Raw genomic sequence first — 115343 nt, forward strand, 5'->3', positions numbered from 1 at the left:
CCACGGCCATCGAGAACATGGTTCCTATTCCGTAGAACAACCATTTCTGGAAGAGTTGCTTGGTCTGGTGAACAGCAGGCACAGGATGAACAATGGCCCCAGGCCAATGAACAAGGCCACGGCAACCTGATAGAGCAGCAGCATGGAGCAGGCAGTTACCGCCGGGCCGCCGGTGCCCAGTCCGATGAACCACATTGCACGCGACTTGTCATGCTGCAGGCCGGGGTCATCCAAAACCTTGATGGCGTCGATGCTGGACAGCGCCACCTGCATCAACGCCAGGCTTTTACTGATCTGCTCCTCGGCGCTTTCGCCCTTGCCTGTCACCGCATGGGTGATCAGCCAGCCCACGTCCTCGGTCAGGAACTTGTTCTTGCTGGTGTCTCGTGCCCATCTTGGTGGCCACGCCATTCACGAGTGTAGCCCCAGCCTGTGAAATGCCACTAACTCTAGAATGCTTCGAATTTCGGCTCAGTGCATGCCGAATAAACTACATCGCAGCCCTTCCCGCCACGAGAGTCACACAGTTTAATCGCCACACCTTTGGCCAACGCCTCTGTCGCGGCACTACCAAAGCTCGTACCTGGGGTTCCAGACGCCGGCACTGCAGCAGCGGCGCATCGGTTCTTGTAAGTGAACGAAATCCTGCAATCGCTCGCCCCCGATCTAGAGCACTCAGCGATTGCATTTTTGGTGGCATCAGCTTTCCTGACCTCTCCGGTGACCGTTCCAGAGGCGCCCGTGGACGAAGTGGAAATGGCTCCCCAAGTCTTTAGCCAACGACCAGTTGCACGCGGCCCGTCATTGGTGCTGCCGCCCGCAGGAATCGGAGCACATCCTGGCGCGCGACTGTCACCGATTGGGTAATGCCTAGGCGGGCATCCGCCCTCCGCGCGCGCGCTCTCCGAGAAAGAGAGCACCGCACAAATCAACACAAACGAGGCCAACACACGTCTACCATAAGAAATAGAAATCACAACCTCTTTGTTCAGTGCTTAGCCCGAAGCCAAGAATCAGTTATTCCTCGCCGCACCGATATGATTAGGGGCGTGCCCGGGTCCAACAGAGTTGCCCTGCGACGGTGAAGTTCTGACCATCTGATTCGTTTCCACGTTACTGGTTTGAGCTTCTGTTCTCGCAGGCTGCGGCGGCGTATACGACCCCGGCGGCTGACCCTGCGGGCGCTCGGCTGACCAGCGGTACGGCCGCCTATCTGCGAATAAGGCATGAAGCCAACCAACGTACCCTGCAAGAACATTGCTGCCATAGGGGGGGGGCAGTCAGGATACGAGCCTTGAGGATCAAGCCCATGCGACCCTGCTGCGTCGCCTGGCTGGTCGTATCATGACTGGGGGCGCCATCCAACAGGACGTTGTTCTCACCAATGCGATTGTCCAGAACCACGCCTACGCACCTCAAAAAGCCTCAAATTCTGGATCCGAACAGGCCGAATAGACTGTACGGCATTCCAACCCGCCCCCAGCACGACACTTCTGCAGGGCGAGCTCTTTGGATGTGGCTTCATTGGCGGAACTTCCGAAGCTAGTCCCGCCCTTTCCGGAGCCAGGAACTGCTGCAGCAGCACACTGATTCTTATAGGTAAAAGCCACGTTACAAGCCTTCCCGCCGGAAGTCGCACATATGCTCACGGCTGCCTTCGACGCATCGGCTTTACTACGCCGACCGGTCGCTGCACCAGAAGCACCATCAGGGGAGAGAGCAATCGCACCCCATGTTTTTATCCATCGACCAGTAGGTGTGGGACCCGAATCGGCGCCCCCCCCCTCCGGGATAGGCGCGCACCCCGGCGCACGACTGTCGCCAATTGGATATTGACCTGGCGGGCAACGCCCCTCTGAAAAAACGTTTAGGGGCGAAAACAGAATTGCAAGAGTAAACAGTATTTTCTTCATACGAATCAATAGCTGATCACGAACGGCAAGAGGGACTCCCATTAGTCATCGCTCAGCATTCCCGAGCTTACTAGGGCCTCTACCGCTAGAATCCTATGAGGTCTGCGAAACCGTCCGACCGACGTGCTTCGAAGTGGATGAACCAGAGGAATGGTCATTTGCATTTGCAGCTTGCGGCGGCATATACGACCCCGGCGGTTGCCCCTGCGCTTCAGGCTGTGCCGCTACTGGAGAGAGCCACCAATCTGGGAGCATGCCGAGAACCACCCAGTGTGCCCTGGAAGAACATCACAGCCATTGGGGAGGCAGTCAGGATCAGGGTCCGTGAGGATCAAGCCCATGCCACCCTGCTGCATCGCCTGGCTGGTGATACCGTCGCTGTCCGCACCTGCCAACAGTGCGGTCGTGCCGAACGGCGCTGATGCGCCACTGGAGCAGAGCATCCACAAGGTAAAGGAACGACTGCCAGTCCGCGGGTGGAGCAGAAGGAAGAGCGCCTTGAATGCTCGATTCAATCACCCACCTTTTTTGATGTCCGGCATCACGGGGCAGGCCTATATTCTACATTCCGATACTACCTATCGGAAAGATTTGAACTCAGACATGCTACAAGCTGAGTAAATGACTTGACAACGCTGGCCGCCCGTCCCTCTTTCACAACTCTGTACGGCCAACGACTTAGCCTCATCCTCATTGGCCGCCGTAAACGTAGTGGATAGTCCTGGCTCGGCGGCTCCCTGTTTAGGAGACGGGTCAGCCAATGCAACGCATTGATTGTAGTAGGAGGTCCGGACTTTACATTTTGCACCACCCATCCGAACACACTCCGCCATAGCGGCAGAATTTGCATCGCGCTTGGACTTACGTGATTTTGAAACACCCGTTGCGAGTGATTGCCCTGGGGATGAAGGGGCCGTATCTTCTGCAATCGCACCCCAGCGGGTTTCCCACTTTCCAGTAGGAGTCGGCGAGCCCGACTCACCACCACCAACTGAAGCGCCGGGAATTGGCGCACAGCCCGGCGCTCTGTCGTCGCCGATCGGATACTGGCCAGGAGGGCAACGGCCCTCTGCCAGCACCACTGTAGGCACCAGCAAAAGCATCATAAATACGAGCACCGATTTCATCCAGAAAACTCCCATCTTCATCAAATGATACTAAGTTCCAGCTTTTCCGTACCTTCCGGTGTCCTGACCGGTCGGCCCGGAATTTGACACCCCTCCAATATTTCTACCCGAATTGTGTTGGAGCGGAGCTTCGCTGCCTTTGTGCTCCTCATTCCTCGCCTGAGGCGGCGTATAGGACCCCGGCGGCTGACCCTGCGGACCCGGCGCGCCACCGGCGCCACCTATCTGCGAGTATGGCGAGAAACCACCCAGCGTGCCCTGGAAGAACATTGCAGCCATTGGGGGGGCAGTCAGGATCAGGGTCGTGAGGATCAAGCCCATGCCGCCCTGCTGCATCGCCTGGCTGGTCATGCCGTCGCTGGCCGCGCCGGCCAACAGGAACTTGTTGACCAGTGCCGTTGTCCAGAACGACGCCGACACGCGAATCACCATATCGAGCGCGATCGACACCATTGCCGACAGCACGGCCATCGAGAACATGGTTCCTATTCCGTAGAACAACCATTTCTGGAAGAGTTGCTTGGTCTGGTCAAACAGCAGGCACAGGATGAACAGTGGCCCCAGGCCGATGAACAATGCCATGGCAACCTGATAGAGCAGCAGCATGGAGCCGGCGGTTACCGCCGGGCCGCCGGTGCCCAGTCCGATGAACCACATTGCACGCGTCTTGTCCTGCTGCAGGCCGGGGTCATCCAACACCTTGATGGCGTCGATACTGGACAGCGCCACCTGCATCCAAGCCAGGCTCTTATCGATCTGCTCCTCGGCGCTTTCGCCCTTGCCTGTCACCGTATGGGTGATCAGCCCGCCCACGTCCTCGGTCAGGAACTTGCTGATGTCGCGCCCGAACATGCCCATCGTGGTGGCTACGCTGATGATCAGCGCCGCGCGGGCCATGTTGGTAACGAGCACCATCATGGAGTCGCGGCTACGCCCGGTGATGATCCGGAAGCCCTGGATCAGCACCCACAGGGTCATGAGCGTGAGGGCGATACCGCCCACCCACTGCATCATCCGGCCCATCAGGTCGATGCCGAAATCACTGATCCGATCCCGCAGGAAGTCGAGGATCAGTTTGAAGAAAACGAAATCGCCGATCGATTGGACGCGCACGGCGTAGCCCAATAGATCCTGCAATCCGCCTGAGAAGTCAAAATTGGCAATCGACCCAATCGTCATTTCCACAATCCTTTGGTGATACCGCTACTGCGCGGGAGAAGGCAACGTGGCGTACCCGTTGCCCACTTGCCGTTCCTTCGTTACGTCACTTAACGCTGAGCGCCGCTTTCAGCGAAACCGTCTTGACCAGATCGCTGGCCATCCGCTTGGTGGGGTCGCCCTTCAAGGCCGCCTGGGCGACCACCTTCTGGTTGGCTTCCATCACTTCGATGTAGGCATCGTAGGATTTCATGCGGGCTTCCCAGCTCTGCGCCATCGCGGAGATGTCGTTGGCGGTACGCAGCGATTCGCTATCAGCACCCTGCACCGTGCCCTGATTGTTGTTGGTCAGGCGGATGCTGAGGATCCGGCTCAAGGAAGAGTTGATACGCGGAACAGTCTGGGACAGGAACTCGATCGCATCGTTGTACTTCCGGTTCTGCATCATCCGGATGTTGACGCAGATCTGGGTCTGCTGCTCTTTTACGTCTGCCTGCGGATTGAACACGAATACCTTGAACGCCGAGCTCAAACTGAAATCGAGTGCCTGGCCGCAGGTCTCGGCAACCAGATACTGCGGCGGGACCGGCACCAGTGGCGCGCCTTCAGGCAAGCCGAAACTGTTCACCGCCGCCTGCACCTGGACAAGCGCCTGGCGATACTGTTCCAAGGTACGGAGCCATCGGGTGTTCTGTTCCACATACTCGGCTGCGTCCTGCGCCTTGGACAAGCCAGCGGTGATCTGAGTCTTGTAGGTATTGATCTGATTGAGCAGGTGCTGGATGAGGCTGGTGCCGGTTTCCTGCACGGGGATCCAGGCACTGACGTTGGCGGTACCCAGCGCCATCACGGCAGCAACAGTCAATGCCGCAAGGCGCGGCGCGCGGCGGCGGGGCTGGGAGGGTTGCTTGGCATTGTTCATATCAGTCTCCATGGATCGGAAAGCGTTGTCTGCGGGCAGGCGGTCTGTGCGGATCAGGTAACAGTGTCGCGTGCCGCGACCGCCGCCTTGCCCGAGCCCTTTCGATGTTTGTAGAACTCACTCAACCACTGGTCCGGGGTGAGATCGGCCTGCGACACGCCTTCCTTGCGTGCCGCTTCGGCCAGCACCCGGTGCATGACCTCGATGTTGTCGGTGGAGGCGGAAATCACCGACAGGATGTCGTCCATGCCGCGCAGGTTGAGCTGGCAGACGCTGGCCGCATGGCCCTGCTTGACCAGGAAGCAGCGCGAGCGCTCGTCCAAGGCGGTCACCACCTTGAACTCGGCCTCGGTCAGCTTCAGGCCGTCGATGTAATCGGCGCGGCTGGCATTGGGATTGGGCAGCAGGATCAGGGTAGCGGTCTGTTCGATCAGTGCCGCGGCGATGTCGCTCTTCAGCGCATCTTCCGGGCTCTGGGTCGCGAAGATGCCCATGCCATTCTGCTTACGGATGGTCTTCTGCTTGTTCTTGGCAAACTCCTTCAGGCCACCCTCGCCGTCCAGGATCTTCCAGAATTCGTCCATCACGTAGATCAGCGGACGACCGTCGATCAGCGTTTCCAGCTTGTGCAGCAGGTAATTGATGACCGGCACGCGCACTTCGGGGTTGTCGATGATGTCGGTGTAGTCGAAGCCGATGATGTTGGCCCGGCTCAGATCGATGGTATCGACCGGGTTGTCGAACACCCAGCCAAGCGAATTGCCTGCCGTCCAGCGCCGCATGCGCGCGTACAGGCCGTCATCGCCCATGTTGGGCAGGCTCTTCTGGAAATTGGTCATGCTGCGCAGGTGCATCGGCGTGTCGAGCATGTTCTCGACGCCTCGGAAAATGTCCTCTTCCTCGCGTGCGCTGTACTCGCGCTTGCCGGCCAGTACCTTGATCAGGTCGGCGAGGAACTGCACGTTGGTCTCATTGTTCTCGCATTGGAACGGGTTGAAGCCAGTGGCCTGGCCGTTGTCCAGCGCGAGGTAGTTCCCACCGCAGGCGCGTACGAAGATCTCCGCACCTCGATCTTTGTCGAAGAAGAAGATGGTCGGCGACGGATCGTACTTCTGCACCTGGCTCAGCAGGAAGTTGATCAACGCGGTCTTACCGGTACCGGACTTACCGATCACCATGGTGTTGGCGATGGCCTTCTCACCCAGCGAATTCTCCGACGGGTGAGTGGCGTGGAAATTGAAGTAGTACGGCTGCCCGTTGGTGGTCTGCAGCGTGGTGACGCAGTCGCCCCAGGGATTGTTGTGCTGCTTGCCGGTCGCGAAGTTATGCAGCGGCGACAGCCCGAGGAAATTCAGCGAGCTGACGTTGGCAAGACGCGTACGGAAGCGCCAGTTGCCCGGGAACTGCGAGTAGAACGACGAGGTGACCGCAAGGTCTTCCTTGGTCGACACGAAGCCCGCATTGGAGAGCTCGGCTCGGGTCGAGGCGATGTTCTGCGACAGCTTTTCCTGGCTGTCGGCGTAAACCGACATGATGAAGTGATACTCACCCAGCACGAAGTTGCCCGAGGACAGCTGATCCATAGCCTGGTCAAGCTCGATGATCTGGCTGACCGCCTTGTCACCGGAGGAAATCATCATGCCCTTGGTGCGGTCCAGCACCTTCAGCGCATCCTGACGCCCCATGGGGCTGAACGAATGCGTGATGACGTACTCGAAATCGAGGTATTTCAACCCGTTGAGAATGCCAGGATAGGTCCCCTCGGCATACTCCTTGATATTGAGGATGGCGCCGAAATGATTGACGCCATTGGGCGTGCTGATCACGAAATCACCGGTCTTGGCCGAGAACATGTGCCGGCTGACCGGCAGATAGTCCTTGACCGGCGCGGAAAGCACCGGGACGGGCTCATCGATCCGGTTCAGCAGATAGCCGAAGAACTCCAGGGTCTCGGAAAACACCTGGCCGTTCTTGGCCTCGTACATGCCCATGCGGTACGGGGCATAGTCACGAATCACCGCTTCCACGTTACCGGCCATTTCCAACAGCTTGGCCACGGCTTGGTCCTGCTCGGCCTGCAGCTTGGTGACGTTGGAGGACTTGTCCATCATCCGCTTGCCGCTGACCACCGGGCGGTACAGCATGGTCAGGTACAGCTCGTTCTGCATGATCCGCTGCGAGGACAGCATGCCCATGTACTGATCGGACACGTCCTGGTTGAAGCGCTGGCCGAACTGGCTGCGTGACTTCAGCTGGCGCCTGCGACGAATGTCATGGACCCAGAAGGCCACGTTGACAAAGTCAGGCGCACGCAGCGTCTGCAGCAGTCGGTTGAACGTGTTGTGCTTGTGCTCCAGCTCCCAATCCTCACGCCCGACGAAGGGAAGCCCTTCGAGGTGCCAGGTCAACAGGAAATCGCCACCCGTGGTCTTGACGACCGTCGGCGCCACGTGGCTCGACAGGGGAATGAATTCGCTGATGGAGGTGTCGGGACTGAACATGCCTGGTTCCAATGGAGTGCTGCGGGGATCGTGCGTTTGTTGCACCGGGCAGGCGAATACTCGCCTGCCCGGCTTTCTGCCAGACACCTCAGACCGACGGCGGCTGCTTGTCGCGGTAGTGATTGGGCGTAAACACCCACATTCCGTCGTGTTCCTGGACGTTGCGCGCTTTTAACTTGAACTGCAGACGCAGACCGATCAGACGAAACACCATCTCATCGCGCTTGGCCATGTGCCGCATGATGAAGATGGCGATCGGAATGGTGATCAACAGCCGCATGTCGAAGTACATGCTGAGCAGCAACAGGCCGCCTGCGACCAGGAAGAACGGGACGTATGGAACGCCCAGAAACATCGCTGGCCGCGTGCAGCCGCGGAATACAACGTTCTTATGCACTGTAGTACTGGACAGCGTTGTACAGGGCAGTGGTGGCGCTGCCGGTGCAGGTCTTGGCCGAGTCACCCAGCAGCATGTTGGCGATCTGGCCGGCAGCGCCGATCAGCAGGCCACCGATCAGGATCGGCGCGACATCTGCAATGCGCTTGTGCGCGAAGGCGATCTGGTAGCCGGCGAAGATCACCGCGATGGTGACGACCGCGATCGAGGCGAAGTTCAGCAGCCCGTTGATGTTTTCGAAGAACCCGCAGACCTTCTTGTCGGTGCCGCCGAAGTTGGTCTGGGCAAACACGTCCGGCACGAAGGCCAGAGCGACGAAAGCGACGGCCATCAGCATGGTCTTCAGCGTGCGCTGGGCCTGGGTCAGATCGAGATTGGTACGCTTCATTGGTGATTTCCTTGTTGGTCTAACACAACTGATTCGGCCACACCGGGTGGTTGACCGGGCCACGACTTCGTCAAAACACGAAGGCTGCATCCCCAGCGGGAATGTTCTGCACAGGTGCCTGCGGCGCCGTACCGGCCTGCGCAGGCATTGCCTGGGGTGAATTTCGTTCGCTCCATGGACGCACGACCACCGGGCCGGCGGACTGCTGCGGCAACTGCATGGGAACCTCCGGCACCGGCAAGGGCGCCGCAACAGGGGCCTGCCGCGGCGGTAGCGCGCTGTCGAGCGCGCCCATGACCACCCGCGACAACGCCGCATCTGCGTTGCGTACCAAGCTGCCGCGCATCATGGCACCCGTGGAGGGATACACCTCGTACGCGCGCGCCGGATCCAGCGCGGCCTCGGCGTAAACGCGGGCGGCCTGCACCGTCTCCGGAGCGATCCGAGCGTTCATGGCGCTCTGCGCCTGGCTGCTGATCTGCGGGTGATGTGCCACATCGACCACGCGGCGCTGGCTTCGACTGACGACATCGATGGGCGCCACCGCACCATTGGCGGCCACCTGGTTGCCGCGCTGCCGTGCAATGGAGGCGAAAACCTTCTGCACATAGCCGTGCCGGAAACCGGTCGTAAAATTACCCGAGTAATAGCAACTGAAGGACTTGCCCCAATCCTGGCCTGAACGCCCGTAGCACTCGGCCAGGATCTTCGAGCCGGCCTGCAGGTTCGGGCACTGCTGGAACGCCTTCTCGTAGGAGTCCAGACCGTATTTGGCAAGGTTGTAGCGGTTGACCTGGGCCAAGCCGATGGAGAAGTTGTAGCCCTTCTCTTCAAGCATGCGCACCGTCGCCAACGCCTCGTCAAGCTGCTTGGGCTGACGAACGAGCGCACCACCGACAACGCCGATCGCGTACGGGTTGCGCGAGGATTCAACATTGATCACGTGCTGCATGACATCCATGGACACGGCCATTTCAGGACACGCCAGCGCTTCCAGTCCGGGCAACATCAGTCCAACCTCCATGCGGACGACATGTGACAAGCCACCTGTCCAACGTAGGGATGCAAGGCTTCGGCCTGCGTGAAATCCATATTCAGATTTTTGAAAGTCATGATGACCATCTCATCCTGCCTGCGCCAAGGCGCGCTCGGGGCTGAAATCGATGCCGGTGATGTAGCGACTGCCGGCGTGTGCCTTGATATGCACCACGATGTCGATGGTCATCATCAACAGGCGCTTGATCACGGCGAACTCCAGACCGGACCCTTCCGAAGACGCCTTGACCATCAAGGCCAGCTGGTCCCAGGTCTGCTCGGGGCTGCCGGCATGGCAGCTGGTAATCGATCCGGGGTGGCCGGAGGCGCAGTTACGGATGAAGTAGAACGCTTCGTCACCACGCAGCTCGGCCAGGATGATGCGCTCGGGCTTCATGCGCAGGCACGCCTCCATGCAGCTCTTGGCGGTGACATTGCTGGCGCTCTGCCCACCCTTCGAGTACAGCAGGTGAACCACGTTGGGCTGGCTGATGAACAGCTCGCGTGCATCCTCGATGGTCACCAGACGCTCGCTGGCCGGAATGTGGTTGACCAGCGATTTCATGAAGGTGGTCTTGCCGCTGCCGGTCGCGCCGGACACCACGATGTTCTTGCGGTACATCACCGCACGCCGGAAGAACTCGGCATAGTTGCGTGACTGCCGCAGCTCGACCAACTCGCTGTCCTGCTCGCTCAGCCCGGCGCCCTGCTCCAGGATCTGGTTGAAGAACCCATCGCTCTGATACTGCTCAAGCGTCTTGGTGTGCTTGGACGGCAAACGGATCGTGATCGACACCTTGCCGGCATCGCACGCCGGCGGGATCACGAACTGGGCACGCTGTCCGGTCGGGAACGTCAGTGACACCACCGGATCGGCATCGGTGATGCGCTGCCCGGTGTTGCTCTCGTTGACCACAGCCGTGCAGAACTGACGCGCACGCTCGAAGGTCAGCGTGGGAACTTCCACACGCTGCCAACCAGCATTGGTTTCCAGGTACACCTCGCCCGGACGGTTGATACAGATTTCCGTCACATCGGGCGAGGTCATGTACTGGTGAATGCCCAAGACCTCGTACTGGTATCTCAGGAATTCACTGGAAACATCGGCGACAGGGGCCACTTCGGCGTCCATGGTTGATCCAGAGGGTCAGCGGCGCTGCGGCAGCACGTCGCTGAAATCGACGTCCTTTGCCACATAGACACTGACCACGGTGCCTTGGTTGATGGTGACGGTGGGCGGGCGGCGTTCGCTCAACGCCTCGTTGGCCAGACGCTCCATGCTCCGTGCGGTGGCACTTTCATACGGCGACTGCACGGCCAGCCCACTGCCGGTAACGGTGGTGGTTTCCGGGCCGTTCTCGGCAGCGGCGTACTTGAAGGCGTCGGCGATCAGACTGATCATCAGCGCCGAGGCGATGCGGCTACCCCAATGCGCGCTGTACTGGCCCGGGTGCCCGGCGCCACCCAGCTGGTCGATACCCGGGCTGGACATGGCCACATCAATACCGTTCGGCGTGGTGATGCGGTCCCAGATCACTTCCACGCGCTTGCCGGCCGGACCACCGCCGTAAGCGCCGTAGATCTTCGAGCCCTTGGGCAGCAGCAGGCTGCGGCCGTTGATCGAATAGACAGGCTCGGTCAGCAGGCACGAAGTGTAGCCGGCCAGGTCGGTGATGATGCGGGTTTCAAGCACGCAACGCAGATAGGTGCCGCGCACCAGCAACGCATCGGGCGAGCGGATGAAGCTGGCACTGGAGACATCGTCCACGTCCGGCCCGCGACGCACCCTGGCGGGTGCTGCCGCCTGATTATTGGGCAACTGGGCCAGCATGGCACGCGTGTAATCGTCCATGCCCTGCCCGCCATTGGCACCGCGGCCGTCCTGGGCGTCACCGCCACCGACACCACCCCCGGAGCCGATGCGGCGATCCAGCAGACTTGGGCCGCGATCGATTTCGCGTCCGGTGTCGGACGGCGGCACGAACAGCGGCGTGGAATCAACCGACTGCGGCGGCGGCAACGGCGGCACCATCTGGATCGGTTCGGCAGCGGCAATCGGCGGCGGCGGCGTTGCGGTGGGCAACTCCGGGGTGGTGGCGCGCGCGGTCTTGTTGCCTTCCACGGGTACGTCCTGGTCACCGCTGCTCTTGCGCAGCAACAGGAAACCCACTGCGATGACCAGTACCAGGATGCCACCCAGGAACAGCAAGGCCTTCCGATTCAGGCGCTGCTCTTCGGCAGAACGCAAGGTTGGCGCCGCTGCATCCAGATTGGGATTGTTGTCACCTACGTTCTGGCCGTAGTACGGGTTGTTGCGGTTCTCGGCGCTGTCATTGACGTCGCGGCCGTAGCCACCGTCGTTGTTCGGCTCGTTGTCGGGGATATTGTTCTGGCTCATTTCTTCACGTTCCTTCGCAGACCGACGACGTTGTCACCGTGGCGGATCACCAGATAGGGGTAGGTCCCGTGCACGATCAGCGAGTTTCCTTCCACCGTGGTATTGACCACGAAGTCCTCACCGTATTCGGTTTCACGCCCGAACACCGCCGGGAAGATCCCGGTCTTGTACTCAGGCGATGTCGGTAGCTTGATATAGGTGAAGCGGCCGTCATCGTAGGCGTTCACCGGAATCAGCCACCCCATCTTCTTGGCGCGGCGGGTCGAGTAGGAGTAGTCGAAGTTGTACTGGCGGTCCTTGGCCAACTCCGAACTCAGCAACGGCTTGACCTCCTCTTCCACCGCCTGCTGCGCGGTGCCGAACTCGGTATCACTGGGATAGCTGAAGGCGATCTTGTACTGCACGCCTGCGCGGCGCGCCTGCTCCAGCTGGCGCCAATCGGTCGCCACCACCTTCAGTTCGAAGATGTACGAATGGGTTTCCGTACGCACCATCATGTTGGTGTCGACGTCGACGTTCTTCGGCTTGAGATAGAACACGTTCTCACGACGGGTCAGTTCCCACCCGCTGCTGAAGCCGGTGCTGTAGTCCAGGATCTTCTCGTTCGGGCTGAGTTCGATCTGGGTCGTCAGACCCAAGCCGGTGCGAACCGGATAGATCCGGTCTTTCTCGTACTCGTACTGATCCACCGCCTGCGCCGCCACGGGCGCAGAGAACAAGGACATCATCGGCACCAAGGCCAATGCGGCCCACCATACTTTGTTGCTACTCATCGGTTGCTTGCTCCCTCAGCAGTTCCGGTGGAAATCCTTTGACCCGGCACTTGGGCCGGCGCTACTTGTCCTGGTATCGCCTGACCCGGCATCGGCTGCCCGGGCACTGTCTGCTGCATCGGCTGCCCCGGAACCTGGCCCGGTACAGCGGGCACCTGACCTGGGACGCCCGGCACCTGACCTGGTACGGTCTGCACCGGCGCCGCCACGGGTTGCCCGGTGGTCGGATCGATCATCGTGGCCGCGGCCGGATTGTTCGGGTCGTACACCGGGGCAGCGGGTTGCGCCTGCGCCGCCTGTGCTGCCATGGCCGCGTCATCGGGCACCGGCACGCCACGGGCGTAGTCGTTGTCCACGCGGTATTCGGTGACATAGAAAGAGAGCGGATTGAGGATGCGGTCCTGCTCGGTCAGGGCCAGGTCCGGCTTGTACTCGAAGCGCATCGTGACCAGCTGGTTATCCAGGAACTGTGCCACCCCCGTGCGCTTGTCCAGCAGGCTGCGCTGGATGCGCACCGAAGCGCCCTTGAAACTGCCGTTGCCCTCGGCGCCCAGCGGCGTAATGCTCAGGATCTTGACCCGGATGGCCTGGTGGGTGCCGTACACGAACACCGGATTCTTCGGGTTGTTGCTGGCATAGCGCTGGTTCATGCTTGCCGCGACAGGCTCGGAAGACATGGTGAACACTAGGTCCCAGTCGCGCAGCCCCATCACCGCCGAATCGAACGACTCGCGCGCCATGATGTACTGGGCAACATTGCTGCGATTGATCGCTTCGTTGGCAGTGATGCCCTGCTCGCCATAGGTACCCGTCAGACGCGCCACCGTGGCATTGCCGGTATACGCATCGGCCATCACCAGGAACGGCACCTTCTCCTTCAACGGCAGCATGTAGTAATAGCCACCGGCCAGGGCAAGGGACATCACCAGCGAAGCACCCGCCACCCACCAGGCACGACGTTCGCTGCGGCGCGCCATGTCTGCGACAGTCAACTCGTAGCTCACCGCCTTCGCGACGGCCTGGTCGACTTTCGGGCTGTTGCCTGCGTCCTTCTTTCGGAACATGGAATTCATCCGTACTGCTGGAACATCAAAGGGCATGGCACCCCGGCGCATTGCGCCGGGCACCTCACATCAGCGTTGGAACGAGACCATCAACTGCCGTGCGACGCATCGGCGCCGACCTGGGACACGCTCGAGGCCACGCTCTGCACCACGATCTGGTTGCCGACGATGGACACCGACACACCCTGCGCCGAATAGGCGCTGCTCAGGTCGATCACGGCCTGCTGCGGATTGGTGGTGCTGATCGTGGAGACCACGCCGTACAGCGTGTAATCGGAGCTGATGCGGTAATCCAGGGTCATCCCCGAATCCTTGGCCCAGCGCTCGAGCATGGTCTTGAGGGTGCCGTCCATCGGCGTGGCCTGGTACACGTAGCTGGTGTACAGCGGAATTTCCATCGTGGTGCTGGCAAAACGGTTCACCGGCTTCCAGCGACCACCGATATCCGGCGCCGGCTTGGTGGCACAGCCGGCCAGCATCACAACGGCGGCAACGGCGATGAAACCCTTTGAGATATGCGGATGCTTCATACGGACTTCCCTTTGACGTACGGAATAGCGGATCTACTGGAATTGGAGCAACGACAACCGACGCCGGCGGGTTACGCCGAGCGTGCAGGTATCGATTGCAGATGCAGCCGAGCATCATCGGTGGATGATGCGACCGGGCCCCCGCCCCGCCCCTGCAGCCCGTGGCTGCACGTCTCGATGTGAAGGCGTCCCGGACAATTTGCCCGGCCCCGTCGCCTCACTTCGGCACCAACATCACGTCCAATTCGAGAAAAGCCGTCCATGTTCCCCTTGGCAACTGCTTCAGCGCCGTGTCTACGACGCCGTACTAAAAAACGAAGTTTTCACACCGCATAGAACGGCCATCACAAATACGATGCCACACCTACGCGTCAATCCAGTGTCAAAGAATAAACAAAAACTGTCTGAAATTGTCGAAACCTTGACGCACATCACACGTCTTCACGCGCACTTGGTCAGATCTGAAGATTTGGTACGGTGGTCTTGGGGAGCAACCGCGAGGTGAAATAGCGGTCCTTGTAGTACTTGATCTTGTCGCACTTGACCGGGTGCGGGATGCCCTCGTACAGGAAGACCTCATGGTCGTTGCCCATGGCCTTCAACTCCTGCGGCAGCATCAGCGCGCGCCGCTCTTCGGTGAAGTTGTGGGTCTTCTCACGGGCATGGGTGACGTTCTTCTTGCGGATCGTCGTGTACCCGAGCATCTCCGAGTAGTCGTTGGCATCCTGCTGCTCACGCGGCGCATAGAGGATCTGCAGCGCGTGGTTGGTGATGATGGTGCGCGAGACGTCGCGGCCGTAGGTGGCGTCCAGCTGGGCCATCGACTGGATGATCGGCAGCAGGCGCACGTTGTAGCCGGCCATGTAGGACACCGCCGAGGCGATGATGTCGACCTTGCCGATGGCGGTGAATTCGTCCATCAGCAGCAGCACCTGGTACTTCAGGTCCGGGTTGGACTTGGGCAGTTCCTTGGTGTTGAGGTTGATGATCTGGCTGAAGAACAGGTTGATGATCAGGCGGCTCTCGGCCAGCTTGTTGGGCTGGATGCCGATGTAGATGGTCATCTTCTTCTTGCGCAGGTCGGTGAGCAGGAAATCGTTGTCGCTGGTGGCCTTGTCCAGCACCGGGTTGATCCAGGCGTTGAGCGGTTCCTTGAAGGTGCCCATGATCGAGGCGAAGGTCTCATCGGCCTGGGACAGCATGTTGGCGAACGCCGACTTGGCGTTGCTGCTCAGGAAACGCTGACCGGACAAGGCCTTGAGGTACTTTTTCAGGTCGCTGCCGTCGCCGGTGGACAGGCGGAACAGCGCCCCCAGCGTGGGGGTGCCCTGCCCGCCCGGGAAGCCCATGCGGCGCTCGTCGTCCCAGTTCTCGAACAGGTACAGGCTGAAGGCCATGAACGCATTGCGCGCCTGGCTGACCCAGAACTTCTGGTCGTCCGAGCCGTCCGGGTACAGCATCGCGGCGATGCTCATCAGCTCCGACACGCGGAACGCGGGGTCATCGGACACGTAGCTGAGCGGGTTCCAGCGATGGGTGCGTCGGTCCTCGGCGAAAGGGTTGAACAGGAACACTTCCTGCCCCTGGCTGGCGCGCCAGCCGCTGGTGAGGTCGAAGTTCTCCTGCTTGATGTCCAGCACCACCACCGATTCGCCGTATTCCAGCAGGTTCGGGATGACCACGCCCACGCCCTTGCCCGAGCGGGTCGGCGCGGCGAGGATCACGAACTGCTGGCCACTGAGCCGCACCAGCTTGCCGCCGAAGCTGCCGACCACGATGCCGTTGTCGGTCTTCTTGAACAGGCCGTGCTTGGCCAGATCGGCGGCCGCCGCGAAGCGCGCATCACCGTGCAGCGACTTCTTCTTCGGCTTGAACACCAGGAACATCACGACCAGGTACAGCAGCAACGGCAGGCCGAAGCCAAGCACGCCGCCGAGCTTGATCTTGGTCACATAGGGGGCCACCGCCGGCTGGTCCAGGGCCTGCACATACTGGTAGTACGTGTTCCACTTGAACAGCGCGGTATCCAGCCCGAGCAGCAGCAGGGTGAGATACCCGGCAAAGCAATAGCCGGCAAGCACGGTCACCAGGGTCAGCCCTGCGGCGACAACGATCTTCTGCGTGGACAATCCCCAATCCTCCATGATGCGTCCCCCAAGGACGCTACGACTAGCGCCGACGCTTTCGCGATGTCGTGCGCTTTTCTACGATTTCGTCTTCCACGCTTACCGCTTCATCCTTCGCCAGCAACCGCTCCCACTGACTGTGCGCATCGTCGAGCGACACGACCTCGGTGATCCTGGCGCCTTCAGAGGTGAGCACGGCGAAGCCGAACACATCCGCCGGACTGTACACCGGTGAATTTGTCAGGGCCACCAGTTGATAGCGCCCTCTGGACTGCAGTGGATGCGGATACTCGACCATCAGCGATGCTCCCCGGCCAAGGACCTTGGCGCGCATGCTAAGCGAAGCAGCACGTGATGCCAATCAGAAAAATCTGATGAAGGCCATGTGAAGATTGGCAGGGGCTGCCCCAATCTGTGAACTCCGTCGGCGCCGCTCATCGGGAGAACTCGCGGTGGGACGGCGCGTCGGATGGGGGGAGCAAGGCAGCATCCAACGCGTGGGATCGCTGCAGTGATGTCGCCAGGTCTGGCACGGCTTCTGACAGATCCATGCTGATCCGGTAGCCCGGCGGAAAGGTCTGTGAGACGAATGCGTGGCCGTCATGGATCTGGGCCTGGAGGCGGTCGATGGCAGTGACGCCGCTCTCCTTGGCCAGGACCGTGGCATGCATGACTTGTTCGTCGGACACCGAGGACGGTAGCCTGTCGCGAATGGCAGCGTACAGCGCACGATCCGGATGTCCCGGACCCGGCGGCACCGCCGCAACCGGCTGGTCCTGCCCGGCCGCAATCGGTACGGCCCGCGATGGGAAGCGTGCACGCAGGTGCGGATCGACCGCTTCGGCGTTGTAGGGGTCTTCGACCTTGTCGACCTGCCCCTTGGGCACCAGCCGTTCGATGTAGCCATCCGGCGTGCTGCGGTCGACCTTGGACCCGAGCCGATAAAGCAGTGCCCCCTCCTCCGAACGGTGCACCACAGTGAGACGTGGGTCATCCGGTTCCGCCTTACGTTGCAGCAGGGGCGTGTCACTGAGGCCGTTGAGATAGTCGACCATCAGGTTGCCACTACGGATCCCGAGGCCGTCGCGGTGGTAGCCGCCGCCGATGTCCACGTGTGCGCCGGCGACGCTGACGCCCAGGAAGCGACCGTCGGCGGACAGGCCGGGGTCGATGATGTGGGTGGAGCGGAACAGGCCGCGGCGTTCGTCGTCGGCAATGATCTGCAGGCCGGACAGCACTGACGGGGGCAGGCGCCGGTCGTGGTCGCGCGCCGGCTCGCCGGTCCCCACCGGGTCGAACAGGCCCACCGCCTGGGCGACCTGCCCGGGTGCCACCAGCGGCGGCCGGGTGTACTGCACGTCGGTGATCTGGCCGTGCGAATCGCGGGTGTAGCGCGCGCCGGAGGGGTCCTGGATGCCACGCTCGTGCACCAGCCGGGCGAAGCCGGCCGCCTGCTCGGCACCGCGGCTGAAGCCGATGTCGGCGACGCGGATCTGCACCTGCGGATCGTCGGCACGCCACTGCTTGGCCTGCTCGATGAACTGCCGGTACATCTGCTCCAGGCGCTCGTCGTAGGTGTGGCCGCGGGCGCCATCCCAGGCACGGTCGATCAGGTTGTCCTGGGTGCCGGGGCCGGCGACGTAGCCGGCGCGCACCTGGGTCTGCCCCGATTCGTTGAGCGCCTGGACCTGGTCGCGGATACGGGCCACGTTGGTGGCATGCCCGGGATCCTTGTCGGCGTCGCTGCCGGTGCCGTCGAAGGCGGCGACATACAGGCGTTCATGGGGATCACCGACGTGCAGCAGGACAGGCACCTGCAGGGTGCCCAATGCCCGGCGGGCGTCGGTGTAGCTCTGCAGCCGGGCGGCGTCGGCCGGGTAATGCGATACCCCATCCTCGCGCAGGCCGTCGCGGCCGATTCCATGTTTGTCGTCTGGCATATCCCTGCCCCGTGCTTTAGTAGGTCCGGTGCCACGCTTCGATCAGATCGGCGCGGAAGTCACTGTCCGGGTTGCCCGCCACCTGCAAGCTGCGGGTGGGAATGAACATTTTCATGAACACCCGCACGGTGCGGTCGTCCACTTCAATGAAGATGCTGGGCTCGCCGGCCGGGCCGACGAAGGCACCGTCAGGGATCTCCTCCCCCGGCACGCGGTGCAGCACCTTCTGGTCGGCGAAGATCGCGCCGATGTCCACCTCTGCCTGATGCTGGCTGCCATCTTTGGACGTCCAGCGCAGCTGCGCCGGCGGCGGGAAGTTGCGCACGCCGATGTGGCTGGCAAACCCCCAGCGATCGCGGTGGCCATCGGTGGCCGCTGGCGAGGGGGTGTCGAGGTGGCTGCGGGTGAGCTCATCGTCTGCGTAGACCACACTGCAGGTGAGCGTGTCATAGCAGTGCGCGTCGACGTTGTGCTGGACAAAGCGCAGCGGGACGCTGTTGCCTGCCGCCGGGGGCGATGTCGCGGCCTGGGCCGGGGAACTCATGGTGGATTGGCATCCTGCGGCAAGAAAAACGACCAGGGCGATCAGCAGCGACCGCCGGAAAGGACCTGCCTGGGGCAACGAACGCATGCAAGGACCCCAGCTGGAAGGAGCGTGCCTGGCCGCACCGGAGACACGGCGCGACCGGACCCAGCCTAGCGGCGGTGTCACGTCAAGTGCAACTCTGGCCGGGCGACACCCTGTGGTGCTGCAAACTGCCATCTCCACCGGCTAGGCTTGCAGGTTGCGCGGAGGGTTGCTCCGCATCGACGTCAGGGAAGGAGCACCTATGCAGACCGCGAGCCTGTTGTGGGGACTGTTGATGGGAGTGATGGCGGTCATCTGGCTGCTGGTGCCGTTCGCGGTGTTCGGGATCAAGGGGCTGTTGCGGGAGATCCTGGCCGAGCAGAAAAGGACCAACGAACTGCTTGCCTACGGGCCACGCGCCCAGATTCCGGAGGCGCCCGAGGCCACGCCGATCCCGCTGGCCCGGCGCTATCCCTGAGCCCCTCGGCCGCGGCGGCAGCCGGTGGACGCAGCGCTGCGCCCGCGCGCTCCTCGCGCTGGGGGCCGCTTCAGGGCGGGCGGACCACAGCATTCCATGGTGCACAGCGCTCATGCTGCGGCGCAGCAGTACAATAGCCGACCGAACCTGTCCCACATTCCGCCCGTATGAGCCCCTCCCCCGTTCCCTTGGCCGCGCGCCTGACCCCGCGTCAACGCACTTTCATCCTGCTGGCCCTGTCGCTGGGGGGTTTTGCCATCGGGACGAGCGAGTTCGCCAGCATGGGCCTGATGCTGGAGATCAGCCGCGGGTTGTCGATCAGCGAGACGCAGGTCGGTCATTTGATCAGCGCCTATGCCATCGGCGTGGTGGTCGGCGCCCCGGTGCTGGCCTTCGCCGGCGCCGGCTATGCGCGGCGCAGCCTGCTGCTGGCCCTGATGGCCTTCTACGCGGTGGGCAACCTGGCCAGCGCGCTGGCCCCGAACTACAGCACGATGCTGCTGGCCCGCTTCGTGGCCGGTCTGCCGCACGGTGCCTACTTCGGCGTGGCGATGCTGGTGGCCGCAGCGATCAGCCCGCCGGCGCAGCGCGGCGCGGCAATGTCCAAGGTGCTGCTCGGCCTGTCGGTGGCGATCCTGGTCGGCAATCCGCTGACCACCTGGCTCGGACAGCAGTTGAGCTGGCGCACCGCCTTCGCCCTGGTGAGCGTCCTTGCCATCGCCACGGTGGTGATGATCGCGCGCTTCCTGCTGCCCGACCCGGATGAGGTGCGGACCTCGCCGATGCGCGAGCTGCGCGCCTTCAACCGGCCCCAGGTGTGGCTGGCGCTGGCGATCGGCTCGGTCGGCTTCGCCGGCATGTTCTGTGTGTTCACCTATCTTGCCCCGACCCTGGTCCAGGTGACCGGCCTGGCCGAGTCGTGGATGCCGCTGGCAGTGGGCATCTTCGGCGTTGGCGCGATCATCGGCAATGTCGCGGGCGGCTGGCTGGTGGACAAGTTCCATTTCCGGGCCGCGGCAGTGGTGCTGCTGTGGTCGATCGTGGTGCTGCTGGCCTACCCGATGGCCGCGCAGTCGGTGTGGAGCCTGTTCCCGATGATCATCGCGGTGGGCACGATGGGCGCGCTGGCCGCGGTGCTGCAGACCCGGTTGATGGATGTGGCCGGTGAGGCGCAGACGCTTGCAGCCGCCTCCAATCATGCGGCGTTCAATACCGCCAACGCACTGGGACCGTGGCTGGGTGGCATGGCGATCGGGGCCGGCTTCAGCCCGGCAACGACCGGTTACGTCGGTGCGGCCACCGCACTGGGCGGCCTGCTGCTGTGGGGCGTGGCGGTGCTGGTGGACCGGCAGTCGCGTGCGAACGCGGCGCCGGCCTGCCGCTCCTGAGCCGAAGGCAGCCGACCCTGGGTCGGCGCTACCGGTGGGTCGGGCGCTTGCCCATGAAATCTGAGCGCACGGTGCGGGATTTTCCTATCATTGGGGGCTGACCCACCGCCGCACCGCAGGGTGCCGGCCGCTTTCTGGAACCCTTGATGACCCAGCTCTGGACCCCTTCGCACTGGGGTCGTCGCTTCACGCGCACGCCGCAGTGGCAACTGCGCCTGGCTGGCGCGCAGATCGAGCTGCAGGTGGATGACCGGGTGCTGCCAGTGCCGATCACCGCACCGCCCTCGGTGCAGCTGCGTCGCGGCGTGTTGTGGACACGCGTGATCCTGTTCCCGGGGCAGCCCGATGCGCTGCCGCTGGATGGCCTGCCCAATGCGCAGGCGCGTTCGTTGCGCGCCGCGCTCGCCGCCCTTGAGCAGGCGCGCGCGCAGAATGAGCAACTGCTGGATGCCGATGCGTCGCTGCTGGCGATCCGTGCGTGGCTGGCGCAGGCCGACGCGGCGCTCGACCAGGCCGATGCGCAGGGTCGCTGGTTCACCCATGAGCAGCAACAGGCGTTGCTGCGGCGTCAGCCTGACCTGCCGCTGGACGACGACGCGCTGTGGGCGGTGTTCGACGATCCGCAGTTGCGCGCGCAGCTGCAGGGCGAGCCGTCACGGATCGAAGCGGAGCTGCTCCGCTACGGCGCCGACTGGCCGGCGCTCTGGGCAGCGCGCAACGAAGCCCACCTGCAACGCGAGCTGGACTACAGCGGCGACCTGCTCGACCGCGTGGAGCGGCAGCCGCTCACCGGTGAGCAGCGCCGTGCGGTGGTGTGTTTCGACAACCGCGTGCAGGTGGTGGCCGCAGCCGGTTCGGGCAAGACCGCCACGATGGTGGCCAAGGCGGCCTACGCGATCGACCGTGGGCTGGTCGCGCCGGAACGGATCGTGATGCTCGCCTTCAACCAGGAAGCGGCCGCCGAATTGCAGCAGCGTAGCGACGCAGCCCTGCAACGCCTGGGGATGGACGGGGTCCGCGTGGAGGCCCGGACCTTCCATGCGCTGGGCCGGCAGATCATCGGCAAGGCCAGCGGGCGCATGCCCGAGGTGCCGGCATGGGCGGTGGATGCGACCCAGGGTTTCCATAAACTGGCCGACCTGGTGGACGTACTGAAAGACCGGTCGCTGCCGTTCCGCACGCAATGGGACATGTTCCGGCTGGTGTTCGGGCGTGATCTGCCCGCGCAGGGCGAGGTCTCGCCCGCCGATGGCTGGGAAGCCGACGGCACGCCGTTCCTGCAGACGCTCAACGGTGAGCGCGTACGCGGCATCGAGGAATGCGTGATCGCCGACTGGCTGTTCTACAACGGCGTGCCATACCGGTACGAGCGCCAGGGCGCGTTCGACCCGGTCGCCGATGCGTACCGCGCCCATCCGCCGGCGTTCCAGTACCCCACCATCGGCGTGTCGCATGCACATCTGGCGCTGGATGCCGATCGCCACGACGGTGCGGCTGTCCAACGGTCCCATGCCGATCAGCTCCAGACCACCTCGCAGCAACTGCGCAGCGGTGCGTTGTTCACCGAACTGGGCCAGGCGTTGTCGCAGCGGGGCATCGTGCTGGACCCCAATCCGGACCGGGAGCTGCCCGACGGTGGCGCCCGGCCGATGCCCGATGCGGAACTGATTGCGCTGGTGCGCACCTTCATCAGCCACGCCAAGAGCAACGGGCTGTCGATGGCCGACATGGCGCAGCGCCTGCGCGCGATGCCCGAGGACCAGTTCAAGCACCGGCACCGCCTGTTTTTGCAGCTGGCCACGCCGATCCTGCAGGCCTGGGACGCTGCGCTGGCCGCCGAGCACGCGATCGATTTCGAGGACATGCTCAACCAAGCTGCGGCGTACGTGGAACAGGGGCATTACCAGCCCCCGTACGAACTGGTGATGGCCGATGAGTTCCAGGACGCCTCGCGCGCACGGGCGCGGCTGTGCCGGGCGCTGGTGCAGGCACCGGGGCGGCACCTGTTCGCGGTGGGCGATGACTGGCAGTCGATCAACCGCTTCGCCGGCGCCGACGTGTCGATGATGACCGGCTTCGTGGCGTGGTTCGGGCAGGGCCAGGTGCTGCAGCTGCAACAGACCTTCCGCTGCCCGCAGGCGCTGTGCGATGTCTCCAGCCGGTTCATCTCCAGGAATCCGGCGCAGATCCGCAAGCAGGTGCGTTCGCACACCCCCGCGCAGGGTCCGGTGCTGCAGGCATTCCAGGTCACCCACCGCGACCAGCTCCAGGATGCGGTCGGCCAGTATCTGCAGCAGCTGCAGCGCCAGCTGCTCAGCGGCGAGCGCGCGCCGGGCCGGAACGGCAGGTTGTCGGTGTTCGTGCTGGGCCGTTACAACGCCGATCGCGCGTTCGTGCCGTCGGATTGGCAGGCGCGCTTCGGGCAGCACATGGACGTTCGCTTCCTGACTGCACATCGTGCCAAGGGCGCCGAGGCCGATATCGTGATCCTGCCGGCCATGCTGGAGCGCAGCTTCCCCAGTACCCGCGCCGATGATCCGGTGCTGACCCTGGCCATGCCACAGGCCGACACCTGGCCGCTGGGCGAAGAACGCCGGCTGTTCTATGTGGCACTGACCCGGGCGCGACGTACGGTGGCGATGTTCACCGTGCGCGGAAAACGCTCGTCGTTCCTTGGCGAATTGATCGAGGACGGCGCGGTGACGGTGACCTCGCTCGCCGGACAGCCGATCCAGGAACAGCCCTGCCCGGCTTGCGACGGCGGAGTGATCGTGCAGCGCAGTGGGGCCTACGGGACGTTCCAGTCGTGTTCGGGCTATCCGCGCTGCCAGTACAAGCCACGGCAAGCGACCACGTTGCGCCCCGGCCACGCGACGGCGCGCTGAGCCCGGGCGCAGGCGTCATACCGCTCAGGTTCGGTGGCGGAGGACTACCATGTAGCTCCTCCGGTGGTGCAGTGGTTACAGATGAGTGGCGGAATCAAAATGCGCAGTGCGGTCGGCAGCCAGGGCGCGGTACACGGGCTGGACGCGCTGCAGAAGCGGCACGAGACCGGTCAGACCCTGCCGACGCTGTTGTGCGATGGCCAAGGCTGCGGGGTGCCGGTCCGGTTTGTCCCTGCGCACACGCAACGCGGCACGGACCGCCACGCCGTGGTCGAGATGCCGGGCTACATCACCCTGGACAAGGGCGCCGAACACGTGCCGGGCTGCCGCTACAACGCCCCCGGTCGGCTGGCGGCGCTGCTGGCGAGCGTGTCCGATCCGGATTTCGTACAGCCGCAGGACGACGGCAAGCACGAGCTGCGCCTGCTGGGCCTGCACCAGGGATTGAAACGCGGTGCCACCGATGCGCGACTGGATGGCCACCTGCATACCCTCGCCGATCTGCTCGCCGTGCGCGCGATGTGCGGGAGCGACGACCTGATCGCCTCGCAGGTCGTGCTGCGGCTGGGCAAGAAGAAAGTGGCCTGGGAGAACTTTTTCTACGACCAGGAGCGCTACGACGCGGCCTGGCACCGCCTGGACGCGGCGTCCAACGACGTGCCGCTGGCACTGGTTGGCACGGTCCGCTCGCATCGGGCGGCCCAGGGCGATGCCGCCCAGGGGGCCACCTTCCTGAACTGCGCGCCGAAGTACCAGCAGAGCGGCGTCATGGATCGGCGGGAGTTCGTTGAAGTCAGCGTCGGCCACGACGATGCGGCGTGGCTGCAGACGTTCCCGGTGGGGGCGGAGATCATCATGGTCGGGTTGTGGCGACACGGCAGGACCAGCACCTCGACCCGACCGCACCCGACCGACCCGCGCCGGACGATCACCAATGTGACCTACAAGCTGTCGCTGCGGCCCTCTTCCCGGTTCCAGCTGGCAACGGTTTACTGATCGGCCGCTACGGTCAGACCAGAGGGGTACCGGCCAGAGCCGCATCCACACCGCAGAAGCCGCGTTCGATCACGGCGGTGAGCGCGCTTTCGGGCGAGCGACCGTCCGCCACGGCGGTCAAGGCATCGGTGTAGGCCACCACCAGCGTGCCCATCAGCATCGTGGCGGCAAGCCGCGCCTGTGGATCCTGCGGTGGCCTGCCAATGGCGCCGGCCAGCAATGCGGCCAGTTCATCGGCGAGGGTCACCTGGAGTTCCCGGGCGCGCGCGGTCAGCGCCGGACTGGCGGCCACCGCGGACCAGAACGCCACCGGCTGCCCGGAGATGCGCAGCAGCGGATGGCCGCTCTGCTGCAAACGGCGCATCAGGTCCTGGAAGGCGTGCACGGGGGACTGCGGCCCGCGCGCAGCGATCGCATCGCGCACCAGGGCCCGCCCCTCCTCCTCGCGATCGAAGACCAGGTCTTCCTTGCGCGGGAAATAGTTGAACACGGTCTTTCGCGATACCCCGGCCGCGACGGCGACCTCGTCCACCGAGACCGCCTCGAAACCCCGCGCAATGAACAACCGCGTGGCAACGTTTGAAATCATCAGGCGGGTGTCGGCCTTCTTGCGCTCACGCAGGCCGGGCGGCGTTGACAGGCTGTCGTTCATGGGCCTAATTTACACTCAGTGTACTTTTGACGCCAGCACTGGACGGATACCTGCCCGGGCGGCGCGTCTTCGAGGAATTCCCGTGATCCATGACGTCATCATCGCCGGGGCCGGCCCGGTCGGCTTGCTGCTGGCCTGCGAACTGCGACTGGGCGGTGTATCGGTGCTGGTGCTGGAACGTGCGCCAGACCCCCGCGCTGCCCTCAAGTGTCTGCCCTTTGGCATGCGCGGGTTGTCGGTGCCGAGTATCGAGGCGCTGGACCGGCGTGGCCTGCTGGATGCGCTTGCCGCGCTGCAGCCACCGCGCGACCACCCTGCGGCGGCGCACTGGGCCGCGCAGCCACGCCGTCCCGCCGGTCATTTCGCGGGTATCCAGTACTACCAGGATCGGGTCGATACCAGCCGCTGGCCCTATCGGCTGCCTGGCGCCGTCGCCACCGCCATGATGGTGGACATGCAGTCGCTGGAAACCGTGCTGGCCGAACGCGCGGCCGTATTGGGCGTGACGATGCTGCGCGGCGCTGGCGTGGATGCCGTACATGCATCGAGCGAGGGCGTCACCGTAAACGTCGGCAACCAGCGTTTCGACGGACGCTGGCTGGTGGGCTGCGATGGCGGGCGCAGCACCGTGCGCAAGGCGACCGGCATCGCCTTTGTCGGCACCGAACCGGAGTTCACCGGCTACTCGCTGGACGTGGTGCTGACCGACCCGCCTCTCCTGCCGCCGGGCCGCCATTACACCGCCACCGGCATATACACCTTTGCCGCACCGGGCACGATTGGCATGGTGGCGTTCGATGGCGGCGCCCACCACCGCCAGCCGCTGACGCGCGAGCATGTGCAGAACGTGCTGCGTCACGTGTCCTGCACCGATGTCAGCGTGAGCGAGCTGCGCCTGGCCACCACGTGGACCGACCGCGCCTGCCAGGCGGCCACCTACCGCAGCGGCCGCGTACTGCTGGCCGGCGACGCCGCGCACGTGCATGCGCCGCTCGGTGGACAGGGCCTCAACCTCGGGCTGGGCGATGCGATGAACCTGGGCTGGAAGTTGGCGGCGACGATTCGCGGCGATGCCGCCGACGGACTGCTCGACAGCTATACCGGCGAGCGCCATCCGATCGGCGCACAGGTGCTGGACTGGTCGCGCGCGCAGGTGGCGCTGATGCGGCCCAGCGCGAGTTCGCGCGCGCTGGAGGCGATCCTGCGCGACCTGATCGATACGCGCGATGGCGCGAGCTATTTTGCCGAGCGGGTGTCGGGTGCCGGGCTACGGCTGGCGCTCGGTGATACGCACCCCCTGGTGGGGCGGAGCGTGCCGGCGTTCGCGTTGCAGGATGGCAGCCGGGTGGACGAGCGGCTTCGGACCGGCAACGCCCTGCTGCTGGACTTCACGGCGCAGCGGACGCTGCAGGCCATCGGCGATGCCTGGTCGGAACGCATCGACTACCTGGGCACCGCGGCGGCGGAAACCTTCGGGCTGAGCGCAGTGCTGGTGCGACCCGATGGCGTGGTGGGCTGGGTAAGCGATGCGTCCACAGCCGGCACCGATGTGGAACAGGTGTTGCGCCGCGTTTGGAAGCAACAGGCGTAGCGGGGCCCGTTCCGCCTCCGCCGCGCTGGGGACTCACCCTTCCCAGCGCAGGCCCTTGGGGTCGCTGCGGAAACCAGCAGCGCGCAGCGCCTCGGTGAGCGGATCGCGTGCCACCGGTGCGTCGTTGATCAGGTCGAGGGTGAAACTGGTTCGACGAACGCGGCCGAGCGCCGTGGCAAGCGCGCTCGATGCCAACGCGAGCGACGCTGCATCTGTCGATGCGTCCGCGTCGAACCACGTCAGCAGCTGACGGCCGCCCTGCGCCAGGTACATCTGCAGGCGGCCGCCAACGATGACCACGAGCGCGCCACCACGGCGCACCGGACGTAGCGCGGCCGCATGCGCCGGCCACGGCAGCACGGTGCCGAACGGGTTGGCCGGATCCACGACGGACAGCGCAACGGCAACGCTGGGGCGCCCCGCCTGCAGCGCGTCGGCGATGCCGCGCAGCCGGTCCACCGTAGTACGTTCGGCGAACTGCGCCCCGCCGAGTTTGTCCACGAAGCGGCCGCGCAGCACGCGGCCGGCATCCTCCATGCCTCGATAGACCTGCTGCAACGCGAGGAAACCGCCGACGATACCCTCGGCGACGGCAGCACCGCGGGTGACGATGCCGTGGCGGTCCAGCAGCCCTTCGGCCAGTGCCACCGCGCGCACGGTGTCGCTGGTGGCGTCCCGATGCAGCAGTGACCAGCGGCCAGCCAGCGTCGGTGCGGTGAAGGCCGCTGCGGCAGGAAGCAGTCCGCTGGCGGTGATGGCCGGATCGCCCATCGGGATGCCGCGGACGCGCGTGCTTCGGCGCGAGGTCCGGACCGCCCGCGGCCGTGGCGGGCGTATCCCGGCCAGGCCGCGCAACGGGGTCCAGATATCGGTGGTGAGATACCCCATCCAGACCAGCTCCCACAGCGCGGTGTGCAACGCATCGGGACTCAGCGCGCCGACCGCAGGCAGTGTGTTGTCGTCGGCGGTCAACCGCGCCTGCACGGCGGCGGCGAGCTGGCGCGCGAAGTACGCCCCACCTTCGGCGAGCACCTGCAGGATCGTCTGCTGCAACGGCGAGCGCTCGGCAGGCGCAGGCACGGCGGGCAACGTCTCGAAGGCGTATTCCTGCAGGTGCAGCGATACCAGCCCGTCGTCCTCGCCCAACCGGCCGTGGCCGGACCAGACCACCGTGCCGGTGGCGAGCAGTTCGTCCAGCAGGGCGGGCGTGTAGTCGCGGACACGCGCGGGCAGGATCTGGCTTTCCCAGACCGAGGCGGGTGCAGGAACGCCGGCCAGCAGTTCGATCACCCGCGCCACGCCATCGATGCCTTCCAGTGCACCGCCGGTAGACGCGGGCGCGACCCGTGCGAGCGGCGCCGCATCGCTTACCAGGCCATGCCGTTCCAGCAGCAGCAACGCATACGCGTCACCTGGCACCGGCCGGGTGGCCTCGCGTGCGGCCTGCAACGAGCGCATGCGCAGCCGCCGCAGCACGTCTTCGCCCACCCACTCGTGGCGGGCCAGCGGCAGCAGGTCGGCCGGCGCATCGGCCGCGGCGTGCCATCGCCGGGCCACGCCGAAGGTGCCTTTCAGTACGCTGCCCTGCGCCTCCAATCGGTCCAGCGCCGCGTCCGCGACGACCACGCCGAGCCCGAACGCCGCGGCCGCCTCGGCGGTGGTGAAGGGAGCATGGCGGCGCGCGTAGCGGGCGAGCAGCTCGCCCAGCGGATCCGGCGATGGCTGCAGGAACACCTCCGGCAGCGCGTCGGGTAGCCTCACCCCGAGCGCATCGCGCAGGCGCGTGGCATCTTCAATGGCGGCCCAGTGTTCGACGCCGGCCAGCGCGATGCGGATGGCACGCCGTTCGCGTTCAAGCGCCTGCAGGTAAGCGTCGGCATCGGGGGTGTCATCGCTGAGGCGCGCAGCCACGCCGGCGGCCGACAACGGTCCCAGCTCGCGCAGCAGGTCCGCAACGCCCTCCTTGCCCTTCGCTCGCCGGCCCGGCGCGCGGCGTTGCAGTTCTTCGCCCACCTGTTGAACCACCGTCGCATCCAGCAGCTCGCCCAGGTCCACCTGCCCCAGCAGATCGGCAAGCAGACCGCTGTCCAGCGACAGCACCGACGCGCGGCGTTCGGCCAGCGGCACATCGGTACCGTACATGAACTCGGCGACGTAGCCGAACAGCAGGTTCGCCGCGAACGGCGATGGGACCTCGGTAGTGACCTCGGCCATCTCGATGCCGCCTTCGGCCAGGCGCTGCATCAGCGCGGCCAGGGCATCCAGATCGTAGACGTCCTGCAGGCACTCGCGCGCGGCCTCGATCAGGATCGGGAAGTCCGGATAGCGCTGCGCGATGGCCAGCAGCTCGCCGGCCCGCAGGCGCTGCTGCCACAGCGGCGAGCGCCGGCCCGGCGTGCGTCGCGGCAGCAGCAGCGCACGCGCCGCACACTCGCGGAAACGCGCGGCGAACAACGCCGAGCCGCCGACGGCACGGGCCACCTCACTGCGCAGTTGTACGGGATCGAACAAGAACAGTTCCGCGCCCGGGAGGCGCCCGGTGGAATCGGGGATGCGCGCGATGATGCCGTCGTCGCTGGCCACCACCGCGGGATCCACGCCCCAGCGCTCGCGGATGCGCCCGGCCAGTGCCAATGCCCACGGATCGTGCACGCGCCGGCCATATGGCGAATGCAGCATCACCCGCAAGTCCCCGGATTCATCGCGACATCGTTCCACCACCAAGCGGCGGTCGGTGGGCAGCAGGCCGGTGGCAGCACGCTGTTGCCCGACCAGGCCCAGCATGTTGGCGATCGCATTGCTGGCCAGACCGCTGGCCTGCAACCGCGTGAGCAGCGCGGGCGCAATGTCTTTTTCGCCGGCGTTGGCATCCAGTGCCCCCAGGAATGCCCCGACCGCCGCGCCCAGTTCCGCTGGCCGTCCCACGCCTTCGCCGCGCCAGAACGGCAGCCGTGCCGAGCGACCCGGCGCGGGCGTCACCACCACCTGGTCATGGGTGATCTGTTCGATGCGCCAGGAAGTCGCGCCGAGGGTGATCACGTCGTTGACCCGCGATTCGTGGACCATTTCCTCGTCCAGCTCGCCGACGCGACGCGAGCCGGCGCGCTCTTCGCCTTCGGGCAGCATCACGCTGAACATGCCACGGTCGGGAATGGTGCCGCCGCTGGTGACCGCCAGCTGCTTGGCCCCGGGGCGCGCGCTCAGTTCGCCGGTCTCGCGGTTCCAGACCAGCCGCGGACGGAAGCCGGCGAAGTCGTCGGACGGATAGCGACCGGCGAGCATGTCCAGGGTCGCATCGAAGGCGCTGCGCGGCAGCGTGCGGTACGGCGCCGCGCGCCGCACGCTGGCATACCAGGCGTCCACATCCAGCGTGTCCATGGCAGCGGCGGCGACGGTTTGCTGCGCCAGTACATCCAGCGGATTGCGCGGCGGATCGACCGCTTCGATACGACCGGCCAGCATGCCTTCGATGGCCACGGTGGCGTCGATCAGGTCACGCCGCGTGCGCGGATACACCAGGCCGGTGGAAACGCCGCCCACCTGGTGGCTGGCACGCCCGACCCGCTGCAGGGCGCTGGCCACCGACGGCGGCGCGGCAACCTGGATGACCAGATCGACCAGGCCCATGTCGATGCCCAGCTCCAGACTGGAGGTGGCCACCACGCAGCGCAGTTCACCGGACTTCAACGCCTGCTCGATGTCACGGCGCTGTTCCTTGGACACCGACCCATGGTGCGAGCGCGCGATCAGCGCATCGGCGCCTGTCGAGCGGCCGCTGGTGCCGCCGTTGGAGGATGCGTAGTGGGCGGACAGTTGCGCGCCGTCCGCGGCGGTTGGCGGGTCGCGCTGCAAGGCAGGATCGCGCGCCATCCGTTCGGCATACAGCTCATTGAGCCGCGCCGTGAGCTTCTCGGCCACGCCGCGCGAGTTGGCGAACACGATGGTGGAGCGCCGTTGCAGGACCTGGTCGAGGATGCTGGCTTCCACATGCGGCCAGATCGAACCGACCCGGCCGGACGCTTCGTCGCCGGCACGTGCGGGGATGTCGGCCATGTCTTCGACCGGCACCACGATGCGCACGTCCAGCTGGCGGGTCGAGGGAGGATTCACCACGGTGACGGGGCGATCACCGCCGAGGAAGTCGGCGACCTGCTCCACCGGCCGCACGGTGGCCGACAGCCCGATACGCTGCGCCGCTTCCGGCAGAAGCGCGTCCAGGCGTTCCAGGCTCAGGGCCAGGTGGGTGCCGCGCTTGGTGCCCGCCACCGCGTGGATTTCATCGATGATCACGGTATGCACGGTGCGCAGCGTTTCCCGCGCCTTGGAGGTCAGCATCAGGAACAGCGATTCCGGCGTGGTGATCAGGATGTCCGGAGGACGACGCACGAGTCTGGCGCGGTCGGCGGCCGGGGTGTCGCCGCTGCGGATGCCGACCGAAAGCGTCAGCGCCGGATCGCCGCGCCGCTCGCGTTCGGCATTGACGCCCAGCAGGGGAATCTGCAGGTTGCGCTGCACGTCGGCGCCCAGCGCCTTGATCGGCGAGATATACAGCACGCGCGTTCCGGCGGGTGCGTCGTCGGGTGTGTGTTGGCGCTCACCGAACAGCTGGTCGATGGCGTGCAGGAAGGCCGCCAGTGTCTTGCCCGACCCGGTTGGCGCGATCACCAGTGTATGCGCGCCCGCGCCGATCGCCGCCCATGCATGCGTCTGCACCGGCGTGGGCGCGTCGAACGCGGCGGCGAACCAGGCGCGCGTGGCAGGCGCGAACGCATCCAGTGAGCGCGCTGCAGGTGGCGGAGAGCTGGGCATGATGCCTACTGTAACCACCCGCGCGCGCACAGCGCTGCATCGGCGAAACGACAGCGCGTCAGGTTCATCGCCGCCTGCACCGCAGCATCCGCTGCGTCATGGCGCCTTGACCACCACCCAGGTGGGCGCGTGGTCGCTGGCCTTGTCCTGCAGCCGCACCCAGCGGTCCACCCCCGCGTCCTGCAGGTGGGCGGCAAGGACAGCGTTGAGCAGCACGTGGTCGATGCGCAGCCCGCGATCGCGCTCGGCATGCTGGCGAAAGTAATCCCAGAATGTGTAGATGCGTTCGTCGGGATGACAGTGGCGCAACGCGTCGGTCCAGCCCTGGGCCAGCAGCCGCTCGAAGGCGGCGCGGGATTCCGGCTGGATCAACGCATCCTTGCGCCAGGATTTGGGGTCGTACACGTCGTCATCGGTGGGGATGACGTTGAAGTCGCCCAGAATCGCCACCGGGTGCGGCAGTGCGACCAGGGTGCTGGCATGTTTGATCAGTCGCTCCATCCAGCGCAGCTTGTAGTCGAATTTCGGCCCGGGCTGCGGATTGCCGTTGGGCAGGTAGATGCCGGCAACCACGATGCCGTGCACGGCAGCCTCGATGTAGCGGCTCTGCGTGTCGGCCGGTTCGCCCGGCAGGCGACGCCGGCTCTCCACCGGGGTCACGCCCCGGCCCAACAGCGCGACCCCGTTCCAGCGGCTTTCGCCCAGCCAGATCGCGCCGTAGCCGGCCGCCTCCAGTTGGGCAGCGGGAAATGCGCTGTCCACCGCCTTGAGTTCCTGCAGCGCGACCACGTCCGGCGCCTCCCGTTCCAGCCATGCCAGCAACTGTGGCAACCGGTTGCCGATCCCATTGACGTTGTAGGTGGCCAGTTTGAGTGTCTTTCTGCGCGGCATCACGGGCTCCTGTCGGCCATGCCGTGATTAGACGCCCGGCCACGTCAGCGGCGCGTCACACTGACCGGCGGCTCACAACGGCCGCCGTACCCTTTGGGCATGCGCCGCTTCGCCCAAGCCATTGCCGATGCCGATTCCCTGCCCCGCGGCCTTCCGGGCTCGCTGGCCACGGCGCTGGCCGACGCACCGGACCGCTACAACATCGGCAAGAACGACGTGGCCACGGTCATCGCGCGTGATGGCGATGGCAGCATCGTCCCGGCCGACATGCGCTGGGGACTGATCCCGCGCTGGTCCAAGGAACCGGCCACGCCCTACACCACCGTGACCGCGCGACTGGACCGCGCCGCCAGGAGCCGCATCTTCGCCCAGGCCTGGCAGCAGCGGCCGTGCGTGATCGCCATGACCGGCTATTACAAGTGGGATCGCCAGCGCAAACCGCCGTGGCCGATGTTCGTGCAGCGCACGGACGGGCTGGCACTGCTGGCCGCGGGGATGTGGGAGCACTGGGAACACCCCGATGGCGACCAGATCGACAGCTTCACCGTGCTGACCGCGCCCAATACCGCCATCCCCGCACCGCTGACGCCGGACGGCCCGGTATTCATGGCCGGAAGAGTGGCCATGGATTGGCTGGCCGGCGCGCTGCCGACGGCGGCGGCGCTGCGCGCACGCTCCACCACGCCGCCACTGGAAGCCTATCCGGTGAGCCGCGCGTTCCGCGATCCCGGTCGCGACGACTACACGCTGCTGGAACCGGTCGACCCTGACGCGGATGCGGCCGACAAGGGGTCCAGCGCGTGGGACGGCGATGCACTGGATGAGGACGATCTGGAGGAATGACCCACGGGGATGTCAACGAAACCGTAGTGCCAGTTGGCATCGCGTTGACACGCAAAGGAAGACGATCAACTGCCCAACCGATCCAAATGTCATGAACGGCAGTCCGAAATCCCCCGCATCCCGCAGCCTCATCCTGGTAGTGGAAGATGAGGCCCAGCTGTCCAAGCTGTTCGTCGAAGTGCTCACCGAAGCCGGTTATGAAGTGGTGCCGGCCGACTCGGTGACCGATGCCCTCAGCACGTTGTCCTACCAGCATTTCGATGCCGCAGTGCTGGATATCGAACTGCGCGATGGTCCGGTCTTCCCGGTCGCCGACAAACTCGCCGCGCTGGGCACTCCCTTCCTGTTCGCCTCGGCGGTCTATTTCCAGATGGTGCCCAAGCAGCATCAGGGCACGCCGTTCGTCGGCAAGCCGTTCAACATCGAGGAACTGGTGGCGCGGGTTGAAGACGCCGTGCAACGCGGGCGCAGTGGGCCGCCGTTCGGCAAGGCGGCGGAGTAGACCCAGCAAGGCCTGCTTTCAGCGCGGCCCTCTGCTCAGTGGCCCAGCCGGTTGATGTCCGCACACTCCACCACTGCCGGCGGATGCGGCATCCGTGCCAGTTCGATCATCGCGCGCCCGAGGGTAGCGTTGCTGGTCATCAGCGACGGCGTGACCTGCGCGGCCAGCTTCATCAGCGGCCCGCCAAAGCGATACAGCGGCTTGAGCATCCCGTGACGCGTGCCGGTGCCGGCCACGGGGCGCACGCCGCCTGGACGCAGCATCACGGTGCGGATCGGCAGGCTGGCCAGTGCCCGCTCGGTTTCACCCTTGATCCGCAGCGGCATGAAGACACTGTCCGGATTGGCGTGGGCCCCGGAGACGTAGAAGAAACGGCCCTGCGGATTGGCCGCCGCCCACGCCCGGGCCACGGCCAAGGTCGCCTCCAGGGTGACCGCGCGGTACTCCGGCTCGGGCGTGCCGATCGGCGGCGCGCCGGCACAGTAGAAACAGGCATCGAAGCCGGCGAGCTGATCGCCGATGGCGTCGGCGTGGAGGAAATCAGGCAGCACGATTTCTTCCACGCCGTCCGCCACCGCACCGCTGCGGCGGACCAACGCCGTCACGCGCTGGACATCCGCTGCGGCCAGGCAGGCGCGCAGCACGCCTTGCCCGACCAGTCCGCTGGCACCGGTCATCAGAACATCAAGGCGGGAGGTGGCGGGCATGGGGGGATCCTTGGCAAGGCTGAACGCTAGAGTTTCACGAAACGCTGCATGCTGCGCGCCAACCAGCCGCTGAAACGCAGCGGCGCATCCAGCGCCGACACGCAGATGCACGGCGCACCCGGTGCTGTCACCGGCTGATGCTCGACGTCTTCATCCAGGTCGGCCATGTCCCCTGGGCCGAAGATGCCCAATGCGTCGTTGTAGGCGCCGCGCAGGATCTGGGTAAGCTCGCTCTGGCCGTGGCTGTGCATCGGCAGGCACTTGCCCGGGGCGATGCGCAGCATGATCAACGACGGCATGTCGGCGGCGCGGATGCAGTGCACGCCGGGCGCGATCCAGCGCCAGCGCACGTCGCGCAGCGAGGGACCGAAATACGGATGCAGGGAGACCGGGAGCGCATCGGGATGGGCCTGCGCGGAACCACGTGGCGGTGCCGACGCGGTCGGCGGACGCAGTTCGCGCACCGGATCGTCCGGCACATCCTCGCTGTCCAGCTGCGCCAGCATCGCCTCGCGCAATGCCGCCTGGCGCGCGCTGGGCGATGCCGGTTGGGTCTGGTCCAGCAAGGCCGCGCCGATGGCCTCGGCGTCACGCAACACGTGCCGGCAATGCGCGCAGCTTTCCAGGTGCGTGCTGGCCACGACACTGAGCGCGGTCGGCAAGGCGCCGGCGGCGTAGCTCATCAACGTCGATTCATGCAGGTGGTGGCGGGGATTCATGGCGCACTCCCGACGCTGGACTGCAACTGCAGGAAGGCCCGACGCAGGTGGGATTTGACCGTGCCCAGCGGCATGCCCAGCGCCTGGGCGATCTCGCTGTGGCTTTTGGCTTCGAAATGCGACATCCGCACCAGCCGTGCCTGGATCGCCGGCAGCTCGTTGATCCGCTGGCGCAGGCGCGCGTGGTCGGCGAACTGCTCGGCGGAGGTGCGCTCGGGCGGATCATCCAGGGCCGCATTTTCGACCGCCTCCTGGGCCTGCAGCCAGCCCCGCTCGCTGCGGAAGCGGTCGATGTGCAGGTTGCGCGCGATGCGGTACAGCCAGGTGCTGAGCGCGCTGCGCGAGGCGTCGAAGTCGGCCGCGTTCAGCCAGAGCCGCAGCAGGCTTTCCTGCGCCAGTTCCTCGGCCGTGCCGTCCGGGGCGCCACGGCCACGCAGGTAGATGCACAGGCGGGGCATGAAATGGTCGTAGATGCGGATGAAGCACTCGCGGTCACGCAGCCGCGCCACGCCCTCCATGTCCTGGGTCCAGTCGGGAAGCACGCCGGTGGGCTGGGCGGAAACGGACACGATACGGGCGGCGTCGAAGGAAAAGGGCGGCGGGTCGGGTTGACGATACATCTGCGGTGGATGACGCCGTGTGTAGGGAGGCATGGGGTGTACGGGCCAGCGGGCCGATTGGATGCAACGCCGCGCCCATTTCCGCCCTGCACGCCGCCGGTACGGGCGCTTGGGGATCATGTGCCTCCCCCTCCCACCCTTCCCCCGCCATGGCCAAGCCGTCCGGCTCCCGTCTTGTCATCTATGCCGCGCTTGCCGGCAACCTCTGTATCGCCATCGCCAAGTTCGTCGCCGCCGGGCTGTCGGGCAGCTCGGCGATGCTCAGCGAGGGCGTGCACTCGCTGGTGGATACCATCAACGAGCTGCTGCTGTTGTACGGCCTGCGCCGCTCCGAGCAGAAGCCCGATACCGTGCATCCGTTCGGCTACGGGCGCGAGCTGTACTTCTGGAGCTTCATCGTGGCCCTGCTGGTGTTCGCCGCCGGCGCGGGCGTCTCGGCGTATGAGGGCATCCAGCACATCCGCAACCCCGAGCCGGCCACCAACCACCTGATCAGCTACACGGTGCTGGGTGTCTCCATCGTGTTCGAAGGCACCTCCTGGTGGATCGCCCTGCGCGAGTTCCGCGCCACCAAGGGCACGCTGGGTTACTTCGAAGCCTTCCGGCGCAGCAAGGACCCGACCACGTTCACCGTGCTGCTGGAAGACAGCGCTGCCCTGCTCGGCCTGGGGTTTGCCTTGATCGGCCTGGTGGCCGCGCAGCTGCTGGACATGCCCATCCTCGATGGCGTGGCCTCGCTGTGCATCGCCGGGGTGCTGGCGGTGACCGCCTTCCTGCTGGCGCGCGAAACCAAGGGCCTGCTGGTCGGCGAACCGGCCCACCCCAGCGTGGCCAAGCGCATCCTGGCGGTAGCCAACACCGACCCGGACCTGCGCAACGCCAACGGCGTCACCACCATGCAGATGGGTCCGGACCAGGTGGTGGCGATGCTCAGTGCCGAATTCGAGGACGACCGGACCACCCCGCAGATCGAGGCGTGCATCACCCGGATCGAAAAGGCGGTAAAGCAGGAATACCCGGAGCTGGTGGCGCTGTTCATCAAGCCGCAGACGCCGGAGGTGTTCCGGGCGCGGCGGGCGGAACTGGGCGAACCCAAGCCGAGCCCCTGACCCGTTGCGGCCCGCGGCCCCCTGCAGCGCAGGTGGGCCAGTCCGCGCGGGGCCGCTCAGGCCGGCGCGAACATCTGGCGCACGCTGCGCAGCAGTTCGATCACGCTGAACGGTTTGGGCAGCAGCGACATGCCCGTGCCGAGGAACTCGTTGCGCACCGCCGCGCCCTCGGTATACCCGGTGACGAACAGCACCGGCAGATGCGGCCGCAACACGCGCGCGGCATCGGCCAGCTCGCGCCCGTTCATGCCCGGCAGGCCCACGTCGGAGAGCAGCAGGTCCACCTCGCGGGTCGAATGCAGCTCCAGCAGGGCCTGCTGCGCGTTGATCGCCTCGACCACCTGGTAACCGGCCTCGACCAGCATTTCGCGCACCATCATCCGCACCGAATCGGTATCGTCCACCAGCAGGATGCGCTCGGCGCTGCCGCGTGGGACCTGGCTGGGAACAGGTTTCTGTTCGTCGATACCGACCAGTTCGCCTTCGGGCAACAGCAACTCGATCTCGGTACCTTCGCCGCGCTCGCTGGCGATGCGCGCACTGCCGCCGGACTGGCGGGCGAACCCGTAGGTCATCGACAGGCCCAGCCCGGTGCCCTCGCCCTGCGGCTTGGTGGTGAAGAAGGGCTCGAACACCTTGGTCAGCAGTTCCATCGGAATGCCGATGCCGTTGTCCAGGACCTTGACGCTGATGTAATGACCCGGCGCGAGCTCATGATCGCGCTCGATCTCGGTACGGTCGGCGCGGATGCGGATCAGCCCCTGCCCGCCCAGCGCATCGCGCGCGTTGATCACCAGGTTGAGGATCACGTTCTCGAACTGGTTCGGATCGGCGACGGCCACCATCGGCTGCGGCCCCAGTTCCAGATCCAGCTCGATGTTCTCGCCGATCGAGCGCAGCAGCATGTCTTCCAGCGAACGGATCCGCGCGACCACGTCGAAGGTCTGCGGGTCCAGCGGCTGCTTGCGGGCAAAGGCCAGCATCCGCTGGGTCAGCGCCGCCGCCCGGTGGGCCGAGCCGGTGGCGATCTCGACATACCGCGAGGCCTTGTCCCATTTGCCACTGGAGACGGCCATCTCGATCATGTCCAGGCCGGAGATGATCGTGGTCAGCAGGTTGTTGAAGTCGTGCGCGATGCCGCCGGTAAGCTGGCCGAGCGAGTCCATCTTCTGCGCCTGCAGCAGCTCGACCTCGGTGCGCTGGCGCTCGGCGATCTGGAAGGCCAGCTCCGACGTCGCGGTTTCCAGCTCCTGGCGCTGCTCGGACTCGCGCGCGTGGTGTTCGGTGGTGTCTTCGATCAGCACCAGGCCCTGGCCGGGTGCATGGTAAGGCGTCACGCGCCATTCGGTGATGCGGGTGTCGGCGCCTGCGCGCAGCGTAAAGGTGCCCTGCCAGCGCTCGCCTTCGGCCAGCGCGACCTTCAGGGCAGCCAGGGGCGCGGCCTGTTCGTCCAGAAGCGATTCCAGCGCGCCCGGCTGGGTGGCATCCATGCCAAGCAGGCGCACGAAGGCATCGTTGGCATCATGGGAGCGCAGGGACGCATCCAGCACGGCGATCGGTGCATTGATCTGGCGGAAAATCTCGCCGAACCGCGCCTCGGCCTCGCGCAGCGCTTCTTCGGAACGTCGGGCGCGCAGCAACGTGCGCAGCGTGGCCAGCAGCACGTCCGGGTCCACCGGATGGATCAAGTAGGCATCGGCACCGGCGTTCAGGCCGGTGATCAGGTCACCGGTGGCGATGGACGCGGCCGAAACGTGCACCACCGGCAGCAGCCGCATGCGCGCGTCCTCGCGCAGTTGCCGCACCACGTCAAAGCCACTCATGTCAGGAAGGTTCACATCCAGCACAAGCGCGCCGAAGTCCTGCGCGGCCAGCCTGGCCAGTCCCTCGCCACCGGTACCGGCTTCTTCGACGCGGAACCCATGGTGCTCCAGCACGCGGCGCACCGCGTAGCGGGTGGCGACGTTGTCGTCCACGACGAGGATGCGGTCAGAGTGCGGCATCGGCAGCCTCCGTGGCGAGCGTGAGCGGCAGGATCACATAGAAGTCCGAGCCCTCGCCGACCACACTGTCCACGCCCACATGCCCTCCCAGCAACTCGGCGAAGCGCTTGCACAGCGACAGCCCCAGCCCGGTACCGCGCAGACGCTTCTGCAACGGCGTGTCGACCTGGACGAAGTCCTCGAACAGGGTGGACTGCAGCTCGGCGGGAATGCCGATGCCGGTATCGCGCACGCTGAAGCGGACCGAGTGCTCGCCTTCCAGGCGCGCAGAAACCACCACCTGGCCATTCGGGGTGAACTTCATGGCGTTGGAAATGTAGTTGCGCAGGATCTGCGCCAGCTTTTTGTCATCGGTGTACAGCATCGGCAGCGCGGGCGGATCGTCGAACACCAGGTCGACCTGGTTGCCCTCCACCAGCGGGCGGAACATGCCGCGCAGCGCCGAGAACAGGTCCATCAGATCGAACCACGCCGGGGAAATCGTGATGCGCCCGGCCTCGATCTTGGCCAGGTCCAGCAGGTCATCCACCATCTCGCGCAGCTCGCTGGTGGAGGCGCTGATGAAGCGCACCTGGCGGCGCTGCTCGTCGGTGAGCGGGCCGTCCATGCCGTCTTCCAGCAGCCGGGTCATGCTCAGGATCGAACCCAGCGGCGTGCGGAACTCATGGCTCATGTACGACAGGAAGCGGCTCTTCAGCTCGGAGACCTCGCGCAGCTGCTCGGCCTGCTGGTCCAGTTCGGCATACAGCGCCAGCACCCCCTGGTTGGTCTCCTCCAGCTCGGCACGCAGCGCGTCGGCCTCCCGGCGCAACGTCTGCAGCTCGTGCGGGTCAGGGGCGGTAGTCAATGCAGGTCTCCAGGACGCAGGGCCACGATGCCGACGTCGTCGCGGCCACGGTCGAAATCGCGCTGCAACACCGCCACGATCACGCTGGGGTGGCGGTGGAACAGGCCGGGGTAGTCACGCAGGCTCCAACGGGCCTGCAGTCCATCGCTGTGCATGACCAGAAGCGTGCCTGCGGGTGCGTGAAATTGAAAGGGTTGGGCTTTACGGAACTGCACCCCGACGATGCCGGGGTGGGAGGCCATGCCACGTGAGGTGGTCGGCTCGCACAGCGTGGCGGAAATGTTGCCGATGCCCGCGAACTGGATGCTGCCGGCCTGCGTGTCGATACTGGCCACCGCCGCCGCGCCACCGCGGGTGCCGGACATGCCGGCATGCAACGCGCCGATCAGGCCGGGCGCATCGAAGCTGGTGGCCTGCGCAGCGCCAGCAACCCCGGCCTGCGCGGCGTCCGCCGCCTGCAGCCCGTGGCCGAGACCGTCGATGAGCGTGACCGCCACCGACGGCCCTTGCGCGCGTAGGTGCCAGCCATCGCCACAGGCCACTTCATGACGCATGGCAATGCGCAGCGCACCGTACGGAAGATCGATGGCGGCCGTCGCGCGGCCGGGATAGATCCGCGCCACGATCACCGCGCCCCTGGCATCGGACCAGGCATCAAGCAGCGTCGCCTGGCGTGCGATCGCGCCCAGACCGATGCCCTGGGTACCGCCCGTGGAATAGCCATCGGGCAGGCAGTGGGACAGTGAAAATCCCGGGCCCGCATCGATCGCGCACAGCTCGACACCGAGGCCGCTGCGCCCGCAGACCAGCGACAGGTGCATGCGCCCGCCCCGCCCGTGCTTGATCACATTGGTGGCCAGTTCGGTGGCCACCAGGGCAACCCGGCCCGCATCGGTTTCGTCGAAACCGGCCTGCTCGGCGAGCGCCAGCGCTTCGCGCCGGGCCTGTCCTACCTGCGAGGTTTCTTCGACCGCCACCACCCGCGTCACCTGGCCGGCGAAGTTCAGGTCCATTTGGTGATCGTGATGCGCGTGCCTTCGCCGGGCGCACTCTCCAGCTCGAACTCGTCCACCAGCCGGCGCGAACCGGACAGGCCCAAGCCCATGCCGGACCCGGACGACCAGCCATCGGTCAGCGCCTGCGCCAGGTCGGGAATGCCCGGGCCCTGGTCGGCGAAGATCAGGCGCACGCCCTTGCGCAGCCCACTCTCGAGGATTTCCCAGTCCATGGTGCCACCGCCGCCATAGATCACGGCATTGCGCGCCAGTTCGCTGGCGGCGGTGACCAGCTTGGTCTGGTCGATCAGGCGCAGCTTGCAGGCCACGGCCACCTGGCGCGCAGCCTGGCGCGCCAGCACCACGTCCTGTTCAACGCGGATCGGCAGGGTCCCACTGGGCGCGGTCATGGCGCGTCGTCATCGGTGCGCTGCAGCAGCTTCATCCCGCGCTCGACGTTGAGCGCGGTCCGCACGCCGCTGAGGGTCAGGCCCAGTTCGACCAGGGTGATCGCAACGGCCGGCTGCATGCCGACCACGACCGTGGTGGCGTCCATGATCCGCGCGATCGCGGAGATGGTGGAAATCATGCGCCCGATGAAGGAGTCGACGATATCCAGCGCGGAAATATCGATCAGCACGCCGCGCGCCGAGGTGCGTCGGATCTTCTCGCTGAGGTCGTCCTGCAGGGTCAGCGCGAGCTGATCGTGCATGTCCACCTGGATGGTCACCAGCAGCAGGTCGCCCATCTGCAGAATCGGAATACGTTCCATCTCAGCGCTCTGCCCGCACCACCGTCTGCCCAGTGCGCTTGAGCGCCAGGGCAAGTGCATCGGCCAGGTTGGCCTTGGTCACGATGCCCTGCAGGTCCAGCCCCAGGTGCACGATGGTCTGGGCAATCTGCGGGCGCACGCCGCTGATGATCGCATCGGCGCCCATCAGGCGGATCGCGGTGACGGTCTTGAGCAGGTGCTGGGCCACCAGGGTGTCCACGGTGGGCACGCCGGTGATGTCGATGATGGCGATTTCCGAGCCGGTATCGACGATCCGCTGCAGCAGCGATTCCATCACCACCTGGGTCCGCTGCGAATCCAGCGTACCGATCATCGGCAGCGCGAGCACGCCTTCCCACAGCTTCACCACCGGGGTGGACAGCTCCAGCATCTCTTCCTGCTGGCGCTGGATCACGTCTTCGCGGGTTTTCTGGAACGCCTGCACGCTGTGCAGACCGAGCAGGTCCAGCAGCTCGGAGATCGCCCAGAGCTGGTCGCCCAGCTGCGCTGCATCGGCGGCATAGCCCTGCTGGACCAGTTCGAACAACGGGCGCTTGAGCGAGAACAGGAAGCTGGCCGTCTCCGTCGAATTGAAGCCCTTCAGCACGCGATCGCGCGAGAGATCTTCCAGGAAGCGGCGGGTGTCCTGCCACTCTCGGGCGCCCACGGTGCCGGCGTTGGCAGTAGAGATGGCCTCCAGGAACAAGCGCCAGAACTCGCGTGCCTGCGTCTCCAGCTCGCGCTGGGACAGCCGGTTGTCCTGCGCCTGGCTTCCGGAGGTGAGGTTCTCCATCCATTTGGACAGCAGTTGTTCCTGCTGGCTACGGATAAGGTCGATCGTGCGCTGCTGCAAAGCCGCCATGGGGCATTCCTGGAAAGGGGATCAAAAAGTGACGCACTTCACATGAATGCGCGCCAGCACGCGAGCTTAAATGAATTCAGGTTTATGAGGTGCTACGTTGCCGCCCGGTGCGTGAAAGATCCGTGCAGGTCCCTGACTCGTTCAGAAAAAATCGCTCTGCTCAGTCCAGCAACCCCATCAATGAGTGGTGCACCGCCACCCCGGCCAGCGCGCCCTCCCCCACGGCCAGGGCAATATTGCCGGCCATCCGCGCCGCATCACCGCAGGCGAACACGCCCGGCACGGTGGTCTGCTTGGCCGAGTCGGTGCTGATGCAGCCGCCGTCCTTGAGCTCGCAGCCGAGCTGCTCGGCCAGGTCGCTGGACAGCGTGGAGCGCGGCGAGACAAACAACGCGTCCATCGGCAGGCGGCGCCCGTCGTCGAGGACAACGGTGGCCTTCTCCTCCACGCATCGCACCGGCGTGGAGTCGATCACCACGCCGCAATCGTCCAGACGGCGGCGTTGTTCTGCATCGATACGCGTGTCTGCCTCGCTGCAGAACAGGGTCACCTGGCCCCAGTCGCACAGCAGCAGCGCCTGCCCTGCGCCGCCATCGTCGGCACAGCCGATCACCCCGAGCCTGCCCTCGTACAGCTCATAGCCATGGCAGTACGGGCAGTGCAGCACGCTGCGTCCCCAGCGCTCGGCCACCCCATCGATATCGGGCAGCGCATCGGTCACCCCATAGGCAAGGATCAAACGGTCGGCACTGAAGGTCTGACCGTCCTCGCAGGTAATCTTGAACGGCGTATCCGGCTCGGCCGACGCAGCCACCGCCGTTGCGGTCAGCCAGGTCAAGGTCGGATAGGCCATCAGTTCCTGCCGTGCCTGCATCGCCATCTCCGCAGGCGCGATCCCCTCCCGGCCCAGGAATCCATGCGCCACCAGCGCGTTGCGGTTGCGTGGCGTGCCACCATCGATCACCAGCACGTTGCGACGCGCCCGCACCAGTTGCAGCGCGGCGGACATGCCGGCGTAGCTGCCGCCCACCACCACCACGTCGTACTTGCCGGTCTGCGCGGGGGTCATGGCCGTCACGGGGTTTTCTCGGGAGCACGCACGCGGCGGCTGGTCAGCAGGCCCATGCTCCGCTCGGGCATCGTGAGCCCGCCCTGCGGGTCCAGCGCCGGGACGGGGCCATCGGTGCTGGTCAGCAGGACCCGCCAATGCCGCCCGGGCAGCACCGGCACATCGAAGCGCACCTCGCTGTGGCCGGCGTTGAACAGCAACAGCAGGGTTTCATGCTCGGGGCCGGGCTCACTGGTCTCCAGCGCGTTGCCGCCCATCTTGAGCATCAGCACGCGCGCCTCGGGATCGTTCCAGTCCGCTTCGTGCATGACCCCGCCATCGGCGCGCAGCCATTCGATCGCGGTATCGGCCATGTCGTCACGCGCGTCCAGGAAGCGCCCGCGCCGCAGCTGCGGATAGCGGCGACGCAGCTTCAGCGCCTTGCGCACGAACGCTGCCTGGCGTACGCCGGCCTCCGAGCCGGCCTGCGCCCAATCCATCCAGGTCAGCGCGTTGTCCTGGCAATAGGCGTTGTTGTTGCCCTGCTGGGTGCGCCCGAACTCGTCGCCGGCCAGCAGCATCGGCGTGCCCTGCGAGAACAGCAGGCTCGCCAGCAGGTTGCGCATCTGCCGCGCACGCAATGCCAGCACGTCGGGATCCTCGGTCGGGCCTTCGGTACCGTGGTTCCAGGAGATGTTGTGGTCGCTGCCGTCGCGTCCGTCTTCGCCGTTGGCCTCGTTGTGCTTGTCGTTGTAGCTGACCAGATCGCTGAGGGTGAAGCCATCGTGGGCGGTAACGAAATTGATCGACGCCGCCGGGCGCCGGCCCTTGTGGTTGAACAGGTCGGCCGAACCCATGATGCGCGTGGCGAACTCGGCCAGCTGGCCACCATCGCCGCGCCACAGCGCCCGCACGTTGTCACGGAACTTGTCGTTCCATTCGGCCCAGCCCGGTGCGAACTGGCCCAGCTGGTAGCCGCCCGGGCCGATATCCCACGGCTCGGCGATCAGCTTCACCTGGCTCAGCACCGGGTCCTGGCGCACCGCATCGAGGAAGCTGCCGGACGGGTCGAAGCCGGAGCGCTCGCGGCCGAGAATGGTGGCCAGGTCGAAGCGGAAGCCGTCCACGTGCATGTCCTGCACCCAGTAGCGCAGCGAGTCCATCACCATGCGCAGCGCGCCGGCGTTGGTCAGGTCGAAGGTGTTGCCGGTGCCGGTGTCATTGATGTAGTAGCGCGGATTGTCGGCCAGCCGGTAGTAGCTGGCGTTGTCGATGCCCTTGAAGGACAGGGTCGGGCCCAGTTCGTTGCCTTCGGCGGTGTGGTTGTAGACCACGTCCAGGATCACTTCCAGCCCGGCGGCGTGGACGCAGGCCACCATCTGCTTGAACTCGGCGATCGCATTGGTGGACAGCAACCGCGGGTCCGGCGCGAAGAAGGCCAGGGTGTTGTAGCCCCAGTAGTTGCGCAGGCCGCGCTCCAGCAGGTGCTGGTCGTCCACATGGGCGTGGATGGGGAGCAGTTCCAGCGCGGTGGCGCCGAGCTGTTTGAGGTGGTCCAGCAAACCGTCCTGCTTGAGCGCGGAGAACGTGCCCCGCGCCGATTCGGCCACGTCCGGGTGCAGCATGGTCAGGCCGCGCACGTGCGCTTCGTAGATGACCGTGTCATCCCACGCCACGCCCGGCGGGCGATCACGTCCCCAGGTGAAGGCATCATCGACCACCGCGCACTTGGGCATGAACGGAGCGCTGTCGCGTTTGTCGAAGCTCAAGTCCTTGTCGCGGTGCCCGACGGTGTAGCCAAACAGCGCCGGCGCCCACTTGAGCTGGCCCACGATCTGCCGGGCGTACGGATCCAGCAGCAGCTTGTTGGCGTTGAAACGATGGCCCGCTTCGGGTGCGTACGGGCCGTCCACGCGGTAACCATAACGCTGGCCCGGGCGGGCATCGGGCAGGTAGCCGTGCCAGATCTCGTCGGTGTACTCGGGCAGGACGATCCGCTCCACCTCGCGTCCGCGCTCGTTGAACAGGCACAGCTCCACCTTGGTGGCGTGCCGGCTGTAGAGCGAGAAATTGACCCCCAGCCCATCCCAGGTGGCCCCCAGGGGGAACGGACGGCCCGCGCGCAGGCGCGAGCCCTGTACCGACGGCTGACCGGTCATTGGCCGCGCTCCTTGCCGGCGGCGGCCTGCAGTTCGGCCTCCAGCAGGCGCTCGGCCATCAGCCAATGGCGCAGGTGCTGGTCGTTCGGGCGGCCCTCGGCCTCCCAGATCTGGCGCGCCAGTTCTTCAATGCGTTCGCGTCGTTCTTGCTCTTCCATGGGTCCCGGCTTCATTGGTGGATCAACACGGTCACGGGGCTGTCCGCAGACAGCACCCGCAGGGGAATGCCAACGGCTTGAATATCTACAGACAGGCCGGTGAGTACGTTGCGATAACGGCCAGGCGGGACGTTGACGCGCGCCCCGCCCCAGAAACGCCCCGGCAGCGCGGTGCTCGCCTCCGCCGCCGGGCCGGCGGTGGTATCGATGGCCACCACCAGCACCACGCGTTGCTGCGCGTGCGTGCGGCACAGCGCCAGCACGCGATCGGGCGCGGTGCTATCCAGCGGTTGGTAATCGCCGTGCGCAAACAACGCCGGCATCGCGCGCCGCAACTGCAGCAGGTCGCGCAGCAGGCGCGTCTTTACCGCGCCGTCGTGCCACGCCGCCAGCAGCTGCGACCACGCCCGGGTGTCATCCAGTCCGTGATGGCGTGCCGGGTAATCCACCGGCCGGCGGTTATCCGGGTCCACCAGCGACAGGTCCCACGTTTCGGTGCCTTGGTACAGATCCGGCACGCCAGGCACGGTCAGGCGCAGCGCGGTCTGGGCCAGGCTCAGGCGCGCACCGGCCGGCGCCAGCCGCGTCACTGCCGCACGCAGCGCGTGCCGCAGCGGCTGCGCACGGGATACAGACAGCAGGTCGTCGACGAGCCTGTCTGCGATCTGCTCGTAGGCGGCGTCGGGGTTGCGCCAACTGCTGCGCACGCCAGCTTCGCGCAGCGCCTTGCGTTGCCATTGGCGGATGCGCGGGCTGAAGTCGTCCGGTAGCTGCTCGACCTGGGCCGGCCATGCCGACACCAGCGTCTGCCACAGCATCTGGCGATCGGCAGGATGCAGCGCGGCCACGCCGAGCGGCGCGGCGAGGCGGTCCAGGCGCCGTGCAGTGGCACCCCACCACGCGGGCCAGTGCGACAGCACCGCCAGCCGCATCCGCGCGTCTTCTCCGCGTTTATGGTCGTGGGTGGCCGTGGCCAGCAGCGCACGCCGATGCAACTGGCCGCGCTCGGCCGCCAGCGCGTGGAAGCTGTCCGGCGACAGCCCCAGCACCGACGGATGCGTGCCGACCTCGTTGCGCGAGAGCTGGGCGGCGTAGCGATAGAAGCTGCAGTCCTCCACCGCCTTGGCGTTGAGCGGCGCGCTCAGCAACTGGAACTGCTGGCGCAGCCGCAGGCACCGTGCCGGCAGCGCGGGCGAGCCCATCGGCGCAGGTGCTTCAAGCATCCAGCGCAGGATGTGCTCGATGGCCACTGTCACGGCAGGGTCGGCGCCGGCGCAGGCATCGCGTGCTGCGCGCTGCCACCAGACCCGGTCCAATGCGGCCGGTGCCGCGCCGGTCAGGTAACTGCGGTACACCGGGAAATGCGCCAGCAACCGGGCCACCGCCGCGGCCAGCAGGGGTCTGCCGAAATCAGCTGCCTGGCCGCCGGCTTCGTCGGCGACCTCGGCCAGCAACGCGGCCAGTGCCTCGAACTCGGCGTGCAGCCCGTTATCCAGCACCTCACCGCGCGCCTGCAGCTCGACCTGCCCGACAGTGCGCGCGTCTCCCGTCGCCTGTCGCCACTGCTGTGCCAGCACCGCGCCACCGGCGCTGTCATGCATCAGTCCGCCCACCTGGTCCATGAGGTCATAGCCGGTGGTGCCATCACAGGGCCAATCCGGTGGCAGCCGCTCATCGGGGCCGAGGATTTTTTCCACCCACAGCCCAAGCGTGCCGGGGGCCAGGTTGCGTGCCGCGCCGGCCACATCCAGCGCATCACGCAGGCGTCGCAGATAGGCGGCAGGATCACGCAGGCCATCCACATGGTCCACGCGCACCCCGTCGATCACGCCGTCGGCGGCCAACCGCAGCGGCAATGCATGCACCGCATCGAAGATCTCGGCGCGCTCCATCTGCAGCGCCGCCAACGCCGTGACGGTGAAGAACCGGCGGTAATTGACCTGCGCGTCGCCACTGCGCCACCACGCCAGCCGATAGGCCTGGCCGGCGAGCAATGCGGTGAGCGGTCCGGCTGCCATGCCCGGTACGGCATCGGCTTGGGTTTCCGGCGCCAAGGGATAACGGGCATCGCCGAGCGACAGCCAGGCGGTGCCTGCCGCATCGCGTTCCACCTGGATCCCCCCTTCTGCCACCGCCGTGGCCAGCGGGCGATCCAGTACCGGCAGCCACAGCTTGCCGCCGCGGCCAGGCGCCTGCCAATCGATGTCGAACCACGCCGCATACCGGCTGCGCTGGCCATTGGCGAGCACATCGGCCCAGAACGGATTGTCCGGGTGTGCGGCCACGTGGTTGGGCACGATATCCATGATGAGCCCCATGCCGTGCGCGCGCGCCTGCCCGGCCAGGCGCACCAGCCCGGCTTCGCCGCCCAGTGCCGGATTGACCGTGGTCGGATCGAGCGCGTCATACCCGTGGGTCGAACCGGGCACCGCCCGGGTGATCGGCGACAGATACAGATGGCTGATGCCCAGCGCCGCGTAGTAGGCCACCTGCGCGCGCGCCGCCTCGAAATCGAAACCGGCATGCAGCTGCAGCCGTGCGGTTGCGCGGAACGGCACCATCTCAGGGCTCACTGCCGCGCGCCGCCGCGAACCGACGCAACGTAGCGTGCAGCGTACGCCGCGGCAATGGCTGCGGCAGGCGATGCCGCCAATTGGGATACACCGCCACGGTGCCGGGCAGGTTCACCTGCTCGCGCAGGTCCAGCGCATCTTCCACGGGAAGCAGCGCCAGCGGCGCAGGACCGGCGGCCACGAACGCAATGGCCGCATCGTGCAACGCTTCCGGGCACGTCGCATCGGCGCCCACCGCGGCGGCCAGCTGCGCCGCTTCCTGGCGACGTTGCTGCATGGCCAGCGCGACGGTCGCTGCGCTGTCGTTGCCCAACTGCGCGCGCACGGCGATGTCTTCGCCACGCTGCCACCCGGCCAGGGTGGGTAGATCGTGCGTGCCCGTGGTGGCCACCGCCATCTTCCGCCACAGGTTGGGCGGCAGGAATTCACCATCGCTGGCGCGCGAGAACGCCAGCACATCCATCCCGAGCACGCCGCGCTCGGCCAGCCGCTGACGGATGCCCTCGGGCACCACGCCGAGGTCTTCGCCGATGACGATGCAGCGGTGCCGCCACGATTCCAGCGCCAGCAGGTTCAGCAGGTCGTCCAGCGGATAGCGCAGATATGCACCCGCTTCCGACCCTGCGCCGTGCGGCACCACCCACAGCCGTTGCAGGCCGAGGATGTGATCGATGCGCACGCCACCGCGATCACGCATGACCGCGCGCAGCAGGGCGATGAATGGCGCAAACCCGGTGCGCCGCAGCCCCTCGCCGGAATAGCTGCTCACGCCCCATACCTGGCCGTGCGGCGCGAACGCATCCGGCGGCGCCCCCAGCACCAGCCCGCGCAGCGCGGTATCGCCAGCGGCAGCCGCCTCGGCGCCGTCCGGTACGAAGCCGACCGCCAGATCGGCGATCAGCCCCAGCGCCATGCCGCTTGCGCGGGCGCGCTGCTGCACCTGGGCCCAGCTTCGGGTCGACAACCACTGCGCGAATTCCTGCAGCGCCGGGTCCGGCTGGCCCAGCGCGGCGGCGTTGAACGCGGCAAACCGGGCGAGCGATGTTCCGCCCTCCTGTCGATGGCGATCCAGGTCCTCACGCACCTTCTCGGGCGCGGCGTCCAGCCACTGGTGCCAGTGCGCCAATCGCGCCCACTTGTACTCAGCCGCCCCCGCCCAGTCGATCAACCCGTCGGGCGTCGGCATCGGCGCCTGCAGTACGTCGTCGTCATCGGCGACCCAGGGAGGCGGCGCGGTGTAGACCGGTTCGAGAAAGCGGCGGTCGCTGGGCGAGTACGGGCTGTACAACGCTTCGATCCGGCCGGCCGCGTGCAGCGGGCTGAGCGTCAGCGCGTCACCGCCGGCCGCGCGGATCCGCCGGCACCACGCCGCCGCGCCCGCACTGTCGCCAATCCCGGCGTCACCGGGCGAGCGGCCCGCATACACCTGCAGCGTGCCGCCCCAACGGCGCGGGGCTTCCGTGCCGGTCGCATCGGCCACGCCGAAGCACTGGGCCGGCGCAACGGCGACGGCATGTTCGCCGCCACCAATGCGCAGCGTCCAGTAGCCGGGCCGCTGCGGGCAACGCCAGCCACCCGCCGCGTCCTGGCTGGCGGCCTCGGTATGTCCCTCCTCATCGCACCACTGCCCCTGCCCTGCACCGGCCGGACCGATCACGAGCATGGCGCCGACCTGTGCGGTATGCAGCTTCGGCTGCGCCCGCTCGGTCAGGCAGCGCTGCTGGCTGTCCAGCCGCTGTGCGGGGGTGGCGGCCGGCCATTCCAGCGCTTCGAGCACCGCCAGCAGCGTGGTCTGATCGACCCGACGTGCCGTGCCGTGCACGTCATGCCAGTCCACGATCAACCCGACCGTGGCGGCCAGGTCCGTCAGCGCTACCGATGGCGCGGTCATAGCGGCACCCAGCGCACCAGCATCGCGTCCGGTGCCAACGTGTCGTCGGCATCCACGTCGCCCAGCTGCAGCACGGTCTGCCCGGCCGGCAGGGTGGCGGCCACGGCGGTTCCGCCAAGATTGAAGGCCAGCCACCACTCGCCGCCGGGCAGTGCCCATCCCGCGGCGATGGCCTGATCGGCCAGTACCGTGGCCCCCAGGCTGCGTGCCTGCGCCGCGCCATCGGCCAGATACCGGCGCCGCAACGCCAGGGACGCCTTGAAGTCGGTCAGCCAGGGGTTGTGCGCAAGCGCGTCAAGCGACGGCATCGGACAGCGCGAGGCCAGGAAGGTCTCCAGCGCGTTCGGATCGGGAATGGTCTCGCGCGATGCGGGCTCGGCGAATGCCTTGAACTGGCTGAACTCGGTTCGCCGCCCGTCGCGCACAGCCTGATCCAGTGGCGGCTCGAAATCGGTGAAGAACAGGAACGGCTCGCGCGCGCCCCACGGCTCGCCCATGAAGAACAGCGGCACCATCGGGGTCAACGCGGTCAACGCGTGCGCGATCCGCAAGCGTGCCGGGGCCACCGAACCCTGCAGGCGGTCGCCGAAGGCGCGGTTGCCGATCTGGTCATGGTTCTGCGCGAACACCACGAAATGATCCGGTGACAACCCTGCGCTGGGTTCGCCGCGGCGGTTCCCGTGGCGGTTCACTTCGCCCTGCCAGGCAAACCCTTCGGACAGCACCCGGGCGAATCGCGCCCCCGGTGCGCTGGCATAGTCGGCGTAGTAGCTCTCGGTCTCGCCGGTCAACAGCACGTGCAACGCATTGTGGAAATCGTCGTTCCACTGCGCGGTATAGCCCTCGCCCAGCAGCGAGGCGGCATTGTTTTCGTTCTCCACCACCAGGTCCACCGCATGCGCCGGGCCATCGGCGTGGATGGCCTCGCGCAGCGTCACCAGGAACGTCTGCGGATGGATCGCGTGTACCGCATCCAGGCGAAGGCCGTCGAAGCGGTATTCGCGCAGCCACATCAGCGCGTTGTCGATGAAGTAGCGCTGCACCCACGGCTGGCGGAAATCGATGGCCGCGCCCCACGGCGTGCGCACATCCTCGCGGAAAAACTGCGGCGCGTAGCTGGCCAGCTGGTTGCCTTCCGGACCGAAGTGATTGAACACCACGTCCAGCAGCACCATCAGCCCCAATCCGTGGGCGGCATCGACCAGCGCCTTCAGCTCGTCGGGCGTGCCATACACCGAGGCCGGCGCGTATGGCAGCACGCCGTCATAACCCCAGTTGCGCGACCCGGGGAACGTGGCCAGCGGCATCAACTGCAGCGCGGTGATGCCCATCGCCGCCAACGCCGGCAGCTCCGCCTGCAGTGCCGAATAGCCGCCCACCGCGCCCACGTGCACTTCGTAAAGCACCGCTTCGGACCACGGCCGCCCTGCCCCGCCTGTGGTCTGCCAGACGTAGGCGTCCTCGTCGGGGATGGCGCTGGGACCGTTCAGGCCCTCCGGCTGCCAGCGCGAGGCTGGATCGGGCACGCTGAGCGCACCATCGATGCGGAAGCGATAGCGCGCACCGGGCGCGGCGTCGCAGACGACGGCATGGCACCCGTCTTCTTCCGAAACCATGGCCATTACCTCGCCCTCCAGCAGCAGTTCCACGCGGTGCGCTGCCGGCGCCCACAGCCGGAAGCAGTACCCACCTTCCGCCTGCCGCTGCGCGCCCAGTTGCCGCCGCGCAGGCGTCACTCCATCACCTGGAGGTAGACCGTGGACAAAGGCGGCAAGGTCAGCTCGATGGATTGCGCGTGGCCGTGCATGGCAATGGGCCGGGCGTCCACCTGTCCACGATTGCCCGCGTCGCTGCCACCGTAGAAGTGGCTGTCGCTGTTGAATACCTCACGCCAACGGCCGGCGCGCGGCACCCCCACGCGGTAGCCATGTCGCGCCACCGGGGTGAAATTGCTCACCGCCAGCAACGCACCGCCATGGCCTTGCACGTCGTGGCGGACGAAGGCCAGCACGCTGTTGACGTGGTCATCGCCCACGCTCCACTCGAAGCCGTCCTCGGTGCGGTTGCCATGCCGCAGTGCGGGAATATCACGCAGCAGCCGGTTGAGGTCGGCGATCAGGCGCGCCACCCCGGCGTGTTCGGGTTGCGAGGCCAGCGCCCAGTCCAGCTCGGCATCGTGGTTCCACTCGGTGGCCTGGGCGAATTCGCCGCCCATGAACAGCAGTTTGCTGCCCGGGTGGGCCCACATGAAGCCGTAATAGGCGCGCAGGTTGGCCAACTGCTGCCAGCGGTCGCCGGGCATCTTGCCCAGCAACGAGCCCTTGCCGTGCACCACTTCGTCATGCGACAGCGGCAGCACGAACTGCTCGGAGAAGGCGTACATCGCGCTGAAGGTCATCTCGCTATGGTGGTGCGAGCGGTGGATCGGGTCGCGCTGCAGATAGCTGAGCGTGTCGTGCATCCAGCCCATGTTCCACTTGTGCGAGAACCCCAGCCCGCCCTCGGCGGCCGGCGCGGTCACGCCCGGCCACGCGGTGGACTCCTCGGCGATCACCACCACGCCCGGATAAGTCGTGGCGATGGCGGTATTGAGCGCACGCAGGAAGTCGATCGCTTCCAGGTTCTCGCGGCCACCGTGCGCGTTTGGAATCCACTGCCCATCGGCGCGGCTGTAGTCGCGGTACAGCATCGAGGCCACCGCATCCACGCGCAGCCCATCGATATGGAAGCGGTCGATCCACTCCAGTGCACTGCCGATCAGGAACCCGGACACCTCGCTGCGCCCGTAGTTGTAGATCAGCGTGTCCCAGTCCGGATGCAGGCCCTCGCGCGGATCTTCGTGTTCGTACAGACCAGTGCCGTCGAAGCGCTGCATGCCGTGCGCATCGGACGGGAAATGCGCGCCCACCCAGTCCACGATCACGCCCAGGCCGTGCTGGTGGCAGCGGTCCACGAAACGCGCGAACCCTTCCGGGTCACCATGCCGCGCGGTAGGCGCATACAGCCCCAACGGTTGATAGCCCCAGGAGCCGCCAAACGGATGTTCGCTTACCGGCAGCAGCTCGACGTGGCTGAAGCCAAGTTGCTGGATATACGGAATGAGCGCATCGGCCAACTGGTCCCAATCCAGCACACTGCCGTCCGGGCCGCGGCGCCAGGAACCGGCGTGGAATTCATAGATGGAGATCGCACCGTCCGCGTTGGCCGCGCGCGCGTTCATCCAGTCCCCGTCCTGCCAGGCATGCCCCGCATCGGAGCCCACCACCGAGGCGGTGCCCGGCAGCGGCTCGCACTGCCGCGCCATCGGGTCGGCCTTGTCGGTGAGGTGCGAACCGTCGGCGGCGATGATTTCGAACTTGTAGCGTGCACCGGCGACCACGCGCGGCACGAAGATTTCCCAGACGCCGGCTTCATGGCGGAACCGCATCGGATGGCGTCGGCCGTCCCAGCTGTTGAACTCGCCCACCACCGCCACCCGACGCGCGTTCGGCGCCCACACCGTAAAGCGCACGCCGTGTACGCCCTGGTCGGTGACACGTTGCGCGCCCAGGCCGGAACGGATGCTGTGCGGGTCGCCAGCGGGGATGCCCGCCAGCAGTGCCGCATCCAGCTGCGGCCCAAAACCGAAGACATCTTCGATCTCCTGCGTGGATGTGCCCCAGTCCACCCGCAGCAAGGCCACTGCAGCGCTTTCGCATGCGGATTCGAACAGGCCTTCGCCCAGCGCCGCCATCGGCTGCCAGCGCCCGCTCGCGTCGCGCCGTTGCACGGCCAGCGCACCGGGGAACAGCACGCGCAGCCGCCAACGGCCCTGCGCGTCCTGGTGCGGGCCCAGCAGCGCGAACGGATCGCCCGGCTGTCCCGCCGCCAGCGCGGCCAGACCAGGCGACAAGGGCTCGTCAACCGACGAGGACGTCGGTACACCCTCCCAACCTTGCGGCATCGGGGCCTGCACCTCGCACGACACCGTCATGCGCGCGCCTCGGCGGTGCGCTGGTACAGGTCGATGTAATGCGTGCCGGCAATTTCCCAGCCGCTGGGGCGCAGCATCGCCGCGCGACGCATTGCGGCCATCAGGCGCGGCTGGCGGAAGGTGCGGAACGCACGCTGCACGCAGCGGCGCAACATGTCCGCCTCCGGCCCGTTGAACAGGAAGCCGGTCACGCCGTCATCCACCGTATCGATCAGCCCGCCGGTGGCGTGCGCGATGGGCAGGCAACCAAAGCGCTGTGCATACATCTGGCTCAACCCGCACGGCTCGAACCGTGAGGGCATCAGCAGGAAATCGGCGCCGGCAAACATGCGCCGGGCCAGGGTTTCATCGAAGCCAATGTAGGCCGACACGCTGCCCGGGAAGCGCCGCGCCAATGCGCGCACCTGCTCCTCGATCTCCGGCTCGCCGCCGCCGATGATCACCAGCTGGCCACCGGCCGCCACGATCTGCGGCGCCACATCGCAGGTCAGGTCCAGGCCCTTCTGGTGCACCAGCCGCGACACCACCGCAAACAACGGCCCGCGGCTTTCCGGCAACCCGAAGGCGCGGCGCACGTGGCGGGCGTTATGGTCGCGGCCTTCAAAGCTGCGCACGTCGAAGTGCGCCGGCAGGTGGCGGTCGGTGCTCGGGTCCCAGCTGGCGTCGATGCCGTTGACGATCCCGCTCAGGTGACCCAGCGCCGCGCGTCGCGACAGCAACCGGTCCAGCCCGCAGCCCTCGGCAGGTGCGGTGATCTGCGCCGCGTAACTGATGCTCACCGTGTTGACCTGGTCGGCATGTACGATGCCGCCGCGCAGGAACGACAACTGCCCATGGAATTCCAGCGCCTCGCGCTGCACCTCGTCGATGCCCAGATCGGCCGCCAGCGCGCTCGGGAACAAACCCTGGTAGGCCAGGTTGTGGATGGTCAGCAGGCACGACGCCGTGCTGCCCGACCAGCGTACGTACGCGGCTGCCAGCGCGCACGGCCAATCATTCAGATGCAGCAGGTCCGGCTGCCATTCCATGCCCACCTCGCCCGAGGCGATCATCGCCGCCGCACGTGACAACGTGGCAAAACGAATGGCGTTGTCCGCCCAGGGATGGCCGGCGTTGTCCACGTACGGCGATCCTTCCCGTTCGTACAGCTCCGGGCAGATCAGCACGTACACGGGCAAGCCATCTTCGAGCACCGTCTGGGCGATCACGCACGCCGGCAACGCCGCATGCGCTTCGGTCTGCCCCACCACCTCGATGGGCCCGGTGCGCGCAAGCACCTCGCTGTAGCCGGGAATCAGCACGCGCATGTCGGCGCGGTCGCGCAGGGCGCGTGGCAATGCTGCGGCCACATCGCCGAGTCCGCCGGCCTTCACGAAATCGGCCATCTCCGACACCACGAACAGCACGCGGCGCACCGTGTCTGTCGCAAGATTGGAGAAACCTGACAGGCCAACCGGCACCGCGGCTTGCCTATGTCGTCGCACGCGAATGAGATCACTCTGGGATACGGCTTCTGCGCTGGCAGCGGAAGACGCAAGGGGAAGAAGTCGCGTAGGCATGGGGGACTCGCTGGCAGAAAAACACGACGCAGCAGACTCCACCTCGAACCGGAATGGCCGGCGCAAGCAATCGTCAGGAGCGCACTACGAAGATGGGGGAACCCCAGCCATTACTTGGGGCGTGAATTGAATCTACACCCCTGCTGAATCAATACTCCGTGAACCTGGCACGACAGTTGCGTGAACCCCCATGCTCAAAAAGCATGTGCTTATCAAGCTACCTAGTTGCAGCTGACTCATGGGGACGAATGAATTATTCAGAATTCCTTCTTCAGCGTGCCCGCGGCGAACGCGGCAAGTCGTCACTTGCTATAGTCCAGTGCTGATTTCGACGCGCAGGACGCCCAGAGACCATGGGAAACAGCAAGGCCTCCGACGAGTAAGCCGCAACAACCTGTTGTTGTTGCGGCGCTCTGCCGGGCTACATCGATGTGATGTGAAAGGCATACGCCGACAGTGTTTTTCCCTGCGCGGACGTTTTCTCATGCCCATACGAAACCAAAACTGGCCCCACTCCCTCAAGGCAGCCCTGCTGCTGATGGTTCCGTTCGACCTCCTCGCCTCGCTGGCGATGGACATTTACCTGCCCGTCGTTCCGGCGATGCCCGGCATCCTTGGCACCACCCCTGCCGTCGTGCAACTCACGCTCAGCCTGTACATGGTCCTGCTCGGCGCAGGTCAACTGCTGTTTGGCCCGCTGGCAGACCGCATCGGTCGGCGCCCGATAGTGATTGCCGGCGGCACGATGTTCGTCATTGCCTCGTTCGGTCTTGCCGCGTCCAATGGCCCCGGCATGTTCCTCATGTTCCGTGTCTTCCAGGCACTGGGCGCGTCGGCGGCATTGGTTGCCACCTTCGCCACCGTGCGCGATGTCTACGCCGAGCGCCCGGAAGGAACGACGATCTACGCGCTGTTCAGCGCGATCCTGGCGTTCGTGCCTGCCCTTGGGCCCATCCTCGGCGCCCTGCTGGCTGCAGCATGGGGATGGCGCGCGATCTTCCTCGTGCTGGGTGTGGCAGCGGCCGCAGCGGTGCTCAACGCGACCGCAGGATGGAAGGAGACGCGGCTGCCTGGCACAGGTGCGCCCCTCTGCCACCTGCGCCGGCCGCTGCGCGCCCGGCGCTTCTGGACGTACACCCTTGGCTTCAGTGCGGCGATGGGCACATTCTTCGTGTTCTTTTCCACCGCACCGCGGGTACTCATTGACCTGGCCGGCTATTCACCGTTCGCCTTCAGCCTGGCGTTCTCAAGCGTGGCCCTGGTGATGATGCTGATGACACGATGCGTCGGGCGATGGCGGGCGCGCTGGAGTGACCCCGGTTGCCTGGCCAGGGGCATGACGCTGCTGCTCGCCGGCGCACTGCTGCTGGTGCTGGGGCAAGTGTTCGGCTCGCCCTCGTTCATCGCCTTCATCGCGCCGATGTGGGTGTCGGCAACGGGCATCGTGATGACCGTTGCGGTAACCGCCAACGGGGCATTGAAGGGATTCGATGACATGGCAGGCAGCGCGGTGGCGCTGTACTTCTGCGTGCAAAGCGTGGTGGTGGCCATCGCGGGCACAGCCGCGGTGCTGCTGGGCGGAGACTCCGCCTGGCCGCTGGTGGGCTACTCGACCGGGATGGCGGTGCTGGTATTGCTGGCGCTTGCCCGCACGCGCGACGAGGCGGGCGACGCACGCTGATCGCGGTGGGCTTGTGCAGACATGGACACGACCCTACATCGCCTCAGGCTGCTGTCCGGCGTTCGGCTGCATCGTCGCCAGGGCGCCCTGCAGATCGCGCATGCGGAACGGCTTCTGCAGACCGTAACGATGGCGGAACTTCTCTGCGATCGCGGCCTGCCCGTAGCCGGTGATGAAGATATACGGCACGCCCTGGGCATCCAGCGCCTCGGCCACCGGGTAGGACGCGCTGCCCGCCAGATTGACGTCCAGCACAGCCAGGTCCACACCCCCGGCCCTCACCACCTCGAGAGCGGCATCCACATTGGCCACCGACGCGGCCACTTCGTAGCCCAGCGCCTCCAGGCAGTCCTCGAGCACCATCGCCACCAGCGATTCGTCTTCGACGACAAGCACGCGCGCGGTCACAGGGTCACCTCCGCCACGGTAGCCGGCAGCGGCATCGACACGCGGAACGCCACGCCGGCCGGGTCGAAGGCCAGTTCGACGTCGCCATCCAGATCGCGCTTCAATCCACGCTCGAGCAGGCGGGAGCCGAAGCCCTTGCGCGCCGGCGGGGACACCGGCGGTCCGCCACTCTCCTGCCACACAAGTTCAAGCAGATCCCCGCCATCGGCATCCACGCTGCGTACCCAGGCGATGCGCACCTTCCCCTGCGGCGAGGAGAGCGCGCCATATTTGACCGCGTTGGTGCACAACTCGTGCAGCGCCATCGACAGCGCCAGTGCGCGGCGCGGGTCGACCCGGCATGACCGCCCTTCCAGCACGAAGCGGCCGCTCGCATCGGGCTCGCACAACGCTGAGACATCGCGCGCCAACTCCAGGATGTCGGCACTTTGCCAGTTCTCGCGTGTCAGGGTGTCATGCGCGGTGGACAGTGCCAGCAGGCGCGAATCGATCTTCTCGTGCGCGTCCTCCAGGCTGACGGCGTTGTTGAACGACTGGCGGGTCAGCGACTGCACCATCACCAGCGAATTCTTCACCCGGTGGTTGAGCTCGTTGATCAGCAGTTCCAGGTGCTGCTCATGTTCCTTGCGCTCGGTAACATCGCGGGTGCTGCCGGCAATGGCTTCCACCTTTCCATCCAGCCCGAATACGGGGGTGAAGATGTATTCGTAGATGCGCGTGCCCTTGGTCTGGTGCGGGAACGGCACTTCGCCCCGGATGGGCTGGCCAGTGGCGACCACCCGGTCTATTTCCTCGTCGTGCATCGCCGCGTGCCACGGCTCATACCCCAGCTCAAGGCAGGTTCTGCCCGTGGCATCTTCCCAACGCATGCCCCACATCGTCAGCAGGGCGTCGTTGGCGTAGATGAAACGGTGCTGGGTATCGAACACGTAAAGAAGGTCCGGGGTGGCCTGCAGCAGGGCCTCGTAGATGCGCCATCGGGCGGCGTCTTGTTCCTGTCGGGCTGGCACGTCGGTAGATCCTGGGGCAGAGGCAGACGATAGTTCGGGCAACGTGAACGCCGGATCATGAGTGGATGCCGCGCCGCCGCCCCGTCAACCCCGACGCGACGGCGCTAGAATCTGGCCCGTCACACCGGCACCGGAGGCCCCAATGCAACAGACCGTCATCCCCCAACTGCGCATGACCGATGCCACGGTCAGCGTGCCGTTCTACCAGCGCATGGGCTTTGCCATTGACTGGGAGCACCGTTTCGAACCGGGCATGCCACTGTTCGTGCAGATCAGCCGCGAGGGCCAACTGCTGTTTCTGACCGAACATGCCGGCGATTGCGAGCCCGGTGGCGCGGTCTACTTCCACGTGCCCGACGTGGACGCACTGCATCGCGCGTTCGTGGCCGCCGGCGCGGGGGTGTTCCGCGCGCCGGCGGATGTGCCGTGGGGCGGACGGGAAATGCTGGTGGTGGACCCGGACCATAACCGGCTGCGGTTTGCTACGCAGGGCAAGTAAGTCACCCGGCACGCCGCTGCACTAAGTGGGCAGCGGCGTCCATTCATGGGAAAAGTGCGCGAACTCAATCTGCAGTTCGCCATCGTGGTCCAGAATGATGTGGTGCCGGTAAACGCCGGGGCGGACAATCGAGAACTCGTGCAGAAGAAGATCGGCATGCCCATTGTCTTCCAGGGCGGGCTCGCACAGCTGGAAACTGGATACGCCACCATAGCGTAGCGTTGTCGTGCCCTCGAACATCTGATCAATAAGGCTCAGCGCGATCAGCGTCTCTCCATTGGAGAATCTGGCCTTGTACTGCTTGGACACAAGGAGAGACAGGATCCTTGCATCGTGTAGCGTCTTGTTTCCGCCAAGAGTGTAGCTATCGATGTCGCTGGCGAAAGCTCGCAGCGACGCGGGCATCCCACTCGCCACTGTATCGATGTAGTCAAAATACCTGGAAAAATTCCAGGCCTGCCCATCGTGGTAGATCCTGTCGAGCTTCCTCACGCGCACACACTCCTTGGGGTTTTTGCCGGGCCATGCGTATCAGGCACCGGTTTGGCCGCAGGACGTCAGATTGCGCCCCGGCCGGTCAACATTCTGACGCATCCCGTCAACATTCCGACAGTCATCGCGCGCCGATGAAACGCAGGTTGAATGTGTCATTGAATTATTCATTTGCCTGCGCCGAAGCATGAATCCAAATGGGCCTCCCGCACGTAGATAGCCAGACCCCACCCCACGACCGACGCGCAATGAGTCCCCCAGTCACCCAGGAAGATGAAAGAAAGGCCGTTCTTGGGTCCATGCAGATCGCCGATGTTGCCGCGCTCCCCTCGCTGGACCACATCACCCGTCTTGCCAGCTACGCCTTCGATGTCCCGGTTGCCTTTGTCTCGATCCTGGGCGATGTGGAACAGCGCTTTGTCTCCCGGATCGGGCTGCCGGTGGCGGCGACGTGCCTCCGCGCCTCCATCTGTGCCCACGCCATCACCGCCAACGGGGTGTTCGTGGTCACCGACCTGGCGGCCAACCCGCGCTTCCAGGACAACCCCCTGGTCGCCAGCGCTCCGCACCTGCGCTTCTATGCAGGTGCCCCGCTGGTCGCCAGGAACGGGGTGGCCATCGGCGCCCTCTGCATCATGGACAGCATGCCCCGCGAGTTCCTGGACAGCGACCGCGAGCAGCTGTCGAGCCTGGCTCAGCTGGTGATGGGGCAGCTGGAGCTGCGCAACCTGTCCGGCCGGCTCGATCCGGTCAGTGGCCTCCCCAGCCGCCACCAGCTCCACGCCGATTTCCCCGGCATTGTCGCCCGCAGCGCCACCGGCAGGCGCTACGCCGTGGCCATCGACGTGCTCGACATCCCCCGCGCCAGCCAAGTGGGCCAGGTACTTGGGCTGCAACCGCTGGAAGCGCTGATCCGGCGCGCCGGCGTTCGCCTGCGCACCGCATTGGGCGGCATCGCTACGGTCTACCACGTGGGGGTCACGCGCTTCGCCTTCCTGGTGGACATGCCCACCCCATGCCAGGTGGAAAGCCTGGTCATGGAATTGAAGGGCCGGATGCTGCGTCCGCTGATGGCCGCCGCCGTCCCCATGTCGCCGCGGTTCCACGCAGGGGTCTGCGCTGTCGAAGGCGACGAAGGCAGTCACGAACTGCTTCGTAGACTCCTGGTGGGCCTGCACGATGCGTTCGACGCGGGTCAAACGTTGTGCTGGTACTCGGCAGTGCGGGACCAAAGCGTGCACCGCGCGTACCGCCTGGCCTCGGATGCCGAGCACGGCATCGCCAACGGCGAGTTCCACTTGGCGTATCAGCCACGATTCGACGCCGCCACGCGAAACCCTGTCTCTGCCGAAGCGCTGATCCGATGGACCCACCCGGTCCTCGGTCCCATCAGCCCGCTCGAGTTCATCCCGGTCTTCGAACAGACCGCGCTGATGGCACTGGTCACCGACTGGGTGCTGGATGCGGCCCTGGACCAGCTGCTGGCGTGGCGGGCACAGGGCGTGGACGTTCCCCTGTCCATCAACCTGCCCAGCAGCTATCTCACCAGCACCACCGCCTGGGAGGTCATCAGCGCGAAGCTGTCGCGGCGCGCCATCCCGTTTTCGATGGTTGAATTCGAGATCACCGAGGGCGAGTGGCTCGGCCCTGACTCCACCGCCATCGCGCAGATCTGCGCCATGGCGCAGGCGGGCATCCGGATCGCCATCGATGACTTCGGCAGTGGCTACAGCAACTTCAGCTACCTGTCCGACCTGCCCATCCGCACCCTCAAACTGGACAAGTCGCTGATCGACGGCATCGGCACGGACCCACGCGCAAGAGCCAAGGTCTCGGCGATCCACCATCTGGCCCACGAGCTTGGCTACCTCACCGTGGCCGAGGGCGTGGAACACCAGGACCAGCTCGACGTGCTGGCCGATATCGGCCTGGATCAAGTCCAGGGTTACCTGCTGGCCACGCCTTCGCCCGCGTCAACGATTGCAGCGTTGTTCGCGCGTGTCGGTCAGTCGCTGCAAGTTACCTGGGATGAACTTCATCACCCTCGCGTCACAAATTGCATCGCCACCTAAATGCTTCGCCGCACCTCTTTGAAGCGAAGCGGTGCGCCGCCGATATCGGTTCTCCACCGCGCAACTTGAGCTCCGGCTCGTCGCCTCCCCTCTGCATCCCACCGGGCTATCCACACCATGCACTTTGTCAGGAATCTACGTGTCGGCCAGCGCATGAGCGTTGGCTTCTCCGCTCTCATAGGACTGATGGTCGTCCTGACTCTGGTGGGCATCCATCGGGTCCACCTCATCGAGAACGACCTGCACACGATCAATGACGTCAACGCGGTCAAGCAGCGCCTGGCCATCAACTTCAGGGGCAGTGTGCATGACCGCGCGATCGCGCTGCGCGACGTGGTCCTGTCCGATGACCCGCAGGCCCGGGCCGAGGCCACGCAACAGATCGAGAAACTCGCCGGCGACTACGCGGTGGCCGCCAAACCCCTGTCGGAGATGATCGCGGCGAGCACGGACAGCAAAGAGATCGGCATGTTGAAGGCCATCGGCGCCAATGAGGCCGCCACCCTCCCTTTGCTGGCCGAGGTCAGCAAGCAACGCGAGGCCGGCGATGTCCAGGCGGCAACAGCGCTGATGCTCACCCAGGCCAAGCCGGCCTTCGTGGCATGGCTGGCCTCGATCAACGCCTTCATCGACTGGCAGGAGGCCAAGAGCGCCGCCACCGCCGAGCAGCTGACGGCCACCGCGCGCGGCTTTGCCATGCTCATGATCGGCGCAACGCTGCTGGCACTGGCGCTGGGAACAGTCATCGCCATCGCGCTTACGCGCAGCGTCGTCGGCCCCCTGCGCACTGCCCTGCAGGCCGCCCGCGACGTCAGCCAGGGCAAGCTGGATACAGCTCTGGTGGCACATCGGGGCGACGAGGCTGGCCAGCTGCTGGAGGCCATGGAGCAGATGCGCCAACGCATCCGGCGCGTCATTGCCGAGCTAGGCGAGATGACGGCCCGGCACGAGCGTGGCCAGATCAGCTACCGCATGGATGCGGCCGCCTACCCGGGTGAATTCGGCATCATGGTGCGCGATACCAATGACATCGTGGCGGCGCATATCGCCATCAAAATGCAGTTGGTCCACCTGATCGGCCGCTACGCGGTGGGCGACCTGTCCGAGGACATGCAACGGCTGCCCGGCGAGAAGGCCATCATCACCGAGACCATGGACCGGGTGAAGGCCAACCTGTCCTCGATCAACCGTGACATCCGCGAGCTCACCCAGGCCGCCTCCGAGGGCAACTTCTCCGCGCGCGGCGAGCCGCAGGCGTATCAGTACGATTTCCGCGCCATGGTGGAAAACCTCAATGGCCTGATGGGCACCGCCGAGCAGAACCTCGCAGCACTGTCCACCTTCCTCAATGACGTTGCATCGGGCAACCTGGCCGCGCGCATGGAGGGCGACTTCCGCGGCGTCTTTGCCACCATGGGCGCCGATGCCAACAAGACTGCCACCAACCTGGCCGATATCGTCCGCCGCATCCACCTCTCGTCCGAGTCCATTACCGGCGCGGCCACGGAGTTGTCCAACGGCAACCAGGACCTCTCCAGGCGTACCGAACAGCAGGCTGCCAGCCTGGAGGAAACCGCCGCGTCGATGGAGGAGCTGACCTCCACGGTCCGGCAGAATGCCGCCTCGGCCGACCAGGCCAATCGCCTGGCCATCGACGCCGCCGCTGTCGCCGGGCGCGGTGGGGAGATCGTGGACGAGGTGGTCAGCACCATGGACGGCATCGAAACCGCCTCCCGCCGCATCGCCGACATCACCACCGTGATCGACGGCATTGCCTTCCAGACCAACATCCTCGCGCTGAATGCCGCGGTGGAAGCCGCACGCGCCGGTGACCAGGGCCGCGGTTTTGCCGTGGTCGCCGCCGAGGTGCGCAGCCTGGCGCAACGCGCGGCCAGCTCGGCCAGGGAGATCAAGGAACTCATCGACGACTCCGCCGCCAGGGTCGCCGAGGGATCCACGCAGGTCCGCGCCGCCGGCGCCACGATGCAGGAGGTGGTTTCGAGCGTGCAGCGGGTGACGGACATCATGCAGGAGATCGCTGCCGCCTCCCGCGAGCAATCCTCCAGCATCGAACAGGTCAACGCGGTGGTCGGTCGCATGGATGAGACCACACAACAGAACGCCGCCCTGGTTGAAGAGGCCGCCGCAGCCGCCGCCGAGCTCGACGTCCAGGCATCCGGGCTGCGGCACGCCGTCGCGGCCTTCACGATTGACCCGGTGGCGGTGCGCCGCGAGCGCCCCCTGCACGCGCGCGCCGTCGCTGCTCCCCGCCTTGCCACCCTGCCTTCGATGATGAACGGCTAAGCAGCAGTGTCGGGCCATTGCTTGAAACCGGTGCAATGGCCCGCATTGACTGAGAGCGCCCGCGGTTGGGCGCTCTCAGGAGAAATGCATGCCGCACCATGAAAAAATCGCCGTTGCTGGCGTCATCGAGCACGTCTTCGCGCATCGATTCACCCTGGTCAGCGACGATCAAACCTATCTCGCGGATCTGGGGCCGAAAGGCGCAGACGCGTTCCCGCTCAAGCAGGGCCTTGCCGTACGGCTTGAGGGCGAACAACGCCCGTCGGAAATCAAAGTCGCACGCATCGCCAGGAAGGGGGGCGCCTTCGTAGAGGTGGAACACAAAAAGCCGCATCACGGCCCCAAGCACCACCCCTCCGATGCACCGGCCGATCCGCGTGCGGTGCTGGCCGCTGTGAAGAAAGCCGGTTGGAAGGTCTCAGGCGAACCCGCCCGCAAGCCCAGGCACTTTGAACTCCTGGCCACACGCGATGCTGGTGGCTGGACCGAACTTCACGTGGATTTTGCGGGCGTCATCTACAAGCAGAAACCCGCCGATGACGAAAAGTGGGGCTTGCCTGCGTGAAAGACCGGTAGTACACAACAAAAGAGCCCCGGAATTCCCCGGGGCTCTTTTTGTTTGTCAGGCCGCCTGCGGGCTCCAGCGACGCAGCGCGGCCCCCCTGAGCGATTGCTCACCGCACCCGGTCGGACAGCGCAGCACGCGCGCCACCGAGGTACTGACAAAGCCCTGCCCCTCCTGCGCCTTGAAGATGACCTCGCACGACAGGCAGCGCGCCACCATGGAATACAGGTGCACGATGCGGCCACTGCAGGGGTCCTGCAACGCGCTCACCTCCAGCAGATCGAAGTGGCAGCTATCGGGCAGCGCGCGCCGGGGCAGCGGATGGGGAGAGGAGGTCTGCAGGTTCACGCGGGCGCGCCATCGAGGGAATGCAGGCGACTGTAGATAGCGCGGTGTGGAGCCCAGGTGCAGATGCGATGCCTGCCGCGCGAAGGGGCCGTTACGCATCGCATTCAACCCTGAATGATTCGGAATCGCGTCGCCTGACTTTCGTCATATTTCACTCCCGCGACACTTCCAGGAAAGCAGCATGCTCAGGCCCACCGACGGGCGGAACCGCGAGGCATTTGAGATGGACAAGAACCGTACTGAAGGTGTCAAGAACCAGGTCAAGGGCACCGTGAAGGAAGTGGCTGGCAAGGTCACCGGCGACAAGGCCCAGGAGCTTGAAGGCAAGGCCCAGAAAACCGTAGGCAAGGTGCAGAGCGAAGTGGGCAAGGCAAAAGACGACGCCCGCCGCTGAATTCGGCGCGCTGCTCCCGCACTTCGGTGAGGGAGCAGCAGCGTTGGAATTGCGTACGGATGGACGCCACGCACGACGCTCACTCCGCGAAGCTTGCCGTGTTCTTGCCATGTCGCTTGGCGACATAAAGCGCCCGATCGGCCATCGCCAGCCAATCCTCGGCAGCGCCGTCGCCCGGCGCTGCGGCAATGCCCATGCTCACGCTGATCTGGATCGAACGCGCTTCAGCGGGCAGGTTGCCCTGCAATCGTTCCTTGATCCGTTCAGCCACCTGCATGGCCTCGGCAGACGTGCACTCCATCAGCAACACCGCAAACTCATCCCCACCCAGCCGCGCCGGCGTATCGCCGGGCCGCATGAAGTCCCTCAACGTCGCCGCAATGTGGCGCAGCACCTCGTCACCCGCCCGGTGACCGTGCCCGTCGTTGATCCGCTTGAAGTCGTCCACATCCAGCATCAACAAGCAGGCAACGCCGCCATGACGGTGCGACCTCTCCAGCGTCTGCTGGGCACGTTGGATCAGAAAGCCCCGGTTGGCCAGGTCCACCAGCGGGTCCATCCGGCTCAGGCGCTGCAACTGACGGTTCTGTGATTTCACCCGGCGCGCCAGCTGCCAGCTGAGCAGACTCAGTCCGATGCCATACACGAACAGGAAGGGCAGGCTGAGGGCAATCGTGCGCTGTGAGGTCATCGGCTGAACGGGCAACCCAAGGGCCAGCCAGGCCACGCCGAATCCCACCACCAGGGCCAGGGTCGCCCGCGCCGCCAGCTTCACCCCACCTGCGGCGATCTTGTCGGCCACCAGCAGCGCTGCGAACAACGCACTGGGCACGATGCTGAGCGCCATGAAGGCAATCCATGCACCGCCCAGCAACGAGTCGATGACCATGCAGCGGAACTGCGCCGCTGCCGGTTTCTGGGCGCGGTGAATCAAGGCCAGCGCAATGGCCGGCCATAGCAACGCGTTGACCAGCAGCAGCACCCACGCCACCACACCGTCGTTGCGCTCGAGGATGATCGAGGCAATCGGCAGGGCGGCAAGGCCGTTGCCGACAAACCGCATCCAGCCAATGCGGCGGGCCGCGCCGATTCCTTCCACCGCCAATTCCGCAGAATCCGTCAAGAACGGCACACTTCCCCCTCGACTTCCGCCAAAGCCCGATCCGCACACCGGAATCAGGAGCAGTCTGGCACTGTGGCGTAAACAACGGGTCAATATGGGCACGGGACGGTGCGACATCGGGTCGCAGGCTGCGCGCGGGCCTTCCACACGGCCACGGCCGCTGCCTCCCTTAGAATCAACCCCGTGCGCTCTCCTGCCCTCCACCGCTGGCTTCATGCCTGGGCCTGCCTGGCCATGCTCCTGGTGGTGGTCGCGCCGCTGGTCAGCCGGGCGTTGGCGCACCCGGGGGTAAACGCTTCCCAGGCGCCGAACGCCCATGGCGCACACCACCCCGCGCTCGACCCCGACCCCGTGGGCGCACACCCCATGCATCACGATACGGCGCATGGCACGGATCACGCGATGGCGATGGCGACCCCGCGCGCGCATGGCCAGGCGGCATCGCCAGCCGTCACGCCGGCCAAGTCTCCAGATCCCCACGCCGAGCATGCCATGGGCGTGGACTGCGACTACTGCCTGATCGCCGCACGGATGGTCAGCCTGCTGGTCGCCCTGCTTCTGCTCATTGCGCTCTGGCCCGCGGTCTTCCCGGCTTTGGCGAGGCAGGTCGTTGCCCGTCAATTGCCCCCGCCAGGCACACTCGGCGCCCGCGGTCCGCCGCCCGCCCTCGCCTGCTGATCCAGCCTGCGTCCTGAGGCGCGCATCGCGCCCGGCCGTCCGTACCCGCCCCACTCACCCGGCAACTCTGCCGGGCCGAATGCGCGCGCGCTGGATACTGCCCTTCCCCTCCGCTGTCCGGCTGACCCGCCGGCTCTTTTGCCTGTCTCGACCACGCGGTGGTCGCGGCAACTCGATCTTGTGGACCATGAACAGACTTCCCGCTTCCCGCCCGCTTTCCAGGGCCATTCTGATTGCGCTCGCCAGCGCTGCCTTGGCCCCGTCGCTGGCGTCCGCCCAGGAGGGCACCGTGCTCAATCTGGGCACCGTGCAGGCCCGCGCCAGCGCCGAGCGCGACCTGTCGGCACGGTCGGTATTCACCTCCGTGGACATCCTCGGTGGCGACCTGCTGCAGCAGCAGAAGGTGGATCACAGCTGGGAGCTGCTGATGAACGCCCCCGGCGTGCAGGTCACCCAGTTCAAGATGGGCACCGATGCCGGCCGCTTCTCCTTCCGTGGTTTCAACGGCGAAGGCCGCATCAACGCGGTCAAACTGCTCATCGACGGCGTCCCAAGCAACGACAACGCCGGCGGCATGCCCTACCTGGATGCGGTGTTTCCGCTGGACATCAGCGCGATGGAGATCGTGCGCGGCACCAACGACGCGCGCTACGGCCTGCATGCCATCGCCGGTGATGTAAACGTGCTCACCCGTCAGGGCGGCAACGACGGCCAGCTCAGCGTCACCGTCGGCAGCTTCGGCACACAGGACGTGCAACTGGCCAAGGGCGTCGAGAACGGTGCCTGGTCGCAGAACTATTTCATCGGCTGGCGTGGCACCGACGGTGAGCGCGACCATGCCGAGGGCACCCAGCGCAGCTTTGCCGGCAAGTGGTTCTACACCGATCCCGATGGCCGCTGGCGCGCCGGCCTGACCAGTCGTTACTACAAGAACGCCGCGCTGGAAGCTGGCTATCTCAGCTACCCGCAAGTGCAGGCCGATCCCGGGCAGTCGCCCGATTACGCCCGCGACGACCGCAGTGAGCGGCAAACCGTGCAGACCGCGCTGCACCTCGATGGCGCCCTCGCCAGCGACTGGCATTGGAACGCCAAGGCCTACCAGAACGACTACCGCAACCAGCGCTGGGTGACCTTCACCGCAGGCGGCGCGCAGCAGGAGCGCTTCAATGACGAAACCCACCGTGGGCTGATCCTCAACACCACCTGGCGCCCCACCACCACTCTGGCCGAGTTGGTGCTCGATGCCGGCGTGGATGGGCAATGGCAGGACAACACCGCCCGCCGCTACCGCGCCGTCGCGCGCGAACGTCAGGCCACACTGCGCGACTGGACGTTCGATCTCGACACCCGCGGTGCGTATATCCAGGCCGTGATCCGCCCCTTCGACGCGCTGAAAATCGTGCCGGCCTACCGCGTGGACCGCATCTACGGCGATTTCCACAACGTCGCCGCCGGCACGCGTGCACCGGTGTACGACTACGGCCTGATCAGGCAGCCCAAGCTGAGCGTGTCCTATGACCTGGGCAGCCGCACCGTCGCCTACGCCAACTGGGGCCGCACGTTCCAGATCGGCAGCGGCAACGGCGCCTACCGCACGCAGCCCGGCAATCTGTCGCCGTCGATCAACGAAGGCTGGGAGACCGGCCTCAAGTGGGCACCCGTGCAAGGGCTGCAGGCCCGCATCGCCTACTGGGAACAACGCGCCTCCAACGAAGTGGCCACCATCCTCGGCGTCAACGGCAGCGTGGGCAGCAACGAAGTGGGCAATGTCGGGGAAACCCTGCGCCGCGGCTGGGACGCGCAGCTCACCTGGCAGGCCAGCGCGCGCTGGCGTGCGTGGGCGTCGTATTCCCGGCAGAAGGCGGTGATCAAGGCGCCCGACCCCAGCGCACCGCAGACCCGTGGGCGACAGGTCGAGAACGTGCCGAACTGGCTGGCCAACGCTGGCGTGGAGTACACGCCCACCCCCGATTGGACCTTCAGCGCCTGGAGCAACGGCCAGGGTGACTACTTCGTGGAACGCACCAACACGCTGGGCCGTTACGGTGGCTATGCGCTGTTGAATCTGAGCGCCACCTACCGCCTGGACCCGCGCAACAGCCTGGCCCTGCAGCTGAAAAACGCGACGGACCGCCTCTACGTCTACGCCTGGTATGACAGCGGCGCATCCGGCTACTCGCCCGGCGATGGCCGCGCCCTCTACCTCAGCTGGACCCGGGAGCTCTGATATGGATACCGCCATCCCGCCGCCGTCCACCGAACGCTGGCGCTTCTACCGCGCGGTGTGGCGGTGGCACTTCTATGCCGGTCTGTTCGTACTGCCTTTCATTGCCTGGCTGGCACTGACCGGCGCGGTCTACCTGTACCAGAAGCCCATTGATCGGTGGGTCCACCATGCCCTCAAGGTCGTGGAGAACCCGCAGCACGCTCGCACACTCCCCAGCGCCCAGATCGCCGCCGTCACCGCCCTCACGCCTGGCGAGGTGTTCCGCTACACCACCCCGGAGCGCAGCGATGGCAGCGTGGAAATCGGTGTGCTGGAGGCCGACGGTCGGCGCGAGATCTACTACGTCGACCCGACCTCGGCGCGCGTCCTCGGGCAGCTGCCGGAAAAAGGCACGTTCTCCGGTGTCGTCCGCCGGCTGCACAGCCTGGACCTGCTCGGTGACTACGCCCGTGCGCTGATCGAGATCGCTGCCGGCTGGGCCATCCTGCTGGTGTTGACCGGTGTCTACCTGTGGTGGCCGCGCGGGCGCAACGGTGGCGTCACCACGGTGCGTGGCCGGCCGGGCCAGCGTTTGTTCTGGCGCGACCTGCATGCGGTGACCGGTGTCTGGGTGGGGCTGGCGCTGCTGTTCCTGGCGGTCACCGGCATGCCCTGGTCGGTGGTGTGGGGCAAGCAGGTCAACGCGTGGGCGAACGGGCAGGACTACGGCTATCCGGCTGGCGTCCGCGTGCAGGTGCCGATGTCGCACCAGCGGCTGACCGACACCACCACGCCCACCTGGTCGATGCAGCAGGCGCAAGTGCCGGTGTCATCCCTGCGCCACGCCGAACACGCGCCTGCCGATAGCCATGCCGGGCACGAGGGGCACGGCAGTGGTGCACTGGGCGATCTCGCCGCCCAACCTGGCAGCATCGGCATCGACGCCGCGCTGCAACGCATCAACGGCCTCGGCCTGGCACCCGGTTACAGCGTGGCGCTGCCGCGCGGTCCGATGGGCGTGTACACCGCCTCGGTCTACCCCGAGGACGTGGCAGGCCAGCGCGTGGCGCACCTGGACCAATACAGCGGCCGGGTGCTGCTGGACATGGGCTACGCCGATTACGGCGCGCTGGGTCGTGGGCTGGAATGGGGCATCAATGTGCACCTGGGCCAGGAATACGGCACGTTCAATCGCCTGTTGCTGGTCGCCGCCTGCGCCGCGATCCTCATGCTGTGCATCAGCGGCGCGGTGATGTGGTGGAAGCGGCGGCCGGTCGGCGGGATGGGCGTGCCTGCGCTGCCGAAGCAACGGCGAACGGTGGCCATCGTGTTCACGCTGCTGTGCATTGGCGGGGTGGTGTTCCCGTTGGTGGGTGCCTCGCTGCTGGTGGTGGGCGTGCTCGACTTCATCGTGAGCGGCGGCTGGCGCGCTGCGCGCCCGGTACGCGATTGAAATGACCGCCCAACCGCTTGTCCGGAAGACAGCCAAGCATCCTTCGCGAGAGCAGTCCTGCCTGGCGCTGATACATCCGTCAGGTCTTCAGCGCCTGCACCTGCAGAAACTGCTCGAACCGCGCGCGGCTGACGGCCTGGTGTTCGCCACAGTGGGGACAGCTGAGCAGACCCGCACCCTGCACGTCCACCAACCCTTCCCCCTCGGACAACCTGCATTCCTGCATGCACGATTGGCACTGGACATCCAGTTGTTGCAGCATTTTTATCGTGTGCGCGTCGGCCATTTCGGCGCGAACACCCAGGATCAGAAACTTGCCGGTCATCGGAAACTCCGTACTAGACATCCTCGTCACTGATATGACCGTGATCAGAAGCGCGCCAACGAGGATGAACATGGGGGAAGCCTTCATGGCGCATGCCACCGCCTGCCCTGCGGGTGGCCAACCGACTGCGATTTGAAGGATGGATAGGCATGATCCCGATGCGATCCTGCAAGGAGAGTGAAGCCGGGGTTCGCAGCGTGTCAAGATCGGCCCGATGCGTCGGAAGGGCGCGACCGTCTCTCCGCAAAGAACAACGCCTGCGTGGCGCGTCCGCCCGCTGCGCCTTGGCAATGGCGCAGCAATCCTTCAAAGTCCCTCACACGCTCCATGATGCCAACGATCCATGACCCGCCTGCTCATCATTGAAGACAACCCCGAGTTGGTCGCAAACCTGTACGCCTTCTTCGAGCCGCTGGGCTATGTGCTGGACGATGCACGGGATGGCGCCACCGGGCTGCGGCTGGCCACGCAGAACGATTACGACGCCATCCTGCTGGATCTGATGCTGCCGCGGCTGGACGGGATGACGCTGTGCCACAAGCTCCGCGAAGAGTTCCAGAATCCGGTGCCCATCCTGATGTTGACCGCGCGCGACCCGGTCGATGACCGCGTGCAGGGCCTGGCGCTGGGCGCGGACGATTATCTGGTCAAGCCCTTTTCGCTCAGGGAGCTGGATGCCCGCATCCGGGCCCTGGTGCGCCGCGCCCAGGGCAGACACGTGCAAGGCACCCTGGCCTGGGAAGATCTCAAGGTGGATACCCGTGCGCCACAGGCGTGGCGGCAAGGCCAGGCCATCAATCTGACCCCCAGTACACACAAGCTGCTGCTGTGTCTGGTGCGCGCCGCGCCTGCCGTGGTCAGGAAGCAGGAGATGGAGTACCTGCTGTGGGGCGACCATCCGCCAGAAAGCGGCGCCTTGCGCACGCACATCCACGAGCTGCGCCAGCACACCGACAAGAACTTCGCATCGCCACTGATCGAGACAGTGCATGGCGTGGGATGGCGCATGCAGCGCCCTGCGGAGGCGACCGGGCAGTGAAATCAATGTACCGGCCGATGATGCTCCGGACACGCATTACGGTGTCCTTCGTGCTCCTGATGGTGGCGGTCATGGGCTTTGTGGTCGCCGCCGAGCAGCTCGACTACGACGAGCTGCGCGCATACGTCATTTCCAGAAGCCTGCACAGCGAGATGCATCGGCTGAAAGCGGACATAGCCAACGGCGCCACGCCGGTCATGGCCAATGGCAGCCAGTTTTACGACGCGCACACCGCGCCGCAAGCGCTGCGGACCTACGCGCCGGGCTACTACAGCGTCGGCAAGCCCGACGTCTGGCACCTGCTGGTGTTCGACGTCGACGGGCAACGCTACTACCTTCGCCAGGATGCAGAGCGTTACCAGTATCTCGAGCACGTCATCGACGGCTACGCGCTGCTGGTCATCCTGCTATGCATCCTCTTCGCGTTCTGGATCGGACGACTCACCTCGGCCCGTGTCATCGCCCCCATCACCCGCCTGGCCGACGCCGTGGAACGCAAGGAGATGCCGTTTCCGTTCCAGGATGCGCGTGACGAGATAGGCGTACTGGCACGCGCGTTCGCGCAGCACAGCGATGAAGCCGAACAGTTCCTGCAGCGCGAGCGGTGCTTCGTGGGCGATGCCAGCCATGAACTGCGCACGCCACTGGCCATCATTGCCGGCGCGGCGGAAACCATCGCTCACCAGTTGCCCGCCGACAGTCCCCTGCGGGCCAGCGGCGAGCGCATCCTGCGCACCACCCAGGAAATGCAGCGCCAACTGACCTGCCTGCTGCTCCTCTCGCGTGATCCGCAGCGGCTGGCCAGGGAAGACGTTCCGCTGCGCCCCCTGATTGAAGACTGCATGGCCCGCTGCGAGCCCTGGTTGGCACGCAAGCCAGTGGTCCTGCACCTGGAAGCGCCGCAGGACCCGCGCCTCCACACCAACGCCGAGCTGGCGCGCAGCGTGGTCTGGAACCTGCTGCGCAATGCATGCCAGTACACCGATGAAGGCGAAATACGCATCATCGTGCAGGGCACCACGCTGATCATCGCCGACACCGGCCCCGGCCTGCCGCCCAGCGTCGATCCGCAGCAGTTCCAGCGCTTCCAGCCCAGCCTGCGCCACAGCGGCGAAGGGCTGGGCCTGTCCATCGTGCAACGCATCGTGGATCACCTGGGCTGGCGGATGGCCGTAGCAAGCTCGGCCAACGGTTGCCGGTTCACGCTCGACATGCCTGGCACGGCATGAACACGTGCAGCGCGCCGTAGTGGCGCCATCCTGACGGCTTTCTGACACGGCTTTCTCAATCCTCCACAGAGACCAAGCCCTTTGTGAGATGCAGATGCAATCGTCAGGCCCCACCGGAACCGGCAAGTATCCCCATGGCAAAACCGGGTTGAACCGGGTGTTTCATACGCTGATCCATTCCCGTGACGGCTTCCTGGCCACCATCCGCAGCGAAGCGGCGTTCCGGCAGCTGCTGGTCCTGCATGGCCTGCTGATCGCGACCACATTCGTGCTTGATCTCAGCCCGGCCGAACGTGCGTTGATGCTGGCGGTCAGCTTCATCAGCCTGCTGGTCGAGCTTCTCAACTCCGCCATCGAGGCCGTGGTCGATCGTATCTCGCTCGATCTCCACCCACTCTCCAAGAACGCCAAGGACATGGGCAGTGCCGCGCAGACCACGGCGTTGCTGATGGTCGGTGCTGTCTGGGCGGTGATCCTGTTGGCATAGGCAAGACAGAAGCACGTCCCTGACAACTTCCTGATACACCCGTTTCGATACTGCGCGCACTTTTCACTTCATGGAAGAATGCGCGTGCTTCAACGTCTGACCTCGATTCGGCCCACCCCAGTGCAATTGACCTGGATCGCCGCGCTGTTCTTCACCACCGCGGGGAACATCGCACTGTGGCAAACGCTATGGAACCACCTGTCGCTGGACACGCCGCGCAGCGTGCTGTTCCTGATCAGCCTGCCGATCTTCCTCTTCTGTGCGTTCAACATCCTGCTCACGCCGTTGCTGGCGCTGCCCTACCTGCGCAAGCCGCTGCTGGCACTGCTGGTCATCATCAGCGCGGCGTGCACCTACTTCATGCTCCACTACGGCGTGCTGATCGATCGCAGCATGGTGCAGAACGCGTTGGAGACCAACCAGGCCGAACTCGCCTCCTACGTCTCCGCGCCCTTGCTGCTTACGCTCTTGATGCTGGGTGTGCTGCCTGCCACCGCGATGGTGTCCTTGCCGGTTCGATACACGGCGGGAAAATGGCGGACCGCGTGCGGATGGGTGGTCAATGTCGTGGCGTCGCTGGTGGTCTTCACTGTGGTGTCTCTGGCCTTCTACAAGGACTACGCCTCCCTGCTTCGCAACAACCGGCAGCTGAAGGACCAGGTGCTGCCCATTGCCGTCGTGCGCAATGCCAACGGCTATCTCAAACGCAGGTACATGGCCGTCTCGCGCCCCCTGCGGACCGTCGCCGAGGACGCCACCCGCCCTGCAACGGTTGCAGGCCAGCGACCCCGGCTGATCATCGCCGTCGTAGGCGAGACCGCGCGCGCGCGGAACTTCCAGCTCAATGGCTACCCGCGCGCGACCAATCCGGTCCTGTCCCGGCGCGGGGACGTCATCGCCTTCCAGAACGTCGCATCGTGCGGTACGGCCACGGCGATCTCACTGCCCTGCATGTTCTCCCGCATGGCGCGCAGGCACTATGACGACGTTCAAGCCGCAACCGAAGAGAACCTGCTGGACATCCTGCAGCGCACCGGCGTGGACATCCTCTGGCGCAACAACAACAACGGCGGCTGCAAAGGGGTATGCCAGCGCGTGCCCACCGACGACATGCCGGCCCTCAAGGTGGCGGGTCAGTGCGTGAACAAGGACGGCACCTGCCACGACGAGGTGCTGCTGCACCAGCTCGGTGCCCGCATCGATGCCATGAAGGGCGATGCCCTGATCGTGCTGCATCAGATCGGCAGCCATGGGCCGACCTACTTCGAGCGCTATCCCGAACAGGCCACCGTGTTCCGCCCGACCTGCAACAGCAACCAGATCCAGACCTGCACCAACGAGGCGCTGACCAACACCTACGACAACACGCTGGTCTACACCGACCAGGTGCTCGGCAAGACCATCGCCCTGCTGGAGGGGTACGCGGACCAGCGCGACGTGGCCATGATCTACGTGTCCGACCATGGTGAATCGCTGGGCGAACGCGGGATGTACCTGCACGGCACGCCGTACGTCATTGCGCCCCCTGAGCAGACGAGCGTGCCCATGCTGATGTGGTTCTCCCCGTCCTTCGCTCGGCATGCCGGCCTGGATCTCGCCTGCCTGCGCGGCAACGCCCAGGGTGAGCGCTACAGCCACGACAACCTCTACCACTCGCTCCTCGGGCTGTTCGATGTGGAAAGCGGCGTGTATCAGAAGGGGCTGGACCTGTTCGCCGGGTGCCGCGCCCCGGCGCCAGGCTGACCGCTCCACGGCATCGCCTCACCCGCGGGGCGTGCGCCGTCCCGCTCGTCCCTCAGGCCCCGCCATTGGCCCCAAACCCTTGTGCCGCCGTCCCTTTCCGCGTGCCATCGGCGCTACGGCCCCGCATGCTGCGGCTCCCTTATCCGTCCTGCTCGCATGATCCGACGACACGATATCGACGCCCTGCGCGTCATCGCCTTCGCGCTGCTCATCCTCTATCACCTCGCCATGGCCTACGTGGACGGCTGGGGCTTCCATCTGAAGAGCACCCACACCACGCCCGACCTGCAGTGGCCCATGCGCCTGCTCAACGGCTGGCGGATGTCCCTGCTGTTCCTGATTTCCGGCGTGGCCATCGCGCTGCTGGGCCCCGGCCTGCGGCGCGGTCGATTCGCGGCCGTGCGGAGCTGGCGGCTGCTGCTGCCCCTGCTGTTTGGCATGCTCGTGGTGGTCCCCATCCAGCCCTACTGCGAGGCGGTCAGCAATGGCGCTGCCTCGCCCGGGTTCGGGGCTTTCCTTCTGCGCTACTGGCAGGTCCGGCCCTGGCCGCCCGGCAGCTTTGCCGGCGCACCGTTTGGCATCACCTGGAACCATCTCTGGTACCTGGCCTACCTGTGGTGCTACAGCATGCTGCTGGTGCTGCTCAAGCCACTGCTGGATTCGGCACCGGTCCGCCGCGCCACCGCACGGTTTGCGGGCGCTCCCGGGCTGCTGCTCCTGTTCCTGCCCGCGGGGATCCTGCTGCTGTGGCTAGTGTGGCTGGCACCCGCGCATCCAGCCACCAATACGCTGGTGAACGACACGTATCAGCATGCCAAGTACCTGACCGTCTTCCTGATCGGGTATCTGCTTGGCAGGGAGCCTGCCTTCTGGGAGCGTGCGGTTGCCCTGCGCTGGACCAGCCTGGCCGCCGTGGGTTGCGCGGTCTGCTGGTATTTCCTGCTGGAAGCACTGGGCCAGTGGCTGCCGGCCGACGCGGTATTACGTCGCTGGCCCGCATCGTTCTGGAGCGTGCAGTCGAAATTCTGCGAGATGCTCTACGTGTGGGGCGTCCTGCTGACCCTCCTGGGCTGGGCCAGGCGCTATCTGGATCGACCCTTCCGCTGGCTGCCCTATTGCACCGAGGCCGTCTACCCGTGGTACATCCTCCACCAGAGCCTGCTCATCGCGGCGCTGTATTGGTTGAAGCCGCTGCAGCTTGGGCCCGTGCTTGAGCCGCTGCTGGTATTGATGGCAACGGTGGTCGGCTGCCTGCTGCTGCACGAGTGCCTGATTCGTCGTGTGCGCTGGCTCCGGCCGTTGTTCGGGCTCAAGGCGGTAAGCGAGGACGCTCCCCGGCGCCACACGGCCGTCACGGACGCGCGCGCATAACGTGCGCACCCCGCGAGCATGGGGGTAGATCGTCCCGACCATCGAGCCTGCGCACGTGAATCCACCGCCCCCCGCCCTGCAGCCGTCCCGCTCGCCTGATCGCGCGCTCGACGGGGTCAACTTCTTCCTGGCCGATGTGCGCGACGGATTGGGCCCCTACCTGGCGATCTACCTGCTGGCGGTCCACAAGTGGGAACCGGCCAGCATCGGCGCGGTCATGACCGTGGCCGGGCTCACCGCCCTGGTCGCGCAGACACCGGCAGGCGCCTTGATCGACCGGGTGAACGCCAAGCGCGCGACGGTCGTGATCGCCGCGATACTGGTCACCGTCAGCTGCCTGGTCCTGCCCTGGACCACCTCGTTCACCCTCGTGGCCATCACCCAGGCGGTGAGTGCCATCGCCGGCACGGTCTTTGCCCCGGCCATCGCGGCCATATCGCTGGGCATTGGCGGGCCGCGGGTGTTCGCACGACGCATGGGCCGCAACGAAACCTTCAACCATGCGGGCAACGCCGTCGCCGCAGTGCTGGCGGGCGGGCTGGCGTATGTGGGCGGCCCGGTCGTGGTGTTCTACCTGATGGCGGCCATGACGCTGGCCAGCATCGCCGCCGTGCTGATGATTCCGGCAGCGGCCATCGACCACGAGCGCGCGCGTGGATTGCCCTCCCCGCGCCAGGACGCGCCCGCGCCGACCTCGGTCCTGCGGCTGTTGCACGACAGAACGTTGATGATCCTGGCGGCCTGCTGTGCGCTGTTCCACCTGGCCAATGCGGCGATGCTTCCCCTGGTGGGCCAGAAGCTGTCCCAGACCAGCCCCGAGCTGGCCACCACGCTCACCGCCGCCTGCATCGTGGCGGCACAGCTGGTCATGGTGCCGGCCGCACTGCTGGTCGGAAACCGGGCCGACGCCTGGGGACGCAGGCCGCTGCTGCTGGCCGCCTTCCTCATCCTGCCGATCCGCGGCGTGCTGTATCCCCTGTCCGACGCGCCTGCCTGGCTGCTCGGCGTGCAGCTGCTCGACGGCATCGGTGCCGGCATCTTCGGCGCCCTGCTGCCGGTCATCGTCAGTGACCTGACCCAGGGGACCGGTCGCTTCAACGTCACGCTGGGGGCGGTGTCCACCGCCTTCGGGCTGGGCGCCGCCTTCAGTCCTGGGCTGGCCGGGTTGATCGTGCAGTTCGCTGGGTATGATGTCGCGTTCCTGACCCTGGCGGCCATCGCTGCCCTCGCCTTCGTCCTGGCCATGGCCATGCCGGAGACCCGGCCCCAGGCCAGCGATACCACCGCCGAACCTGCAACAACGGCATCCAACGCCCGCCTTTGAGTTTTTCCCGAGCCATTGATGCACATTCCAACCACGTCCCTGATCATCTGGACGGTAACCGCCGTCGCCACCTGCGGTGTCATCTTTCGCCCGTGGCGCGTTCCCGAGTACGCCTGGGCACTGGGCGCGGCCGCGCTGCTGACCGTTACCGGGCTGCTGCCTTTGAATGCGGCCATGGCCGCCGTGGCCGAAGGCGGCGATGTCTACCTCTTCCTGATCGGCATGATGGTGCTGGCCGAACTGGCACGGCAGGAAGGGCTGTTCGACTGGTTGGCCGCGTATGCGGTGCAGCACGCCAAGGGCTCGGGACAACGCCTGTTTGATTTGGTGTTCCTGGTGGGCACGCTGGTCACGATCTTCCTGTCCAACGACGCCACGGCCGTCGTGCTCACGCCGGCGGTCTACGCCGCCTGCAAGGCCGCCCGGGCCAACCCGCTGCCGTATCTGTTCGTCTGTGCCTTCGTGGCCAACGCGGCGAGCTTCGTGCTGCCCATTTCCAATCCGGCCAACCTGGTGGTCTTCGGCGATCACATGCCCTCCCTGGCCCAATGGCTGCGGCAGTTCACCCTGCCCTCGCTGGCCGCCATCGGAATGACCTACCTGGTGCTGCGGCTGGCCCATCGCCGCCAGATCGCACCGCCCCTGGTGGCGGTGGCCGAGCAACGGCCGCTGTCCGAGGGCGGGCGCCTGTGCGCGATCGGCGTCGGTGTCACCGGCAGCGTGCTGTTGGTGACCTCGGCGATGAACGGGCCGCTGGGTCTGACCACGTTCTGCGCCGGTGCCGCTACCCTGGCCACCATCCGCCTGCGCCAGCGCCGCAGCCCGATGCCGATCCTGCGGCATGTCTCGTGGGGCGTGCTGCCGTTGGTTGCCGGGCTCTTCGTGCTGGTCGAGGCGGTGGCGCACACCGGCGTGATCCGCATCGCCGCCGACGCACTGGAGGCCTTTGCCCGTACATCGCCCAGCGAAGCCAGCTGGCTGGCCGGTGGCGCGGCCGCCGTACTGAGCAACCTCGCCAACAACCTGCCGATCGGCCTGGTGGCCGGCTCGCTGGGCCAGATGGCCGACCTGCCCACGCAGACCCGCGCCGCCCTGCTGATTGGTGTGGACCTCGGCCCCAACCTGTCGGTGACCGGCTCGCTGGCGACCATGCTCTGGTTGGTGGCGCTGCGTCGCGAAGGCGAGCACGTCAGTGCACTGACCTTCCTGCGCCTGGGCATCCTGGTGATGCCGCCGGCCTTGCTTGCCGCGCTCTGGCTTCTGTAATCACGTCATTGCCGCATTGTGTCGGCCGACGTGACTACAACCAATGGCACAGGAAGCCAGCGCCGTTTGCGCGCTACGTTGGACCAAATGGAATGGAAGGACCGCGTATGAAGCGTCTGTTTTTCTCGATGGCGTTGTTGCTGATGGCTGGAATGGCTGGCGCAGCGACGAAGGCAGTGGACGGAAAAACCACCGTCATCGTGCTGGGCGTCGACCACGCCGCCCAGCTGGTGGCGCGCAACGATCGCCCCGCCCTGCTTGCCGCGTTCCTGGCACATGCCAAGCCCGATGCCATCTGCATCGAGCGCTCGCCCGAGGCCTTCGCCCGCAACGACTATTACGAATTCACCTACGAAGTCCAGGACGTCGTGGTCCCCTTCGCCCGGCGCAACGGCATCGCGCTGTGCCCCATCGACTGGGAGCCGCCGGTGGACGATGCCCGGCTCGGCTTCGGCGTGGACCTGGGCGCCGCGCCGGAACTGCGCCCAGCGAGTGGATTCCAGCAGTTCCTGTCGTTCCCTGCCCCGAGCCACCTCACCCGGGATCTTTTCCACGCCGACGAAGCAAAGAACGTCGCGCGCATCGCGCAGTGGGCCGCAACCCCGGCCAAGCGCGCAACCGATGATCTGCCGCGCAGGCTGTATCTCTATCGCACTTACCTGCAGGCCCAGCGGGTGGCGGCGGCGGCGAAGGCACATCCAGGTGGCACGGTTGTCGTGGTGGTCGGCGAGTTCCACAAGCGCGATATCGAAGCGATCCTGGCCGATGCCGCCGACGTGCGCATCGTCCAGCCCTCCAGCCTCGGCAAGCCCACCGAGGCGCAGGTGCGCCAGCATGAGCGCCGTGAGTATCGCGTGGCTGTGGCCAGCTTCAACCTTCTGGGCGTCCAGTCCGCCACCGGTAACATCGATCGCGCATTCGTCCGCGAGACCGTACAGGCACTCAAGGCGGAACAGAACTCCCCCGACGTCAGGCTGATGGAAACCCGCCTGGACCTGCTGGAAGAGCGCATCACACCCGCCGCTGCGGTGGACCGCTATCGCCGCATCGCCTCAGACGCCGGCGATGCGCGCTTTACCTGGACCGGCGTAACCGACGCCGCGCGCCTTGATTCGTACTTCGATCCCTTCGGCAACCTCACCGTGCGCCAACGGGCCTTGATCGAAACGGCACGTGAGCTGCACCGTGCCGGGCGTAGCGAAGAGGCGGCCGGGATACAGCAGACCCTCGGCAGCGAACTCGGCGAGCGGAAGAAGGCCCAGCTTGCCGGCTACTGGGAGCGCTACATCGCCCCACCGGCCTCGCCGTAAGTGGCCAGCGCGTCCGCCCTGGAGAAAGTTGCCGGGGCCACCTCTACCGTGTTGGGCGAATGTCCGCTCACACCAATCGCCAGCAGCCGGCCAAGCTAAAGCAGCACCTGCCGCGTGCTGCGAAGAAAGCGATGGATCTCGTCTTCCACTGCCTCATCGATCATATAGACCGGCCGCTGGCCATTGGGGCAGCGCAGACGCGGGGTGGTCCCGAACAAGCGGCAAATCAGCGGGCGCTCCGCGTAGATTTCGCACCCCTGCTTTCCCAGGTAGGGGCAACTGAGCTCGGCCAAGGCAGCATCACGCTCGGCGTCGCTCTTGACGGGCAGGCGCGCCATCTCCTCGCTCGACACCGTGACCGGGCCACAGCAGTCGTGGCAGCCGACGATGCAACGGAAGGAAGGGATCTGCTCGCGCAACCGATCTATCGCGTCGCTATTGGTATAGGGCATTGCGATGAGCCTCGGTCACGCATCAACGGGAGGGCATTTTACAACCCCGTTGCCCTGCTGGGCGTAGGCACGCGCCCAATGACGTGAAGCCGCAGCCAAGCGCCGATCGCGATAAGGGCCTGTTTGTGTGCCATCCCGCTTCAGGACCTCAGCCATAAGCGGGCCCCGGCGTTGATTTCCGCCCATACCTACATTCGCCTGGCTACCGCTGGGACCAGGGAGCCGTATTCAGCACCGGCCCCTGTGAGACCATGCGCCGACCAGACCGTCCTTCGCTCCACCGTGATTCGTCGTCGTCAAGGACACACCTATGCCAGACACTGGCCTGTTCTACCTGTTTGAAGTGTGCTGTAGCCCAACGAAAACCGCTCAACATGCCTTCCCTGAGATCGAGTTCATACGGGTCCAGTGCAACTCGTGCCGGCACATCTTCAGGGCAACCGAACCACCGATCCTGGAAGCGTTCAACGCCGGAGGGGCGGCTATCACGTGTCCCAAATGCGGAACCAGGCAAGCGATCTCGGGGGCGCGATTTGCTGAATACATGGAACGCTTCCCAAGCGGCAATTGCGAGGAATACAGGGCCGCCTCTGGCGACGCGGCAAGCTCGCCGTAGACGACGGCGCCTGCCAGTGCCCGACTTGCGGCCCCACCCACACGCCCGGTGTTCTTTGCGCGTCATCCTTGCGGACGCGGCATGAGGGGTACTGCACCCGACACCCTCCGTGGCCCGCCCACGGACCTCAGCCGCAGCGTGCACGCGCGCCTCGGCTGGAACGGCACTAGTCTCTTCTCTTCATTACTTCCCACGGCAACAGACAGGACATGACGCCTCTCGACAAAGCCATCCGCAGAGAAGTTCAGGTTGGAGAGGAAACCTACACCCTGACCATCGACCCCACCGGCCTCAAGCTCGTGTTGAAGGGGCGTAGAAACGGGTTGGAACTGCAGTGGACCGAGCTGGTCAACGGCGACGCGGCGCTGGCTGCAGCGCTCCAGGCATCCCTCGACGCCAAGTGACGCCCACCGGGCCGAAAGCCCCGCACGTATCTACTTCCGCTTGTCCGACACGCTGGCCAGCCTCCCCGTCACCAGCAGCGGCTGGCCATCTTTGGCCTCTTCCCCGCCTTGCAGGCTGGCCTGTTCGAGTTCGCCGCGCAGCGCGTTGACGCAAATTGCGTCCGGTCAGGTCACTCCCCCAGCACGCGTGAGATCGCGGCCCTCAACAGTCTGGCCAGGGTCTCCTTCGCCAGCCCGGGGTCGCGCACGGCACGCATCGCCAGGCCCTCCACCAGTAGCCGCAGCAGCAAGGTGCGCTCGTCGATCTCTCCCTCGTCCGGGCTGCGACCACGCGCGATGTCGTGATGACGCAACCAGGCGCCGATCGCCGCGCTTGTCTGTCGATCATGTCGCCGCAGCACCTCGGCCACCACCGGATCACGGTGGGCTTCAGCGGTGATTTCCGCATACAGCGCCACGTTGGCAATGGCATTGCCAGCGGTCTCCAACGTCTCCCCCTGCGCCCACACGTCGTAGCAACGCAGCAGCCCTTCCACCAGGTCCGCCGCTTCCGGCATCTGGCCGATGGACGCCTGGTCGTGGGCGAGCTGCCGCTCGATCAGCGCCAGGATCAGCGCCCGCTTGTTGGCGAAGTAGCGATACATCAGCCCCTGGCTGATCTCCGCCTCGGCGGCGATCTCGCTGATCGAGCCGGCATGGAAGCCACGGGCGATGAAGCAGCGTTGCGCCGCGTCGAGGATCCGCTGGCGCTGGGCGTCGGCACGGGCCGCAGCGGCGTCTTCGGCGGGTGCGCCGGCAAGGGGAGTAAGCGTCATTGCTCGTCGTAGAGGGCGTCCAGTTGATGACGGATGTTACGGCATTCGAAAGGTGAATGAACGGTCATTCATCTGTCATTCCACGCGTCCAGACTGCGCCGGCCTTCCCCCTCCCGCGAACCCATCCGATGCGCCACGCCCCGCTGCACCGCCACCTGTTAGCCCTTGCCATCGCCACCGCCCTGCCCGGCATTGCCCTGGCCAACGACGCCGAACCCGCCGCCAACGCAGACACCGCCGCCCGCGACGTGGTCGCGCTGGACCAGGTGGTGGTCACGGCGCAGAAGCGCGCCACCAACCTGCAGGAGACGCCCATCTCCGTCTCCGTGGTGGATGCCGAAGCACTGAAGGACCGCAGCGCCATCTCCATCGGCAGCCTCGCCGATGGCTCGATCCCCTCGCTGCGCGTCACCCCGTTCGCCACCCGCAGCTCGGCACTGAACATCGGCATCCGCGGCATCGGCGCGTCCGGCGATGCCAACCAGCCCGCGCGAGACGCCGGTGTGGGCGTTTACGTCGATGGCGTGTTCATGGGCCGCGCGCAGGGCCTGGGCAGCATGCTGTATGACGTGGAGCGCATCGAGGTATTGAAGGGGCCGCAAGGCACCCTGTTCGGCCGCAACACCGAAGGCGGCGCACTCAGCATCGTCACCAAACAGCCCACCGGCGAGTTCGGCGGCAGCGTCAGCGCGGGCGTGTCCAACTACAGCGGCTACACCACCGGCCTGCACCTGGACCTGCCCAAGGTGGGCGATGTGAGCGTCAAGATCGACGCGGTGCAGGCCAAGCGCGGCGGCACCACCGACAACCCGATGCGTGGCGAGCGCGACTTCAACAGCTATGACAAGCGCGGCGCCCGCATCAGCGCACTGTGGCAGCCCAGCGACACCTTCTCCGCGCTGTATGCCTTCGACACCTCCTATGACGCCACCACGCCGTACCACACCCAACTGCTGGTACCGGGTGCCTTCGTGAGCCCGCTGCAGAAAGCCGGTGCCAGCGAGGATCGCCGCGATTCGTCCATCCTCGGCGGCCCGCAGGAAGACAACATCGGCCGCACCAGCGGCCACCTGCTCAACCTCGGCTGGACCCTGAGCGACACCCTCGAACTGAAGTCGATCAGCTCCTACCGCGAGCTCACCCAGGGCCAGTTCGACATGGGCCTGGTCGACGCGATCTCCGCGTACGGCGGTCCGAACACTCCCTTCGCCCGCTACAGCCTTGCCCAGGTCTACCAGCACCAGTACAGCCAGGAATTCCAGCTGATCGGCACCACCTCGCAGGTGCAGTTCCTGGCCGGTGCCTTCTACTATCACGAAACCGCCGGCGACAACGCGCAGACGCCCAACATGCTGCTGTGGGGGCCGGGCGGCAACAGCTACACGCTCAACCCGGCCACCAACCCGTTGAACCTCGCCAACGTGCGCATCGACCGCGCCAGCAAGGCGTGGACCGACAGCCTGGGCCTCTTCGGCCAGGCCACCTGGACGCCGGCTTCGCTCGAGCGCCTGCACCTCACCGCCGGCGGCCGCTACACCCGCGATGACAAGAAAGGCAGCCTGTATATCGTCAACGGTGCGGCCACCCAGCTGGCCTTCGACGATGCCTGGGGCCGCTTCGATCCCATGGTGAACATCGCCTACGACCTGGGCGAAAGCGCAATGGTGTACGCCAAGTACAGCACCGGCTTCAAGGCCGGCGGCGCCAACTCGCGCTCCACCACGTTCACCGCCTTTGCCCCGGAAGAAGTAACCGCCATCGAGCTCGGCTTCAAGTCGCAGTTCTGGGACAACCGCGCGCGCCTCAATCTGGCCCTGTTCGATTCGAAGATCGAACACAAGCAGATGGACTTCTCGCTGCCCTTCGACCCCAACAGCGGCGAAACCCGTACCACCATGGTCACCACCAACGCGCTCAGCAACGGCAGCTCGCGCGGTGCCGAGCTGGAGTTCAACGTGGTGCCGGTGGACAACCTCACCGTCGGCCTGAACTACGCCTACACCAAGATCGACGCACAGCGCGCCGTCGACCCGTTCGGCGCGGGCGTACAGGTCACCGTGCAACCGCTGCTGGCGCCGAAGAACGCCGGCAGCCTGTCGCTGGACTACCTGGTGCCGTTCGCCAATTTCGCCGCGCTCAAGTTCCACCTGGACGGCAACTGGTCCGACGGCTACTACACCAGCGAATACGACCAGATGCTCACCGACAGCTCCTTCATCGTCAACGCACGCGTGGCCCTGATCGACGTCCCCCTCAACAGCACCGGCTCGACCATGGCCATTTCACTGTGGGCGCGCAACCTGCTCGACGAAGAACACCTGTTCTACAAGCTCAACAACGCCTCGCTTGGCCAGAGCGGCATCTTCAATGATCCGCGCACCTACGGCCTGGACGTCACCGTCAACTTCTGACCGCCTGGAGAACCCGATGAAGAACCGAACCGCCCCACTCGCCCTCGCCGTTGCCCTGAGCCTGCCCCTGATCAGCGGCGCAGGCGCAGCGCTCGCACGCGCGCCCGCCGCCGACACCACCAGCGCCGCCCTGCGTACCGCCAACGTGCAGCCGGTCGCCGCCGATGCACAGCGCGTCATCCCGCTGCAGGGCGCATGGAACACCCGCACCTTCGCCGGCCTGCACGGCAGCCAGGGCCCCATCCCGGCCAGCGCGTTCGTGCGCACCTCGGACCTGGGCCGCCTGACCGCCGCCGACCGCGACGCGCTGGCCGCCGCCGGCGTCACCCTGGACATCGACCTGCGCACCGCCGATGAGCAGGCGCAGTCGCCGGACCTGCTGGCCACCGATGCGCGCTTTGCCTACCAGCGGACCTCGCTGATGGGCACCGAGAAGATGGACCTGCAGAAGATGATGACCACGTTCCCCGATTCGCTGGGCGCCGCTTACGTGCAGTGGCTGGACCACAGCCAGCCGCAGTTCAAACAGGTCTTCCAGCGCATCGCGGCCGAGCGCGACGGCACCGTGCTGTTCCACTGCACCGCCGGCAAGGACCGCACCGGCATCATCGCCGGGCTGCTGCTCGACCTGGCCGGGGTCTCGCGCGCGGACATCGTGCACAACTACGCCATCTCCGCGCACTACCTGGAGGGGCAGCCCAAGGACAGCGCGATGAACGCGCAGATCATGGAACTGATCAAGCAGAACCCGGAGATCGGCAGGAAGATGGCCGGTATGGCCGGCACGGCACCGGAGAACATGGACATGTTCCTGGCAGCGCTGCATAAGCAGTACGGCGGTGCAGAGGGCTATCTGAAGTCCATCGGCGTGAGCGAGGCGGAAATCGATCAGCTGAAGGTGCGGCTGGGTCAGGCGGGTTGAGTGACCCGGGCAGACCTGGCCAACCGATAGAAAAGCACAAGAGCCCTGGATAGTCCGGGGCTCCTGCGTTGCCTGCACCCTCTGGTGGCCCCACGCCCACAGCTGCGGTGGACATCAACCCTTGCCTCGCAGAGGACCTGCCGGGACGCGCCGCCTTGTGCCCGCCTCGGCCGACCAAGGCGTGTGCCATCCAACGCGTCGGTGCCGATCAGGGAACCGAAGACTCCAGCTCTCCCTGGCGCCGCATTTGCAGGTACAACGCCATCACAGCAATCACCGCGGCCGACGCGCCCGTCAGCGGGATGGACGCCAATGACGCATAACTGATCGTAAGGCCGCCCAATGCGCCGCCCAGCGCAGTCCCCAGATTGAAAGAGGCAATGTTCAACCCCGCCGCCACCGAACTGTAGGCGGGAATGAAGCGCTGGGCCTGCCTGAGCAGCCGCAGCGTCAGCAGGGTCACGATGGCGAAGAAGCAGATGCCCAGCGTGCCGATCAGAAGCATCATCGGCACCGGCAAGCTTGCCACGCCGTACAGGCCGAGCAGATTCAGCGCCAACGCGACCAACGCCAACCGGATGCTGCGATCCACGTCCGTCGCGTCGGCAAGGAAGCCTCCCAGAAGATTGCCGGCGATCGCGCAGATGCCGAACAACAGCATCCCCAGGCTCAGCCACTGCACGCCCACCGCAGTGACCTGCTGCAGATACGGCGAGACGAACGTAAAGAACGAAAACGTGGCAACGCTGACGAGCGCGCCGATACCGGCGGTGATCAGCAGCTGCGGATGGGCGATGGCCTTGATGCCCTTCCACGCGCCACCGCCGGTTGAACCCGCTTCCGCCTCACCGCGTGGCATGCAGAGCGCCAGGCCAAGCATGCCCCCCGCACTGAGCACGCCAATCGCCATGAAAATCACGCGCCAGGACCACAGGCTTCCCAGATAGGTGCCGAGCGGAACACCGATGGCCAGTGCGAGCGTCAGCCCGATCCACACCACCGACAGCGCCCGACCGGATCGCTGTGGATCCACCAGCCGGGTGGCCGCGTCGGAGGCCACCGCCATGAACACGCCGTGGCCCAGGCCGACCACGAAGCGGACAGCCAGCAGAACCACCAGATTGGGCGACGCACTCATCAGCAGGCTGCCCACCCCAAGCAAGGCCGTAGCCAGCAACAGGATATGCCTGTCCCGCCAGTGGGCGACCAGCGCGGTGATGAACGGTGCCCCGATGGCGGCACCCAGTGCGTAAGCGGCAATGGCCGTACCGACGAGGGAAATGGGCGCATCAAGATCGTCGGCAATGGCGGTCAACAGCCCCGCGACGACGAACTCGGAAAGACCGAACGCGAATGCGCACAGCGAAAATACATAGATGGCGGCGGGCATTGCAGATCCTCAGCAGCGGGGCCGCCGAAGACTAGTGGCTTGCCTGGTGTGGGTGAAGGACTGTCTGCATACCGCACCAAGACGCGGCGCGTCTCATCCGATCAGGGCGGTGACAAGGTCTCCAGGACCGCCTCTATCAACCGGTCGCGGATCGCCGATGCCCGGGTCTCGTTCCAGGCCATGAACAGGTCCAGGCGGGACAGCGCATCGGAAGCGTCCACCTGGAGCGGGCGGAACACCACGTCCGTTCGCGCATTTGTGGCGAGGGACGCGGGCAGTAGCGCGACGCCGAACCCAGCGGCCACCAGGGCGATCAGGGTCTGCATCTGTCGGCCGTGCTGCACGATGTCGGGAACAAACCCCGCCGCGTGGCACAGGCTGAGAAGCTGGTCATGGAAGCCCTTGCCGAGCGTCCGCGGTGAGGCGACGAACGCGTCGTTCTTAAGCAGTTGCAGCGCGATGGTCGGGGCCGCTTCCAGCCGATGGCCGGCAGGCAGCGCGACGACAATCGGTTCGCTCGACACGGTGGCCAGACGCAGGTGCGGGACAGACGTTCCGGGCGACCGCATGAACCCAATATCCGCCCTGCCCTGCTCCAGCGCGATCACCTGCTCCTGGGTTGTGGCTTCCACCATGGTGAACGAAATGCCGGGGGAAGCATGTCGGAAACCGCGAAGCGCGCGAAGCAGAGGGGCATAGGGCGCGATGTTGATGAAGGTCAGCGTAAGGTGGCCCTCAATCCCTTCCGCCACCCGTCGCGTCTGCGCCACGCCCTCCGCCAACGCGCGCAAGGTGCTGCGCGCAGTGACAAGGAACGCCGCGCCGGCCGCGGTCAGTGCCACACTGCGATTGGTGCGCACGAACAGAGGCGCACCGACGGCGCTCTCAAGCTTGCGGATCGCCTGGCTCAGCGGAGGCTGGGCCATGTGCAGCCGCTCGGCGGCACGATTGAAATGCAGCTCTTCAGCAACGGCAACGAACTGTTGGAGCAGGCGGGTCTCTATCACTGAAACGCCACACCTCTTGTTTCCCCTGGATTGGGCGTGGTCAACATAGCAAATCACTGCGCCTGGGGCGCCGACGCGTTCGCGATCTCAACGCCCCCCCACTCTGCCATGCACCCACCCAAGTCTATCCAGGGCGCGTCAGCCACGGGACTCGCGCTTCTGCTTTCCGGGGTCGGCATGGTCTTCAGGCATCTGCCTTGGCTTGAGCGCTGCCATGGCGGTCCCGAGGTCCGCTTCCGGCCAGAAGCGGGCCATTGACCGCCCAATCTGCTCAGATTCCGGCGAGCACGCTCGGATCACCCGTCCTCCAGACGTTGTCCACTACCACGCGCTTGATCTCCCACCCCGCGTCACAGCGTGACAACACAACGTCATAGCGGTTCCCGCCCCTGCAGCACCGGGTACTCGAAGCCCGCCTTTGCACCGGCGGGGCGGAAATCGGAGATGGCGTCCTCTGTAAAGGCCGAAGAGAGTAGCGCGCGGTCGCGCAGGTCGATACCTGCGGCGAAGCGGCACAGCGTTTCGACCACGGCATGTGTGTCATGACGGATATCGGCGGAGTTGAGGTGCAGTGACATGGGGTGGATTCCTTAGTGAGGTGTGGAAGGGGCTGGGTCAATGAAGGTGATACGGGTGTCGGCGATGGTCTCTGCGAAGTCGCTGCCGAATACACCTACAGGCGTGTGGAAGCCTGGACGCGCTTCCCCTGCCAGCACACGGCGCGCAGCCACGACCGCGGCCAGGGGCGTGAAGCTGTAGCCGTTCACGGTATCCAGCACCGCGCGGGTGATGGCACCGTCGGCGCCTAGCACCTCTACCGCTGCCTGGTACCGGTTGTCGGCGCGCTCCTGCGCGGTGGGTCCATCCGGCAGTGCATCGATGCCGCCTTCGGGGAACGCGCTGCCAGACACATGCACGTAGGTTTCGATATCGCCAACCCCGGTCTGCCTGGCGATGGTGATCAGGTCAGGCAGCGTCACCGGGAAACAGCTCACCAGCCCATTGCCGAAATCGAGGTCCTGCAGCGCGTCCGGCGCGTGCGCCGTGAGCACATCATCTCTGCGCATCAGACACTGTGCAGTTACGTGCTGGCTGGCACTGATCGCCGATCCGCGCGACATCGACCCCGTTACGTGCAACGCGATACGGATGGACACCGGTGACGGCACACGCTCAACGGCACGCGCGGCCAGGCTGCCAAGCATCGCCACGCTACCCCCGCTACCCGGCAGCAGCATCACCCCCGCCTCAGTGGCGGTCAGGTCATGGCGCTCGGCCAGTTGGTAGCTGTCCAGCTCGGCGGCAATATCCAGGTAGTGGACGCCCCCACGAAGGCAAGCCTCCATCAGCGCACCCGCGGTGTGCGCGAACGGCCCAGCGCAGTTGAGCAGCACCGTGATGTCCTGCAGCCCGTAGTCCACATCGCCAGCGTTATCCAGCGCGAACACGCGGTACTCCACGCCAAGGCGCTTGGCCAGCGCCTGCAGCGGAGCTTCGTCGCGCCCCGCCAGTACCAGCTTCAGCCCAGCTTCTTCCGCGTGCGCGGCAGCCATGCGCCCGGTGTAGCCGGATGCACCGTAGATCATCAATGTCTTCATGATGTGTTCCTCGCCACCCTACTCGAGTGCGGCGTCAATGCGAGAAATAAGGCCTGCGGGATCCACGGCCACTAGAAGCAATCCGATCTCGTGACCGAAATCGCCAGTGAAATCGACCCGGGCTCTTGCACGTACATCGCCAAGACCTTCCAGCGACAGCAGCCGGGTAACCGTGTGGTAACCCAGGAAGTACTTTTTCAGATAGTCACGCACACCGGCGTGCTCGTTGAAGGTGCATCCGGTGGACGGGTCATCGATCACTGCCGTCGTGCTGAACAAGGCCAAGGCCCGTTCGATATCGAAGGCGTTCGTGGCGTTGATGAAGTCAACCACCGTGGCCTGCACGGGGTGCGATGCGGCGGCGTCATTCATGGCCGTGCTGCCAGCTTTTGTAGACGAACTCCAGGCTGTAGCCATCCGGATCGCGCACCTGCGCGGCGTAGTAGCGCGGGTCGTAGTGCAACTGCGGGCCAGGCGGGTGGATCTCGCTGGCGCCGGCGGCCATCGCGGCGGCATGCGCTGCATCGACCATCGCGCTGGAGTCTGCCACGAAGCCAACGTGTGCCGCCTGCGCCGCCGCCACGCCCTGCCGCAGCCAGAAGAAGACCCGGCCGCCTGCGCCGAAGCCTTTCAGGTCCGGGTGGCCGGGAGGCCCCTGCCGACCGTCGTAGTCGAGCCGGTTGACGATGCCCAGCGGGGCCAGCGCGGCCGTGTAGAACGCGACCGAGCGGGTGGTGTCGGTGACAGTGAGGAAAATGTGGTCGAGCATGTCGTACTCCCGTTGCGAACTAGATGTTGTAGCCGCCTGCAACCTCAATGGTCTGCGCATTGACCCACGCCTGCTCATCACCGAGCAGCCCGGCAATGACGCGGCCTACGTCGTCCGGCTCACCTACCCGGCCCAGTGCCGTCTGGGCGGCCAGCAGGGCTTCGAATTCATCATTGAGGCCGCCGCCCAGTTCGGTACGGATCGCCCCGGGTGCGACGGCATTGACGCGGATGCGGCGCTCGCCGAACTCCTTGGCCATGTAGCGGGTAAGCACCTCCAGCCCACCCTTGACGGCAGCGTATGGCGCCACCCCGGCGGTGGCCACACGCGTGGTGGCACTGGTGACGTTGACGATGCTCGCGCCAGTACCCAGCAGCGGCAGCAGTGCCTGGGTAAGGAAAAACGGCCCCTTCAGGTGCACATTGAACAGACCGTCGAACTGTTCCTCGGTCACGGTCTCGATCGGATTGAACAGCCCAAACCCGGCGTTGTTCACCAGGCCAGCCAGCGCGGAGGCGCCCCAGGTACCCTGCAAGGTGTCCTTCACCTTCGCGGCAAATGCCGCAAAGCTGCCGGTGTTGCCCACATCCAGCTGCAGGGCCACTGCCGTGCCGCCTTCTGCCTGGATGCGCTCCACTACCAGCCGGGCAGCATGGGGCTGGGCGTTGTAGGTGAGGATGACGCCCATGCCGCGCTGCGCGCAGTGCAACGCGGCGCTGGCACCAATGCCGCGGCTGCCGCCGGTGATCAGTACGTGTTTCATGCAGGTGGTCCTGTGCAGTGAGGGGAGATGCACAGGCTAGGGTCGCCGACTGCGGCGCGCCGACCTGATCCTCGCCAATTCCTGCCTATTCCTGCTTTCCGCCTTGCCAGCCCCCTGCGGCGGGTGTCCAATGCTGTCATGGATAACGCACTGGAAGAACTGCGCCGCCTCGCGGCGCATGCCGAAAATCGCCGTACCGATACGGGTATTCCCCGCGTTGCCATGGTGCAAGGCGAGATCCCGGAGCATGCCCTGGCGGCCGTATACGAGCCGATGATCAACCTGATCCTGCAGGGAAGCAAATCCATGACGGTGGGTGAGAAGACCCTCGAATACGACCCGGCCACGTACTTCATCATGTCCGTGGACCTGCCGGCGGTGGGTGCCGTGCACCCGGCCAGCACCGGCGAGCCGTACCTGGCGGTGAGCCTCACGCTGGACCTTGGCATCATCGCAGCGCTTTTGTGCGATACCACCGATGCCGCCACCGGGCGCGGCGAGCCCTCCACCCAGACCGAGGCCTTCAGCGTCGCTGCCGTCACCCCGGAGCTGATGGATGCGTGGGTGCGCATGCTGCGCCTGATGGAACGCCCCGGCGAGATACCCGCGCTGGCGCCGGCGTACGAGCGCGAGATCCTGTACCGCGTGCTGCAGGGGCCACGCGGCTGCATGCTGCGGCAGTTGGCCACACCGGATTCGGCGCTGGCGCGTATCAGCAGCGCGATCCAGCGCATCCGTAGCGACTACGCCAAACCGCTTCGAATCGCCGCCTTGGCCGAACAGGTGGCAATGAGCGAGTCGGCCTTCCACCGGCACTTCAAGTCCGCCACCGCACTGAGTCCGCTTCAGTACCAGAAACAGCTGCGCCTGCTGCAGGCCCGTCAAATTCTGTCGACGCGGGGAACAAGCGTTACCGCAGCCGCTCTTGATGTCGGCTATGAGAGTCCCACCCAGTTCACCCGCGAATACGCGCGTGCCTTCGGTCTGCCACCCTCGCAGGATGCGGCGCGCATGATCGCAAGCCGACGTGGGTAAGCGGCACGGGCTTACTGCCTTCCACGAATCAGTGCCAGCAGAGTGTTCGTGGAAGCAGTGGCGCAGGAAGTGGCGCCTTTTGGCATCCAGATGACGCTGATCGAGCCGGGCCCGACGGCCACGGGCTTTGGCGGTGCGCTGGACCAGGCCGACGCCCTGCCCGCCTACGCCGATACCCCCAGCGGTGCCATCCGCAGCGCGTTGTTTGGCGAGAACGCGGGCGCGTTCTCGATCGATGGGGACGTGGAGAAGATGGTGGCCGCGATCATCGCGTGCGCCGACGCCGCAGTGGCGCCGCGGCGGCTGTTGCTCGGAAGCAGTGCGTATACGCGGGTGCATGCGGCGTTGCGCGAACGGCTGGCAGAGCTGGAGGCGAACCGGGCGATCACCTGCGCCATGGACGTGGGCAGGTAGACACGAGCTACACCGGAGGATGACACAGCACGCGGCCTGGGCGATCCCAGGCGGCCACCGGCGTGGGTGTCAATCGGCACGGCAGTGGTGACGGAACAACACGGCGGCCCATCACGACAATCCCGTCACGGGTTTCCGGAGATGCTCTGCTCATTCCCCCTGTTCAGGAGCAACGATGCCCACCTCAGCATCTTTTGTCATTCGCTCCTTTGAAGCGAGCTATGCCTCTTCCGGCGAAGTAGAGCGCATTCTGGCGCTGACCGTGGAATGCGGCCATTGCAGTACAACCACGGCCTCAACCCTTGGCTCTCTGATGGAGCTTCCAGGTGGTGCGCTTTTTCGCTGTGGGCAGTGCGGCTCGCATCACGCCGTCAGCAACGCGCGGCTCTCGGCTATTGGCGAGCCTTCCAGGCGTTCTTCGGAGCACGCGTTGGCACGGGAAATACAGCGCAACCCAATGCTGCCAGTGTTCCATCGGGCCCTTGCCATCGAAACGAGATAGTAGCCGGCGGACGTCCTGGCCTTGGCCTCGACGTCCACTCTCACCGTCCTGATGAGCTGCCCTTGGACGTCGCATTCTTGTCCCTGTCGGACCGCGCGTCGGCGTCTTCCTTCCCGGCGTGAGCATGTCCACCCGTCGGGTCCTCTATCTGGATGACCTTCCCCTTCTGCCACGCATCGGCGCCTGCATCGATTGGAGGCGCGGCGATGTCGGCACGGCGCTTTCGCTTGTCCTCACTACTGACCCCGAGCCGGGCGTCACGGGCAGCAACCATGGCCGGGTCCGCCTGGCCATCTGCGGTGAATCCCATCATCAGCTGCGGCATGCCTCGGGGCAGGTCTTTGTCCAGGTCTGTGTGCCAGGTGTGCCAGGTCTTTCCGTACGTATGGATGAGCTTCCCCATCAGCGCATGCTCGGCCACCTCGGGAATCCCTGGCGCGATGAGCTGACCGGATTTCACCTCTTGAACGTGGCTGTGCCATAGCGCCTTTTCCTGCTCAGGAAGGCCTGCAAAGAGCGTCTCACTGATGATGTACTCCACCCCCATCAACTTGGCGTCTTTCACGTTGCCGTCGTAGATCGTGCACTGGATGACATCCTCGTTGAGGATGGCGCAGTAGTGATGGGCTTCCATCTGGACCTGCATCTGACCGTTGTAGAAATGGAACCCATCCAGATAGGCGTTGATGGCATCGACCGGCGGTCGGTCCTGCAGGAGGGCTGCCCCGATCTCGAGCGCTTTGGTCTTCGCGGTTTCTTCGGCCCCGGGCGCTTGGACGCTGGATGCTGTATTCCCGCCACCACACCCGGACAAGGCGAAGATGACAGCGACACATACGACGGCTCGATGCATTGCGGCTCCTTCTGAACGTCACAAGCGATCCGACTTTGCGTTCCAGATGCTGGACGTGCGGCTATGTTCAGTGCGGAACATCCCCACCGACCGTCACTTGCCCAGATGCTTGCGAACCGCTACCGAGGTCGGGCCCACGGCCTTGACCGCGTCCTTGAGTTGGGCAGCGGTCACGCCCAAGGCCTTGGTCCACTACTGGACCTCTTTCTAGCCTCCCAACGGTGGGGCGCCCGTGAACATGCATTGCATCCCCCTTCACGCCTTCCATCCTGAATTGCGGCCTCTGGGCCAAGCGCGTGAGCGGGTTCCGCCACGCGTGCGAGCCGGTCACCGACACCTGAACGACGAAAGGAAAGGGATGTGCGTGCCGTGCGCCAGTGGGACGTGGCACGCGTGTAGCAGACCTTCACGGATCTGCGCACGCGCCTAACGAGAGTGCGCCTAGCTTCAGCGCTCCACCCACCACCAACCCGGAGAATCCTCATGGCGATCAAGACCGCAGAAGACCTGTTCATCCACGAACTGTCGGACATTTACAGCGCGGAGAAGCAGATGGCCAAGGCGCTTCCCCGCCTTGCGCGCGCCGCCACCGACCCGGACCTGGCCGCCGCCTTCGAAACCCATCTTGAGGAGACCCAGGGCCAGATCGAGCGCATCGACCAGGTGGTCGAGCTGCTGGGTATTCGGCTCAAGCGCATCAAATGCGCTGCCATGGAGGGGTTGGTTGAAGAAGGAAAGGAAGCCATCGACAGCATCGAGGAAGGCCCAGTGCGCGATGCCGCGCTTATCGGCGGTGCCCAGAAGGTTGAACACTACGAGATCGCGTCCTACGGCACCATCGCTGCCCTAGCCAAGCAGCTGGGTTACAAGGACGCGCTGCCGCTCCTGCTGGAAACCCTGGAAGAAGAAAAGGCAACCGATGAGAAGCTGACGCTCCTGGCCAAGGCCGGCGGCAACGCCAAGGCCGCGAAGGCCGCCTGAGACCCGTAGCGATCAATAGGGACGGAGACTTTCTGCCGGAGGTCCCATTTCCGGCGAGCTGAAGTGGCTGCACATAGGAGCGGCATGGACCGCCGCTCCTTCACCACATTTTGCACGGCACCGGACTGGTGTCGAGAAGGATACTCCGATGCCTTCCAGCCCCGGGAACGACGATGGCCCGACATCACGCCGGGCCATCATGATGACAACATTCCTGGATGTGCGCGTCACACCCTGCCGCTCATCTCCATCAGGGCCTCATCTCGCCTCTCGCTGAAAGCGGCACGTGCAGGGAAGCAGCCACATGCAGAGCATCGTCAGCGGCCGGGTCACTTTCGGGAGAACCAGTGCCTTTCTGTTCAAGGCCCTCCTGCACCGCTGCAAGCAGCCGGCTCGCACAGCGAACGGCGCTCCCGAGGGCCGGTTCCAGCCCCACAAGGTAAACGAAGCAGCCGTCGAACTTCGCCGACGCGGTCTCGAGGCCCTCTGAGTAGGTCATCTCGCGTTTGAGCGCCTTGAACCAGCGCTTGGGCGGCTCGGCGTCCAGCTCGATCACGATGGCGGCTTCGCCGAAGTCCAGCGGCATCGCTTCAATCCTCAGCACCTTGGGGCTTGACGGGTTTTTCTGTCTGGCGGCCATTGCCCTTCTCCTCTGGAACAATGACGGAGAAGTATCCGCAGCACGCGCCAAGACCGCGTCAAAATTCGCCCGCGCCTGGCAGCGGCGCCGCGTAGGCCCGCAGGAATAGCGCGATGGTTGCATCGGGCCCGGATGCCGGCCTGGCCCCTTCGGGCAAGCCGTGTTCTGTGAGGAGCAGCCTCAGGAACTTCTCGCTGTCTGCGGCGTTGGTCGGGCGGCTCGAGGCCTTCGTGAATGCGTCTTCTGCAAGCCTGAAATACGGTGCAAGCATCGCGTTCCAGTGTTCCCTGTAGACATTACTGGCCGGACCAGAGTGCGACAACGCCCGGCAGAATGCCTGGCACGACGCATCTGCCGCCAATCGCCCGATGCCCTGCGTGATACGCATCAGCGCGTCGCCCAGATCGGCAACCCCGTGCATGTCCAGCGCGTCTGACGGCATCGATGCCAGGTGGCCGTCCATGACCGACCTGTAAAGCCGCTCCTTGTCGCGGTAGTGCGCGTACAGGGTGACCTTCGTGACGCCACAGGCCGCCGCGATGCGGCTCATCGTCGCCCGCTCAAAGCCCTCCTCCGCAAAGACAGTGGCGGCGGCTTCGCGGATGCACCGCCTGGCGCGCTCCCTCGCCCTCTCCCAGCGCAGGCTGGTTTTGCTTGCGCAACGGGTGGAGGCCGCAGTGTTCACAGGCGCCGGAACAGCGCGCTGGCGTTCACGCCGCCAAACCCGAACCCGTTGGTCAGGGCGAACGCGATGTCCGCTTTCCGCGGTACGCCGCCTACGATCGACAGTCCCTCGGCCAACGGATCCGGGCGCATCAGATTGAGCGTCGCCGGCGCGATCTGATCACGCAGAGCGAGCACGGTGAAAATGGCTTCGATGCCACCCGCTGCCCCGAGCAGATGCCCCGTGCTTGACTTGGTGGCAGAGATCAGAAGATCAGGTCGGGTACCAAACAGCGCGCGCATCGCCGCAAGCTCTGCCCGGTCACCCACCTGGGTGGAGGTGGCATGCGCGTTGATGTGATCGACCTGCGCCGGCGTAATGCCTGCCTGTGCCAGCGCGATCTCCATCGCCCGCCGCGCCCCGCTGCCATCCTCGGGCCCGGCCGTCAGGTGGTAGGCATCGGAGGTCGTCCCGTAGCCAACCAACTCGGCCAGCGGCGTGGCGCCACGCGCCAAGGCGTGGTCCAGGCGCTCGATCACCAGCAACCCTGCCCCTTCGGACATGACAAACCCGTCCCGCTGCTCATCAAACGGGCGAGAGGCTGCCTGCGGTGTGTCGTTGAACGACGTGCTGAGCGCCTTGGCCGCTGCGAATCCACCCAGGCTGACCCGATGCATCGCCGCCTCGGCCCCACCGCACAGCGCGATGTCCGCCTCACCGGAGCGAATGAGACGCGCCGCATCACCAATGGCTTGCACACCCGCCGCGCAGGCCGTGACGGGCGCGCCCTGCGGGCCCTTGAACCCGTACCGGATCGACGCCTGCCCCGCCGCCATGTTGGCCAGGAAGGTCGGCGCAGTGAACGGCGACAGCCGGCCAGGCCCGCGGCTGTCGGTGGTGTGGACCGCATTGACGATGGATCCAAACCCGCCGATCCCGGTGGCAATCACGGTCGCCGTTCGCAGCAGCCCGCGGGCATCGGCGTCCTGCCACCCCGCCTGCTCAAGCGCTTCGTGGGCGGCGACCAACGCGAACTCCACGAACCGGTCCATCTTCTTGAGATCTTTCGGCGCGATGATCCCGGTGGAATCAAAGCCAGCCTCCGGGTCTTGAATGCGGTCAGGCACGCGGCCACCCACTTCACAGCCGGTGCCCGCCGCAAGCTCGGCGCCCAGCGATCCGATGCCGGAGCGCCCGGCCAGGAGGCGCGACCAGACGGTTTCAACCCCGCAGCCGAGTGGACTCACCACGCCCATTCCGGTCACCACGATGCGATCTTTGTCGGCACTGCTCATACATCACTTCCCATATAAAAGAGGTCCGCGCCAATGTCAGGCAACGGGGGTCTTTTCCGCTCGGACCTTGAACCAGATGGCGTACATCGCCGGCAGGAACACCAGCGTCATCACGGTGCCGGCGATGGTGCCGCCGATCAGCGTGTAGGCAAGCGTTCCCCAGAACACCGAATGGGTCAGCGGAATGAACGCAAGCACCGCTGCCAGGGAGGTCAGGATCACCGGGCGCGCACGATGAACGGTCGCTTCGATGATGGCGTGGAAGGTCTCCATGCCTGCTTCTTCGTTCTCGTGGATCTGACCGATGAGGATGAGCGTGTTGCGCATCAGGATGCCCGACAACGCAATCAACCCCACCAGCGCGTTGATGCCGAACGGCTGCTGGAACAGCAGCAAGGTTGGCACCACGCCAATCAGCCCCAACGGACTGGTCATGAAGACCATGATCATCGCGGAGATGGACCGCACCTGCAGAATGATGATCAGCAGGGTCACCGCCAGCATGATCGGGAACAGCGGCAGCATGGCGCTCATTGCCTTGCCCGATTCCTCGATGGAGCCGGCCTGGGCAATGGCGTAGCCCTCGGGCAGCGAGGCAATCAGGGGCTGAAGCTGCTTGCTGATCGCGGCGGATACGTCCGGTGGCTGCAATGCGTCGTCAATATCACCGCGCACGGTGATGGTGGGCACCCGATCACGACGGCGCAGGACCGGCTCTTCCATTCGCACCTCGACCGAGCCGATCTGGGACAGCGGCACGCGCTGGCCGGCAGCACCGACCAACGTGAAGTCCGCAATCCGCGCAGGATCCAGGCGCGTGTCCCCGCCTGACCGAGCGACAACCTCGACAGTGCGGATGTCCTCGCGCACGGCAGTGACCGGCACCCCGCTCAGGAAGAACTGCAACTGCTGCGAGACAGAGGCCGACGTCATTCCCATCGCTTGCAGGCGGTCCTGATCCAGCGTGAAGTGCAGCGTCGGCGTGCGCACGCCCCAATCAGTATTGACCGTGCGCATCATCGGGCTGGCGTGCAGGGTCTGCTCAACCTTTGCCGCAATGCCACGAATGACATCCGGGTCCGGCCCGCTGACCCGATAGGCCACCGGGTAAGGCGAGTAAGGCCCAAACACCAGCTGGGTCACGCGCACCCGCGCCTCGGGCGCCAAGCCCTCTGCCACCGCCTGACGCAGTCGTGCTTTCAGGGCATCGCGCTGTTCCTGGCTGTCGGTACGCACCACGATCTTGGCGAACGCCGGATCGGGCAGTTCCGGGGAAATGGCGAGGTAGAACCGGGGTGCGCCCTGACCGATGTAAGCCGTGACGATCTTCGCTTCTTCCTGCCCAGCGAGCCACTGCTCCACCTTCCTGGTGGCCAGGTTGGTCTGTTCGATGGCCGTGCCGTAGGGCATCTGCACTTCGACCAGCACTTCCGGGCGATCGGAAATGGGGAAGAACTGCTTTTTCACCAGCCCCATGCCCACCACAGCAAGCACGAACAGGCCGATCACCGAACCCGCCGCAAGCCACTTGCGCGCGATCACCCGCGCCAGGATCGACCGGAATCGGTTGTAGCGCGGCGTGTCGTAAAGACTGCTGTGACCGCCTTCCACAGTCTTGAGTTCAGGGAGAAGCTTCACACCCAGGTAGGGCGTAAAGAACACCGCGACCACCCACGACACGATCAGCGCGATGCCCACGATCCAGAACATGTTGCTGGTGTATTCGCCGGCAGTGGACCGGGCAAAGCCATTGGGCATGAAGCCCACCGCAGTCACCAGGGTGCCGGCCAGCATGGGCGCTGCCGTATGGCTCCATGCGTAGGCCGATGCCTTGACCCGGCTATAGCCCTCTTCCATCTTCACCACCATCATTTCGATGGCGATGATGGCGTCGTCCACCAGCAGGCCGAGCGCCAGGATCAGCGAGCCGAGCGTGATGCGGTCAAAGTTCTTGCCGGTTGCGGCCATCACCATGAATACAGCAGCCAGCGTCAGCGGCACGGCGGCCGCCACCACCACACCCACGCGCCAGCCCATGCTGACAAAGCACACCAGCATCACCACCAGCAGCGCGGCGAAGAACTTCATCATGAACTCGTCGACCGACGCGCTGATGTTCACCGCCTGATCGGTCACCTTGTCCAGTGCCATCCCGACCGGCAGCCCCTGATTGATCTTCTGGACCTCCGCGTCGAGTGAGGCGCCAAGGTCCAGGCCGTTCCAGCCGTCCCGCATGACAATGCCCAGCAGCATGGCAGGCTCGCCACCGTTGCGGATCATGAAGGTCGAGGGATCTTCATAGCCACGCTTCACGGTGGCGATGTCCTGCAGTTTCAGGGTCTTGCCCTGCGCGACGATGGGCGTATCGCGGATCTTTTCCAGCTGATCCAGCGCGCCGTCCAGCCGAATGAAAATCTGCGGGCCCTTGGCCTCGACCGAGCCTGCCGGGGTCAACGCGTTCTGTCCGTTCAGCGCCCCGAACACGTCCTGCGGTGTTATGCCCAGGTTCGACAGCCGTTCGTGTGACAGCTCCACATAGATGCGCTCGGACTGCTCACCGATGATGTTGACCTTCTTTACCCCAGGCACGTGCAGCAGGCGCTGGCGCAGGGTTTCGGCATCGCGCGCCAACGTGCGGAAGGGCTCGCCCTTCGCTTTCAACGCAAACAGCGCAAACGTGACATCCGCGTACTCGTCGTTGACCATCGGGCCGATCACGCCTGCGGGCAGGCTTGCGGCCTCGTCCGCCATCTTCTTGCGCGCCTGGTAGAACTCTTCCTGCACCTGCGACGGCGGCGTGCCGTCCTGCAACGTCAGTGTGGTGAAGGACAAGCCAGGCCGGGTGTAGGTTTCGCTGCGGTCATACCAGCGCAGCTCCTGCAGGCGCTTTTCCAGCTTCTCGGCGACCTGGTCCTGCATTTCCGTGGGCGTAGCGCCAGGCCACGCCGTCACGATGGTCATGACTTTGACGGTGAACGCGGGGTCCTCTGCCCTGCCAAGCTGGAAGAACGACACGATGCCGGCAACCGAGATCAGGAAGATCAGGAAGACGGTGATGGCGCGCTCGCGCACGGCAAGCGCCGAGAGATTGAACCCACTCACCGCTGGGCTCCGGTTGCCACGGCGCGCTTGGCCGTGTCGGCCAGACGAACCACCTGCCCTTCGCGGAGCAGATGTGCGCCAAGGGCCGCCACGCGATCCGATGCCTTAAAAGCCCCCTCAACCAACGCCTTGTCATCGCCCAGTTGCTTGACGGCTACCGGCGTCCACTTGGCCTTGAGCGGCTCACCCCCGATCACCCAGACACCGGGTCCGGTGCCAGGATCGAACAGGGCGCCCAACGGAACGTCCACGCCTGCCGACGCACCGGTAGCTGCTGCACCGCCAAGTTCAACCGTCACCGTTGAACCCAGCGGCAGCGCCGTGCTGCCCTCTTCCAGGGTGTAGCGGGCTTCAAAGGTCCGGGTTGCGGGGTCGGCCGATTCAGAGAGCACGCGCAACCGCGCGGGGATCGTGCCGCTTCCGCCGAACGACGACGCCAGGGCCACCGAACCGATCTGAGGACGAAGCGTCTCGGGCAACTGGACGACCGCCTCTCGGCTGCCCGCACGGGCAAGCCGGGCAACCACCTGCCCCGCCGCCACAACCTGGCCGGGCTCAGCAGAGATGGTCATGACCACCCCGTCGGCATCGGCAACGAGCGCGGTGTAGTGGCTGGCATTGCGCGCAACCCGGGCCTGGGATTCGGCGGCTCTGAGTGTTGCTGCCGCCGCGTCTGCCGCCGCTTTGATCTGGTCGTAGGACGACCGTGACACCACGCCCTTGGCGGCCAGATCGCGATACCGCGCTTCATCCGCCGTGGCCTGCACGCTTTGCGCACGGGCCGCGATGACCGCCTGCTGCTGGGACGCCGCGGCCAGGTTCAGGTCGTTGGGATCGATTCGGTAGAGCACATCGCCGCGTTTGACCGTCTGACCGGTTTCGACCAGGCGCTCAGTGACCTTGCCGCCGACCCGGAAGGCCAGATCGCTCTGCACCTTTGCGGCGATGGTGCCCGTAAACGTGCGTGCGTTTCCCGCGCCCGGTTGCACATGGGCAACCCGGACGATGGGCGGCGCGGTCCGGGGGTCGATGTCATCCGACGTTCCGCAGGCCGCAAGGAACAACGGAACAACACAGGAGATGGCTGTGAGTACAAAACGGCGCCGCATACGGTCTTCCGGAGTGGGGTATCCGGAGGCATTCTGTTCCTAGTGACCTTTTTCGTCAATAGTCACTTTCGTTGCGGGGCAAGACTCCTGAGCACAAGCTCCTGCAAGGCCGTAGGCGCTTCCGCATGCAGAGCCGCCAGGTGTGGAAGCGTCACTGGGTTCAGATAGGGAACCAGGACCTGGTAGACCGCATGGCTGGTCGCATCGAGCGGCGTCGCGCGCTCAAACACGCCGGACGCGCGTCCCTCTTTCAGGATCTCTTCCACCAGCTGCCGGATGCGGCCTTTGTAGGCTTGGGTCGAGGGCCATTGATCCGTCGCGGCCGCCACGGCGATTTCATAGAGGCGGCGATCCTGGAGGAACAGGCGAAGACTGGCCTCCACGATCACGGTAAACAGCACCCGCAGCCTGTCAGACGGCGCTTCAACCCCCTCCAGGGCCGCATGCACCTCGCCTTCGATCTGCGCCAGGCAATTGGTACAGATGACCTCCCCGATGGCCTGCTTGGAGGCAAAAAACTTGTAGATGTAGGCCTTGGAGAAGCCGATGGCCTTGGCCAGGTCAGACACCGTGGTCTTGTCGTAGCCGTAGTGACTGAAGTGCGCCGTGGCCGCCTCGATGATCTGCGTGCGCACGTCGTGCTCAGCGGGGCCGCGCCCGGCGTCGAGCGCTGCGGAGGATGAAGTAGACATCGGTGAAGCGTAGCGCTGCGCGGTGACGCGGGCAAATAGTGACCAATCGGGTATGAGTTCACCCACGGCTGTTGTTGATTCCCGTGCGGCTTCTCAAGTCGCCATCCCCACAGGGGCCGCGCGCTTACGTGCGCAGCTCACGCCTGAAGCACGGCCTCAAGCCGCAGGTGCATCCGGCAGCCGCGCCAGTATGTCGTCCCGACAGGCGTCCAGGATCTCGTCGGCCAGTGCCGCATCGTCCGGGCAGGACCGCGACAACACCACCGCGCCCACCGCCTGCGCAATCAGCGCGATCCGCCGCGCACGGCTGCGCTCGGCGGCGGCAGCATCAATCTGGCCATCGCGACCTGAGCCGTCTTCCAGCTGCGCTTCGATACCGGTTGCAAACGCAGCCTTGACCGACGCCGGCTGACGCGCGGCATCCGTGCACAGCGCCGCCATCGTGCAGCCTTGCCCCGGCGTATCCCGGTGTTCGCGGGACAGGTAGTAGGTCAGGAAGGCACGCAGATCGGTCCCGGCCAATGCCTCGGCGGATGTCGCAAAGCCACAGGCGGCCGCTTCCGCCATCAGGTCGGCCTTCGACCCGAAGTGCTTATAGAAGCCGCCGTGCGTAAAGCCCGCGGCCCCCATCAGGTCTGCCACGCCCACGCCGTCGTATCCCCGCTCCCGGAACAGGGTGGAGGCGGTTTCGACGATGTGCGCCCGGTTGGCCTGCGCCTGTGCCTTGGTGACCTTCATGAACGATGCCCTGCAACGCTGTGCTGCGGAAGTACGGCACTTTACCACACTTAGATTACGTGCATCATCAAACCATTGACATCTAAGATTACGGTCATCATTATTGCGCCACCCCTACCCCGGAGCGGGCTTCCGCCCCTCCGCAACGCCCCCCTCAACGATCACGACCGCAGACCCCATGACGACCCCGACGCTCTTCCATCCCTACCCCCTTGGCCCGACAACGCTGTCCAACCGCATCGTGATGGCCCCGCTGACGCGCAACCGCGCCGGCGCCGGTCTGGTGCCCAGCCCGCTGGCCGCCACCTACTACGCCCAGCGCGCCTCGGCCGGCCTGATCATCACCGAGGCCACCCAGATCTCGGCCCAGGCCCAGGGCTACCAGGACACGCCGGGGCTTTACACACAGGACCAGATCGACGGCTGGCGCGCGGTCACAGATGCCGTGCATGCCCGCGGCGGACGCATCTTCGTGCAGCTGTGGCACGTGGGCCGCATCTCGCACGTGGATCTGCAGCCCGGCAATGCCGCACCCGTCTCCGCCTCGGCCATCCGCGCGCAGACCAAGACCTTCGTGCACAACGGTTTTGTCGATGTGTCCGAACCGCGTGCATTGGCGATCGACGAGCTGCCGGCCATCGTCAACGACTTCCGCCAAGCCGCTGCCAATGCCATCGCCGCCGGTTTCGACGGCGTGGAAATCCACGGTGCCAACGGCTACCTGCTGGAACAGTTCATCAAGGACGGCGCCAACCAGCGCACCGACGCCTACGGCGGCTCCATCGAGAACCGCGCGCGCCTGCTGCTGGAGGTCACCGCCGCCGTGGCCGAAGAGATCGGCGCGGATCGCACCGGCGTGCGCATCTCGCCCGTTTCGCCGGCCAACGCCATCGCCACGGTCAGCGACCCGCAGCCGCAGTACGACTACATCGTCGACCAGCTCAGCGCGCTGGGCATCGTTTACCTGCATGTGGTTGAAGGCGCGACGGGCGGCCCACGTGACGTGGCGCCCTTCGACTTCGATGGGCTGCGCGGTCGTTTCAAGGGCACCTACCTGGCCAACAACGGCTACGACCTGGACCTGGCCAGCGCACACCTCGCCGAAGGCAAGGCAGACCTCATCGCGTTTGGCCGTGCCTTCATCAGCAATCCGGATCTGGTGGAACGCCTGAAGACCGGCGCGCCCTTGAACGCATTGAACCCCGCCACGTTGTACGGCGGCGGCGCGGAGGGCTACACCGACTACCCCGCATTGACCGATACGACGCCGCAGTAATCCGTTCGACAGCGCCGCGCTGCCCCCCCCCCCTTCTCGCCCACCCAATGCCAAGAGACACACCATGAGCCTGCTTCCCACCGTCCTCATCACCGGCGCCTCCAGCGGCATCGGCACCGTTTACGCCGAACGCTTCGCACGCCGCGGCCACGACCTCGTACTGGTCGCGCGCGACAAGACGCGCCTGGACACGCTGGCCGCCCGCCTGCGCCAGGACACCGGAGTCGCCGTAGACGTCCTGCCAGCCGACCTCACCCAGCCCACCGATCTGGCCAACGTGGAAACCCGCCTGCGCGACGATGCGCGTATCGGCATCCTGATCAACAACGCGGGCATCGCCCAGTCCGGTGGCTTCACCGCGCAATCGGCCGACAGCATCGACCAGCTGGTGACACTGAACACCCTCGCCCTGACGCGCCTGGCCGCGGCCGTTGCACCCCGCCTGGCCAACGCCGGCGAAGGCGCCATCGTCAACATCGGCTCGGTGGTGGGCCTGGCGCCCGAGTTCGGCATGTCCGTCTACGGTGCAACCAAAGCCTTTGTGCTGTTCCTGTCGCAGGGACTCAGCCTGGAGCTGTCGCCCAAGGGTGTCTACGTGCAGGCCGTGCTGCCCGCCGCCACGCGCACCGAGATCTGGGAGCGCGCCGGCATCGACATCAACACGTTGCCGGAGGTAATGGATGTCGGCGAGCTGGTGGACGCCGCCCTGGTCGGTTTTGATCGTCGCGAAACCGTGACCATTCCGCCGCTGCATGTGGCCGCACGCTGGGACTCGCTGGAGGCATCGCGCCAGGGCCTGCTCTCGGACGTCCGGCAGGCGCAGGCTGCGGAGCGCTATCGCGCATGAGAGCCTTCCTCATCGACCGGTACGGCAAGAACGAAACGGGGCACATCGATGACGTGCCAACGCCAGCGCTGCGCGACGACGATGTACTGATCCGCGTGCATGCGGCCAGCGTCAACGCGCTGGACACGAAGATCCGGCGGGGCGAGTTCAAGGTGATCCTGCCGTATCGCCTGCCGCTGATTCTGGGCAACGACCTGGCCGGTACGGTGGAGCGTGTCGGTGCCGGGGTGCGCCAGTTCAAACCGGGCGATGAGGTGTATGCACGTCCCGACGATGATCGCATCGGGACGTTCGCCGAGTTCATCGCCGTCAGCGCCGCATGCGTGGCACTCAAACCCCGCAACCTCACCATGGTGGAGGCCGCCTCGCTGCCGCTGGTCGCGCTTACCGCGTGGCAAGCCCTGGTCGAAACCGCCCAGCTGAAACCGGGGCAGAAGGTCTTCATCCAGGCCGGCTCCGGCGGCGTCGGCACCGTGGCGATCCAGCTGGCCAAACACCTTGGCGCGTTCGTGGCCACCACCACCAGCACGCCCAACGTGGCGTGGGTGAAGGACCTGGGCGCGGATGTGGTCATCGATTACAGGCAACAGGATTTCGCCACGGCACTGCGCGACTACGATGTGGTGCTCAACAGCCTGGGCAAGGAGGAACTGGAGCGCTCGCTGCAGATCCTCAAGCCGGGTGGCCATCTCATCTCCATCTCGGGCCCGCCCACGCCCACCTTTACGACCGCGCGCGGGTTGGCCTGGCCGCTCAAGCAGGTCATGCGCCTGCTCAGCCGCGGCATCCGCAGCAAGGCCGAGAGGAAGGGGGTGACGTATTCCTTCGTCTTCATGCGGGCCGATGGGGCGCAACTGAGCGACATCACATCGCTTGTCGAGTCCGGCGCAATCGTCCCGGTCATTGATCGGGTGTTCCCGTTCGAGGACACCCAAGGCGCGCTGGCCCATGTGGAAAGCGGGCGCGCGAAGGGAAAAGTGGTGGTGGAACTGCCGTAGTTCGATTGCCCCCCGCTGCACGTGCCATCCAGCCCGGAGATGCCGGTCAGGGGGACCGGCGATCGCGGCTCTCTTCTCACGCCCCTCCCTGCCCCTCCGGCCCCGGCAAAGCCAGGCGGGGACACGGGCGCTCTGGCTCCGGCCGTCGCGGCGGCCTATGATGAAATCCAGACCCAGGCCCGCGCCGTCACCCCAGGGGCCCTCAATGCGAACGCGTGAGCATGCCAAATACAGGGCGGTTCTATCTGTTTGAAGTGAACGTGCAGCCAGGTCGGCCGGACACGGACGAGGAGCCCAAAGTGCTCAGTGTCCAGGCCGAATGTCTTTCCTGCCATCACGTCACCACTGCCGCTGCCCCGCCAAGCCTTGCGAACATACCGGGCGGAGGCGCGGTGCTGGAGTGCCCAGCGTGCGGCAGCCGTCAGGCGATCTCGGCGGCGCGTTTCGTGGAGTTTTCGCAACGGTCCGCTGCCGGCCCTGCGTCCCCGGATGCACCGCCGCAGTGATCCAGACCGCAGCGGCTGACACGTGTTCGGGACGTTGAATCGAGACGCATCTCTCGCGGTCCCTTGACTGTCGCCTGGCCATTGGCCTGCCACTGCCCGTAGGCCGCCTGCGTTGCGGGCCATCCCCATTTTGGAGCCGCGCGCTATTCTCCTGCGCGATCGGCGCCGGGCGTTTCACAGGATCCAAGCGGTTCAATGGCGATCATGGCAGCCAACGCGTGCCCCTGCGTCGGCCCTACGGAATCCAGCCCATCGTGCTTCAGAACCTGCTTCATTTCGCCCCGCTGATAACCGCCGCCATGACCTGCGTGACGGCGCTGATCTGGGTGGTTTACCTGAGCTTTTTCCTGCGCAGCTACCGACGTCAGCAGCGACCGTCCATTCTGATCACCTCAGGCGCCGGCAAGGATCTGGACGCGCATTGCTTCGTGACCAATCTGGGATTGGAACCGGTGTATCTGCTTGACGTGGTCATCGACCTGATTGAGCCGGATGGCAAGGTCGTTCGCGCGGTCATACCCGAGCGCACTGAACGCTGGAGCCAGGATGTTCCCGGCGACGACGATGATGTCCGCCGTGCGACCAACGTGGGCTCGCTAACCAGCGGCGGCGAACGAGATCTGGGCCGGTTCCGTACGCTTATCGAGCGCGCCAGCAAGGAGAATCCGGAGATCGCGTCTGATGCGGACTTCACCAGTCTGGAGGTGACCGTGGTCACGGTCACCGCGAGCCAGGCAGAGCTGTGCGGGGCGTCGCGCTGCTACCGGATCGACCACGGTACCGATGGCCGCCCTCGGCTGAGGGCAACGACCATCAAGGCCAGGCAGCTGCAGGGGTACTTTGCGCGCCGCAGCCTGACGCGCCTGCTGACCGCCCAGCTCAGATCAACGGCTATGGGTTGATCGGTAATGCAGTTATGGACGCGTGGGAAGCGGTGCCAGATCTGGGCAGGCGCGCTATCTGGTCGCTTTGCGCCGCACTTCCAGAAGCAATGCGTCCTGCGCCTTTCCGGACAGCTTGCCGAACTCATCGATGAGCTCGGCAAGCTGGTCCGTTTCCGCAAACAGATAGGCAACGGAAACGCCCAGGGTGCGCGCAATCTTCTGCGCCGTTTCGATATCGCAATTGTGCACGGCCCGCTCGTACCGGTTGATGCGAACGCCTGCAACGTCTTCTGGCAATCCCACAAGCACCCCCAACGCGCGTTGAGTCAGGCCCTGCTCGACCCGGCACGCGCGAAGGCGGCGGGCGAACACAGAGCGGATGGACGTAGGTGTGCGGGTCATGCAAACAAGCATGACCCAGCGCTACGCTGAACGTAAATTACGTTCAGCGTATGCGGAACACCAAGGCCAGATGCGTCACATAAGCCAGCGCATTGCCTCGTAATTCCCGTGTTCCCCGGCACCTTTGCGACGGTGCCGCGCTCACCCCGTGCCAAACGGACAGCAGTGCCACCCCTGCTGCCGGTGCGCCATCTCCTCCAGATCCCGGTCTGCGCCTGCAGCGTCCAGCACCTCCCCTGCCCCCGAATGACGCGTCACATACTCCCGCATCAACGCTTGCAGCACCTGTGTGGCGGGGCGACGCTCGCGTGCCGCCGCTTGCTGGAAGCGGGCGCGTAAGCCGGCGTCCATCGTTACCTGCATGAAGACACTCTCGTTCATGAGTTCCTCCTACTGCTGGATAGTGAAAAAAGATGCAGTCCGCACGGCAGTGCCGTGCTGTGCCTGCCTGCTGGCGGCACATCCCGATCAGCCGGCGGTGCGCTGCAGCTTCCTGGGGGTCTTCTTCGGCACCACCACCGGGCGCTCCACCACCGTGAGCGTGATGCAGCCGGGGCTGGTTTCAATCTTCAGGCGTGCGCCTACGTCGAAGCCGAGCTTGTCCAGCCAGCGGCCGCGCAGGCGCACGTAGGGAATGACCTCATCGGTGCCGTATTCCTCGCGGGTCGGGTAGTGCTGCGCGCCCACTTTGCAGGTGGGGGCTGGGCGAGCGTAGGGCTTGCGTTTGGGCGGTACGAATTCGGGCGGTGACACCCAGGACCTGTGCATGTTGGACCTCCTGTAGGGAGCGCCCTCGCCGGGATGGCGAGGGTGTCGGGAGGCTAGAAACCGCACACAGACGGCGGGCGTATTCCCACGAGGGTGTTGTATTAGCCACCCTCCCGACGTAGGAGTGCACATGCTTCATCTGTGTGGGGAGTTTCTAGTCTCCTAGGCACACCATGCATGTTGATGAGCGGAATAGGAAATCGCTTGTAACTTCCACTTGGCCGCCTCCGATGGACCACGCCTAAAGTACCTTGATCCGATGCGACGAGCACCGCGGCAAGGCCATCAACTGCTGCGTAATACCGGCTTACGCCTTGTCGAGTAAGAACCAAGGGGTCCTGTCCGGGAATACCAAGCAGGCCATCAGGGCGGCCATGCGAACACCTCGGTCCTCGACAACGGGTTGAATCGGCCAAGCCTTTTCAACATCTGACACCGACCACACGTCATGACCAATCCTGTAAACCAAATTCAGCCCGCCATCCATATGTTCCTCACCGAATTCTTGAAATCCGCCAGGCAAGTAGCCAAAGACGTCAAGATGATCGAGATCGCAAAGAGCGAGATCAAATTCTTCATCGAGGCCAGACAATCGCGCAAGGCGCAGTAGCGCCAGTACCAACTCTGTTGGCCTAGCGATCATTTCTGCGGGAACAGCGCCGTCCCCATCAGCCCGTGCCCTCAGGTAATCAAGCACTTCGTCCGCCCCGAGATCCCCTCTCGAAAGCTGTGCTTTGCAGTCAAGCACTGAAAGAAACAACTGGCTTAGCAGACGCTCAGCCTCGTCTTCAAGACCCGAATCAAACGCTGCAACTACAGCCGAAGTCACATATGGGGCCTGGGAGTCACTCATCGCCACTATGGATAGCGGATAATTATCAAATAATTCTCTAAACAACTCACCAAGTATTCGCGACGACTCTTCGGAGTCCTGCGACATCGTCCTCGCCAGGATCACAGAAAATCCCATCCATCCAAGTATTTTGGAAATACGGATAGGAAGGTAATATAGATCACTCATCCCACCAGTCAGCAGAGCGTACTGATATGAACGCATGGCATCTATTGCAGAAGAGACGGCCGACTCTACCAGTGCGGCAACCGCCAAGGACGACTCGTTCAAGTATCCTCTAACGTGGATATCGTCCGAGTATCGTAACATCGAGACGGCGCAAACCGCCCGAACCTCAACCTCTCTAAACCGGTCTTCCGCGTGGAGGCACTGGGCCGCACAGGCTTCACAAATTCTACGAACCAGATCCACTTGCATCTCGGGGCGAGCATGCAAATCGTGCAAAACTGGCTTCAGCGATTCATAGAAATGTCGCACGTCCCATTTTGTCTCAATAGATACATACGGCCCCCAAAGTTTCTTTATATTAATCTTAACCGAAGAGGCCACTGAAGCGTCTTGCCAACCGTGCAAGATACTTCTCAACGGCGAATCACCAACACCAGCGTGCGGATTCTTACAGAATCCAGCCGGCCCGTACAAATTCAACCCCCAAACTACTGGCGTCTGCCCACCCGCTTTACTCACCCTTTCAGATACAAGCCTACCAATCTCTATTAGATCAAGCGTGGCCGAGGAGTCTTGCAGAAACTCATCCCCGTTGATGCACGACACTAAGGCAGAAGTCCCCACTCCCTGCCCGCCCGTCTCAAGGGCCGCCTGATCAGAGGCAGCAGTTGCCAGTATTGTTATTCCGGGCGTCCCACCTTTACCCATCAACTCAGACTTTAGAATAACATTAAGGTCTGATATCACCCCTCCCGACTGACAGGCATCAATCACCAAATATGTCTGACGCGGAGACGCCTCGCCAATCATTCTGAGCAAATCCGCCAGAGACAAAGCAGTAGCAGAAAGCGCATTGGCACGCGAATCGCGAAGCGCCATGTAAAAGCTCCCCCCACTAATCCCGCCGTGCCCAGCGAAGCTAATCGTCAAGGTGTCAACAGGGCCTTGATCAAAAAGCATCTTCGTAAGTGAGTCTCGCACTTGGGCTAACGTGGGCGAACAAAGGAGTTCTGATCTTGAGAGACAGTACTCACCGATATCAGGCTGGATAAGCAACTGAAATATGGCCCGAGCGTCTGATTCTGCTCCTGCAAGGGAACTCATCCCTTCATAATCATCACAGCCGATAGCGAGCAACGATCGACTAGCCATGATCGAGCCTCCTGAATCTCGCCTTCCTTTCAGCCTCTCTTAATAGAGCTTCCTCGGTCTTTCTCAACTTGATCTTCTCGATTTCCGCCTCCGTTTCCGGAGAAACTTTCCGCCATTCATCCGAGAGCCGCTTCGCCATCTCAGGAGAAACATGAAGCTGAGGAAGACTCACATTGCCAGTACGATCAACCCCAAACTCTACCCTCCTCAACATCTCAATTATTTTCTCACCGATGGATACTCCCTCACCAGCATCCACGACATTACCGATCTTCTCAACGGACGCACCGATAACCTCATACATGTTTACAGCAAACTGACGCTCCATCTCCTCATTGACGGGAGATATAGTTCTGGCAATCAGACCCAAATCAATTTCGGAAATCTCCTTGAATGGAATAGTCCACTCGGTAGAAATTACTCGAGTGGAGTCCACCACTTCATCCTCGCGCGCAGCATGCATCCAAGAACCGCCGTGATTCATTCGGAGGATGTTATCCTTCGATACATATTTATCGCGAGCTTCTGCCTGCATATCTCTTAAAAGGCGACTCACTGACTCATCGAACATCCGAACCGCGGCCTTGTTCTCAAAGCACTTAAACCTTGGATCATCGCCCATGGGATTTGCCAGATGAATATAAATGCCGAACATAGCATGGAATCAGCCGATCAGACCTGAGGTGCAAATCTCACGGCGCCCATGCTCAAAGAAGGGATGATCCTCGATGCATCGCAACATCTTGAATAACTGGATGAGAGTGGGATTGGATCGCGACCGATCCAACCAGCTCCATCCCTTCCAGAGCGCCTGCTGGCAGGCTTCCTTTGGATGCTTCTTCGATCAAAGCCAGTCTTGAGTGCGGTTGATGCGGTCCCTCAGGATGCTCGCACCATAACGGTGCGCCACGGGGCAAGGCGAGATACGCCCCACACAGATTGGACTGGAGGCGGCAACGCGGTTGTGAGAAGCAGGCGGGATCTCATGCGCAGCCACCAATACCCACCCTCGTACATGTTAACCTTTCTCATTCGCACCTATCGCCTCCCCGCCCCCAATGACCCGCCCACCACTTCGCCCCTCCGCCCTGGGCCTGTCCCTGACCCTCGCCTGCCTTTCGGCCCACGCCGCTCCCCCCTCCTCCACCGATGTGCAGCAGCTTGACGCAGTGCAGGTGCTCGGCCGCGCCCAGACCCTCTACCGGGTGGACGACGCCACGGTGGGCACGCGGACGGACACGCCGCTGGCGCTGGTGCCGCAGTCCATCCAGGTGGTACCGCGTGAGCTGATTGAAGACCAGGCGGCCCGCCAGATCACCGATTTGTACCGCAGCATCAGCGGGATCAGCTTCTTCAGCTATGCCGGCGTGACCCTGCGCGGTTTCCGCCAGGAAAACGTGCTGTATGACGGCCTGCGCGGCGACCCCTATGCCGGCTTTTCGGTGCCGCAGCTGTTCAACATCGAGCGCGTGGAAGTCCTGAAGGGACCGGCCGGGGCCCTGTACGGCGGCGGTGATGCCGGGGGCGTCATCAACTACGTGACGCGCAAGCCCAAAGCCACGCCCGAGCGCCGCATCGAACTGCAGGCCGGCAACAACGATTTCCGGGCTGCGTCGATCGAGGCCACCGGGCCGCTGAACACCGCCGGCAGCGTGCGCTACCGCGCCGGGCTGTATGGCGACACCGAACAGGGCGTGCGCTGGAACGCGGACAGCGAAAGCGTGATCGGTGATGCGTCGCTGGCCTTCGACGTGGGCGACACCGGCGAGTTGACCCTGCAGTTCACCGACATCACCCAGAACCTGGGCGGCAACCGCCTGCGTGGCGTGCCGGTGGACGACAACGGCAGTTTTCTCACCGACCGTCGCTGGAACCACAACGAAGCCAGCGACTTTCTCGACATGCGCGCCAAGGTTGCGCTGGCGCAGTACCGCTTCTCGCCCAGCACCAACCTGGACGTGGATGTGGGTGCACGCTGGTTCGAGAACAACGAACATCAGATTTACCACGAGCCGATGGGGCTGATCGACCGCAACCGCGACGGCGTGCCCGAGTGGATGACCCGCCAGCTGCGCAACCAGATCCGCGACAACGATGCATTCACCGCCAACGCCAATGCGGTGTGGCGCGTCAGCACCGGCAGCATCGAGCACAAGGTGCTGTTCGGTGCCGATGTGTACCAGCAGGATGCCGACTTCACCGCGCAGACCGCCAACAGCGCGGATCTGGCGCGGGGTGCTGGCCCGGTGCCGGGCATCGACCTGTTCAACCCGGTGTATGGCGCAAGTTCGTGGCGCGACTACAACCTGGCCGCCCTGCCCTGGCGCAGTACGAGCACGCGCAGCAAGCGCTATGGCGGTTACCTGCAGGACGAGCTGACGCTGACCCCGCGCTGGCATGTGCTGGCCGGACTGCGCTGGGATGGCTTCAAGGACGATGACCGCGTTGCCGGCACCCGCGTGGACGGCAACGACATCAGCTGGCGTCTGGGCAGCACGTATACCGTGCGGGAAGGCGTGAATGTCTACGCCAACATCGCCAGCGGCTTCATGCCCCAGAGCGCGGCCAACCAGAGCGCCGAGGCGGGCGGCCCGTTCGATGCCGAGCGCAGCAAACAATGGGAAGTCGGGTTGAAATCCCTGCTGGCCGAGCGCGTCACTCTTAACCTGGCCGCGTACCGGATCGACCGCAGCAATATCGTGCAGGCCACCGGCGAGATCGTGGACGGCGTCAACCAGCTGGCCGCCCTGGGCCTGGTGCGCAGTACGGGCATGGAGCTGGATCTGCTGGCCGATGTCACCGACCGCTGGGTGCTCAACCTGACCTACGCCTACAACGATGCGCGGGTGAAGGATGCCGGCAGCAACGGCATCACCAATGCCTCCGGCGATCGCTTCGCCAATGCGCCGCAGAACAAGCTCGGTCTGTGGACGCGCTACGACCTGCCGGCGATCAACTCCGCCATCGGCTTTGGCGCCGACTACGTGGATGAGCGCGTCAGCCTGGATGGCCAACGGGTCAAGCCGTACACCGTGTTCGACATGAGCTGGAAGACGCAGTGGCAGCAGTGGCAGTTCCAGGCCAACGTCAAAAACCTGTTCGACAAGGTCTATGCGGCCA

Annotated in this window: 101 protein-coding genes and 3 pseudogenes (1 of these 104 only partly in view); 36 read left to right on the top strand and 68 right to left on the bottom strand. The window is 65.4% G+C overall.

All coding sequences use genetic code 11. The annotated features are described in order from the left end of the window. The 19 genes and pseudogenes from NR101_RS01395 to NR101_RS01490 form a co-directional block, all read right to left on the bottom strand. Positions 1-394 (bottom strand): annotated as a pseudogene (locus tag NR101_RS01395) (type IV secretion system protein); the annotation flags it as partial. 55 nt (positions 395-449) lie between these two features. After that, entirely contained in the window at positions 450-977 is a 528-nt protein-coding gene (locus NR101_RS01400) for a DUF4189 domain-containing protein (RefSeq protein ID WP_345779470.1), read from the bottom strand. 438 nt (positions 978-1415) lie between these two features. After that, positions 1416-1955 (bottom strand): DUF4189 domain-containing protein, encoded by a 540-nt coding sequence (locus NR101_RS01410; RefSeq protein ID WP_306175326.1) that lies wholly within the window; start codon positions 1953-1955, stop codon positions 1416-1418. A 141-nt stretch (positions 1956-2096) separates the two neighbouring features. Beyond that, positions 2097-2311, bottom strand: a pseudogene (locus NR101_RS01415) (hypothetical protein); the annotation flags it as partial. A gap of 759 nt (positions 2312-3070) precedes the next feature. After that, positions 3071-4219 carry a type IV secretion system protein gene (locus NR101_RS01420; protein ID WP_256777687.1) on the bottom strand — a complete coding sequence of 383 codons (1149 nt, stop codon included), beginning with the start codon at positions 4217-4219 and terminating at the stop codon, positions 3071-3073. 85 nt (positions 4220-4304) lie between these two features. Continuing rightward, complete coding sequence (locus NR101_RS01425) at positions 4305-5120, bottom strand: hypothetical protein (protein WP_256774382.1); 816 nt, start codon at positions 5118-5120, stop codon at positions 4305-4307. A gap of 53 nt (positions 5121-5173) precedes the next feature. Then, positions 5174-7621 (bottom strand): VirB4 family type IV secretion/conjugal transfer ATPase, encoded by a 2448-nt coding sequence (locus NR101_RS01430; protein WP_256774383.1) that lies wholly within the window; start codon positions 7619-7621, stop codon positions 5174-5176. Positions 7622-7709: 88 nt separating this feature from the next. Next, positions 7710-8018 (bottom strand): VirB3 family type IV secretion system protein, encoded by a 309-nt coding sequence (locus NR101_RS01435; RefSeq protein WP_256774384.1) that lies wholly within the window; start codon positions 8016-8018, stop codon positions 7710-7712. Next, a complete protein-coding gene (locus NR101_RS01440; protein WP_256774385.1) occupies positions 8011-8406 on the bottom strand; it encodes a TrbC/VirB2 family protein in 396 nt (131 codons plus the stop codon). The genes NR101_RS01435 and NR101_RS01440 overlap by 8 nt, the downstream gene beginning before the upstream one ends. A 70-nt stretch (positions 8407-8476) precedes the next feature. Continuing rightward, positions 8477-9415 carry a transglycosylase SLT domain-containing protein gene (locus NR101_RS01445; RefSeq protein ID WP_256774386.1) on the bottom strand — a complete coding sequence of 313 codons (939 nt, stop codon included), beginning with the start codon at positions 9413-9415 and terminating at the stop codon, positions 8477-8479. 114 nt (positions 9416-9529) lie between these two features. Beyond that, complete coding sequence (gene virB11 / locus NR101_RS01450) at positions 9530-10573, bottom strand: P-type DNA transfer ATPase VirB11 (protein WP_256774387.1); 1044 nt, start codon at positions 10571-10573, stop codon at positions 9530-9532. A gap of 15 nt (positions 10574-10588) precedes the next feature. Next, positions 10589-11839 carry a TrbI/VirB10 family protein gene (locus NR101_RS01455; RefSeq protein WP_256774388.1) on the bottom strand — a complete coding sequence of 417 codons (1251 nt, stop codon included), beginning with the start codon at positions 11837-11839 and terminating at the stop codon, positions 10589-10591. Beyond that, positions 11836-12612 carry a TrbG/VirB9 family P-type conjugative transfer protein gene (locus NR101_RS01460; protein WP_256774389.1) on the bottom strand — a complete coding sequence of 259 codons (777 nt, stop codon included), beginning with the start codon at positions 12610-12612 and terminating at the stop codon, positions 11836-11838. The genes NR101_RS01455 and NR101_RS01460 overlap by 4 nt, the downstream gene beginning before the upstream one ends. After that, positions 12609-13676: a VirB8/TrbF family protein gene (locus tag NR101_RS01465; protein WP_256774390.1), complete on the bottom strand. Its 1068-nt coding sequence runs from the start codon at positions 13674-13676 to the stop codon at positions 12609-12611. Before NR101_RS01465 ends, NR101_RS01460 begins: the two co-directional genes overlap by 4 nt. Positions 13677-13765: 89 nt before the next feature. Then, on the bottom strand, positions 13766-14206 hold the full coding sequence (locus NR101_RS01470; RefSeq protein WP_256774391.1) for a toxin co-regulated pilus biosynthesis Q family protein: 441 nt from the start codon (positions 14204-14206) through the stop codon (positions 13766-13768). 455 nt (positions 14207-14661) lie between these two features. Further along, positions 14662-16335: a type IV secretory system conjugative DNA transfer family protein gene (locus NR101_RS01475; RefSeq protein WP_256774392.1), complete on the bottom strand. Its 1674-nt coding sequence runs from the start codon at positions 16333-16335 to the stop codon at positions 14662-14664. Positions 16336-16375: 40 nt separating this feature from the next. Next, positions 16376-16666: a hypothetical protein gene (locus NR101_RS01480; RefSeq protein ID WP_256774393.1), complete on the bottom strand. Its 291-nt coding sequence runs from the start codon at positions 16664-16666 to the stop codon at positions 16376-16378. 100 nt (positions 16667-16766) lie between these two features. Further along, a complete protein-coding gene (locus NR101_RS01485; protein WP_256774394.1) occupies positions 16767-18272 on the bottom strand; it encodes a DUF2235 domain-containing protein in 1506 nt (501 codons plus the stop codon). A 16-nt stretch (positions 18273-18288) separates the two neighbouring features. Then, on the bottom strand, positions 18289-18816 hold the full coding sequence (locus NR101_RS01490; RefSeq protein ID WP_256774395.1) for a hypothetical protein: 528 nt from the start codon (positions 18814-18816) through the stop codon (positions 18289-18291). A gap of 286 nt (positions 18817-19102) precedes the next feature. Here NR101_RS01490 and NR101_RS01495 point away from each other — a divergent pair, with 286 nt between their 5' ends. The 4 genes from NR101_RS01495 (at position 19103) to NR101_RS01510 (ending at position 24587) form a co-directional block, all read left to right on the top strand. Further along, complete coding sequence (locus tag NR101_RS01495; protein ID WP_256774396.1) at positions 19103-19318, top strand: hypothetical protein; 216 nt, start codon at positions 19103-19105, stop codon at positions 19316-19318. A gap of 167 nt (positions 19319-19485) precedes the next feature. After that, entirely contained in the window at positions 19486-20706 is a 1221-nt protein-coding gene (locus tag NR101_RS01500; RefSeq protein ID WP_256774397.1) for an MFS transporter, read from the top strand. A 146-nt stretch (positions 20707-20852) separates the two neighbouring features. Beyond that, entirely contained in the window at positions 20853-23591 is a 2739-nt protein-coding gene (locus NR101_RS01505) for a UvrD-helicase domain-containing protein (RefSeq protein WP_256774398.1), read from the top strand. A gap of 81 nt (positions 23592-23672) precedes the next feature. Further along, complete coding sequence (locus NR101_RS01510; protein WP_256774399.1) at positions 23673-24587, top strand: DUF1173 domain-containing protein; 915 nt, start codon at positions 23673-23675, stop codon at positions 24585-24587. A 13-nt stretch (positions 24588-24600) separates the two neighbouring features. Here NR101_RS01510 and NR101_RS01515 read toward each other — a convergent pair whose 3' ends face one another. Beyond that, the gene (locus tag NR101_RS01515; protein WP_256774400.1) at positions 24601-25239 is read right to left on the bottom strand and encodes a TetR/AcrR family transcriptional regulator; all 639 of its coding nucleotides are present in this window, start codon (positions 25237-25239) and stop codon (positions 24601-24603) included. A gap of 82 nt (positions 25240-25321) precedes the next feature. Here NR101_RS01515 and NR101_RS01520 point away from each other — a divergent pair, with 82 nt between their 5' ends. Further along, positions 25322-26830, top strand: coding sequence for an FAD-dependent monooxygenase (locus NR101_RS01520; RefSeq protein WP_256774401.1), 1509 nt, complete (start codon positions 25322-25324; stop codon positions 26828-26830). 33 nt (positions 26831-26863) lie between these two features. Here NR101_RS01520 and NR101_RS01525 read toward each other — a convergent pair whose 3' ends face one another. Continuing rightward, positions 26864-31639, bottom strand: coding sequence for an ATP-dependent helicase (locus NR101_RS01525; protein ID WP_256774402.1), 4776 nt, complete (start codon positions 31637-31639; stop codon positions 26864-26866). A gap of 96 nt (positions 31640-31735) precedes the next feature. After that, complete coding sequence (locus NR101_RS01530; protein WP_256774403.1) at positions 31736-32530, bottom strand: exodeoxyribonuclease III; 795 nt, start codon at positions 32528-32530, stop codon at positions 31736-31738. 99 nt (positions 32531-32629) lie between these two features. Here NR101_RS01530 and NR101_RS01535 point away from each other — a divergent pair, with 99 nt between their 5' ends. Continuing rightward, a complete protein-coding gene (locus NR101_RS01535; RefSeq protein ID WP_256774404.1) occupies positions 32630-33373 on the top strand; it encodes an SOS response-associated peptidase family protein in 744 nt (247 codons plus the stop codon). Between the two features lie 91 nt (positions 33374-33464). Beyond that, positions 33465-33875, top strand: a complete 411-nt coding sequence (locus NR101_RS01540) for a response regulator (protein WP_256774405.1) — start codon at positions 33465-33467, stop codon at positions 33873-33875. A 35-nt stretch (positions 33876-33910) separates the two neighbouring features. Here the strand turns inward: NR101_RS01540 and NR101_RS01545 are convergent, their stop codons facing one another. Genes NR101_RS01545 through NR101_RS01555 form a run of 3 tightly spaced genes read right to left on the bottom strand, consistent with a single transcriptional unit; the run spans position 33911 to position 35921 of the window. Then, positions 33911-34582 (bottom strand): NAD(P)H-binding protein, encoded by a 672-nt coding sequence (locus tag NR101_RS01545; RefSeq protein ID WP_256774406.1) that lies wholly within the window; start codon positions 34580-34582, stop codon positions 33911-33913. A gap of 26 nt (positions 34583-34608) precedes the next feature. Next, positions 34609-35301, bottom strand: a complete 693-nt coding sequence (locus NR101_RS01550; protein WP_256774407.1) for a ChrR family anti-sigma-E factor — start codon at positions 35299-35301, stop codon at positions 34609-34611. Further along, positions 35298-35921: a sigma-70 family RNA polymerase sigma factor gene (locus NR101_RS01555; protein WP_256774408.1), complete on the bottom strand. Its 624-nt coding sequence runs from the start codon at positions 35919-35921 to the stop codon at positions 35298-35300. Before NR101_RS01555 ends, NR101_RS01550 begins: the two co-directional genes overlap by 4 nt. Before the next feature lie 149 nt (positions 35922-36070). On the opposite strand from NR101_RS01555, the gene NR101_RS01560 reads away from it, so the two are divergent. After that, the gene (locus NR101_RS01560) at positions 36071-37030 is read left to right on the top strand and encodes a cation diffusion facilitator family transporter (protein WP_256774409.1); all 960 of its coding nucleotides are present in this window, start codon (positions 36071-36073) and stop codon (positions 37028-37030) included. Between the two features lie 56 nt (positions 37031-37086). Here the strand turns inward: NR101_RS01560 and NR101_RS01565 are convergent, their stop codons facing one another. From NR101_RS01565 to glgA, 14 genes are all read right to left on the bottom strand, one after another. Continuing rightward, on the bottom strand, positions 37087-39033 hold the full coding sequence (locus tag NR101_RS01565; protein WP_256774410.1) for a hybrid sensor histidine kinase/response regulator: 1947 nt from the start codon (positions 39031-39033) through the stop codon (positions 37087-37089). Continuing rightward, a complete protein-coding gene (locus NR101_RS01570; RefSeq protein ID WP_256774411.1) occupies positions 39020-39880 on the bottom strand; it encodes an ATP-binding protein in 861 nt (286 codons plus the stop codon). The genes NR101_RS01565 and NR101_RS01570 overlap by 14 nt, the downstream gene beginning before the upstream one ends. Further along, positions 39877-40893, bottom strand: a complete 1017-nt coding sequence (locus NR101_RS01575) for an ATP-binding protein (protein ID WP_256774412.1) — start codon at positions 40891-40893, stop codon at positions 39877-39879. Before NR101_RS01575 ends, NR101_RS01570 begins: the two co-directional genes overlap by 4 nt. After that, positions 40884-41285 (bottom strand): anti-sigma regulatory factor, encoded by a 402-nt coding sequence (locus NR101_RS01580; protein ID WP_256774413.1) that lies wholly within the window; start codon positions 41283-41285, stop codon positions 40884-40886. The genes NR101_RS01575 and NR101_RS01580 overlap by 10 nt, the downstream gene beginning before the upstream one ends. Beyond that, a complete protein-coding gene (locus NR101_RS01585; protein ID WP_256774414.1) occupies positions 41282-41647 on the bottom strand; it encodes an STAS domain-containing protein in 366 nt (121 codons plus the stop codon). The genes NR101_RS01580 and NR101_RS01585 overlap by 4 nt, the downstream gene beginning before the upstream one ends. A gap of 1 nt (position 41648) precedes the next feature. Then, on the bottom strand, positions 41649-42509 hold the full coding sequence (locus tag NR101_RS01590; RefSeq protein ID WP_256774415.1) for an STAS domain-containing protein: 861 nt from the start codon (positions 42507-42509) through the stop codon (positions 41649-41651). A 160-nt stretch (positions 42510-42669) separates the two neighbouring features. Further along, complete coding sequence (locus tag NR101_RS01595; RefSeq protein WP_256774416.1) at positions 42670-43578, bottom strand: NAD(P)/FAD-dependent oxidoreductase; 909 nt, start codon at positions 43576-43578, stop codon at positions 42670-42672. A 5-nt stretch (positions 43579-43583) separates the two neighbouring features. Then, a complete protein-coding gene (gene glgX / locus NR101_RS01600) occupies positions 43584-45716 on the bottom strand; it encodes a glycogen debranching protein GlgX (protein WP_256774417.1) in 2133 nt (710 codons plus the stop codon). Beyond that, on the bottom strand, positions 45713-45874 hold the full coding sequence (locus NR101_RS01605; RefSeq protein ID WP_256774418.1) for a DUF2934 domain-containing protein: 162 nt from the start codon (positions 45872-45874) through the stop codon (positions 45713-45715). Before NR101_RS01605 ends, glgX begins: the two co-directional genes overlap by 4 nt. Before the next feature lie 11 nt (positions 45875-45885). Further along, complete coding sequence (treY, locus tag NR101_RS01610; RefSeq protein ID WP_256774578.1) at positions 45886-48435, bottom strand: malto-oligosyltrehalose synthase; 2550 nt, start codon at positions 48433-48435, stop codon at positions 45886-45888. Position 48436: 1 nt separating this feature from the next. Continuing rightward, positions 48437-50338 (bottom strand): 4-alpha-glucanotransferase, encoded by a 1902-nt coding sequence (gene malQ / locus NR101_RS01615; RefSeq protein ID WP_256774419.1) that lies wholly within the window; start codon positions 50336-50338, stop codon positions 48437-48439. Further along, a complete protein-coding gene (gene treZ / locus NR101_RS01620) occupies positions 50335-52074 on the bottom strand; it encodes a malto-oligosyltrehalose trehalohydrolase (protein WP_256774420.1) in 1740 nt (579 codons plus the stop codon). Before treZ ends, malQ begins: the two co-directional genes overlap by 4 nt. Next, entirely contained in the window at positions 52071-54311 is a 2241-nt protein-coding gene (glgB, locus tag NR101_RS01625) for a 1,4-alpha-glucan branching protein GlgB (RefSeq protein WP_256774421.1), read from the bottom strand. The genes treZ and glgB overlap by 4 nt, the downstream gene beginning before the upstream one ends. After that, a complete protein-coding gene (gene glgA, locus NR101_RS01630) occupies positions 54308-55771 on the bottom strand; it encodes a glycogen synthase GlgA (protein WP_256774422.1) in 1464 nt (487 codons plus the stop codon). Before glgA ends, glgB begins: the two co-directional genes overlap by 4 nt. 583 nt (positions 55772-56354) lie before the next feature. Here glgA and cml point away from each other — a divergent pair. Further along, positions 56355-57551, top strand: coding sequence for a CmlA/FloR family chloramphenicol efflux MFS transporter (cml, locus tag NR101_RS01635; protein ID WP_256774423.1), 1197 nt, complete (start codon positions 56355-56357; stop codon positions 57549-57551). Positions 57552-57584: 33 nt separating this feature from the next. Here cml and NR101_RS01640 read toward each other — a convergent pair whose 3' ends face one another. Both NR101_RS01640 and NR101_RS01645 read right to left on the bottom strand, forming a co-directional pair. Beyond that, positions 57585-57959, bottom strand: a complete 375-nt coding sequence (locus NR101_RS01640; protein WP_256774424.1) for a response regulator — start codon at positions 57957-57959, stop codon at positions 57585-57587. Beyond that, positions 57956-58969 (bottom strand): HWE histidine kinase domain-containing protein, encoded by a 1014-nt coding sequence (locus NR101_RS01645; protein WP_256774425.1) that lies wholly within the window; start codon positions 58967-58969, stop codon positions 57956-57958. Before NR101_RS01645 ends, NR101_RS01640 begins: the two co-directional genes overlap by 4 nt. Positions 58970-59111: 142 nt before the next feature. Between NR101_RS01645 and NR101_RS01650 the strand changes: the two genes are divergently transcribed. Continuing rightward, on the top strand, positions 59112-59468 hold the full coding sequence (locus NR101_RS01650; protein ID WP_256774426.1) for a VOC family protein: 357 nt from the start codon (positions 59112-59114) through the stop codon (positions 59466-59468). A gap of 21 nt (positions 59469-59489) precedes the next feature. On the opposite strand, the gene NR101_RS01655 is transcribed toward NR101_RS01650, so the two are convergent. Further along, positions 59490-59960: a hypothetical protein gene (locus NR101_RS01655; RefSeq protein WP_256774427.1), complete on the bottom strand. Its 471-nt coding sequence runs from the start codon at positions 59958-59960 to the stop codon at positions 59490-59492. Positions 59961-60259: 299 nt separating this feature from the next. On the opposite strand from NR101_RS01655, the gene NR101_RS01660 reads away from it, so the two are divergent. The 3 genes from NR101_RS01660 (at position 60260) to NR101_RS01670 (ending at position 64901) form a co-directional block, all read left to right on the top strand. After that, complete coding sequence (locus NR101_RS01660; protein WP_256777688.1) at positions 60260-62032, top strand: sensor domain-containing phosphodiesterase; 1773 nt, start codon at positions 60260-60262, stop codon at positions 62030-62032. Positions 62033-62149: 117 nt separating this feature from the next. Continuing rightward, positions 62150-64336 (top strand): methyl-accepting chemotaxis protein, encoded by a 2187-nt coding sequence (locus NR101_RS01665; RefSeq protein ID WP_256774429.1) that lies wholly within the window; start codon positions 62150-62152, stop codon positions 64334-64336. Between the two features lie 88 nt (positions 64337-64424). After that, a complete protein-coding gene (locus NR101_RS01670; RefSeq protein WP_256774430.1) occupies positions 64425-64901 on the top strand; it encodes a hypothetical protein in 477 nt (158 codons plus the stop codon). 57 nt (positions 64902-64958) lie between these two features. Here NR101_RS01670 and NR101_RS01675 read toward each other — a convergent pair whose 3' ends face one another. Further along, positions 64959-65249 (bottom strand): hypothetical protein, encoded by a 291-nt coding sequence (locus NR101_RS01675; RefSeq protein ID WP_256774431.1) that lies wholly within the window; start codon positions 65247-65249, stop codon positions 64959-64961. 223 nt (positions 65250-65472) lie between these two features. Here NR101_RS01675 and NR101_RS01680 point away from each other — a divergent pair, with 223 nt between their 5' ends. After that, complete coding sequence (locus tag NR101_RS01680; RefSeq protein ID WP_256774579.1) at positions 65473-65643, top strand: CsbD family protein; 171 nt, start codon at positions 65473-65475, stop codon at positions 65641-65643. A gap of 79 nt (positions 65644-65722) precedes the next feature. Here the strand turns inward: NR101_RS01680 and NR101_RS01685 are convergent, their stop codons facing one another. Further along, positions 65723-66775, bottom strand: a complete 1053-nt coding sequence (locus tag NR101_RS01685; RefSeq protein WP_345779472.1) for a diguanylate cyclase — start codon at positions 66773-66775, stop codon at positions 65723-65725. Positions 66776-67000: 225 nt separating this feature from the next. On the opposite strand from NR101_RS01685, the gene NR101_RS01690 reads away from it, so the two are divergent. The 3 genes from NR101_RS01690 (at position 67001) to NR101_RS01700 (ending at position 71103) form a co-directional block, all read left to right on the top strand. Beyond that, the gene (locus NR101_RS01690) at positions 67001-67444 is read left to right on the top strand and encodes a hypothetical protein (protein WP_256774580.1); all 444 of its coding nucleotides are present in this window, start codon (positions 67001-67003) and stop codon (positions 67442-67444) included. Between the two features lie 187 nt (positions 67445-67631). Further along, positions 67632-69671 (top strand): TonB-dependent receptor, encoded by a 2040-nt coding sequence (locus tag NR101_RS01695; RefSeq protein WP_256777689.1) that lies wholly within the window; start codon positions 67632-67634, stop codon positions 69669-69671. A 1-nt stretch (position 69672) separates the two neighbouring features. Beyond that, complete coding sequence (locus tag NR101_RS01700; RefSeq protein WP_256774433.1) at positions 69673-71103, top strand: PepSY domain-containing protein; 1431 nt, start codon at positions 69673-69675, stop codon at positions 71101-71103. Positions 71104-71182: 79 nt separating this feature from the next. Here NR101_RS01700 and NR101_RS01705 read toward each other — a convergent pair whose 3' ends face one another. Next, complete coding sequence (locus NR101_RS01705) at positions 71183-71428, bottom strand: hypothetical protein (RefSeq protein WP_256774434.1); 246 nt, start codon at positions 71426-71428, stop codon at positions 71183-71185. Between the two features lie 343 nt (positions 71429-71771). On the opposite strand from NR101_RS01705, the gene NR101_RS01710 reads away from it, so the two are divergent. The 8 genes from NR101_RS01710 to NR101_RS01745 all read left to right on the top strand — a co-directional run bounded on the left by NR101_RS01710 (position 71772) and on the right by NR101_RS01745 (position 81197). Next, on the top strand, positions 71772-72467 hold the full coding sequence (locus NR101_RS01710; protein ID WP_256774435.1) for a response regulator transcription factor: 696 nt from the start codon (positions 71772-71774) through the stop codon (positions 72465-72467). Positions 72468-72484: 17 nt separating this feature from the next. After that, positions 72485-73696, top strand: coding sequence for a HAMP domain-containing sensor histidine kinase (locus tag NR101_RS01715; protein WP_256777690.1), 1212 nt, complete (start codon positions 72485-72487; stop codon positions 73694-73696). A gap of 94 nt (positions 73697-73790) precedes the next feature. Beyond that, positions 73791-74183, top strand: a complete 393-nt coding sequence (locus tag NR101_RS01720; protein WP_306175328.1) for a diacylglycerol kinase — start codon at positions 73791-73793, stop codon at positions 74181-74183. 78 nt (positions 74184-74261) lie between these two features. Beyond that, positions 74262-75926, top strand: coding sequence for a phosphoethanolamine transferase EptA (gene eptA / locus NR101_RS01725; protein WP_256777691.1), 1665 nt, complete (start codon positions 74262-74264; stop codon positions 75924-75926). A gap of 156 nt (positions 75927-76082) precedes the next feature. After that, positions 76083-77297, top strand: a complete 1215-nt coding sequence (locus NR101_RS01730; protein ID WP_256774582.1) for an acyltransferase family protein — start codon at positions 76083-76085, stop codon at positions 77295-77297. 55 nt (positions 77298-77352) lie between these two features. Then, positions 77353-78621: an MFS transporter gene (locus NR101_RS01735; RefSeq protein WP_256774439.1), complete on the top strand. Its 1269-nt coding sequence runs from the start codon at positions 77353-77355 to the stop codon at positions 78619-78621. Between the two features lie 18 nt (positions 78622-78639). Then, the gene (locus tag NR101_RS01740; protein ID WP_256774440.1) at positions 78640-79887 is read left to right on the top strand and encodes an arsenic transporter; all 1248 of its coding nucleotides are present in this window, start codon (positions 78640-78642) and stop codon (positions 79885-79887) included. Between the two features lie 107 nt (positions 79888-79994). Next, the gene (locus NR101_RS01745; RefSeq protein WP_256774441.1) at positions 79995-81197 is read left to right on the top strand and encodes a hypothetical protein; all 1203 of its coding nucleotides are present in this window, start codon (positions 79995-79997) and stop codon (positions 81195-81197) included. Between the two features lie 95 nt (positions 81198-81292). On the opposite strand, the gene NR101_RS01750 is transcribed toward NR101_RS01745, so the two are convergent. Beyond that, entirely contained in the window at positions 81293-81649 is a 357-nt protein-coding gene (locus NR101_RS01750) for a YkgJ family cysteine cluster protein (protein ID WP_256774442.1), read from the bottom strand. A gap of 825 nt (positions 81650-82474) precedes the next feature. Here NR101_RS01750 and NR101_RS01755 point away from each other — a divergent pair. Beyond that, the gene (locus NR101_RS01755) at positions 82475-82669 is read left to right on the top strand and encodes a hypothetical protein (RefSeq protein WP_256774443.1); all 195 of its coding nucleotides are present in this window, start codon (positions 82475-82477) and stop codon (positions 82667-82669) included. Between the two features lie 170 nt (positions 82670-82839). Here the strand turns inward: NR101_RS01755 and NR101_RS01760 are convergent, their stop codons facing one another. Continuing rightward, positions 82840-83484: a TetR/AcrR family transcriptional regulator gene (locus tag NR101_RS01760; protein WP_256774444.1), complete on the bottom strand. Its 645-nt coding sequence runs from the start codon at positions 83482-83484 to the stop codon at positions 82840-82842. Between the two features lie 128 nt (positions 83485-83612). Between NR101_RS01760 and NR101_RS01765 the strand changes: the two genes are divergently transcribed. Together NR101_RS01765 and NR101_RS01770 are read left to right on the top strand one after the other, a co-directional pair. Continuing rightward, a complete protein-coding gene (locus NR101_RS01765) occupies positions 83613-85895 on the top strand; it encodes a TonB-dependent receptor (protein ID WP_256774445.1) in 2283 nt (760 codons plus the stop codon). A 16-nt stretch (positions 85896-85911) separates the two neighbouring features. Further along, on the top strand, positions 85912-86817 hold the full coding sequence (locus NR101_RS01770) for a tyrosine-protein phosphatase (RefSeq protein WP_256774446.1): 906 nt from the start codon (positions 85912-85914) through the stop codon (positions 86815-86817). A gap of 208 nt (positions 86818-87025) precedes the next feature. On the opposite strand, the gene NR101_RS01775 is transcribed toward NR101_RS01770, so the two are convergent. The 7 genes from NR101_RS01775 to NR101_RS01805 form a co-directional block, all read right to left on the bottom strand. Then, positions 87026-88207, bottom strand: coding sequence for an MFS transporter (locus NR101_RS01775; RefSeq protein ID WP_256774447.1), 1182 nt, complete (start codon positions 88205-88207; stop codon positions 87026-87028). Positions 88208-88308: 101 nt separating this feature from the next. Beyond that, positions 88309-89214: a LysR substrate-binding domain-containing protein gene (locus NR101_RS01780; protein WP_256774448.1), complete on the bottom strand. Its 906-nt coding sequence runs from the start codon at positions 89212-89214 to the stop codon at positions 88309-88311. A gap of 371 nt (positions 89215-89585) precedes the next feature. Beyond that, on the bottom strand, positions 89586-89792 hold the full coding sequence (locus tag NR101_RS01785; protein WP_256774449.1) for a nuclear transport factor 2 family protein: 207 nt from the start codon (positions 89790-89792) through the stop codon (positions 89586-89588). A gap of 12 nt (positions 89793-89804) precedes the next feature. Next, positions 89805-90812, bottom strand: coding sequence for a saccharopine dehydrogenase NADP-binding domain-containing protein (locus NR101_RS01790; protein WP_256777692.1), 1008 nt, complete (start codon positions 90810-90812; stop codon positions 89805-89807). An 18-nt stretch (positions 90813-90830) separates the two neighbouring features. Then, positions 90831-91184 (bottom strand): nuclear transport factor 2 family protein, encoded by a 354-nt coding sequence (locus tag NR101_RS01795; RefSeq protein ID WP_256774450.1) that lies wholly within the window; start codon positions 91182-91184, stop codon positions 90831-90833. Further along, the gene (locus tag NR101_RS01800; protein ID WP_141056987.1) at positions 91177-91581 is read right to left on the bottom strand and encodes a VOC family protein; all 405 of its coding nucleotides are present in this window, start codon (positions 91579-91581) and stop codon (positions 91177-91179) included. The genes NR101_RS01795 and NR101_RS01800 overlap by 8 nt, the downstream gene beginning before the upstream one ends. 19 nt (positions 91582-91600) lie before the next feature. Further along, positions 91601-92344, bottom strand: coding sequence for an SDR family oxidoreductase (locus NR101_RS01805; RefSeq protein WP_256774451.1), 744 nt, complete (start codon positions 92342-92344; stop codon positions 91601-91603). Between the two features lie 27 nt (positions 92345-92371). On the opposite strand from NR101_RS01805, the gene NR101_RS01810 reads away from it, so the two are divergent. Next, complete coding sequence (locus NR101_RS01810) at positions 92372-93379, top strand: AraC family transcriptional regulator (protein WP_256774452.1); 1008 nt, start codon at positions 92372-92374, stop codon at positions 93377-93379. Between the two features lie 42 nt (positions 93380-93421). Beyond that, a complete protein-coding gene (locus tag NR101_RS01815) occupies positions 93422-93793 on the top strand; it encodes a hypothetical protein (RefSeq protein WP_256777693.1) in 372 nt (123 codons plus the stop codon). 542 nt (positions 93794-94335) lie between these two features. On the opposite strand, the gene NR101_RS01820 is transcribed toward NR101_RS01815, so the two are convergent. Together NR101_RS01820 and NR101_RS01825 are read right to left on the bottom strand one after the other, a co-directional pair. Continuing rightward, the gene (locus NR101_RS01820; RefSeq protein ID WP_256774454.1) at positions 94336-95148 is read right to left on the bottom strand and encodes an OBAP family protein; all 813 of its coding nucleotides are present in this window, start codon (positions 95146-95148) and stop codon (positions 94336-94338) included. Positions 95149-95241: 93 nt separating this feature from the next. Then, positions 95242-95352, bottom strand: a pseudogene (locus NR101_RS01825) (DUF3606 domain-containing protein); the annotation flags it as partial. A 279-nt stretch (positions 95353-95631) separates the two neighbouring features. Here NR101_RS01825 and NR101_RS01830 point away from each other — a divergent pair. Further along, positions 95632-96129 carry a ferritin-like domain-containing protein gene (locus NR101_RS01830; protein WP_256774455.1) on the top strand — a complete coding sequence of 166 codons (498 nt, stop codon included), beginning with the start codon at positions 95632-95634 and terminating at the stop codon, positions 96127-96129. 250 nt (positions 96130-96379) lie between these two features. On the opposite strand, the gene NR101_RS01835 is transcribed toward NR101_RS01830, so the two are convergent. The 7 genes from NR101_RS01835 to NR101_RS01865 all read right to left on the bottom strand — a co-directional run bounded on the left by NR101_RS01835 (position 96380) and on the right by NR101_RS01865 (position 104369). After that, on the bottom strand, positions 96380-96769 hold the full coding sequence (locus NR101_RS01835; protein WP_256774456.1) for a hypothetical protein: 390 nt from the start codon (positions 96767-96769) through the stop codon (positions 96380-96382). 58 nt (positions 96770-96827) lie between these two features. Next, on the bottom strand, positions 96828-97454 hold the full coding sequence (locus tag NR101_RS01840) for a TetR/AcrR family transcriptional regulator (protein ID WP_256774457.1): 627 nt from the start codon (positions 97452-97454) through the stop codon (positions 96828-96830). Then, positions 97451-98728: a beta-ketoacyl-ACP synthase II gene (gene fabF / locus NR101_RS01845; RefSeq protein ID WP_256774458.1), complete on the bottom strand. Its 1278-nt coding sequence runs from the start codon at positions 98726-98728 to the stop codon at positions 97451-97453. Before fabF ends, NR101_RS01840 begins: the two co-directional genes overlap by 4 nt. 36 nt (positions 98729-98764) lie before the next feature. Beyond that, entirely contained in the window at positions 98765-101830 is a 3066-nt protein-coding gene (locus NR101_RS01850) for an efflux RND transporter permease subunit (RefSeq protein WP_256774459.1), read from the bottom strand. Further along, positions 101827-102939 (bottom strand): efflux RND transporter periplasmic adaptor subunit, encoded by a 1113-nt coding sequence (locus NR101_RS01855; protein WP_256774460.1) that lies wholly within the window; start codon positions 102937-102939, stop codon positions 101827-101829. Before NR101_RS01855 ends, NR101_RS01850 begins: the two co-directional genes overlap by 4 nt. 62 nt (positions 102940-103001) lie before the next feature. Next, a complete protein-coding gene (locus NR101_RS01860; protein WP_256774461.1) occupies positions 103002-103631 on the bottom strand; it encodes a TetR/AcrR family transcriptional regulator in 630 nt (209 codons plus the stop codon). Positions 103632-103787: 156 nt separating this feature from the next. Continuing rightward, positions 103788-104369 carry a TetR family transcriptional regulator gene (locus NR101_RS01865; RefSeq protein WP_256774462.1) on the bottom strand — a complete coding sequence of 194 codons (582 nt, stop codon included), beginning with the start codon at positions 104367-104369 and terminating at the stop codon, positions 103788-103790. A gap of 178 nt (positions 104370-104547) precedes the next feature. On the opposite strand from NR101_RS01865, the gene NR101_RS01870 reads away from it, so the two are divergent. From NR101_RS01870 to NR101_RS01885, 4 genes are all read left to right on the top strand, one after another. Beyond that, complete coding sequence (locus NR101_RS01870; protein WP_256774463.1) at positions 104548-105645, top strand: alkene reductase; 1098 nt, start codon at positions 104548-104550, stop codon at positions 105643-105645. Between the two features lie 64 nt (positions 105646-105709). Then, positions 105710-106492: an SDR family oxidoreductase gene (locus NR101_RS01875; RefSeq protein ID WP_256774464.1), complete on the top strand. Its 783-nt coding sequence runs from the start codon at positions 105710-105712 to the stop codon at positions 106490-106492. Then, on the top strand, positions 106489-107490 hold the full coding sequence (locus NR101_RS01880; protein WP_256774465.1) for an NADP-dependent oxidoreductase: 1002 nt from the start codon (positions 106489-106491) through the stop codon (positions 107488-107490). Before NR101_RS01875 ends, NR101_RS01880 begins: the two co-directional genes overlap by 4 nt. A gap of 760 nt (positions 107491-108250) precedes the next feature. Then, positions 108251-108898 carry a hypothetical protein gene (locus NR101_RS01885; RefSeq protein WP_256774466.1) on the top strand — a complete coding sequence of 216 codons (648 nt, stop codon included), beginning with the start codon at positions 108251-108253 and terminating at the stop codon, positions 108896-108898. Positions 108899-108952: 54 nt separating this feature from the next. Here NR101_RS01885 and NR101_RS01890 read toward each other — a convergent pair whose 3' ends face one another. The 5 genes from NR101_RS01890 to NR101_RS01910 form a co-directional block, all read right to left on the bottom strand. Then, positions 108953-109282, bottom strand: a complete 330-nt coding sequence (locus NR101_RS01890; RefSeq protein ID WP_256774467.1) for a helix-turn-helix transcriptional regulator — start codon at positions 109280-109282, stop codon at positions 108953-108955. A 141-nt stretch (positions 109283-109423) separates the two neighbouring features. Beyond that, entirely contained in the window at positions 109424-109663 is a 240-nt protein-coding gene (locus NR101_RS01895) for a hypothetical protein (RefSeq protein WP_256774468.1), read from the bottom strand. A gap of 87 nt (positions 109664-109750) precedes the next feature. After that, positions 109751-110050: a SymE family type I addiction module toxin gene (locus NR101_RS01900; protein WP_256774469.1), complete on the bottom strand. Its 300-nt coding sequence runs from the start codon at positions 110048-110050 to the stop codon at positions 109751-109753. A 307-nt stretch (positions 110051-110357) separates the two neighbouring features. Beyond that, positions 110358-112223, bottom strand: coding sequence for a caspase family protein (locus tag NR101_RS01905; RefSeq protein ID WP_256774470.1), 1866 nt, complete (start codon positions 112221-112223; stop codon positions 110358-110360). Then, the gene (locus NR101_RS01910) at positions 112216-112845 is read right to left on the bottom strand and encodes a hypothetical protein (protein ID WP_256777694.1); all 630 of its coding nucleotides are present in this window, start codon (positions 112843-112845) and stop codon (positions 112216-112218) included. The genes NR101_RS01905 and NR101_RS01910 overlap by 8 nt, the downstream gene beginning before the upstream one ends. A 436-nt stretch (positions 112846-113281) precedes the next feature. On the opposite strand from NR101_RS01910, the gene NR101_RS01915 reads away from it, so the two are divergent. Then, positions 113282-115343: the 5' portion of a TonB-dependent receptor gene (locus NR101_RS01915; protein WP_256774472.1), read on the top strand. The gene runs 77 nt beyond the window's last position; the window shows 2062 of its 2139 coding nt (coding positions 1-2062); the start codon lies at positions 113282-113284; its stop codon lies off the right edge, out of view.

Source organism: Stenotrophomonas sp. Ste86 (genome assembly GCF_024519465.1).
GTDB lineage: Bacteria > Pseudomonadota > Gammaproteobacteria > Xanthomonadales > Xanthomonadaceae > Stenotrophomonas.

Excerpts from the sequence above, each read along its gene's own strand:
- NR101_RS01510 (WP_256774399.1), top strand. The coding sequence starts at position 23,673 with ATGAGTGGCGGAATCAAAATGCGCAGTGCGGTCGGCAGCCAGGGCGCG.
- NR101_RS01830 (WP_256774455.1), top strand. The coding sequence starts at position 95,632 with ATGGCGATCAAGACCGCAGAAGACCTGTTCATCCACGAACTGTCGGAC.
- NR101_RS01900 (WP_256774469.1), bottom strand. The coding sequence starts at position 110,050 with ATGCACAGGTCCTGGGTGTCACCGCCCGAATTCGTACCGCCCAAACGC.
- NR101_RS01495 (WP_256774396.1), top strand. The coding sequence starts at position 19,103 with ATGCAGACCGCGAGCCTGTTGTGGGGACTGTTGATGGGAGTGATGGCG.
- NR101_RS01670 (WP_256774430.1), top strand. The coding sequence starts at position 64,425 with ATGCCGCACCATGAAAAAATCGCCGTTGCTGGCGTCATCGAGCACGTC.
- NR101_RS01690 (WP_256774580.1), top strand. The coding sequence starts at position 67,001 with ATGCTCCTGGTGGTGGTCGCGCCGCTGGTCAGCCGGGCGTTGGCGCAC.
- NR101_RS01465 (WP_256774390.1), bottom strand. The coding sequence starts at position 13,676 with ATGTTCCGAAAGAAGGACGCAGGCAACAGCCCGAAAGTCGACCAGGCC.
- NR101_RS01505 (WP_256774398.1), top strand. The coding sequence starts at position 20,853 with ATGACCCAGCTCTGGACCCCTTCGCACTGGGGTCGTCGCTTCACGCGC.
- NR101_RS01870 (WP_256774463.1), top strand. The coding sequence starts at position 104,548 with ATGACGACCCCGACGCTCTTCCATCCCTACCCCCTTGGCCCGACAACG.
- NR101_RS01770 (WP_256774446.1), top strand. The coding sequence starts at position 85,912 with ATGAAGAACCGAACCGCCCCACTCGCCCTCGCCGTTGCCCTGAGCCTG.
- NR101_RS01855 (WP_256774460.1), bottom strand. The coding sequence starts at position 102,939 with ATGCGGCGCCGTTTTGTACTCACAGCCATCTCCTGTGTTGTTCCGTTG.
- NR101_RS01490 (WP_256774395.1), bottom strand. The coding sequence starts at position 18,816 with ATGAGTTCCCCGGCCCAGGCCGCGACATCGCCCCCGGCGGCAGGCAAC.
- NR101_RS01895 (WP_256774468.1), bottom strand. The coding sequence starts at position 109,663 with ATGAACGAGAGTGTCTTCATGCAGGTAACGATGGACGCCGGCTTACGC.
- NR101_RS01905 (WP_256774470.1), bottom strand. The coding sequence starts at position 112,223 with ATGGCTAGTCGATCGTTGCTCGCTATCGGCTGTGATGATTATGAAGGG.
- NR101_RS01545 (WP_256774406.1), bottom strand. The coding sequence starts at position 34,582 with ATGCCCGCCACCTCCCGCCTTGATGTTCTGATGACCGGTGCCAGCGGA.
- NR101_RS01875 (WP_256774464.1), top strand. The coding sequence starts at position 105,710 with ATGAGCCTGCTTCCCACCGTCCTCATCACCGGCGCCTCCAGCGGCATC.
- NR101_RS01535 (WP_256774404.1), top strand. The coding sequence starts at position 32,630 with ATGCGCCGCTTCGCCCAAGCCATTGCCGATGCCGATTCCCTGCCCCGC.
- NR101_RS01605 (WP_256774418.1), bottom strand. The coding sequence starts at position 45,874 with ATGGAAGAGCAAGAACGACGCGAACGCATTGAAGAACTGGCGCGCCAG.
- NR101_RS01820 (WP_256774454.1), bottom strand. The coding sequence starts at position 95,148 with ATGCATCGAGCCGTCGTATGTGTCGCTGTCATCTTCGCCTTGTCCGGG.
- NR101_RS01580 (WP_256774413.1), bottom strand. The coding sequence starts at position 41,285 with ATGACCGCGCCCAGTGGGACCCTGCCGATCCGCGTTGAACAGGACGTG.
- treY (WP_256774578.1), bottom strand. The coding sequence starts at position 48,435 with ATGGTGCCGTTCCGCGCAACCGCACGGCTGCAGCTGCATGCCGGTTTC.
- NR101_RS01410 (WP_306175326.1), bottom strand. The coding sequence starts at position 1,955 with ATGGGAGTCCCTCTTGCCGTTCGTGATCAGCTATTGATTCGTATGAAG.
- NR101_RS01890 (WP_256774467.1), bottom strand. The coding sequence starts at position 109,282 with ATGACCCGCACACCTACGTCCATCCGCTCTGTGTTCGCCCGCCGCCTT.
- NR101_RS01790 (WP_256777692.1), bottom strand. The coding sequence starts at position 90,812 with ATGAAGACATTGATGATCTACGGTGCATCCGGCTACACCGGGCGCATG.
- glgB (WP_256774421.1), bottom strand. The coding sequence starts at position 54,311 with ATGACGGTGTCGTGCGAGGTGCAGGCCCCGATGCCGCAAGGTTGGGAG.
- NR101_RS01695 (WP_256777689.1), top strand. The coding sequence starts at position 67,632 with ATGAACAGACTTCCCGCTTCCCGCCCGCTTTCCAGGGCCATTCTGATT.
- NR101_RS01460 (WP_256774389.1), bottom strand. The coding sequence starts at position 12,612 with ATGAGTAGCAACAAAGTATGGTGGGCCGCATTGGCCTTGGTGCCGATG.
- fabF (WP_256774458.1), bottom strand. The coding sequence starts at position 98,728 with ATGAGCAGTGCCGACAAAGATCGCATCGTGGTGACCGGAATGGGCGTG.
- glgX (WP_256774417.1), bottom strand. The coding sequence starts at position 45,716 with ATGACCGGTCAGCCGTCGGTACAGGGCTCGCGCCTGCGCGCGGGCCGT.
- NR101_RS01565 (WP_256774410.1), bottom strand. The coding sequence starts at position 39,033 with ATGCCGCACTCTGACCGCATCCTCGTCGTGGACGACAACGTCGCCACC.
- NR101_RS01775 (WP_256774447.1), bottom strand. The coding sequence starts at position 88,207 with ATGCCCGCCGCCATCTATGTATTTTCGCTGTGCGCATTCGCGTTCGGT.
- NR101_RS01470 (WP_256774391.1), bottom strand. The coding sequence starts at position 14,206 with ATGAAGCATCCGCATATCTCAAAGGGTTTCATCGCCGTTGCCGCCGTT.
- eptA (WP_256777691.1), top strand. The coding sequence starts at position 74,262 with ATGCGCGTGCTTCAACGTCTGACCTCGATTCGGCCCACCCCAGTGCAA.
- NR101_RS01585 (WP_256774414.1), bottom strand. The coding sequence starts at position 41,647 with ATGGAACGTATTCCGATTCTGCAGATGGGCGACCTGCTGCTGGTGACC.
- NR101_RS01440 (WP_256774385.1), bottom strand. The coding sequence starts at position 8,406 with ATGAAGCGTACCAATCTCGATCTGACCCAGGCCCAGCGCACGCTGAAG.
- NR101_RS01560 (WP_256774409.1), top strand. The coding sequence starts at position 36,071 with ATGGCCAAGCCGTCCGGCTCCCGTCTTGTCATCTATGCCGCGCTTGCC.
- NR101_RS01660 (WP_256777688.1), top strand. The coding sequence starts at position 60,260 with ATGCAGATCGCCGATGTTGCCGCGCTCCCCTCGCTGGACCACATCACC.
- NR101_RS01700 (WP_256774433.1), top strand. The coding sequence starts at position 69,673 with ATGGATACCGCCATCCCGCCGCCGTCCACCGAACGCTGGCGCTTCTAC.
- NR101_RS01455 (WP_256774388.1), bottom strand. The coding sequence starts at position 11,839 with ATGAGCCAGAACAATATCCCCGACAACGAGCCGAACAACGACGGTGGC.
- virB11 (WP_256774387.1), bottom strand. The coding sequence starts at position 10,573 with ATGGACGCCGAAGTGGCCCCTGTCGCCGATGTTTCCAGTGAATTCCTG.
- NR101_RS01810 (WP_256774452.1), top strand. The coding sequence starts at position 92,372 with ATGCACAGGCTAGGGTCGCCGACTGCGGCGCGCCGACCTGATCCTCGC.
- NR101_RS01430 (WP_256774383.1), bottom strand. The coding sequence starts at position 7,621 with ATGTTCAGTCCCGACACCTCCATCAGCGAATTCATTCCCCTGTCGAGC.
- NR101_RS01530 (WP_256774403.1), bottom strand. The coding sequence starts at position 32,530 with ATGCCGCGCAGAAAGACACTCAAACTGGCCACCTACAACGTCAATGGG.
- NR101_RS01650 (WP_256774426.1), top strand. The coding sequence starts at position 59,112 with ATGCAACAGACCGTCATCCCCCAACTGCGCATGACCGATGCCACGGTC.
- NR101_RS01800 (WP_141056987.1), bottom strand. The coding sequence starts at position 91,581 with ATGCTCGACCACATTTTCCTCACTGTCACCGACACCACCCGCTCGGTC.
- NR101_RS01590 (WP_256774415.1), bottom strand. The coding sequence starts at position 42,509 with ATGGCGGCTTTGCAGCAGCGCACGATCGACCTTATCCGTAGCCAGCAG.
- NR101_RS01540 (WP_256774405.1), top strand. The coding sequence starts at position 33,465 with ATGAACGGCAGTCCGAAATCCCCCGCATCCCGCAGCCTCATCCTGGTA.
- NR101_RS01595 (WP_256774416.1), bottom strand. The coding sequence starts at position 43,578 with ATGACCCCCGCGCAGACCGGCAAGTACGACGTGGTGGTGGTGGGCGGC.
- NR101_RS01750 (WP_256774442.1), bottom strand. The coding sequence starts at position 81,649 with ATGCCCTATACCAATAGCGACGCGATAGATCGGTTGCGCGAGCAGATC.
- NR101_RS01795 (WP_256774450.1), bottom strand. The coding sequence starts at position 91,184 with ATGAATGACGCCGCCGCATCGCACCCCGTGCAGGCCACGGTGGTTGAC.
- NR101_RS01805 (WP_256774451.1), bottom strand. The coding sequence starts at position 92,344 with ATGAAACACGTACTGATCACCGGCGGCAGCCGCGGCATTGGTGCCAGC.
- NR101_RS01445 (WP_256774386.1), bottom strand. The coding sequence starts at position 9,415 with ATGTTGCCCGGACTGGAAGCGCTGGCGTGTCCTGAAATGGCCGTGTCC.
- NR101_RS01765 (WP_256774445.1), top strand. The coding sequence starts at position 83,613 with ATGCGCCACGCCCCGCTGCACCGCCACCTGTTAGCCCTTGCCATCGCC.
- NR101_RS01665 (WP_256774429.1), top strand. The coding sequence starts at position 62,150 with ATGCACTTTGTCAGGAATCTACGTGTCGGCCAGCGCATGAGCGTTGGC.
- NR101_RS01740 (WP_256774440.1), top strand. The coding sequence starts at position 78,640 with ATGCACATTCCAACCACGTCCCTGATCATCTGGACGGTAACCGCCGTC.
- NR101_RS01710 (WP_256774435.1), top strand. The coding sequence starts at position 71,772 with ATGACCCGCCTGCTCATCATTGAAGACAACCCCGAGTTGGTCGCAAAC.
- malQ (WP_256774419.1), bottom strand. The coding sequence starts at position 50,338 with ATGACCGCGCCATCGGTAGCGCTGACGGACCTGGCCGCCACGGTCGGG.
- NR101_RS01550 (WP_256774407.1), bottom strand. The coding sequence starts at position 35,301 with ATGAATCCCCGCCACCACCTGCATGAATCGACGTTGATGAGCTACGCC.
- NR101_RS01865 (WP_256774462.1), bottom strand. The coding sequence starts at position 104,369 with ATGAAGGTCACCAAGGCACAGGCGCAGGCCAACCGGGCGCACATCGTC.
- NR101_RS01555 (WP_256774408.1), bottom strand. The coding sequence starts at position 35,921 with ATGTATCGTCAACCCGACCCGCCGCCCTTTTCCTTCGACGCCGCCCGT.
- NR101_RS01705 (WP_256774434.1), bottom strand. The coding sequence starts at position 71,428 with ATGACCGGCAAGTTTCTGATCCTGGGTGTTCGCGCCGAAATGGCCGAC.
- NR101_RS01730 (WP_256774582.1), top strand. The coding sequence starts at position 76,083 with ATGATCCGACGACACGATATCGACGCCCTGCGCGTCATCGCCTTCGCG.
- NR101_RS01910 (WP_256777694.1), bottom strand. The coding sequence starts at position 112,845 with ATGGGCGATGATCCAAGGTTTAAGTGCTTTGAGAACAAGGCCGCGGTT.
- NR101_RS01715 (WP_256777690.1), top strand. The coding sequence starts at position 72,485 with ATGATGCTCCGGACACGCATTACGGTGTCCTTCGTGCTCCTGATGGTG.
- NR101_RS01425 (WP_256774382.1), bottom strand. The coding sequence starts at position 5,120 with ATGAACAATGCCAAGCAACCCTCCCAGCCCCGCCGCCGCGCGCCGCGC.
- NR101_RS01575 (WP_256774412.1), bottom strand. The coding sequence starts at position 40,893 with ATGGACCTGAACTTCGCCGGCCAGGTGACGCGGGTGGTGGCGGTCGAA.
- NR101_RS01835 (WP_256774456.1), bottom strand. The coding sequence starts at position 96,769 with ATGGCCGCCAGACAGAAAAACCCGTCAAGCCCCAAGGTGCTGAGGATT.
- NR101_RS01860 (WP_256774461.1), bottom strand. The coding sequence starts at position 103,631 with ATGTCTACTTCATCCTCCGCAGCGCTCGACGCCGGGCGCGGCCCCGCT.
- NR101_RS01525 (WP_256774402.1), bottom strand. The coding sequence starts at position 31,639 with ATGCCCAGCTCTCCGCCACCTGCAGCGCGCTCACTGGATGCGTTCGCG.
- NR101_RS01420 (WP_256777687.1), bottom strand. The coding sequence starts at position 4,219 with ATGACGATTGGGTCGATTGCCAATTTTGACTTCTCAGGCGGATTGCAG.
- NR101_RS01720 (WP_306175328.1), top strand. The coding sequence starts at position 73,791 with ATGCAATCGTCAGGCCCCACCGGAACCGGCAAGTATCCCCATGGCAAA.
- cml (WP_256774423.1), top strand. The coding sequence starts at position 56,355 with ATGCCCATACGAAACCAAAACTGGCCCCACTCCCTCAAGGCAGCCCTG.
- NR101_RS01485 (WP_256774394.1), bottom strand. The coding sequence starts at position 18,272 with ATGCCAGACGACAAACATGGAATCGGCCGCGACGGCCTGCGCGAGGAT.
- NR101_RS01745 (WP_256774441.1), top strand. The coding sequence starts at position 79,995 with ATGAAGCGTCTGTTTTTCTCGATGGCGTTGTTGCTGATGGCTGGAATG.
- NR101_RS01500 (WP_256774397.1), top strand. The coding sequence starts at position 19,486 with ATGAGCCCCTCCCCCGTTCCCTTGGCCGCGCGCCTGACCCCGCGTCAA.
- NR101_RS01880 (WP_256774465.1), top strand. The coding sequence starts at position 106,489 with ATGAGAGCCTTCCTCATCGACCGGTACGGCAAGAACGAAACGGGGCAC.
- NR101_RS01760 (WP_256774444.1), bottom strand. The coding sequence starts at position 83,484 with ATGACGCTTACTCCCCTTGCCGGCGCACCCGCCGAAGACGCCGCTGCG.
- NR101_RS01515 (WP_256774400.1), bottom strand. The coding sequence starts at position 25,239 with ATGAACGACAGCCTGTCAACGCCGCCCGGCCTGCGTGAGCGCAAGAAG.
- NR101_RS01785 (WP_256774449.1), bottom strand. The coding sequence starts at position 89,792 with ATGTCACTGCACCTCAACTCCGCCGATATCCGTCATGACACACATGCC.
- NR101_RS01680 (WP_256774579.1), top strand. The coding sequence starts at position 65,473 with ATGGACAAGAACCGTACTGAAGGTGTCAAGAACCAGGTCAAGGGCACC.
- NR101_RS01480 (WP_256774393.1), bottom strand. The coding sequence starts at position 16,666 with ATGCGCGCCAAGGTCCTTGGCCGGGGAGCATCGCTGATGGTCGAGTAT.
- NR101_RS01755 (WP_256774443.1), top strand. The coding sequence starts at position 82,475 with ATGACGCCTCTCGACAAAGCCATCCGCAGAGAAGTTCAGGTTGGAGAG.